Origin of the sequence: Pseudoalteromonas holothuriae (genome assembly GCF_945859825.1) — a bacterium.
Lineage (GTDB): Bacteria > Pseudomonadota > Gammaproteobacteria > Enterobacterales > Alteromonadaceae > Pseudoalteromonas > Pseudoalteromonas holothuriae.
Genome location: NZ_CAMAPC010000003.1, coordinates 57,672 through 173,014 on the forward strand (window position 1 = coordinate 57,672; position 115,343 = coordinate 173,014).

Sequence of the window (115,343 nt, forward strand, 5' to 3'; positions counted from 1 at the left end):
TTGTGCTGTTTGCACCTGTTCCGTAGTGATCAATTCCCCCGAAATATTAGATGCATAAGGGATGTTAGGGGAGAAAAAAACCGTCTTATTAAAGAGTTCTGTCAATACATCAACCGCACTTTCCATCATATCACTATGATATGCGTGGGATGTTTCCAGCTTTTTCCATCTGATGTTTGCTTCATCTAGCCGTTGTACTTGATACGCAATCAACTCATTAGGGCCAGATAATGTAAAATGTTGATGACCGTTCACCGCTGCAATTGAAATGCCGCTGTTTAACAGTTTGCGACATTCATCTAAGTTGGCGCTGACTGCTATCATCGCACCTGCAGGTTGCTCTTGCATTGCCGCAGCGCGCGCGCAGATTAAAGTTAACGCAGTCTCTTTAGACATCACACCGCTGATGCAGGCACAAATATATTCTCCAAGTGAATGCCCCAACATCACGTTAGGGTTAACACCGCTCGATATTAATACATTTGCTAGCGCGTACTGTACGATAAAAAGTGCAGGTTGGGCAAATCGGGTTTCTTTGAGCAGCGCTTCACCAACACTATCATTTTCACCACCTTGTTCTGGATAGATAAGCGTACGAATATCTAAACCCAGCAACGGATGTATAAATTCAGCACATTCATCAACCTGCTCTTTAAACAAGGCATTATCGCGGTATAAACTCTGGTACATATTGACCTGCTGGCTACCTTGTCCAGAAAATACAAAGGCAATACGTGACGACGGTTCAGTGATTGATACACTTATTGGTTGTGCGGATAAGTTTGACAGCAAAGACTGACGATCAGTAAATCCACAAGCCAGACGATATTTATGAGTGTCTCTTCTAGTGCGTAAAGTATAACTTAAGTCGTGCAAATTTAATGTCGCATCAGCGACAATAAATTCAACTAACTCATTACGCATTTTTTCTAGTGCAGCTGTTGAGTGTGCTGATAGCACACATACATTAGGATGCTTTGGAGCATTAAACTCATTCGATTTACTCGCAGGTTGAGGCTGTTCAACAATAATATGTGCATTGCTACCACCAATGCCAAAACTACTTATTCCAGCCAGCCTGTTCGCTGGCTCTTTTGGCCAAGGAGCATACTTGTCGGAAATATAAAAAGGTGTATTAGCTAGGTTTATTGCAAGATTAAGAGATTGATAATTGGCTGTTTTTGGCAAAACTCCCGCTGACACACAAGCACTCGCACGAATTAACCCCGCAATCCCTGCTGCAGCATTAAGGTGCCCCACATTTGCTTTTACGGAGCTAATCGCACACATGTGACCATTACCTTCACTGCCAAACGCTTCCGTTAAACCCTGAATTTCTACTGGGTCCCCCAGGTGCGTGCCTGTGCCATGAGCCTCGATATAACCAATATCTTCAGGATTAACTTCTGCAACCGCCATCGCGGATTCAATCACATTTCTTTGTCCAGTGACGCTGGGCGCAGTAAAACCAATCTTATCTGACCCATCATTGTTTATTGCACTCCCAGCTATAACAGCATGCACTAAATCACCGTCATCTATCGCATCAGCCAAACGCTTCAAAACGACCACGGCACCACCATTGCCAGGTACCGTTCCATTTGCTTTAGCATCAAATGGTCTGCAAGTACCATCGGGTGATTCTATCCCACCTTCAACAGTAAAATAGCCACGCTCTTGTTGTAGATTTACGTTCGAGCCACCGCTTAGTGCCATATCGCATTCATAGTTAAGTAGGGCCCCACATGCCTGATGAATAGCCACTAACGACGTAGAACAAGCGGTGTTAATATTAACACTAGGTCCACCAAGATTGAGTCGATAAGCAATATTGGTCGCGACAAAATCCTGGCCATTTCCGAGTAACATTCTAAGCGTATCAGGCGCAGTTCCTTGGCTTCCTGCTTGATAAATTGAGCTCAGCCAATGATGACTTACCCCTGTGCCAACGTAAATGCCACAATTACCTAAATCTGACTGTATTGGATATCCTGCATCACACAAACCCTGATAGCTCAGCTCAAGCAACATACGTTGCTGAGGGTCCATAATTCCCGCTTCTGCGGGTGACATTGCAAAAAAATCTGCATCAAATTTATATATGTCATCCAAATAGCCAAAACTCGTTACTAAGCTCTCACTTTGCTTTGCATCTAATTCAATACCACGCTCTCGTAACGTCTCGGTATCAAAGTGACATATCTGTACATCTCCATGTAAGGTGTTTTTAATAAACTCCTTAATATTGGCTGCCCCTGGAAAGCGCCCTGCCCAGCCAATAATGGCAATTTTATTATCGTTATTAGTCATTCACTTTCCTTTGCTTTTTACGCCTTGCAAGCTGTGCTTTTCTTTTTGATGCTCGCTCTGTTGTAGCTTCTTTTCGTTCAGTGCCTTGTTCTTGGTCACTTTCTAGATAATCTGCAAACTGTCTGATGGTTGGGTACTTGAAAAAATCAGCTAATGAAGCATTCGTTAAACCCTGTTTTATGAACAGTTCACGCAATTGTACTAGTCTGATAGAGCTTCCACCCACCGCAAAGTAACTATCGTCTAAGGTAAAATCTACATGTCCAAGGTTTTGCTCCCACAACTTGCACAACTGCTGTTGCATCACAGTCATATTGTCATGTGTAAGACGTTTATTTTTGCTCTTGCGCAGTAAATATGACACACCACTATCATCATCCAATTCACTGATACCATCGGCTTTATTTTGTGCAATGCTAAATTGTGCAACACCCGTGAGTGTGTGTTCTGCAACCACAGCAAGATGACTTGGGTCAACACCAATACACCATTCACTAGGTGAAGTCGACAAGCATAGCAGCATAGACAACAGCGCTTGATGCTGTTCCATTTGATAAAAACCATTCGCCTCACTTGCAGCTGTAGAATCCAACTGTAAGCTCATGCCGACCTTATCCCATATACTAAATAGCAAACAAAAAGAGCGAAGCCGTTGATGTAAATTGAGCTCTCTACTTAATGCCATTTGATAACTACTGGCAGTGGCATAGCCTGCCACGGCGGTCCCACCAAAATAGCCATTTACCGATGAAAGTTGGATAAACAAACCTTCTGAACCAGCTCTGTGTTCAAGCCACTTTGCCAGTACATTTGCATCTTCGATCTTACATTGAGTGAGGGTCTGCCACTGGGTTTTGTCTACATGAGCAATATCGGTGCCCGCAAAACTTCCCGCTGCATGGATAACCCCGTCTAGTGGCTGAAACTGACCACTGGTAAAGTTGTTCATGAGTTGGTCTAGTTTATTGTTACAAAGCGGCCCTTCGACTTGCACGTAATGAAGATTTGTATGTGTATTTAAAGTTGGCCATGCTGCAAATGCAGCCGCTGCACTGCGCCTACCAACTAAGATCACATTAGCATTAAAACGTTCTGCTAATATTTCAATTAGCGGACGAGCCACCGCACTCAAACCACCATAAACCAAATATGTACTGCCAAAAGTAAATGGCAGGCGCGGATATTCCGAAAGCGCTGGTTTGCCCGCCTTTAATCCAACGCGGTAGCGATCCCCTTGCTGATATGCCACTTGAGTGACGGTACTCAGATCAGACAATTCGTCCTGATAGTAACGTGCCCAAGTCATTGGGCAGTTTGTATCCGCATGTACCCAACGTAGCTTCCACAATGGCATTTCTTTGCTCACCGTTTTAACTAGCCCCTGCAACCCGTAACTGGCAGACAAGCTAAAAATGTACACTCTCAGTGCACTGTCGTGGTACGTTTTATACAAATCAGAGAGTAACTCTATAAGCTGCCAGTGAGTTTCATCTGTCACCCATATCGATAAATAGCGACTTTGCGTATTCAACAGTGATTCACTTAGTAAGTTGACCTGTGTGTTTGAAAGCATCGTCCAAGGCATGACCTTTTCATCCTCAGAGACTTCAAAAAAAGGTTTTCCTACATGTAAACAGGGCTTTTTCAATGAATAATCAAGTGCTAATGGCGCACGCTTCAATACGCATTGTGCAAACCACTGTGGTGGTGTTAGCTGAGTTTGAGAATCACTCACGAAACTTTGAGTCTGTGCGGTAAACTTACCCGCTTCAAAATCTCGTTGTAACTGGCTTCGTAAGATCTTTCCGATATTTGATTTGGGAATTTGCTGGGGCTGCAGAAACACCACATAATCCAGCCCTAAGCGCGTGTGCTCAAACACAGTTTCCCGAAGCAATTGCGCAAGTTCACGTAATGGCTTCTGCTCATTTACAGCAACTACGAATAAAGCAGCTCCCTCATAACCATCCGCCTTTTTGACCGGGCACGCCGCAGAATAACTGCTAGCTACCCACGCAGAGTGATCAATCGCAGCCTCAACTTCCTGACAAGAATAGTTAACCCCATTGAGAATAATTAACTCTTTGCTACGCCCTGTAATTGCAAGTCCGCGCTGTTCATCTATTAGCGCAAGGTCGCCGGTTTTAAACCAGTGATCTTGGGTGAAAGCTTGCTGGTTTTCAGTATCATTAAGATAATAACCACGTAATACATTTGGCCCTTTTACCTGTAGTTCACCCACTTGTCCCATTAAACGAGGCTCGCCATTTTCATCAACAATGCGAATCGAAAATTCAGGAACTGGGTGTCCGACATATACATATGGTTGGTCCACACTTTCGTGTGTTGCATCAAAATCTCTGTTGTATACCACTCCCGAACATGTTTCAGACATCCCCCATGTCGGCTTCATGGCATCTTGGGCCAGCCCGCATTTTTTCAACATACGCATGAATTGCACGGCTGCATTAGCGATGACAGCCTCACCCGCATTGAGAATAAAATGAAGACGACTCAGATCCCAATGATATTCGCCGCTCATGGCCTTTAACTTATCTATAACCAATTGATAAGCAAAATTGGGTGCCCAAGTAATGGTCACTTGATATTCAGCGATTGTATCTAACCAGCTCAGAGGCTGTTGTAAAATAAGATCTGTGTCTGCATGAATTTGTTCTGCAGCTAAGAACGTATCTCGGATGTGAAACATCACAATACCACCGACATGGTCCAATGGCATCCAATTAAAACTAATATCACTGTCGTTGAAGTGGTTGTGTTTGATAGTTGCTCTGGAACGAGTCAACACAGCTGCATGTGTTTGTGCAACCATTTTAGGTTTGCCGGTACTACCCGAGGTTAACAGAATCAACGCAGTGTCATGTTCACACATTTGTGGTAATTGCTGACAGGGTGTCTCCCCCTGTAATTGCGCATAACTGCACAAGTTCTGAAATGACTGACGCTGCGGCAACTGTTCATAAACCCCCTCATCGGCGATAATCAAACTTTCAGCCAATTGACAAGAAATATGCTGTAATTTTGCTAAAGCACCTTGCTGACGTTCTTGCCACTTTGGCCACTCGCAAAAAACCGGAACGATACCACCCAACTGACACGCCCAGAATAAGGTGATGAAATGCGCGTTGTTCTGTAATAAGAATATCAACTTATCGCCCGGAGCCACACCTTTACCCAGCAAGGCACTTAAAATACAACGAGCATTATATTCAATCTGCGTATAACTAACTCGCTGTTCATGCTGCGACAATAAACGGACACCTTTATCACTGTTTGCGGCATCCAGTAGTGCATCTCTTAATAAATTGATCTGTGGTTTTTGTATTGTTAGCCGTTCACCATTAAGCTGCGCTATTACATTAGCATTACCCTTTTCGGGCATTAACGCATCCAGATTAACTAGACGACAACTATCATTACTTTGTTTATTGGGCACCAAAGATAACTCAGTATGTCCTTGAGCACGCCAATCATTTAGTTGTTGTTCACATACCAAAGGCAATGCTTGCAATGCAACAAGATCGTACCCACCACTGACTAGCAATGGAAAAGCCGCCAAAAATACAACATGGTCTGGGTAGTAACAACTGGGCAGCAACTGTTTCACGCGCTGACTAATATACTCTCGGCGTTCATCACTACAACGTATATAAGCGACTGAAATTATACCCTTTTGGGTCTTTCTATGCATATATTTAATATCATCTAACGCCAAATGAAGGCTCAGATAGGCTGCGATTTCGGCCCCTGATATGCTGCTATCACCTTGTACAACTACACGGCTTTTACCTATATCGATCTTAAACTGACCAGAGGGCTGTAACTGACCATTTAGGCCCAATTCAATTCCACTGTTTAGTTTACTTTGCTTGTCTTGGCAGATGCTAATGCTATCTAGCGTTTTTGAGTGATTTGCAACAAATCGACCCATCGCATCGTTTGCAAGTAAATGTCCATTTTCATCAACCACATTTAACTTATAGGATGCACTCATGTTTAGACACATATCAGTGCTGTAAACACCAATTACGGGATGATAAAGAAAGCATTTTGCATTGCTCAAATAACCCATACTTTGTTCATAACAACGCACAGTATCGTTATTGATAGACCCAGAGTCAGTTAATACCTCTGGCGAGTTATCCTGCTGATAGAAAAGCACGTCAGCGCGATACGTATGATCGCTAAAACCCCGAGCTATCACTCTCGCACCACTGATAAGCGCAGCAAATATGAGGATGATTCGAGCACAATCGAGTTGCGCAAAATCAATACCTATCGTTCCTTGTGGCACAATAGCAAAACACTGTTTGATATGCGTTAGCTGCTGACTTATTTGCGCTTCAGTCAACCCGTACCATTGACCGTTATAACTGCTCCATAGCCGTCCTGGTGTTTCAGGCTCTTGCATCCGTTCAAAGTGTTCATTAAGCGGCGCGCGCATAAAAACGCTAAAATTGTCATTCCACTGCGCTGAACTTACCACCCACGAACCACCATGCCACCACGTTTTGAGCTGAGCTAAAAACTCGCCAACAGCACCTTGTAAAAGTGCATCGCTATCTGCCTGACTCAAAAAGTCGAAAAGCTGCTTATAAGTAAGCTGCTGGTTGGCAATAATGGCCAGTGACTCAGGACTGCTACTTGCTATGTGTGCCAGCTGCTGCTTAAAGTTTTGCGTTTTAGCTTTTTGCTTAAGTAGTGCTTTGAGGCGCGCTTTTTGCGCGTCTGAACCTCGAGTTTGAAGTATTTCCATTCTATTCTTCTAACCTTTCTAATAGCTGCTGCATCGCGTCTTCTGGCAATGTATCGATATAATCTTGTAGCTGCTCATCTGTCATAACTGAAACTTGTTCCCAATCAATAGTCTCATGTTGCTGGAAATCTTCACTATCCGAGTGCATGCTAAGTAGTTGCTCTAATGGTATTTGTGGCGACTCCAACAAATTCTCCAACAATGCACCGTATGCTGTTAACCATCGCTGCATTCGGGTTTGTGAAAATAAGTCAGACTTATATTCAAAGTGAATTTGCATCCCACTTGCGTCACTTTGCAACGACACTGTTAAGTCAAACTTGGATTGTCCGTAATCCCAAGGTACGGGTGATATTTCCAAACCCTCAACAGACTCATCATTAAACTGAACCTGCTGCGCGTTTTGCAGTACAAACATAACTTGGACAAGCGGCGACGCATATTCAGGGCGTTTCGGACACACATGCTCAACGACCTGCTCAAAAGGTACATCTTGATTTTTATAAGCATCGAGCAAAGTGGTTTTAGTATGCATTAATGCATGTAAAAAACTTTGCTGCCGATCAACTCTGTCTCTCACAACAAGCGTGTTAGTGAAAAATCCGACCACATTTTCTAGGTCGCTGTGAGGCCTATTTGCAACCACAGTGCCAAGCGCAATATCGTCGTTTCCACAATAGTGAGACAACACAGCCTGAAACGCACTGAGTAATACCATAAAAGTGGTGACGTCGTGATTGGCAGCCAACGTCTCAAGGCGCTTAACTTGCTCTTTGCTTAAACTCGTCATTAAGTTAGCACCTGTGTGTTGAGCATCAGCACGCTCGCCATCAAGTGGCATTGGCATGACAGCGTTCATATTTGCAAGTTTTTGCTGCCAATACTTCAATTGCTCAGTAAAGTCTTGTTTTTTACCTCGTTGCCACGCCGCAAAATCAATATACTGAATCGGCAGGTCAGGAAGCACCAACGTCTCTGTTGTCGCTCTAACGCGATATAGCGATATCAAATCTCTTTGTAAAATACCATTAGACCAGCCATCGGTAATAATATGATGTAATACCAACATTAATATGTGCTGCTGTGGATTTTGTTCGTAGATAGTCGCTCTAATCAATAAATCATCATTAAATGAAAACGCACGTCGGCATTCACTGTTCAGTGTGTCTTGTAACTGTTGTTCTGACCAATGGGCAACGTCAAAGTATGCGATCGGCAAATTCACATTTTCTAATATAGTTTGCGCTGGGTGACCCGCATTGTTTACAAACTTAGTTCTTAAAATAGTGTGCCTTACAACTAAATCCTTCAGCGCCAATTTCAGCGCATCCAGCATCAATGGGCCTCGAATCTCCATAGCCAAAGGTAAGTTGTAGCTTGCTTCCCCACCTTCAAGCTGAGATAAAAACCACAGTCGCTGCTGTGAATAAGACAAGGGTACTAAGCTGGCTCGGTTCACTGTTGGAATTAATTGTTCTTGGATATCAGCCATACATTCGATTTGTTTTGCAAGCTCTTCCAAAACCGGGTACTCAAAAACCAACTGCGCTGGAAGCTCAGCTTTGTATGCCTTTTTATACGCAAATACGAACTGTGTGGCCATCAGTGAGTGTCCACCCAACTCAAAGAAGTTAGCATGTTTACTACTGACTGGTCGGCCTAGTAGCTGGCTCCAAATCAGTGCAATTTCATTCTCTCGAGGTGTCAGTATGTCGCTGGCACTAGCCGCGTTTAATACATCTTCATCCAACTGTTTAAGTGACTGCGTATTCACTTTACCATTCATTGTTCGTGGCAAGGCATCCAATAAATGAATACGCCCCGGCAACATATAAGCAGGTAGCAATGCCCGAAGCTGGGAAACAAAATGGTCAGTTGCACGATTATGCGCATCCACCACAAACGCAATCAACGTACTGTTGTCATCTTGTCCTGCCACAATCACAGCAGCTTGTTCAACACCATCAATACTATGAAGAGCTTGTTCAACTTCGCCTAACTCAATGCGATAGCCACGTAGCTGAATTTGCTTATCAGCCCTACCGATATAAACCAACCGCCCTTGTTCATTAACATATCCGAGGTCGCCCGAACGATAGGCTGGCATACCTAATAAAGTTGTAAATTTCTGGGAGGTCAACGCTTCACGGTTTAAATACCCTTGACTGACACCTGCACCGAGCACCCATATTTCACCAGCACAGCCTCGAGGCACTGCATTGCCAGATTGATCTAGTACCAAAATAGTCAAGTCAGCCAAAGGTAAACCAATGCAACTGTCACCTAAGATGAGGTCTTGTGATGTTAATTTGTAATATGTTCCATGCACCGTAATCTCGGTAATACCATACATATTAACTAACGCAACTTGCTCCAGTGGATAACGTGCAGCCCAGCCACGCAAAAGTGCAGGCGATAGCTTTTCTCCACCGAATATAATGCTATGAAGCTTGTCTAGTTGCTGATCCCTATCAGTGGCCACTTGCGCTAGTTGATAAAATGCCGATGGCGTTTGGTTTAAAACTGTTATCTCGTTTTCATAGAGGTAATCGAACAGGCGCTCAAAGTCACGCTCAACGCCTGTTGGTGGTATATAAAGTTGCGCGCCATATAGCCATGCCCCCCAAATCTCCCACACTGAAAAATCAAAGGCAAAGGAATGTAAAAGTAGCCATTTATCTCTATCTGTAAATGTAAATCCATGTTCAGTAGCGCTGAAAAGCCTAATTACCTGCTGCTGCGTGATCATCACTCCCTTTGGTTTTCCTGTTGTGCCTGAGGTGTAGATGACATACGCGATATCTTCGCCGCTGACGGCAGGAAGAGTCGCAATTTTTTCCGCTGGTTCTAGCGTAAACGGCAAAAAACTCTTAGGGTCTGTCCACCAAGCAGGTTTTTTACTGGCCACTACACAAGCAACATTCGCATCTTTTGCAATATACTGGCTGCGTGCTGTTGGGCTATTTACATCGATTGGCACATAACACGCGCCAAGTTTCAACACCGCCAACATTGTAATCACTTGTTCATACCCTTCAGACAGGTATATAGCGACTTTGTCACCTCGATTAACACCAAGGTGAAGTAGGTGTTCTGCAAAATAGGTGCTATAGGTATGTAGTTGCCCATATGTAATACTTTGCTGTGGAGTGACCAACGCTACTTTTTGTGCAGCAACATTAGCCCAGTGCTCACAAGCTTGAGCCAAATGCGTGAATTGTTGTTCACTAGCTTGTAGCTCACTACTCAGACTTTGTTCATCACTAAGTCCAATTAAACTAAGCTGTTGCTGTTCACTGACAATGACTTGGGTCAATAGATGAATAAAATCACCAAAAAACTGCTCAATAAAATCCATTCCGAATTTATCACGACTACTGCTAATGCGAACTTGTGTTTCCTCGCCTGGCGCAACAATGAATGAAAATGGAAAACTGTTTGCTTCTTCGCTTGCCAGCGGAGTAAAATTAACAGCATTTTTTGTCGCGCCATTTTCGCTGACTTGATTCAACTCTGTTGTTTTAGGATAGTTTTCAAAAACATATAAGCAATTGAATAGCTCACCTGCCTTGTCGCTAGGCAACAACTTACTAATTTTCAGCAACGATACAAAGTCATGCTTATTTCTTATCCCTTGTTCAGTAAAACATTTCTGCAACCATTGCATAACCGTATCAGTATGCTGATATTGATAACGAACTGGCACCGTGTTAACACATGGGCCAACCATATTCTCAACGAAAGCAATATCAACATTACGCCCAGAAGTAACATTACCGTAAATGACATCGTCACGCGCGGTATACCTTGTTAGTAACAAACCAAAAACAGCGCTGTACAAAACATTCGTAGTGACCCCACAGCGCTGTGCAAACTGTTCGCTTTGTGCGGTTAGTTTGTGACTAAGATAAAAATCACGATGCTGCGCCTGTTTGCTTTTGTCAGACGAGATATCGCGCTGGTAACCATAATGTTTAAGCTCTGTGATACCTTCTAAACCTGATAAGTAGTGCTGCCAGTATTGTTCAGATTCAACGACATCTTGCTGAGCAAGCCAGTTAATCATGGCTTTAAAACTTACGGTCGGCGCAAAGCCTGGCACGTGTTTTTGTACTCTTGCTTGATAAGCCTGTAATACATCATTAATCACTATGGGCACAGACCAGCCGTCTGAAATCGCATGATGATGGCTCCAAACGAAACGATAATTCCCTGCTGACATTACAAATAACAACAACCGCATTAAACCTGGTCGTTCAATGTCAAATCCTAGGCTACGGTCTTCAGCAAGCCAATTTTCATAAGCGTGTTCAGGATTTGCATTGTCAGTCAAATCAAACTCAACCCAAGGAAGTGGGATCTCTTTACATACCACTTGCATTGGTTTAGCGCTGTCAAACCGGCTAAAACAAGTTCGGAGTGTATCGTGTCTTTTTATGACATCAAGCCAAGCATTTTGAAAGGCGTTTTTATCCAGCTCTCCTTTGATTTCATAGCCAACCTGAATATGGTACAGGCCCTCTCCGTGTGCTTGTAAACTCTTACTGACCATTACATGTTGCATAGGAGAAAGCGGATAAAATGATTCAATATTCTGCTTTTCCAGCTTGAATGGTTTTATTTGTTTTTTCATATAATCACGACTTTATTATTGTTATTCTATTAATCACAAAGCTCATCTAAGAAATCATTAATTTCATTAAAGCTCATACCTGACTCAGGCACATCCGATGGAGTAAAGCAGCGCTCGTTTGACGCAGTGCACATTTCGATAATCTGTGTCAGCGCTTGTGCATATTGGTCAAGCCACTGTTGTATAAGTTGCTTACTGTGCATAGTTGGACAATACCGGCAATGTAGCTGTGCCTGACCACCAACCACCATGACAGTAACCTCAAGCTGCTGCGGTCTAACCAATCGCTCATCGATATCCGCCCCCAATGACTCTGGCGCAGCCTGAAAAACACTGTTGGTATCGATGACCTTATCCAACTGACCAAGGTAGTTAAACAACAACTGTGGTTCAGCTATTAAACGCAGGTTTCTTGCTTCAGGGTGTTCACTTAGGTAACGGATTTGACCATAACTACGGCTTTGTGACTGGCATTGACGCAATGTTTCTTTTATTTGAATCAAGGTATCACTGAGTTGCAGCGCATCAACATGCAGCGCAACTGGATATAGTTCTGTAAACCAACCAACTGTTCGGCTCAAATCCAGCTCAGTATGTTGACGGCCGTGACTCTCCATCAAAATACTATATTGAGGATGATGACTCATCTGATTAAGTGCCAATGCAAGTCCCGTTACGAACAAATCCTGTGTTTCTGTATTGAACTTAGTGTTGGCGTTACCGAGCAGTTGCGCTGTAAGCGACTCATTTAAAGAATAAGTTTCACTTTGACTGTGACCATAAGTATTGTCATCTGTATGGCGAGGCTGCAACGTAGGCAATAATGGATTATCAATGATTTGATTACGCCAGAACGATATTTGCTCGTCGACATTGATTTTATCGGTTGTTTTAATCACCCAGTCTGCCCACTGAGCAAAGTTGTGTTCGGGCAATGGCAGCACTCGGCCAGTTTGATTTTTGGCTGCGTCATAGGCAAATTCCAGATCGGACAGCAACACACGCCAAGAAACACCATCTACAATGAGATGATGACATACAAATACAAGACGATGCTGGCCACGACTTCCCTCTAAGTAGAGTATTTTTAACAGCGGTCCGCTGTTCAGATCAAAACTACGTTGTGCTGTTTGAGCGATAGATAGCACTTGCTCCGACATGCAAACTTCTTCCTTGAGCTGAAAATGCTGCAAAACATCATCAACTGTTACTGTTTTATTAATTTCAATAGTACCATCCGATAAATATGCAGACAATACATCATGAGTTTGTAACAGTTCGCAAACAGAGTTTTTAAGAGCCTGCCAATTCAATAGCTCACAAGTAAATGCAAATGCCTGATTGAAATGGTTAGCATTACGGCCAAAATAATATAAGAACCAATGTTGTATAGGTAACAATTGTGCTTCTGTAAATTGCTGTTTGCCTGAGGTTATTGTTGCATCTTCGATTACCGCCGCTAATTCACGAATTGAGTTGTATTGATACAGCTGTTGGATACTAAAAGACAACGATTCTCGTTTTGCTTGAGCAACCAGCTGAATCGCAACGATAGAATCCATTCCCAACATGAACAAATTATCTGTTACTGATAATTGATCTACTTTGAGTAACCTGATAAGTATTTCATGTAGTTTATGTTCTTTCTCATTGGCTGATTTTTCAACAGCAACATTCAGCGTTTGGTTCATAAACTCAGGCTCAGGCAGTGCCTTGCGGTCAACTTTGCCATTATCTGATAATGGCCAGCTTTGCAACGTTATGATTTGCTGTGGTTGCATATAATGTGGCAAACTTTCAGCAAGCGACTTGGACCATAATACAACATCAGGGCGTTTACTCCCATGAGGTACGACATATGCGACCAAATGCGCATTTCCTCTATTGTCTTTATGAACCAGCAACAAACTGCTCTTTACATCTTGCTGTTTATTCAGCTCCGTTTCGATTTCACCCAACTCAACCCGGTAGCCATTGATTTGCACCTGAAAGTCACTGCGCCCTAGAAATTCAATATTGGCATCATCTAAAAAACGGCCCCGATCGCCAGTGCGATAAAGCCTTTGCCCTGACTGTGGATGCTGGATGAATTGCAAACTGGTTCTTTGCTCATCTCGCCAATAACCCAACGCCAATCCAACTCCTCCGATATACAGGTCACCTTCAGTCCAAACGGGACAAAGCTGATAATCATCATTTAACACGTAAAATGACTGATTCGTCATAGCTTTACCATAGGGAATACTGCGCCAATGTGATTCAATATGCTGAATCGGATAGGTAATAGACCAGATTGCGGCTTCCGTAGCACCACCCAAGCTATGAATTTTGGCTTGTTGTGCAATATGCTTGGCGTCGGCAAACAAATTCACCGGTAACCAGTCTCCAGACAAAAATACCTGACGCAAACTGTTATGTTGACACGGTATCTGTGCAGAGCGCTCATAATCAACCCATAACTGAAAAATCGCTGGCACACTATTCCATACTGACACCTCATGCGCTCGAACCAACTCACCCCAATGTTCGGGGTTACGACGTAATTCGACACTGGGTAAAACTAAGGTCATACCATGCTGCACACTGGCAAACACATCAAATACAGACAGGTCAAATGAAATTGAAGAAAGCCCCAGTACCGTGTATTTGTCACTTAACTCAAACCGATGGACCATGTCATTCAACGTATTTTGCACAGCCTGATGGGTCAGCATCACCCCTTTTGGCTCACCTGTTGAACCGGATGTGAATATGACATAGGCTAGATCACTGGATGTAACCGATTTTTTAAGTGGCACTGCGATATTCTGCTGCCAAACATGCTCTGCCGATAAATTAATAATCTTAAGTTTGGCTGCATTATATTGCTCATGACTTGCTTCATCGCACAAGGCAACTTGCACTTCTCCAAGGGTCAATACTTTGTGCTTACGCGCTATAGGCCAATCAGGGTCAACCGGTAAATAAGCGGCGCCTGACAAGCTACAAGCAAGCATCGCTATCACTTGTAATATGCCGTTTTTACAATCTATTGAAACAAGTTGGTTGGGTTGCACATCCAGCTGCTGTAAGGTCAGTGCCAATGTAGTAGCTCGTTGCTTTAGCTGTGCATAAGTCAACTGCTGCTGATCATATATCACCGCAGCCTTTTGATCGTATGTGGCTGGTAGCGCAAACAGTTTCTCATGTAAACATTCGGTATAATGCCAATTTTGCACATCATGATGGGCTGAATGCAAAAATGACTGCTCTTGCGCCGACATTAAGCCCTCAGAATTTAGCTTTGCATGGCCACTACTGAGCATTAACCTGAGTGCTTTATCAAAATACCCAGTGTAGCTCTGTATTTGCTGCTCGCTGAATTCTTTGCCGTTATAACTCAGATTTATCGTTGCCAAAAGGTTCAAAGGGTCATATACGGCGTTACACAACAATGGATAGTTAACGGTGCCAAACGCGTTAAGCGCAGCTGTCGAATCAGCTTCAGCGCATATTCCTGGCATGCTAATGTAATTAAACAATATTTCGAACAGCTCTTGTTTGTCATTCAATTTAACTAACTCAGCAAGTGGAAAGCGGCAGTAAGGCAAAAGCTTTGCTTCTTCTGCAGCCACCTGCTGAATGCATTGCAACCAAGTTTGATCGCCACTTAATGCCAAGCGAACCGGAATAGAGTTCAAATATAAACCCAGCACATCAGCCGCTTCCTCATGTTCTAGTCGCCCATTGCTGACTAGCCCCGTTACCATCTCTTGTTGGGCGCTCACATATCTGATCACCGCTAGGTGAGCACATAACAATATTGATTTCATGGTAACACCCAACTCTTTTGCTAAGTCATTGAGCGGCTTAATCACGTCACTTTTCACATGCAACTGCACGGTATTATAAGGGGCTGCTTTATCTCTATTTAGCGTTCTAGGCAAACGTGTAAACGGAGCATCGATAAGGTAAGAATGCCAAAATTCTTTTTGTAATTGCCCATTAATCGCTGCTCTTTCTTTACTTACGTAATCCGCAAAGCGCAGATGAAAACGGTGATGGGTTAATGGCTGCTGATTCAGTTTAAGGCGATAATTGGCAACGACCTGCTGTAATAGTTTATACAGGCTCCAACCATCGAGCATAGCGTGGTGCCCACTGTAACCCAACGTACTGTCAGCTTCTGACAGTTTAAATATTACCAATTTAAACAATGGCGCCTGCTGCCATGGGATATGGCGTTGCCCCTCATCAATATTCCATTGAATCACGGCCTGCTCTTGATCAACCACGTTGGTCAAATCAATTAGTTCAATGTTCGCTGCAACGGTGTCATGTACTAACTGCAAAGGCTGATCAGATAAATCAAAATTAAATTCGGTACGTAAAACTTCATGTTCCGCTATCGCATCAGCAACGACCGCTTTCAGTGCATGCAAGTCAGCGTGAAGCCCCAACCTCAACGTGTAAACGTTGTGATAGGCTTCTTTACTGTCACTCAGCTGATTGTGAAACACCATGCCCAACTGCAACGCAGTCAGTGGATAAGCATCGACAACGGATTCTGGCAACTTGTTCACGACTGATTTAGGCAACATTGCAAATGGTGGCACATACTTTGTTTCGTCAGAAGCATTTTTTTGAGACGCCAGATCACGGCATAGCGCTTGCAATGTTGTGGCTTGATATAATGCTTGAGTTGTCAGTGCTAACCCTGCTTTTTGCGCCATGGAAATGACTCGAAGTGATAAAATCGAATCTCCTCCCAAAGCAAAGAAATTATCCAATACGCCCACTTTTTCAACAGCCAACAATTGCTGCCAAATATCACACATTATGATTTCGCTGTGACTACTGGGTGCCACGAAGGTTGCCAGTGCATCATTAATATCTGGCGCAGGGAGTGCGCGAATATCCACTTTACCATTGCTAGTCAGCGGTAGTTGTTCTAATTCAACCCAAGCCGCAGGCTGCATAAATTCCGGAAGTTCCTGTTTGACCAGCTGTTTAATCTGTTCTAATGCCAGCTTCTGCTGGCCCTTGGCAACTAGGTAAGCGACGAGGTGCTTGTCCCCATGGTGATTATCGCGTGCTGTCACAACGGCGCTTTTGACGTTTTCACACGCTCTGATGGCGTGTTCAATTTCACCTAGTTCTATCCGGAAACCCCTAATTTTAACCTGCTGATCAGCACGCCCAAGGTACACTAACTCACCGTCTAACTGTCTGCGAGCCAAATCTCCGGTGCGATAAAAGCGAGTATTAGCAAATTGCTCTAGATGTATAAATCGCTGCCCCGTCAACTGTGGCTGATTTAAATAGCCTCGACATACACCAGAGCCTGCAACATACATTTCTCCAACTAAGCCATCAGGCACAAGCTGCCCGGCATCATTGAGTAATACCACTGTTAAATCCGACAATGGTTCGCCGATAAAACTGGCTGTTTTATCTGTCATTACATCACGCTGATATATTCGACGATAGGTGACATGTACCGTGGTTTCTGTAATACCATACATGTTAACTAGCTCGGGAGCATCTTCAGCATATTTATCGACCCAAGGACGTAACTGCGCGAAGTTCAGAGCCTCTCCCCCGAAGATGACATATCTCAGCGGTAGTTTCTCTCTGCCCGATTTACTGTCTTCATCAATTAATCTATAAAAAGCGCTAGGCGTTTGATTTAAGACCGTTACTTGTTGCTGTTTGAGTAGTTGATAAAACTGATCTGGACTTCTTGATACCGTGTAAGGTACAACCACCAACGTACCACCAAATGCTAATGCCCCCCAATATTCCCACACTGAAAAGTCAAACGCATAAGAGTGGAACATCGTCCAAACATCGCGACTACTAAAGTCAAAGTGTTGTTGTGCAGTAGACATTAAACGCACGACATTATTATGCTGAACTTGCGCACCCTTGGGGTTGCCTGTCGAACCTGATGTGTATATCACATATGCTAGGTTCAGTGGTGTTAAACTAATTTCTTCAGGTTTTATATTCTGTGCAGATTGCACAGCCAGTACTTGCTTGATCTCTGGCGAGTCGAGGCATATCAAAGAGGCACTTTCGACCGTCAGAGTGTCCTGCACCGAAAGGCTAGTCAATATACATGACACTTTGCTATCTTCAAGCATGTAGCGAATACGACTGTGTGGATAGCTAGGGTCTAGCGGTACATACGCCCCCCCAGCTTTAAGTACTGCCAGTATTGCCACTGTCATGTCTATCGAACGGGGTAAACTAATACCCACCATTGTTTCTGCTTTCACCCCCTGCGCCATTAGATAATGTGCCAACTGGTTCGCCTGCACATTTAACTCGCTGTAAGTTAAAGATTGTTGCTCAAATACTACCGCAACTTGGTCAGGTTGTTTACTCACTTGCTGTTCAAACAACTGCTGTAAACATTGCGATTGAGGTGCTGCTTGTTTTAATGACTTACTCATCTGTGCTTGTTGATTTGCGTGAGCCAAAGGTAATTGCTCAAGAGCGCACTGTGGCTGAGCAGTCACCTTCTCCAGAATACGTACATACATTTGGCTTAAAAACTGTATGGTTTGTTCACTAAACAGTGCGCTGTCATACTGCCACTCACAAGCAAGATAACGGTAAACATCGTTCACTTTTAGACTGATATCAAACTGAGAGCCTGTTTCTTGTGCCGCAAAGTTACTGATTTTCACATCACCTAACTGTTGATCTAGTAGCTCTCCGCGCTGCAAGGTAAACGACAGCTGGAAAATTGGTGTATAACTTAAATCTCGTTGCAACGCCAACTTATCAACTAAGCGATCAAATGGCATGTCTTGGTGTTTTAAGCCCTGCAATACCACCTCTTTGTGTTGTGCGAGGATTTGTGCAAAACTGTCTTGAAGATCAACACTGTGGCGCAATACCAATGTATTGGTAAAAAAGCCTGGTATGTTATCTAAACCCGCTTGTGTTCTTCCAGAAACAGGACTACCTAATACGACTTCTTCACTATGCGCGTACATACTTATCAGCACAGACCATGCAGCCTGCATAAAAACGTAAGTTGTTACGTCCTGCTGCTGTGATAATTCCCGTATTTTGCTGGTCAACTTTGCACAAAGCTCTACACGTAAATGAGTCCCCTTTCCTTGCCGTACTGCTGGTCTGACAAAATCACACGGTATACTGTTTAGCGGAGCCACACCTTTAAGTTTCTCAAGCCAATACGCATCAAGTGACTCTAACGTTTTGGCAAACTCGTCACCGCGTTGCCAATGACAAAAATCAAGATAGTCAAGTTTTGTAGATACTTGATTTGGTGTTTGCCCGGTACTCAATGACAGATATAGCTCACTAAACTGTGCTACCAATAACTCCATTGACTGACCGTCAGTCACTATATGGTGAATCGTCAAAGTGAACACATGCTCATTATCACTCATTTTAATAAGTCGAACTCTAAATAACGGTTCATTACTCAAGTCAAATGGTTTATTTGGATCCAATGCCCGAAGGCGGTCTAACTCATGCTCAAGGTTATCACTTAAGCGACTGAGGTCATGTTGCTGTAAGGGTAATTGCGACAGCTCACTTACTTGCTGAAAAGGTGTTCCATCTCGGTCCACAATGTTTACCCGAAGTATCGGGTTATTGTGCACCAATTGCTGCCAAGCCTGTAAGAATGAATCACGGCAAAATGCGCCTGTCATTTTTACCGCCATGTGCAGATTGTACTCTGTACCTTGTGAGTTTAGGCGAGATAAAAACCATAGTCTCTGTTGCGCAAAACTTAAGGGAATATGCTCGTCGTTTTGACGCTTAGCAATTCCTTTTTTGGCATTCAACTGAATCCCCTTATTTTGCGCTAACTTTTGTAATAGCGCGCGACGCTTATCATTCAAATTACTAGTCTGATTATTCATAATTACAACGCCTGCTCCAACTCTTCTAACTCTTCTTCAGTCATTTGCGACAGCTGAAGGTATTGTTCGCAGATAAGGTCAATTTGTTCCTGCCCACCGACTAATTCACCCAAATGTTGTGATAATTCACGGACCGTTGCAAATTCAAAAATAGCGTGGAGTGATAATGTCAATCCCAAGTTTTCATTAATAATATTCACTAACTGCGTCGCCAGCAGCGAATGCCCACCGACACTAAAAAAGTCATCATCAACACCGATATTCGTGTTACCCAACAGTTCTATCCATAAATTCACCAACACTTGTTCTGATGCAGTTTCAGGGGGCGTCAAACCTTTATTGTCTGAGGATTCATCAGCAATGACCACTTCAGCCAAAGCGCTGTGATCGACCTTTCCATTAGGGTTCAGAGGAATTGATTCAACTGTAATTATTTGGCTGGGTATCATGTAGGCTGGCAGCTTATTACGCAGCGCTTCTTTCACTACATTGCTATCAAATGCAACACCTGTAATCGCGACATACGCCACCAATTGCTCACTGTTACCAATTGACTGTTTTACAACGTAAGCCTGTTTGACAGCATCACTTTGACACAAGCTGGCTTCGACTTCTGCAGGTTCAATACGATAACCGCGTAGTTTAATCATAAAGTCGGCACGCTCTACGTATTTAATCTCACCGTTTGCTAAGCGTTTGACCAAGTCTCCAGTGCGATACATTCTTGCGCCTGGTTGATTTGAATATGGATTTGGAATAAACTTTTCTGCCGTCTCAACAGCATTGTCTAAATAACCATTTGCTAAACAGGCACCAGTCACATACAGCTCACCCACAACCTCGTCGGCAACAGGTGAAAGCGCTTGGTCCAAAACCAGACAGTCGTTAAATACATTACTATGTCCCAATGATTGATTCTGTTCCCAATCACTATTTTCGCCATCATATGACTTAATTAAGCATACGTGCGTCTCTGATGGTCCATAGAAGTCATATAATTTACAATGAGGTAGCCTCTTGAGCAGCAACTGCAACGGCTTTGTAAATTGCAACGCTTCTGCCGTAGAAATAATATTTTTCAACGCTTTGAGCCAGTCATCCAACTGTTCAAAGTGCTCCACTTCATTACTAATTGCTCTTAATACGGCAGAAGGAAAAATCACGGTATCAATATCAAACGCCGAGATATATGACATCACTTCAATGACCACTTTTGTCAACTCACCTTCGATAAGGTAAAGATGTTTGCCCTGATACCAGGTCATAAAAATTTCTTGGCAATGCACGTCAAAGCTGGTGCTGGCGTATTGCAACATACGCTGCTCTATTGCGACTTGTTCTGAGCTCCAGACCACAAGTTGAACTAGGCTCTGATGCGACATTTCTACACCCTTTGGTGCGCCTGTAGAACCCGAAGTGAATACAATGTAGGCTGGCGTTTTGGCATTAATAGCAAGCGCTAAGTTTTGCTCACAGCAAGCTGTCGCTTGCGCCATAACCTCACTCATATCTAAGATCTGCACCGAATTGCCGAATGCTTCGCTGGCACTTTGCATATCATTCGTCAATACTAAGTTAGCGTTACATGCAAACAACATTTCTTTCAATCTTTGTTGAGGGTATGCTAGGTCTAGCGGCACATAAGTGGAGCCTGTTTTTAACACCGCTAATAATGCGATAGTCAAAGGCAAGTCTCTTGGTAAAGCGATAGCAACACGATCACCGTGCTTGACTCCTTTAGAAATCAATAAATTAGCAACTTGGTTGGCTTTACTGTTTAGTTCACTATAGGTTAAATCGTGATATCCCAACGAGACCGCTGCGGCATTAGGCTGCGCCTGTGCTTGTTGCTCAACAATCTGATGCAGCAAAGGCGCATTTTTGGGTATAAGCTCGACGTCACGATGTACCAAACTATTGTATTCAAACAACGGGGTATGATGATGGCTGCTACCCCATTGCAACATTTCATTAAAGTCTACCAATAGTGCTTGAATTTGTGCATTTGTGTAATAATGACTGTTAAACTCTAACTCGCAATTTAGTTGACTGTGTTGCTCACGAACGCTCAAAGAGAGTTCAAACATTGCCTGATCATTGCTCAATTCATAAGGTTCGATCTGTAGGTTAGGCAACGCCACTTTGCCTGTAAGTGCATTCATATATGAAAAATTAATTTGCGTAAGTGGCTGATGGCTGAGGCTTCGCTCTAAGTCCAAATTGTCAACCAGTTGCTCAAACGGCAGATCTTGGTTTGCATAGGCTGATAACGACTTACTTTGTACCTGGGTAATCAACTGAGTGAAGCTCATACCTGGGTCCACTTGATTTCTAAGCACCAGATAATTAAGAAATAATCCAATCAATGGGTTTAGCCGTTCTTCATGGCGCAATGACACAGCCGTACCAATCGCAATATCATGCTGTCCTGAATATCGATGCAGTAGCCATGAGAATGAAGCCAGCATTAAATTATTGACTGTGACTCCCTGACTTTTTGCTAACGCAGCTAATTTCTGTGTTAATTCCACTGAGATTGTTAAAGCCGCCTTATCACCTTCAAAGTTAACCGTTTTGGTATACCCCTGCCTTCTTGGCAACGGTAAGATAGGTGACAGGCCATCGAGCTCATTACGCCAAAACTCTAATTGTCGCTCAAGTGTACTTTGTGAAACGGCTCGTTTTTGCCAAGCAACAAAATCTCGATACTGTAACTCCAGCGGTTCATTCGTTGCTTGTTGATCATGCACCAGCGCTTCATAGTTTTTTGTAAACTCTCGATTTAAATTAGACATTGACCATGCATCAGCAACGATATGATGTAACGTAAACACTAAAATATGTTGCTCTGTCGACAGCTTTAATAGTTTCGCAGCGATTAGTGGTGGGCAGCTTAAATCAAATTGGTGATGGTAAGCCTGTCGTACTTCATCTTCTGCTAGCAGCTCTGGTTGTGATTGTTCGCTCAAATCAATCAGGTTTATTGTCAGATTAACTTCCGGCAATAACTCGGCGCGGGGTTTTCCTTGACTACTGAAAAACGCGGTACGCAATAATTCATGGCGGCCCATAATTTGATTTAATGCTCGTTGTGCTGCGGGAATATTTAGCTGTCCGCGTAACGTCATCGCACTCACTATATGATAAGCACTCAATGACTCTTCTAGTTGATCCATGAACCAAAAACGCGTTTGTCCAAAAGATAATTCAACTGGGTGAGAAGATGAAGCATATAACTCTTGTTTATCCGTTTTTTCAAATTGACTCAGCCACTGAAGCAGTTGTTCCTTATTATCCCTTATCATTGTTTGTCGCTCAGGAGTTAACACCCCTTTGGCAGCTGACACACTCAGCTTGCCATCTTTGCTTTCTATGCGAATACCCGCTTCTTGTAATTGCAAAACTAGTTGAGAGATATTGTTGCTCATTTAATTAAAACTCCATGACTTCAGTGTCTTCTGTATTATCGTTTAATTCTTGTTGTTGTATTTTTGCCGCTTTAATCAGTGTTGCTATGGCATCAACAGTCGGGTTAGCAAACAATGGCGCTATAGGTAGCTCGATATCGAATGATTTTTTAAGTAACACAAGTAGCTTCGTCACCATGATTGAATCAGCCCCTTGCATTATCAGATTGTCATCTTTGTGTAAATGATTCACCTCCAACAACTCACAGCAAATTCGCATTACTGTATTGAGCACTGCATCATTACTAAGTGCGGCCTCCTCATTACTTGTTGCTGCAAAGTCAATTGCTGGCAAGCGTTTTAAGTCAACCTTGCCATTAGCTCCCAGTGGTAGTTTGTCTAGAATACGCCAAAATGTAGGCACCATGTAATCAGGAAGCTTTTGCGCTACAGCCAAACGCAAATTATCGCAAGATATTTGCTGTTCAGCGCAAATATACGCAGCCAGATGCAGTCGTTGTTTGGCGTCATTCACAACCACAACTTTGGCGGACAGTATCTGAGGTTGTTGTAATAAGTGATGCTCAATTTCTTCAAGCTCGATGCGATAACCGCGAACTTTTACCTGATTATCCTCGCGCCCTAAAAATTGAATGTTGCCATCTGGCAGATATCGCCCTTTGTCACCGGTCTTGTAGAGCTTATGCTCAATTGCAGGCACTTGAAGGAAGTGTTGTTCAGTTTTTTTCTTATCATTCCAGTAACCTTTCGCTAATCCTTTTCCTGTGATGTATAGATCACCTTTGACCCAATCAGGGCAGTTTGCCATGTTTTCATTTAAAATCATATATCCTTGATTTAAAAGAGGCTTTCCATAGGGAATGCTACTCCACTGAGGGTTAACTTGTTCAATATCGTAAGCAATTGACCAAATTGAAGCTTCCGTTGCCCCTCCTAAACTGGTCAATGTTAAGTGCGGATGCAATTGTTTAATTTTTGCTGCCATCGCAACATTAATCCAGTCCCCACTTAGCATACACACTCGTAAGTTCTGTGGAAAGTGTTTTACCGCGCTATATTCAACCAGCATTTGCATCAAGGCAGGGACCGTATTCCAGATAGTGACATTGTACTTTTCGATATACGCTAACCACTTTCCCGGGTCTCGGTTTTCATCATCGGCAGGTAACACCAAACGTCCACCTGCTCCAAGTACCCCAAAAATATCGTAAACAGACAGATCAAAATTGAGGGCTGATAAGCCGAGCACTGTATCTTTGTCAGTAACGTTAAATCTCTGATTGATATCTTCAATGGTATTTCTCGCTGCACCATGGGTGATCATGACCCCCTTTGGCTTACCCGTCGAACCAGAAGTAAAGATAACGTACGCAAGGTCATCCTTATTCACTTGAGGGTCCTGCAATTGAATCAATTGTTGCTGATTGTCTGAATCGTCAACATGTTCTGGCAGCGTATATTGCTCAAAAGAGGGTAGGTCATCGATCATGTGCTCGACGATAATGCAACGAGCTTGCCCTTCCTCAAGAATTTGTTGTCGGCGCTGTTGAGGCAAATTCGCATCGACTGGTAAATATGCCCCTCCAACTAACTGTATTGCTAACACGGCTGGTACTTGTTTCCAGCTCTTAGCCATTACTACCCCAACCAACTCTCCTTGACTAAGATTATAGCTTTGTAGTTGTTTGGCCAGAGCAATAGCCTGCGCGAGTAATTGACCATAGCTTAACTGCACCTCTCGCTGAATCACAGCAATGCGCTCTGGTGCCGCAAGTGATTGTGCTAATAAAGGTTGATGAAGAAGTCCACTCGGCAGTTCTGCCTCAGTGTTGTTAATTACTGCACGCTTTGCTCGCTGCTCAGAGGCCATCATCGGGGCTAAGGTACTTAGCTCATCTTCATTTACCTGTGCAACTCGCTCGAGCAGGTCAAAGTAACAGTTGAACATTTCTTCCATCATATTGTCAGGGAACAACTTATCAACGCTGCTCCAAGTCAAAAATAGTTCACCATCCGCTTCTGCAACGGCATGATCCAGCCAAACCTGAGCTGTTCTAGCAACAGCAAAGTTCTCGGTTAAGTCATCCGAACCATTACCTTCCATACCCAATGTACTGGTGAATACCACTGGCATAATTGCGTCTTGAAAGCTTCCTTTTTTAGTTGCTAATGCTCTAACAACTTCAATACCGTTGTAATCCTTGTGATCTAGGTCTTGCCACAAACGCTTTTGTAGCCGCTGCACTGCCTCTATAAAGTTGTTTTGATGTGTATCTACGGCTAATAGGTTCACCGTGGTGAAATCGCCCACAATATCCATTACTTGGTTGTGTACGGGAGCACGATTGAATAGTGTCAGATTGATTACAAACTCAGCACATTCACTCCACAAACCTAGCACGTCGGCATAACATGTAAGCAGTAAGCTGGTAGGCGATACTTGTAATTTTGCTGCCTGTTCTTTTAATGCAGCCCAGTGTGCCTTGCCCAACTTTTTCCTACGGCTAACAAACTCAACATTGCTTAGCTGCTCAGGCTTTTGTATCAACGGCAACGCCGGGCGCTCAGGAAAAGTTTCCAAACGTTGCTGCCAATAATCGCGACTACGTTTGTAGGATTGCTGCTGTTTGAGCACATTCTGATGCAAAACATAGTCTCGAAAGGTCAATGTCAACTCGGGTAAATGGCTGTCGTTTTTTTCGTACATAGCCATAAACTCACGTGACAAAATCATTTCACTCCAAGCATCAACAATCAGAGAATTCATGATCACATGAACTCTAAAGTCCTGATCAGCTAACTGAGAGATCTTCACATCAAACAAAGGCCAAGTCGCTGAGTTCAGCTTTTGTGCCAGCATCTGTTCACGTCGTATCAACAATGCAGCTTCTCTTTGTGGCTCTGGTAGTAGTCTTAAATCCAACATGCCTAAATCAAACTCATTAACACTGTCGAGCACTTTTTGCTGATCAGTCCCAACGATCACAACACGTAACATATCGTGTCGCTTGATCAATGAGTTCAATGCTGTGGAAAATGCCTCCACATTCATATCGCGCCAATCTATCTCCCTATAGTTACTTGATAGCACCTCACCCATTTCCATATTATCTTCACTGCCGAAGCGGTAGGCATGTTGTATATCAGTTAAAGGAAAAGGCTCACCAGCTCGAGATTTATCTGTCATCAATTGTGCGGTTTGCTCTTGTTCTACATTGCGATGACGTAAAGTATACTGAGCCATTCCTGCAACCGTCGGAGATTCTAATAAAGCCACCAATGGCACATTCATATCAAATGCTTTACCTACTTTGATCACAACCTCTGTCGCAAGTAATGAATGGCCACCTAAGTTAAAAAAGTTATCTTCTGCTGTGACAACATCCAGTCCTAGTACGTGACACCAAATGGCAGCAATTTCAGCTTCTTCTGCGCTCATCGCGCGCGCGTTAGCGGCTTTTTCCGGTATCGTCTCAATGACCCTTTCTAGATCCAATTTACCGTTAACAGTACGTTTGAAACTCTCAACTTGTATTATCCGCTTAGGGATCATGTAATCAGGTAAACTTTGTGCCAACTGTGTTTCTACCGTATCGGTATTTAAACGACGAGTGGCTTTAACCAGAGCTACCAACATTGCATCGCTACTAGCTGACACAATGGTTGTGACTTCTGCTTGTTGAATATCTTCCAACTCTTCTAACGCATGTCGTACTTCACCTAACTCAATGCGAAACCCTCGGATCTGAACCTGGCTATCAGCACGAGAGCAATACACCCACTGCTGATCAGCCGTTTTGTAGCCTAAATCACCACTGCGATAGTAAATTTTACCCGCTCGAGAAACAAACTTAGCTTTACTAACATCCTCAAGACCCCAATACCCCTTCGCGATGCCGTTACCGCTTAGCCATAGCTCACCACGTAAAGCACCCGGTAATCGTCGGCCATGATGGTCACAATGGATTATCTCCATATCTGGTAAAGGCGAGCCAATAATACTTTGTACGTTTGCTGTTTCGCCACGTTGAAGCAGATGGTAAGTTGCATGCACGGTGACTTCAGTAATACCATACATATTGACCAACTGAACTTTGTCATTCCAGCTATCGAACCAAGGTATCAGGCGAGATGGCTGTAGCTTTTCTCCACCAAATATAACCATTCTCAATGCACTATGTGATGCTAGACTAAGATGTGCAATCAATGGATAAAATGCCGAAGGTGTTTGATTTAGAACTGTAATTTCTTGCTCTTCGATAACCTCAGACAACAACCGAAGATCAATAACCTGCTCGTTACTTGGCACATAGACGCGACCACCAAATAACAATGCCCCCCAAATTTCCCAGACCGAGAAGTCAAAAGCAAATGAATGCAACATCAACCAGCTATCACCTTCTTTTGGTGTTAATTGTACCGGTAAGGACGCGAACAAAGATGCCAGATTACGATGACTTATCTCCACGCCTTTTGGTTTACCTGTTGTCCCAGAGGTATAAATTATGTAAGCCAGCTCTTCACCTGTAAATGAGTCTAAAGCAGGTAAATGTGCCGCGAGCTGTTCAACAGTGTCATTAAGCAGCACAGCCGCAACAGATAACCCCGTTAGATGCTCTTGCGTCGCACACAAACAAAGCTGCATTTTACTGTCTTGCACTATGTGCTGATTTCGAGATGTCGGATTGGCAAGGTCTAAAGGAACATAGCATGCACCGCTTTTCAGCACTGCTAACATCGCAACTATCTGGTTGGCTCCTTTACTCAACATGATCCCAACTGGCATTTCTTTATTTACGCCCCGTGCGACAAGTAAACAAGCTAATAGATCTGAGCGGGCATCAAGCTCTTTATAACTCAGTGCTATCTCATCATCCGCTACAGCAACTTTGTTAGCATTAACACTTGCCTGCTCCTTAAACCAAAGCAGCAGGTTAGGGACTTCTGTAGCGCTGCTTTGCACGGCTTCACCTGAATGCGAAGTCAATGTAAGTTGCGAATATTCAGTCTTAGGTTGCTGAGCAAACTGTGACAGCACGCATTGTAATGACTCAATAACTGCGTTCATAACACGCTTGCTAATTACTTTCGGATTAGCATTAATCACTACTTCACCAGTTTGGCTAAATGTCAATACCAGATCATAACTTACTTGATATTCAGATAGTTGTGCTGCCAATGATAGCTCGGCTCTTTTTGCATCTGCAATAATAAAAGCGGTATTAACACAGCAATCTGTGACAAGTTGGCTAACATTATCTGCACTAACCTGAGAGGTCTTAAGGTGATCATCGCTGGCTAATATCGCTTCAATTTGTGATGCTGATAAATCTGCACTAATGATATTAGCGCCAATCCCTGCATACACTAGCCCTTTACCATGACTATCAGCTTGTTGGATAAATGACACCTGATCCTGACCATGAATTGAGGCTAAAACACAAGCAAATGCGGCACGCACAGGTTCAAACAACTCAAGATTATGCTGTTGACATAACTTGACTATTGAAGTCATCATCGGTTCAGCTAGTTGCACCTTGGCTTCAAGTTCATCACACTCAACACTGTCTAAGTCAGGGTGTTGCAAGTAACCACCGTTTAACAGTAAAGCCGAACTATCAGACTGTGCATAAGATGAAACTTTGCTGGTTAACAACCATTCAAATACAAACTGTTGCAACAACTGCTGTGCTTGCTCTTTATTTATTACTAATGCAGGTAGAAGCCATTGCAACTGCCAGCCAGAAGAGTGTTGCTTGACGACTCTAAGCAATGTTTGATGATCGGCCGACGCGGGGCTGTGTTGTAATAGCGTCACCGATAACCTAGGAGTGGTTAGTAGCAAATCAGACTCAATGCTCAAACCATGATTTGAGCAAAACGCTAGCGCGTATTCCGCTTTCATTGTTTCTTGATGCGCCAGTATCTGTTTACGCTGTTGAGTGAACTGCGCTGGTAAACCTGGTGCTGACAAATCACAGTGTATAGGCAAAAATCGTGTTAGCGGACCTACTATGTCGGCAAGAACCTCTTGCTGACGCCCGTCCGAATAGCAGTTTAGAGTCAGCTTATCGAGCGCCAAAATATTACCTAAATACTGAGCCCATCGTACCGCTATCCAATCCTCAACAGCCATTTTCTGCTGCTCAGATAAAGTCGCTAACTGAATTGCTTGACTTGCGCTCACATCGATTTGAATACAGTCTTCATATGCAGCAAGTTTGATCGCTCTAGCAGCACCTAAATTTACGCCTTGATTAGACCAAAAACTATCCTGTTGCTCAACTTCCTCAAGCAACCATTCACTCACATCAATATGTTGAAGGCTGCTTTGTGCGTCTGCACCAGCAGCTTTTACATCCAGTTTATTGAATATGGCGCTTAAACAGCCCAGATCGAGTAACAACTGACTTCCTGCAACACTGAGTTTAACCGTATTGCCTGCCTGGTAAGCATGAAGCTGTACAATAGGTCCATTTTCATAGTCTATTTGCCACTCTTTGAGTGCGGTTTTACAAGCTATGTATGCTTCTTCTGAGTCACTGAGCTGACAAACATAATTGCCCTGTTCGGTAATTTTTTGTATCACTTCATCTGTGTTATTCATTTCAAACCTGATGAAAAAAAGCTCCTGCTCATGACAAATTTGCTCAATTAAGTGGAGCAGCTCCTGTGCGCTCAAGGTTGTCACAATATCAAATTCAAAAAGCGTAGCCTGATCCCTGTCAAGTAACTGCTTGTTCACACAACGTTGTTGCTGAACTGGTGATAACGAAAATACTTGATTCATAATTATTATTATTCCAATAAAATCTATTGCTCTATGATTAATTAGCGTCTTTTTCGTGACTGCAATCGTTGCAGGCGGTCCTGTTGCTTACCTACCAAACGGGCGTCTTTGTGCTGATTGAATGCGTCTTTTACTTGCGATTTAAGAACACTAAGCGGTTCATGAGGGCGTTCAAGTAGCCGCTCTGCGAGCGCACAAAACTGCTCTTTAAGCATGTTTATTGTGGGCTTTTCAAATAGTGCCAACTTAAATGAAATGGTGCCTTGTAGTTGCTCTTCAAATTCAATTAAGGTAACTGACAGGTCGTACTTAGCAGCTGTCTCTGGTTCACTCAATTGAGCAACTTCCAAGCCTGCTAATTGCTCTGGAAGGCTACGTATACTTTCAAATGAGAAACCCACCTGATATATTGGCATGTAGCTGGCAGAACGCTCTGGACTTATCGCTTCGACTACTCTTGAGAAAGGAATATCCTGATGTTCGTAGGCATCTAATGTCGTTGCTTTCACATTCCCCATGAAGCCTTGCCAATCGAGTTCATTGTCTACTTGCGTACGTATCACAACCGTATTTACAAAATAACCAACCAGTTTTTCCAACTCTGACGTTGGTCTGTTTGACACTGGAGAACCTATCAGTATGTCACTGTTATCAGACCAGGCTGAAAGCAATAACTGCCAAGTAGCTAAACAAAACATATAAGGAGTGATGGCAAGTTCATTACAGATCTCACGCATTCGAGACACGCTGTGTTTATCAAATGATAGGTTAACAACAGTGCCTTCATCCGATACCGTTTCAGTTCTTAGCGTATCCCAAGGCAATGGCATTAAGGCTGGTGCACCACTGAGTATGTCACGCCAGTAGTTCAACTGTTGATTTAGTTTTTGAGCACCGAAGTGTTGTTGCATCCAATGCGCGTAATCAGCGTATTGGATAGGTAATACTTCTTGGTCCAATGGTAATCCCGACACACGCTTTTGATATCCTTCCATAAATTCAGCGATCAACATGCGGTTTGACCAGCCATCTGAGATCAAGTGGTGGATCACGTACATCAACACATGGTGATTATCATCCAACTTAATGATTTCTAAGCGAACCAATGGACCATTAGTGAGATCAAACGGGGCTACCTTAAAACGATTAAATTCTTGCCACATCGCCTGCTCTTTAGCAGATGAAATTGTTTGAGAAAGATCAACCACATGAAGTGGAATGTCGAGCTGTGTATTTAATTTAAGATTTAACACACCTTTTTCCAGCTCAAATGCACAGCGCAATATTTCGTGCTTATCGGTTAATGACGCTAAACAATCTCGCGCTATTTCAATATCAAATGGCCCCTTTAAGTCAAGTCCCATGGCCATATGGTACATGGTACTGTCTAAACCCCTATGCACATCAAACCACAAACCTCGTTGTAAATCAGACGCAGGTAAAGGTTTGTCACGATCAACCTTGACGATAGCACTTACCTGCCCTGTGCTATCCAGTTGTCCCATATATTTCGCAAGCTTCGCTACTGTTGGGTTTTCAAATAGCGCTTTAACAGTGAGTTCAAGTTGCCAGCGTTGCTTAATTCGGTTCAACATTTGCGCTGCAAGTAGCGATCGGCCACCCATTTCAAAGAAATTGTCGTTAATTCCGAGTACATCTAGATTCAGAATTTCGCACCATAACTCACTGAGATATGTTTCCAACTCGTTCGTCGGTGCCACATACTCTCTGTGCTGCTGAATCTGAGCTTCTGGCACAGGCAAACGTGCCAAATCTATTTTTCCATTTGCCGTATATGGCCAACGCTCAACGACAATGTAGGTATCCGGTTGCATAAACTCTGGTAAGTGTTGTTGTGCTGTTCGCTGCAATGCAGGAATAAGCGCCAAACTTTGCTCGCTTTGCAATGGGTTATTCGCATTTATGGTTTTACCAGCGGGTTTGTGTGTTAATTCACGTGGCGTCACGAGGTTCTCGCTGTGCTGAGACTTTATTTGCAAGCTAGCAAACTGCGGAGCTTGTTCATTATCCCAATGCATCGATACGCTGTAGCCTTGTTGCTTGGCAACCTCAATTAGCGCCTGAGTTTGGTTGTGATATAACGATTCGTTATGTAATGCCTGTTCATTCAAAGTGCTGTTGTCTTTGCCATTATTTATTTTGATATGAGCGGCGATATCTTGTTCAAGCAGTGGGTGAGGAACACCATCAAGTGTCATAATGTCAAACGCATGTTCATCAAGTAGCTGAGCGAATTGCTCAACGGTAAACACATCTTGCTGCCACTCAAATATGAGTGCTGTCTTTGCTTGTACAAATTCACTTGTATGTAGAACAACATCATAACGATATTTGCTCATTTCAGTGTGACCGAGGTCACACTTCACTAAAACTTCAACTCGTGTAATTGATGCAAGTCCCAATTGTTTGAAGAACTCTGGCGCGAGCAATAATTCTCGCTCATTAGCGATACGCTCACTGATCCGATGTTTAAGCTGAACCAGTCGCGTCTCAGGCTGTGCTTTGGCGATTTCTACAGATGAACAAAACAGTTCATGTAATTGCAGATGGCGCACATCACCAACAAATATTGTGCCGCCAGGTCGCAGTCGTTTTGTCGCTTCTTCAAGCACCTTATGCAAATACTCTGCGGATGGGAAATACTGTATAACAGAGTTCAAAACAATCGTGTCAAACTGGCCTTCAACATGATTGTGAAACTGATCTGCTGGGCATTGATGCAAAGAAATACATTGCGATTTCTGGCCTAAAAATACGCTATGTTTACGAATGAAATCCAAACCATTTTGCGCAAAGTCAACGCCTACATACTGACTTACATTTGGCGCAACTCTAAACAGTACCAGTCCTGTTCCCACACCAATTTCCAGTACTTTACTTTGCGCTTGATGAGGCACTCGCGAAACCGTATTGCCAATCCACTCTTTCATTAGTTTGACAGGATATGCTTGATCAGTATAACTACTCACCCAGCTAGCAAAGTTCTCATGTGGTGCAATGACAAGCTCATCATCTATAAATGTTTCGTTATACAGAGCCTGCCAACTATTGACTCGCTCCTCACCTAATTGGCCGTCTACCATGCTGTCTTTTATGGCCGTCACATAGCCAACTAAACGCTCATTTTGATTTTGATCCGAACGCACTGCCGCAACAGCTTGAGCAACTTGTGGATTGTTTAGCAATGCGGTTTCAATGTCACCCAACTCAATACGATAACCTCTGAGCTTGACTTGAAAATCGCGACGTCCACAAAAATCCAGCACACCGTCATGGCGCACTCGCATCAAATCACCAGTGCGATATAGCCTTTGTCCATTGGCGTTATCAAAAGGGTTTGGAATATATCGCTCAGCACTTAGGGCTGCTTGTTCAAAATAACCATGTGTTACCCCTTCACCCGCGATGTACAATTCACCAATCATCCCTTTAGGAACTATGTTTAACGCATCATCAAGCAAATAAAATTGCGTATTGGCCAATGGTAAGCCTATTTTACTCTCCCCTTTTATTTCACTAACCGAAGACCACACCGTTGTTTCTGTTGGACCATACATATTATACAAACGTCCATTGAACACAGGCTTGAGTGCATGTAACACCGATGGGGCAAGATATTCACCGCCAAGCATAAGACATTCAAGCTGTGAGAAGGCAGCTTTAGCACCTGCTTCGTTAAGCATTAAATGGGCTAACGAAGGCGTACTTTGTAACCATTGCACCTGCTCACGTGTAATCATTTGCGCTATACTTGGCTGTTCCTTGTTATCACGCTTTGTGCGTTTAGCCATCAACTTATGCAGTTGGTCAATTTGCAGAAGATGCTCAATCACGGTCTCTTCTTCTATACCAAAGTCTATTAAACAGGCAATTTCATCAACACCCGCGTTATAGAGATCCAGTGAAAGCTTGGCACAATGCTCTACAGTTCCGAATAAAGCGTTAGTTCTAAAATAACGCTCGCAACCGGCCTCCAGTAACACTTCTGGATCAACATCAGTTCCCCAACCTTGAGCATCCGCAAATGGTTTTAACAACCCTATAGAGCTGCGAAGGTATTCTTTAAAAGGCGCTTTGGCTATGCGTTTGGCGGTCGCCATATCGTCACAGACAAACGTGTGTACCATCACTGAAACACGGCCTGTGTCAGGGTCATAGCCTGCTTCTTTACGCGCGTTTTTATAGACTTGAATCTTCTCTGCTAGTTCTGCGGGGGACTGACCCAGAATATGTGTCAATAGGTTGGCTCCAGCCCTACCCGCACGCTTGAAGGTTTCTACATTACCAGCGGTTGTGATCCACACAGGGATCGTGCTTTGAATCGGTAACGGTCTAATTTTTACTTCATTTTGTTCACCGTTACCCGCAAGACGTGGATAGCCCTCACCTCGCCACAAATTTCGTACCACTTCGAGGCTTTCAAACATTACCTCATAGCGATTTTCATAATTCTCTGGCGCGAATACAAAATCATTAAAATGCCATCCGCATGTGATTGCTAGACCAGCTCGACCATGCGACAGGTTGTCTATCATTGACCAGTCTTCGGCAACGCGAATAGGGTCATGCAATGGCATCACCACACTGCCCGCGCGCAGACTAATATTATCTGTCACCAAAGACAGCGCGGATGCAGCAATAGACGGGTTTGGAAACTGCCCCCCAAACTCATGAAAATGACGTTCTGGCACCCAAACCGCTTCAAAACCACATTTATCAGCAAACAAGGCGCCTTCTTTCAACAGCCTATATTTGTTATCCCCTGAACGTTTTGGGTCATTGGCGAAATAGTAAAGACTGAAGTTCAGGCCCGCACCAGAGTGTCGATCCGGTAGTTCGCTGTGCGCAACATCTAACGGAAGCTTATTTTGTTTTGGAAGCAGGACCACTCGTTGGCCTCTCGCTAGGGTCCAAAATAATTCCAACACTGAAATGTCAAACGATACACTGGTAACCGCCAAGAGTGTTTTTTGCTCTGATGTAAGTGGTAATTGCACATCCAACGCACTAAACAGATTTATCATATTACGATGACTAACCACTACACCTTTGGGGTTACCCGTCGAGCCCGACGTATAAATCATATAAGCAGGACTATCTACAGGTACTGAGATTGAGGGCATATTGTTATCTGTAACTGCCTCCAGTAATTGACTTAGTGTTAGTATTTTACGCTGGCTTGAAAACGGTAGATTCTGCTGCTCTGAATCGACTATCACTGCCGACACCGACGCATTTTCAACAATATAATTGATTCTGGAGTCCGGGTAGTCTGGATCAAGTGGCACATACGCTGCACCGGCTGACATAATAGCCAGCATTGCTATCAGCATTTCTGGCTTTCTATCTACGTATACCCCAACGCGATCACCAGGAGATACACCATGCTGGTGTAATATCACACACATGTGTTGTACCTTTTCAGTAAGTTCTGAGTAGGTAAAACGCTGATGTTCAAAAACCAATGCTTCTGCAGTGGGTATTTGCAGAGCTTGCCCCATTATCTGTTCACAAACATTACGTTCTGACAGCGCTAATTCAGGGCCTCTAATAGCACTACATGTTGCAGCCGGTAACATAGCAAAACTGGCAACTGGTTTGTCGGGGTTTTCAATAAAGCTTATGAGTAAATGTTCATAGCTTTGTGCAAATGTCGCGATGCTTTGTTCATCAAATAAGTCGCTGTTAAATTCCCACCCGCACCAAATGCCATCTTCAATTTCTTTGATATACAAGCTCAAGTCAAACTTTGACGATTCATAGTGCCTTTCTAGCACCTTACTTTGCAGGCCCGTCAGCTCAATGTCAGAGCTGGCATTTTCAAACGCGATAAATATTTGAAATAATGGATTGTAGCTTAGTTCTCGGTCTGGGTTTAGCGCCTCAACTAACAGCTCAAATGGAATATGCTGTGCGCTATAGGTGCTAGAAATCGTCTTTGCGTGTTGTTTAAGTAGCATGCAAAACGACTGCTGAATATCTATCTTATGCGCCATGACTAAGGTGTTAGCAAAAAAACCTATAACCTCTTCGATGCTCCTTTCAGTTCGATTCGCAACAGGCATACCCAAAACAATTTCTTCACTGCGGCTAAAGCGGCTAAGCATAACTGAAAATGCGGTTTCCATTACCGTAAACAACGACACCCCCTGCTCATTAGCAACCTGTTGTAAACGAGCACTTAACTGCCCACTCAAGCGCTCACGATGAACACCACCGTTGTATTTTTGCTCTGTAGGGCGAGGCTTATCCAATGGCAAGCTATGTAATCTGGGTGCCGACTTTAAACTTTGCGTTAGTTCGTTCAGTGCACCTTTGGCTGTGGCAGTTTGCATTACCTTTTTCTGTTGAGCGGCATGATCAACATATTGATAATTTAGTGTGGGCAACTGAGCTGAACGCTGCTCTACTGCCGCATTATATAATTCACAAAACTCTCTTATTACAATGCTGAGCGACCAACCATCACTCGCAATATGGTGCATCGTTAACAACAAAATATGTTTCTGTTGGTGACATTTGAGCAACCGAGATCTAAGCATAAGATCTTGTTCCAAAACAAATACCTGTTCTGCTTCATCAGCTATTTGGTACTCAATATGCTGCTGTTGCAAGGTTTCTGAGAATGATGTCAAATCCACAATTTTCAGAGAAAAGTCTACGTGTTCCTGAATGAACTGACGAACCTGTCCGTCTTCCTCACGAAAGCAAGTTCTTATACTTTCGTGCCTTTGGACAATATTATTTAGCGCGGCTTGGCAAAATTCGGCATTTAGCTCACCATCTAACTGAATGACCAGCGGTATATTGTAAGCTGCGGTACCCTCAGCCAGCCGATCTAAAAACCATAACCTTTGTTGTGAGTAAGATAGTTCACAGCCACCATCTCGATTGACCCGCTCCAGATTGACCTTGTCGCTATTTTCTGTGGTACTGAAAAATTCAAGTAAGGCTCCTTTATGCTCTTTTATACATTCAGCCCACTCAGCAGTCATTGCTCCCGGTTGAGATTTAGCTTTCAATTTGCCTTCACTGACGAACAAATAAATTCCGTTCTCATTCAGTTCATTTACCAAAGTTTGCAGTTGCATCATATTCCTCACTACCACTCAAATTCTTCTAAATCGTTAGATTCCATTGCAGTCACTCTATTGCGGCTTACTAGATAACTTGGCTCTAATAATTGTGCAATGGTGCGAATGCTGGCACCCGACAACAATTGTTTGACATCTAACTTAATTCCATTCAACTGCTCTTCACACAACACACTCAAACGCGTGGCTAACAGAGAGTTTCCTCCCAGTTCAAAGAAACCACTCGTAACTGAGATAGTTTGCTGTTCAAAAATCGTCTGCCAAATAATCAACAGTTGTTCCTCAAGCTCCCTAGCAGGAGCCTCAAAATCTTTCACCTCATTGGTTATTTGTGGTAATGCTGCGCGGTTTACTTTGCCACTAGGGTGAACAGGTAAACTATTAATTCGCTGCCAAACAGTAGGATGCATATAATGGGGCAGGCTTTGCTTAACCTGTGACTGACAGCGCTTAAATGCTTCTTGATGATCGCTGACAACAAAAGCGACAAGCGAATGTTGAACACCATGCTTTGTTATCAAACAAGCAGCTGATTCTATGCCTTCAATGGCACTGATCGCATGTTCAATTTCCTGTAACTCAACACGAAAACCATTCAGTTTAACCTGCTGATCATTTCTACCCAGATACTGTAAACTATTGTTATCTATGATTTTAACTAAATCGCCAGTTCGATATGCCCGCATAGGATTGTCTAAACCTACGTCAAGGTTTACGAAACGTTCGGCTGTTTGTTTATCATTTTTCAAATACCCACAAGAAAGTGAACCACCTGTGATCCAAAGTTCACCTATACCACCGAGGGGGACTGGGTCACCCTGTTCACTCAAGACTAAGTGTGCACTTTGTGATAACGCTCCAGGCAAGCACAGTTCGCCTTGCAAATCTTGGTGCGTTACGGCGCCTATCATGCTAAAAACCGTTGCTTCTGTTGGTCCATAGCAGTTAAATACTGCTGCGCATTTGTTTAAGAGTTGTTGTGCTAGTACACGCGTTAAAGGTTCCCCTCCCGTCAAAGCGGTTAAATCGGCTTTACCTTTCCAACCACTGGCTAATAGTACTTGCCACCCTGTTGGCGTCATCTGCAACCAGTTAATATTGTACTCATCAACTAAATCCGCGAGTTGATTACCATCTTTGACCTGATCTACCGAGGCTATAACTACACTCCCGCCCATCGACAGAGGTAGTAACCACTCAAGCAATGAGAGATCAAATGTTGGCGTTGTTACTGCTAGATTGCGAGTATATTCGCTGCATGTGAATTGCTCTTGCGCCGCTGCCAAAAATCGACCCAAAGCATCGTAGTTAACGCATACCCCTTTAGGCTGACCCGTTGTACCTGAGGTGAACAAAATATATCCAGCCCCAGCAGCAACATGCAGCTCACTGATCACCGAGGCATCTGATAAACCCTTTAATGTCAGTATGTTATCACCATCTCCACATAAAGGTTTGGTGTACGCTGAACACACCACAACAACGGGCTGAGTCTGTTCAATAATATTATTGATTCTTTGTTGAGGTAACACACCATCTATAGGTACATATACTGCTCCAAGCTGCCAAAGCGCCAACATAGTCAAAATAACGTCACAGCTTCTAGGTAAGCACACTACAACCCGGTCATTGGCACTAACCCCTTGTGAACGTAAATAGTCACTGATCGCACCAATACGCTGTACCACCTGCGCATAACTCAGCTCGTCGCTTTGACACTGTATTGCGATGCTCTCAGGTGCTTTGTACGCATGCTCACTGAGCATTTGTAACACATCGAACTCAGGGTATGTGGTTTTGACATTTGCGAGGCTTTGCTCCCATGCCTTGTTGTCTTCGTCACTGCGACCCTGTAGTTCAATCACAGGAGATGCTAGCGGTAGTTCAAGCATTTCTAGTAAAATTCGTTTAAACAAAGCAAAAATATTGTCAGCTTGCGCCTTGTCTAATTTATCTGACTTATACTTCAATGTTAGTTTTAGCTGTTCGCCAAGTGAGACATATAAAGAAAGGTCAAAATGTGTATCACTATCGACGGTGATCTCTTCAATACATAGTCCTTCGCTATGTTGCATCATGCCTTCAAGCGGGTAGTTCTCGATCAATACGATACTTTCAAATAATGCTGAACTGGCTGCTATCTCAGTTTGCCGATGAATGTCAGCTAACGGCAACCAACTGTGCTGCTCTGATTCTAACTGTTGGCCAAACATCTCCCTGAGCGCTTGTGAAAAGCTCGTGTCTGCATCACTGCTAAAAGTCACAGGCAAGGTCACCACGAATAAGCCGAGCATCTGCTCAATTCCTTCGACTTGCAAAGGACGGCCGCTGCTTACCGCACCAAAGATAACCTGCTGATCTCCCGATAAGCGTTGTAAAGTTCTAGCCCAAGCCAAGTTTATCAAAACGCCCATGGTGACGTTTGCTGACTTAGACAACTGTTCAAGGCGCTTGCGAGTCATATTGTCTAAAATTGTTTTACAGCTTAGTATTTCCACAGGCTCATCGTTAACAGGCTCCCCGAGCAGCCGCGTTGGCTCAGTGAAGCCATTCAAAGTAGCTTGCCAATATGCTTGAGCATCACTAACTGATTGCTGTTCAAGCCAGCCAACAAAGCGTGAGAACTCAGCCGTATTTAGCTTCTCTACAAAGTCTGAGCGAGTGCTTAATGAGCGATAGCTCGCTAACAATTCAGCGAACAAAATGGGTAACGACCACCCGTCAAGTAGCGCATGATGGAAGGTTAAAATCAGCTCGACTTTCGAGTCTGGAAGATGGCATACATCAAACTTAATTAAAGACTTCAGAAAACAATCTTCGCCGAAGTGTTTAACACGACTTGCAAGCTGATTCAGCTGTGATTCTATGGATGTATCGACAAGCAGATGATGCTCAGTAATTTGTATATCAGCATGAGCATTAATCAACTGAACTAAGCCATGCTCTGCAAGTGCGCTGAAGTGTGTTCTTAAGATTTGATGCTGTTGTACCAATTGCAGCCATGCTTTCTTAAAAGAAGTTATCTCGAAACCCTTCGTGATAGTTAACCTGACTTGATTAACATAAGCAGTGGCATCAATTTGCGTATGCATAACCATGGCACGCTGCATTGGCGTCGCCATGATTGATTGTTCATATTTCTCTAGCTCAGAGTAGTTTGACAGGTCAATTTGCTTTGCCTGCTGTACTACTTTTTTATCGCCAATGCGTTTGGCATTTCCACAGATTGCATGAATATCTGATGAATTAAAAATATCCGCTAAAGTGAGCTCTATACCCTGCTTTCTAAGCTGTGTCGACAACCTAACAGCTTGGATCGAATCACCACCTAGTGCCGCAAAACTCGTCGTTAAGTCAACTGAAACTAGGTTAAGCTGACGGCTGATAGTATTTATGACTATGTTTTGGATTTCATCATCTACTATACTGAGCTGCAATTGGGGTTGCTGCACAACGAGACGTGATGTTGTTGGTATACGAGATAAGGCATCGCGGTCAACTTTGCCATTGGCTGTCAGTGGCAATTCATTTAATCCCGCATACTCCTGAGGAATCATGTAAGCCGGTAACGCGTCTTTGAGTACCCGTTCAGCTTTTTCAAGCAATATACTATCTGGCACACCATTTTGATGATGATTGGTCACCAGATAAGCCACTAAACGTTTGTGATCATTTTCGTGTCTTATATCCACAAGCGCCGTTTGAAGCTCTTTTAATTGTGATAATTTGGCTTCTATCTCACCTAACTCAACGCGATACCCATTCAATTTTACCTGATTATCTTCGCGCCCCAAAAACTCAATGACTCCATCACTGTTAAAACGGCCTTTGTCGCCGGTTTTGTAAAGCATTTGTTGTCGCTGTGGGCAGAATATAAAACTCTGTTTAGAGCGTTGTGTATCTTTCCAATAGCCGCTCGCGAGTCCCTTACCTGTGATGTAAAGATCTCCTTTGACGCCAACTGGACATTCTTCCATTAATTCATTCAGCACCAAGTAGCCCTGATTGGCTAGTGGATGACCATAAGGAACGCTTTTCCAATTCGAGTCTATGTGCGTAACGGGGTAATAAATTGACCAGATAGAGGCCTCTGTTGCTCCTCCTAAGCTGACCAGGCTGACATGTTTATGAGTCAATATTTGACGGGCTAGATTAAGACTTATCCAATCACCGCTAAGCATACATAACCGCAAGCTGTCAGAAACTTTACCCGCTGAAAAATCAACGAACATTTGCATCAGAGCAGGCACGCTATTCCAAACGGTAATTTGTTCTTTGGCCGCTAAATCATGCCAAGCCTGAGGGTCTCTGTTCTGCTGCGGTAAAGGCAGTACCAACTTTCCACCAGCAGCTAGGACCCCAAAAATATCATAAACAGAGAGGTCAAAACTCAACGATGACAGTCCCAATACCGAATCATCGGCAGTGACAACAAAGCGCGTATTAATGTCTTCAATAGTGTTACGCGCGGCCCTGTGACTGATCATAACGCCCTTAGGTGTTCCTGTAGAGCCTGACGTAAATAACACATAGGCCAGATCATCTTCGCTAACGCTAGACTGTTTGGGTTGATTTAGAATTGCAACTGGTTCTGGCAAGTGTGGTAGCAATATTTGTTGGCATGACAATAGCTCACTATCACGCTGAGACACAATAGCCAAACGCGCCTCACCTTGTCGAATAAGCTGTAGCCTTCGCTCAAGTGGCAGACTTGCATCAACAGGCAAGTAAGCGGCACCAGCCAAATGCACCGCTAACACAGCAACAACCTGCTGCCATGCTTTTGGCATATGAATGGCTACTAACTCATTATTTTTAACACCTTCTGTACGCAACTGTTCTGCTAACCGGTCTGCCATGGTGATTAACTGGCCATAGGTGATACGTGTTTGACCTTGTATCACGGCATCAAGGCTCGGCTGTTTCAGGGCCCGTTCGATAAGGGGCTGATGTAATAACCCTGAGGGTAAGCTCTGATAAGTATGGTTATAACCCGCCCTCAGCGGAGCTGAGATATTAAATTGCTGCCAGCTATGCCATGAGGTATTTTCATTCGCCAAATGCGTTAAATAACTCTCTATGGCATCAAGTAAATCTGGCACAAAATTTTGATAATAACCTGATTTTTCAATAACTTTAATTTCTAAGCTGGTATTGTGTTTGCGTGCAACAAACTCCAATCCAACATGCGCTGTATTCACTACCTCACGATAAGCGACTTGCTCACTGACACTATTTTGCTGTTCGGTCAATAAACTAGTGAAGCCAATAGGCATTGTCATATTGGTATTATGCAGACGATTATACTCGTGTAAGACCTCCAGTCCCTCAAAACTGCGATGCGCCATATTTTCTGAAAGCTGCTTTTGAGTTGCGATAAGTTTGGTGCTAAATGTTTGATATGGCTTAGGCTCATAGCTGAACAAGAGCAAAGAGTTAAAATTACCCACAATCTGAGCCGCATCATTAGGCGTTACTGGGCGATCGTTGACTAATAAACTCATCGTAAAGTTCGGTGTTTCACTCCAGACAGACAGCGCTTGGCACACCACTTCTAGTACTAAAGCTGACTCTGAGCATCCTTGTTGCGCGCATAAGGCCGCTATTCTTTGCGATACCTTTTCACACACTCGAAAATAGTGTGTTTTAACCGTTGCATCATGTGCTGTTAAGTCGTCCTTTGCCAACGGTAACTGTGGAGCACATGGCATAGTGGCGATTTTTTCCCGCCAAAACGCTTTGTCCTGTCGATATCGAGCCGCTGATTTATGGTTTGCTTTGGCCACCACCACATCACGATAGGTTAGTGATAATGGAGACAAAGGTTGATCGTCCCCACTATATAGTTGACTTAAATCTTTAGCTAAAATAACGCCGCTGCTGTAATCCATCAAAGTATGTGCTACACACAAAGATAACCGCTGCTCATCACCAAAGTCGATAACACTCACTTTAAAACTTGGCCAACTTTGGGTATCGACGCCACCGTTGATCAGCCGTTGTCGGTGATCATCTAGTTTTTGCAGTTGTTGCGCTGTATCTAAAGCGCTCAAATCAAGTATATCAAGCTCTAACCCGGGCACATTCTCAAGCACTTTTATGCGCTGATCTGCCAATTCAATAGCACGTAAAACATCATGCCTTGCAACTAATTCATTGCATGCATTTTGCAAGCGATTTAAACTAAAATTGTGAATTCGGATCTCAACTAAAGAAAATCCACCATTTTCACCTGAATCTTTCTGAATTTGACGAGAAACCTGCAAACCTCGCTGGCTAACACCAAGCTCAAACGGCTCAAAACGCATCTCAGGCTGATGGCAGATAACCATTTCATCAATGGCCTGTTGTTCATCTGTAGACGCCGTATATTTGGCCAATGATTGTACATCACCACACTTGATAAACTGCTCAAGCGGTATTTCTAAGCCCATTTCAGTACGCAGCTGAGAAACCACTTTAAGTGCGCCTAAAGAATGTCCGCCTTGAGCATAGAAATGTAACTTGCAACACACTTGTTTCTCTAAAACTTGCGAGAATATACTTGCTACTTGAGCTTCCCTGTCATTTTGCGGAGCAACATAAGTATACTGTGTTGTTTGCGTCAGCTGACGGAGCGCCTGAAAATCAACCTTTCCATGTGAGTTGCGTGGTATACTTGTAACGCAATTGACCTCTACAGGGCACATGTATAGCGGTATAAACTTCTGGCAATACGCTACTACATCATCAAATGTGTAATTCTGTGCTGTTTCAAGGTAGGCTGAAATGCCCTGTTTTGTTTTATCAAACTGCACCACTGCATGTTGCACATCGGCCATTTGTTCTAAAGTATTAACAATTTCCTGAGGCTCTACACGAAAACCTCGAATCTGTATTTGACTATCTTTTCGCCCTTGTAAAATGATATTTCCTTGTTCATCCCAATAGCCGAGATCACCACTGCGATACGCACGCTGACCCTGATAGACAAAAAACGGTTGATCCAATGATTCATCGACTAGATAGCCCTGACTCACAAACTGACTAACAAAAACAACCTCACCTATCTCACCAACACCGGCTTCATGGCCTGCGTTTAAAATCAGACATTGCCCGCCCGACAAACTACGTCCCACTGGGCAACTAGCTCCTCGTAGCTGAGCTTGCGTTGTCATCGAAAATGCACTGAGAAACTGCTGTGTTTCGGTCGCGCCATACAAATTGTGTAGTACCGTATCAGGCAACGACCCTAATAGTTCACTTGCCAAAGATGTACTTAGCGTTTCACCTATTAACCACAGGTGTGACAATGCTGGTAAGTCAACATATTCTCCCTGCAGTGACAACAATTTCGCCAGTGCTGGAGACATGCCAGCTACGTTAACCTTGTGGGTGTCTAAATAATGCAATAATTGCTCAGCATGCGTTATCATACCGGCTATCGCTAAGGTCGCGCCGTTACCCAACGAGGAAAATACGTCACGCAGCAAAGGGTCATGACCCACGTTTGATAACATGGAACAAACCGTTCCTGGTTGAATTGCAAAGTACTGAGATGACCAAAGGGTATAATTGGCAAGTGACTGCCAGCCACCCAAGACAATTTTTGCTTTACCTGTACTTCCTGAAGTAGCCGCATAATAAGCAACATCATTGCTAGAGGTTAGTGCAGTATCGCTTCGAGAAACAAGTTGATAGCTTGTTTCTTTTACCAGATCTATCACCCTCCCAATTTTAGCTTGTTCGAGCATAGCTTGTTGCTTTGCATGCGGATAATCCGGATTGATCAAGAAAAATGGTCGTTGTTTGGCCAAGCAAGCATAGATATGCACAACCAACTCATAGCTTCGCTGAGCGATAATCGCGATGGCTGACACTCCATCAGGAAGGCGCTCCGCTGTGGTTTGTATATCTGCGACAAGTTGAGCGTATGTATAACTCTGATTTACCTCAGTCAGCGCGATAGCATTAGGTTGTTTATGGCACCACTTTTTAAGCTGTGCCAATGGATGTACTAAATCAGCAACATTGAACTGCTGAGCATCTTCGTGTAACACAGGCTGGTGGCGCAGTGACACATCTGCACAATGCGCTGATACACCATCGCATATTCTGCTCAGTAAATGTGCATATTGGTGCAACCAAATTTCCACATAGCTGGCACTATAATGTGCTGCATTAAATTGCGCGGTGAGCTTGATACGTTCATGTTCTTCTACGTACAAAGTCAAATCGAATTTGCTTTCGATAAGTGGCGTTTCAAATTCTAATACATCACACCCAGAAAAATGCAACTCACTGCTTTGATTAGGTAGAAAGTTAAAAAAGCACTGAAAGATGGGGTGGTGCTCACCACGGGGCTGAGGTAAATTAGCAACTAGTTCATGAAAGGCAATCTCGCTGTGGCGAAAAGCTAATGTCATCTTATCACGACACTGTGTTATCAAGCTTTCAATCGAGTTTGAGTCCTGCCAACTTAAGCGGATAGGCAACACATCCAAGAACAACCCCACCGCATCTTGTAACGCCTGAAAAGGGCGGTGAATAGACGGAATGCCAACCACCACATCCTGCTGTCCAGATAATTTGCCTAAGAATAGATGAAATGCACTCAACATCAGCATATTCGTTGTACAACCCAACAGCTTGGCTTGAGCACGAATTTGATCACTAAGTTGCGCCGGTAAAGTCAAATGTTGTTGACTAGGCAGCGACATACCTGATGTGTTATTTAAACGAAAAGGTAGATTCGTGCGCTGCGGACTATCGTCTAATGCTGACAGCCAGTAACTAAGTTGTCCTTCGGTATTTCGCTTTGCTAGCCAATGAGCGTAATGTTCAAATCCCCATTGTGGCTCGCTTGGCTCGATGCTTTGTGACATCCTGCTATAACTGGAATAAAGCTCTGACAAACGCTGCTTAAGCACGTTGATTGACTGACCATCAGCAACAATATGATGCACAGCCAAAAACAAGATATGCTCTGTGCTACTGAGTCTGTGTAATTGGGCTCGAAATAAAGGTCCATTTGCCAAATCAAAAGGGCGTTGTGCAAATGTATCTAGCTGCTGAGCAATCTCAGGTTTGTTGAGTTCACTCACCGTGGCAGTGATAGCTGATAAGTTGTTGTTTCTGATCAACACAACCTGATCGCCCTGCTGTTGCACACGTGAGTTTAATACTGGATAGCAAACTGACAACGCAGCAAGGGCAGATAGCAACGCCTGATCATTAAGATGTCCCGTGATCATCATCGCCGCAGGCATATTATACGCAGAGCTGGCCGCTGGATTAAGATGACTCGCAAGCCATATACCATACTGTGTTTTCGTCAGCGGCGTGACATTTTTGTCAACCTCACGCAACCCCTCAGACTTAGATTTGAGTGCACTGACAAGCGCTTGTTTATGAGTTTTGAGTGCAACCTTAAGTATGTCTGTTAATGCACCTGCAGGCGCTTTAATTGACAGCTCTTCACCTCGCAACGATAGCGATATATTTGCATGTTTTAACGCTTTTATTAGCTCTTCTAAAATCATATTACAAACTCCTCAAAACCTTCGTTATCGTTATGTGACTGCTCAAGTTCACCTAGCATATCTTTTACTTGTCGTTTGCTACGTACTAACTGTGCCAATTGAGCAATGGTGCGAAGCTCCATCAGGTCTGCCACTTCAAGTTCAATATCAAATTGCGTATCTAACTGATATTTAACTTTTAGAACACTTAAAGAATGGGCACCTAGCATGAACAGATCATCATTGCGACCGATTGCCTCGCACTTCAATTCCTGCAGCCATAAGGTCGCCAAAGAGTGCTCTAGATCATCCTTTGGAGCCTCATATTGGCGCTGAACATTAATTTTAGGCAGCGATTTACGATCAACTTTGCCATTGGCAAGGTGCGGTAACTGCTGCACACAGACGAATACTGACGGTATTATGTATGAAGGGAGTACACAGCTCAGGCTATGCTTCCATGTATCTTGTTCCACTGAATGTGAACACACTACATAAGCAACGAGCTGTTGCTCTTGGACTATGACAACAGCTTCCGAGATGTCTGCTAATGTCAACAAATGAGATTCAATCTCTTCAAGTTCTATACGCTGCCCTCTTAATTTGACCTGTTGATCACGGCGCCCAACGTAGTCCAATCGCCCATCAGATAAACGACGCACTAAGTCTCCCGTTCGATACATTCGCTGTCCTGGGACTGCCGTAAAAGGGTCGGCAATAAAGCTTTGAGCAGTTAAACCTGGTTGCTGTGTATACCCCCAGGCTACCCCTTGACCAGCTAAGTACAACTCGCCAACGACACCATCAATGACGGGATTAAGCCATGGATCTAACACATAACCTTGAGTGTTTGAAATCGTTGACCCAATCAGAGGCTTACCGTCATAATCAACTTCTTCACACGTCGAGTACACAGTATCTTCAGAAGGCCCGTAAAGGTTCATGACTCGATATGCAGAGTATTCTCGCAGGCGACTGACCAATGTTCTAGGCAGAGCTTCTCCAGCCAGATTTATAACCGCGGCCTGTTTAGGAAGAATGTTCGCATCAAGAACCGCAGATACCGCTGATGGCACACTATTTATGAGTGTTATCGTGTCTCTTTCTGGCAACTTATCAAGCAGTAAGATTGAGTCAATAACACTTATTTTAGCCCCCAATGCCAACGCGATGAGTGTCTCAAAAACAGAAATATCAAAGCATAGTGACGTTGCTGCCAAAACATGCGAAAACTCTTGCTCGCTATATTGCTGTTGTGCCCAAAATAATAGCTGGTTAACTCCTTGGTAAGATACTTGAACACCTTTTGGTTTGCCGGTACTACCCGATGTAAAAATCGTATAGGCACGCCGATTGTCGGGGTAGACACGAGGGGTAAACACCGCCTTGTTATTAAGATCAAAGCTGTTGCCAACTTCTAACTGCATAATAGCTAAGTCTGAGCAATAATTATCAACTAACGCGAGCGCAGGCTGTGCGATTGATAAAATCTCCTCACAACGAGCTGTCGGATAGTGGGTATCTAATGGTAAATAACTAGCTCCAGCACGCAATATAGCCAATTGTGCAACGATTCTGTTGACACTTGCAGACATAAAGATAGCGACCAGACACTGAGGTGCAATCTTAAAACACTCAACGAGGTGAATTGCTATCAAACCACTTTGCTGCCAAAGTTCTGCGTAACTTAATTGTGCACCATGTAGGTCTTGAACAGCCACAGCGTTGGGCTGAGAGGCAACTTTAGCAGCAATGTTACCAATTAAATCTGTATGGTTAACCTGCGCATCCTGAATCAAATTCGGGTACTTTCGCACATTAAACATGCGCCATACCGGAACAAAACTAGCATTTACCAAACGGGGTAATGTATTTAAAAACTCATCTAAAAACTGCCTTGCAAACGAGCTGCTCCAAACTTGTGTATCAAATACCAGCTTGCCCTTGAGGCCTTGTCCCTGCACAAGATATAAGTCCAATTCACTGATCATTTCAGGCGTTGCGAGAGGTAAGCTCACAACTTGTCGACCGTTGACCAAAAACTCCTTGCTCAGGCCTCCTAATAAACAGTGCTCAGACACTCCGTCCGGTGCAACCAAATATGCAAATAAAGCTTGTCCATGCTGCTTGACACTTTTATCTGTATCATTGCCAGCGGCGTGTTGCAGACGATTAAAAAACTCAGATCGGCTCTGTTTTATCAACTCTTTGAATGAGCATGAAAAATTCGGTTGATAATTAACGGCCACTGGATTAACAAAATATCCAATACTCTGCACAAACTGGTTTCCGCGTGTAGTCGTTGGGTTGATCAAGCTGATTGTCGATGCTTCACTAAAGCGACTTAAAACCAAACTGTAGGCAACTTGCAAAAGATGATTAATGGTTGTCTTTTCTGCTACTGCAAATGTTTGTAGCTTTGCTTGTAAGTCATCATCGATTGAAAAAAACAATGGCTCACATCCATAGGCATCTGCACTAATAGGCTGCTTTGCCAACTGCAACTGTTGCTCGCTATCACAGATATCAGTGGCAAACTGTAACGGATCAGTGCTGATTTTTTGCGCGTGCATATAGTCCTGATACGAACTCATTGCAGCACTTGTTTTACCCAACAATTGCTCGAGCAGATACTGCATACTCAATGCATCAGCAATTGCGTGATGTGCCAATATTAAAATTGTAGTTTGACTATTATCATGCTCCCAACTGTGAACCTGATACAGTTGTGAACGTGACAGATCAAAAGGTGTGCTTATCAGCTGGTTAATTTGTTCCTGACAGCCTTCATTGGTATTCTGCCCATGAGATGTAAATGCAACTGTATCTTTTTGGTAGCGCACATCAATACGGCCTGCATTTAACTCAAAACGGGCACGAAGCAAGGGAGTCTGTCGCAGTTGCATGCTGACATTCTGGGCCAACGTGTGACTATCTATACTCTGTTGTACTGTCACCGCGGTCGATAGGTTATATTTACAACTTTGCGGTTCCATGAACTGCTCAAAACACAAGTATTGTAAGGCAAGGGGTAATTCCTCAGATACTTGTCTATGCTTGCTTTGCTCCAAGCAGGCACTACGCGTTATTAAATCGTCTAATGCCGCTATATCTTCACATTCAAGCAAATCTCCAAGGTCAAACTGCACTTGATATCTGTGCTCTAGAAAATGCAGTAGCTGGATCATTTGTACCGAGTTGGCAGCTACAGCAAACAACCCTGTATGGTGCTCAAACACTTGTGATGAATTTGAGAAAACGCCTAGGTGAGCTATCAATGTTGCTAAGCGCTCTGAATTTTTTGAGGCTGAGCTTATTGTTTTACTCGTAGCTGACTTCTTACCAATCACTTTTAACTCGTTAGCACGGTAAGCATCTTTTACCGCCAAACGACGTATTTTACCACTGGTTGTTTTCAAAATTGATGCGGGCTTAATCAGCACTACGTCCGCCACATCCAACTGGTGCTGCTGGGCAATATTTTTGCTAATAGCGGCAATCACCGCCTCTTGATCTAAAGTACGCAATGCGGTGCGCTTTACTTCTTGAACAATAACTAACTGCTCTTGTTCTGGCCCATCGACGGCAAAAGCACAGGTTGCATCCTGCTGACATGCTGAGCTGACTTGCCTGACTGTTTCTTCAATATCTTGTGGATAATAATTTCGGCCACAGACAATCAACATTTCCTTGCGCCGACCAGTTACGATTACTTCATTGTTTTGTTTAAAACCTAAATCACCGGTACGGAGCCAGTGACCATCATTGCCTGCTAATCGAGCACCAAAGTATTCTTGGGTTAATTCTGGTTTTTGCCAATACCCCTTGGCTACGCTCTCATGCTGCAACCAAATTTCACCAATTGCCCCCTCTTCCAGCGCAACGCATTCACTAGGTTCCACGATTTCAATACGCATTCCATCTTCTGGTACACCGCAACCAACCAGTGTAAGACCATCTTTGGCTGGAATATATGAATTGCTCATAAGCGCGACAGGGTCTGCGGTGTAATAATTTGGTTTGGCTTTGACACCAGAAACATACAATGTGGCCTCAGCCATACCATAACAGGGAAATAAGACGTCTTCGTTGAACCCTGTTGGTGCAAGCAATTCGCAAAATGACTTTAGTGTGCTGGCTTGAATTTTTTCGGAACCATTAAACGCTAATTTCCAATGACTTAGATCTAAACCTGCGACCTCTTCCGGTGCGATCTTATCGACACATAAGCGATAAGCAAAGTTTGGTCCACCACTGGTGTTCGCCTTGTATTTCGCGATGGCCTGCAACCAACGTAGGGGTTTTTGTATAAATGCTTGAGGTGGCATCAGAATCGCAGTAGCACCAACGAAAAATGGTTGTAGCAAGTTGCCAATCAAACCCATATCATGAAACAAAGGTAACCAGCCCACTACCGTACTATTAGACGAATGTGAGAAAGCTTGCTTTATTAGCCGCTCATTTTCTATCAGATTATGATGGGTCACCATGACCCCTTTCGGTTCGCCTGTAGAACCTGAGGTATATTGTAAAAATGCAATTGCATCACCCGAGACTTGGGGTAAAGGATTTTCAACATCTGTACAGAGCTGATCTACATATGCAATTTTACAATCAAACTCTTGTTGCAAAGGTTCAAAAATCGGACTTGAAAACTTATCTCGCAGTTCTGGACATGTAATTATTACCTTCGGCCTGCAGTCACGTAAAATAGCCCTAATGCGCTCAAATGAGTGCTTTGCACTGTGAGGTGGATACGCAGGGACAGCAATCACACCGCAAAAAGTACAAGCAAAAAAGCTCTTTATGTAATCTAAGCCTTGAGGCAAAAGTAGTAATACTCGGTCGCCAGGCTCACATTGCTCCATAATATTGCTTGCCATAGCATGCGCCTGCTCATATAGCGCTTTATAAGTTAATGATCCCCCCTCATTTTCACCGTCGTTTAGGTATATATATGCTTTCTTGTCAGGTATGTTTAAATAGTGTTGTCGAGAAACTTCAAATACGTTGTCCATACTAAAATACACTTTTAATTTTTATGTTCTAATTATTTTTCGCAAAGCAAAAGTTTCAGACGCTGGTCAAAACCCGCTCAAATTGACTTGGTGTATACATTCTTAGGCATTTACTGGGAGTAGATACCAAAAGTACAAACAAGCCTCCATGCTCAGTAATACATTACCATTTATTATATTTTTATATTTTTATATTTAACTCAAAAGGTTATGCAATTGATGCTCGGCCAACTTTAAACTTTTCGCCCTTATAGCAAGCTTCAATATTTTTCATCATACGATTACAAAAACTCCTGTATGCTGCCTCAGTCAATGTATCTTTAAACCACGTCCACCGATCTAAAAAAAGCACAGCCATTAGAGGTGGAGCGGGAAAACTTTGGCATGCAAGGAAGACAACTTTAACTTGATTGTTGGCTGTACGCTGAAACATCAGATAACCGTCATCACACGCTGCTGAACCATTTGGACTGTGAACGGTTTTCATCCATACTCGATGCTCATTCTGGCTGTACTCTACTTTTTCAAGCTTATACACATCCAGCTCACCTTTACCCATAAACGCAGCGTAGTTAGGTTGCGGCAAAGCAATGATACGAGCCCCTTGATATGTTGGACGACCATATTGGTCTTGCTGGACTACACGAGTAACCAAACCAACAGAATCTCTATAAAAATCACCAGCATGTGCAATATCTACCTTTTGAACAAAATCATCAAACGGAAGCTCAAAAACCCGTTCACCATAAAAATATACGGTATCCTTAAAGTGCACCCAATGCATACTATCGTTGCTTTTTGGAGCACTTAATACTTCAGCCTCAACTTGGCGTAAAACCTCTATGATCTGGTCATAATCACTTATTGAATATTTCGCCAAATCAACATCAAACGAATATTTTTTACGCCTGATTGTATTTTTCGCAAAGAAGACTTGTGGAGCCTTAGATATATTAGCTAACACTTGAGTCAACATATTTACCTCTATTACGCCTACCTATACGGGGAGTGAATTGTTTTCATTTGCGCTCTGCTGCTTTGGCAACGATGTGGTCCTTAACGTACTATGATGGAAACCCAAACGAGGATCCCCCCACCACTTCAACGTTTCATCGTACTCTTGCAAAGAAGGCATTTTTACCGTTAGGTTTACGGTGCTATCTGGATAATTGTATACAGTGATCGTATTAAGGCCTCTATTAGCAGTAAACAGATACTTTTGATCTGAAGAAAGTTGGCACGCATACACTGAATCCAACATGGTCCACCTCGAGGCCCTTAAAGCACGTAAATGGAAATGGCCATTTGTAAAAATAGAGCCTCTGGTGATGCTATCTACAAACGTTCTCATACGTTGTCTGGTCGCGCCAAGGCGGGTTAAAAAGTTAGGTCGCTCATCAATCATCCTAAAAGAACTAAAGTCATTCCTATCAATCATTACAATGGTGCCACTTGCGCCATTACAATAAATGAGTTCTTGTTCAGACAAACATACATCTGAATTGATATGTGCATGCAGATCCTGACCAGCACTCCAGTGTCTTAGCACTTTTCCAGATACCGCATCAATTTCAAATACATATTCTTTAAATAAGGAAATAGCCCATTCGTGCCAGTCGCCTCCTTGCGGTAAAACCCGAAATGAGAGCGCATAGAACTTATCTTCGGTTGGGTGGCAAGCAACGTGCCAGCAAGTGGCTGGTAGTTCAACCTTCCTAACCTCTTTAGTATGCATATCTAAAATGCCGACTTCTTTGGCTTCGCCCTCTTCTGGGTGATCCATTCCACCGTATACCAAATACTTGCCTGAGGCCGTTCTTTTCATCGCATGAGGTACTTTTAGGCCATGCTTAGCAATTACGTTTGCATTGCTGAGGTCATTAATGTTAATGCTCCATAGGCTTTCACCAATGGCAACGATTACTTCCTCATCACTGACCCACACCGCATGAGTGCTACCCTTGATAGATGAGTTCGTGCTTTCGTACCACAATGTTGAAACTCTTCCTATTTCCTCCAGTGTGTGGGTATCAAAAAACATCAAATGCTGACCAGTGCTTCCTAGAAAACCAACTTTGCCATTTGGACTAACACTAACAGCGTGGCCTCCAGCCATGCCATCATAGTATTTGATGCGATAGTCATATTTCTTTAGCTCAGGGTCATAGTTAAAAGCGCACATCCCTGCGCGTCCTTCTAGTCCATTAAGCCCATTGCCATCTAAAGCAATGTAAAAAGCATACGGAAACTCCATATTACTACCGTGCCTCGCTACAATTATCTCTGCTTGTTTTGTCCACAGTTCTTGGTTTACCAGTTGCGACACTCTCACCTGCATACATCTTAAGCACATTACCCGATGTATCATTCCAAAAACGGCGGTATGCCCCTCTGGTTAGCCATTCCCTGTACCATTTCCATTTACTCAAACCAAACAACACCATAATTCTTGGCAATGGGAACTCCTGTAAAGCTGCAAATTCCAGCTTCGTACCCTTGCCATCATCGCTAGGAGATAGTGCAAAATAGCTGTCGTCAATCACTGTTGATGCATTCGGACTACACACTGTTTTCATCCAATTGATCACTTTCTTATCATGATATTCTTGCAACTCTAGTTTATATACATCTAGTTCATCTTTGCCCAAGAACGCTGAATAGTTTGGTTGTGCCAACGCCGCAATTCTTTCAATCTGTAATGTAGGGCGACCTTGTTCATCACGTTTGAAAACTTCAGTGTTAATTCCTAATACATCCCTAAAGCAATCACCTACTCGGCTGATATCAACACGTTCAACCATTTTCTCGTATGGGATATTGACTATGCGTTCGCCATAAAATTGCACTCGCAGCTCGCGATTGAAATCAATGATCCACTTCATTCCTTTTTCTCTAAAAGGAACCTTTTTTAGATTATCAACAACTTCTTCAATCTGAGCTTTACTGTATTCAAAATCTTCTTTTTGAAAAGCACTACAATCCAAAGCTATAGGCAAAAGCTTTTGTTTAATAGTGCCTTTTGACAGCATAATTTGAATTGCTTTAAAAATAGCTTTTGGGGATATATCTGATAATAAATTACCCATTGGAACAGCTTCATCAGATGCATGCTTAGCGTATAAACTATCTCTTTGCTCTTTGGTTCTTGGATATTCCCAGATATCGGCTGCTTTTTTTGGGTGACCCATGTCATTCTCCTTCGATTCAAAAATGTTCAACCTATTCCTTGACAACTCAGTTGCTACAACATGCAGGCTTAGGCGCTTAATTCTACTTCTGCCCCTAAAGGCGCTTCATTAAATTGAACGTCTTTACTGAACAACCCAATCAATATTTGTTGCGTTACATCAGTTAGTACTCTGGCTGCAACGGGGTTTACAATGCTTTCTAGCGAAGGAACCCCGAAATCAAAATCAACAATCAATGCAACTTTCACATCACTGTCTTGTTGCTCAATATGCCAAGCCCCAGTAAACTCTTCAAAGTCTCCGTCTATCTGTTCAAATTCCAGTTTCAACTCTTCGCGTTTAAACCAGTCTCGCTCGGTCCATTTAAGTAACCCATTACGAAATTTTACAACCCAACTGCTTTCTGCTTCTTTCCCTGTTTCTCTATGCATTTCTACGCTAACGACTGTATCAACAAGCGCTGCGTAATGGCGAAAATCTGATAAGGTATCAAACACATGGTTTGCACTGGTACTCGGTATAACCGCATGGATTTCAACACGTCTCATAACTAAATAACTCCAACTGAATTTAAACTTGGGTATTTCTCTGCTAATGCAATACAAGCGTTTTCGAAAGCTTCCAATAAAAACACTACATCACTTTGACTCATTACCGCAGAGGGAGTAAAACGTAAAACAGCCCCAGCATTGAGCGAATAGTTAACAATTAAATGTCTTTCTATCAACTCCGCGATTAACGCTCCAGCAAGACCAGGAGAATAAAGCTCAACTCCTATGAGCAAAGCAACACCACGAATTTCCTTAACTAAGTGTGGGCAATACTGTGCGACAATATTTTCCAAACCTTCTTGAATTTGCTGACCTAGTACCTCAGCTTTGTAAATCAACTCATCATTTTCTATCGCTTCAATAGCTGCTTTGACCGCTGCCATTGCAATTGGCGCACCAGAGAATGTTGAGGTATGAATAAATGGGTCTCGATTGAATGCTTTGAATACTTCAGCCGTCGCAACCATCGCTGAAACTGGTACTATGCCACCAGACAACCCTTTTCCGCACAGCATGATATCTGGTGTAACCTGTTCAAAGTCGGCTCCCCACCATTTACCCAAGCGCCCCATACCAGTTTGAATTTCATCTAAAATGAGCAGCGCATCGTACTGTTCACATAAGCCCTTTACCGCTGTTAAATAGCCTTTGGGAGGAATACGAACACCACCTTCACCCTGTATCGGCTCCATAATCACTGCAGCTTTAGATCCACTTTTCAACGCTTCTTCCAACGCTTCAAGATCGCCAAAACCAACACAACTAACTTCATCCAGTAACGGGCGAAACGGGTTTTGATACACCTCATTCGCCGTCACACTCAAAGCCCCCATGGTCTTGCCGTGATAACCATTTTTAGTTGTGATTAGACGTGTTCGACCCAACGTTCGGCATAATTTAATTGCCGCTTCTGTGGCTTCAGCACCAGACCCTGCAAAGTGCACATGCTGCAAGCCCTTTGGCGCAACATTAATTAGTGCTTGTGCAGCAATCGCTGCAGTTGGTTCTAACAAAATCCGTGATGAGATAGGGTTAGTTTGAATTTGCTTAATTACCGCTTGCTCTACATGCGGGTGGCGTGCACCGTGGATAAAAACACCGTACCCGCCTGCATTGAGGTATTTTGTACCATTGGAAGTATTAACCCATACACCTTGAGAACTAACTTCAAGATCAGTGCCAAATACATCAGATATTTTTGCTCTACCCTTAGATAAATGCTGTTTGCACAGTTGCAAAATATGTTCAAAGTCATCACCTGAGGTTGGTAAAGTATCAGTTCTGTTATCCATTGATGATCATTCCATTGTAAGTACGTTGCCTAAAAACCAGCTGTGTAAGCCTGAAATAGCACTCGCTCTAGAAGGTGGGTGAAAGCTAATAGCCTGAGCTGCTGAGCAAAGATATGAAATTTCAGGAGATTTTATAAAAGCAATACCACCAAGTAGCTCAACCGACTTAACAATGTTTCGTTGAATCGCACTGGTTACCTGATAACGAGCAATCAATGCATGCGCTAAACATTCATTACGATCTAGTCCCTCATCAAGTTCTTTCGCTACTGAATCCAATAGCATAGCCATACTTTTAAGCTCGGTAGCCAGTGCTACACGCGCACTTTCATCGCCTCTATTATTTTCAAAAACTCGCTCAACCAAAGACATAGCAACACCCAAATAGCTAGTTGTAAGCAGCAGCTCAAACCAAATAAAACCATAGGTTTGCAGGTCATCAAGTTTGCCTTTAAACTCCAAACCCAATTCAAAAACCAGATCAGGGTGGACTTCAACATTGTCTAATACCAATGCATTTGACTCCGTGCCCGCCAAAATTTTGTTTTGCCAAAATGGCTCTACTGATATACCGGCTGATTTTGCAGGAATAAGTGCAACCCCTGTCACACTTGGCTGACCTTCTTTTTCTAGTTTGACACTAGCAGTGATAAGATCCATAGATCGCGCCAAGCTGCACGGCTGCTTACGTCCACTAACTAACCAATTTTTACCATCCCAAACAGCCCGCATGGTTGGTTCTAAAATGCTCTGTCCAGCACGACCTTCTGCAAAAGCTGAACACATGAGTAGTTTATCTCTGGCAATACCATCGAGTAACATCCACTGTGGGCCATCACTGTTTTGTGACAGCTCTATTAAACTTGCGAGCGAGAATTGATGCATCGTGGTACACAGCGCTAACGATGGCGCTTTAGATGCAACAGCTCTTGTGAGCTTAATCATATTTTCAGCGCTCACACCGGCGCCACCAAAATCTGGAGAGATTAACAGCCCAGCACCGCCAGTTTCTTTGTACCAGTTAATACTCGGATTTTGTTCACCTTCAAGTACTTCTAATGGCGTTTCATCTAAGCGTTCGTATAAACCTGGTAGATAACGTTCAAGCAAGTCTCTCTCTTGTGCTAACAATTTCATTAAACATCCTTTTTAGAAGCAACATACTCAAATACAGACTGGCGTGGACGTATGCCATGACCAATACTAACGCCCTGTAAATGTGTCGTTCTTAACATTGGGTAATTAAGCTCGCCAAACGGTCCACCTGTAAGGCCTGTACCGCCATGAGTTCCTAAGTATGGAACAAATCCAATATGAGAGTCGTTGATTTTCAGCAAACCACCGTTATTTACTCGCTGTACGACTTCCTCAATCGTTTTCTCGTTACTAGTCCAAAAAGAGTTGCGTAATCCATATTCATTACTGTTTATAAATTCAATAACCCGACTTAGGCTGACATCATCAGGTTCTGACTCTAAAACAATAAGAGGCAGCAAAGGAAAAAAGGTTTCTTTTCTTACGCACTCAATATCACGTGCGTCTTTTAAACCTTGAATTTTAACTAACGTGGGAGCAAGGAAAGGTCCAGTTGGAGATTCAGTGCCATCAAGCTCAACTCTGACACCACCAGTTATCACCTCTGCACCAGCCTTCACGGCATCATCCAAAAACCTAAAAAATTCTTCTGTCCTGAGTACCGGAGACAACAAAACATCTTTTTCTTCTGGTAGGCCAGGCTGTATAAAGCTTACCAGCGTATGTAACTTATCAACTAAGCGCTCTACAATAGCTGGGTGGATCAGAGCACACTTCGGCACCATACATATTTGACCAGAACCGAAGAAGCATTCTGTCAACGCCTCTGCAGCACAGTCTAGATCAGCGTCATGCCAGACCACACAGACATCATTGCCAGCAAGTTCAAGCACTGGTTTTTTCCCTTTTTGCACTGCTTCCGTGCCAATTTTTATACCACGCTCACTGCTACCAAAGAAGAAAATATCATTCACCAGAGGACTATCCATCCAACGCGACATAATTTTGCTGGATGTACCACAAACTAAGTTCAAAGTGCCACGAGGTGCGCCAACCTCTTCTAAAATAGGCGCTATAATCTCTCGACAGACATACATGACACCATATGAGCAACTTCTTGGCGCTTTCACTACCAGCGCATTTCCAGCGATCAAACAGGCAAGTCCTCCCACAGAGTTTGACGCTGCAGCATTTTGAGGTGGACTAAGGGTAACAACGCCATCGGCTCTGCGGATCAATTTAAGATCACGAGACCCTATCTGGCATTCTTCGAGAAGTTGCTTACGCCACAAGTTAACAGCATCGCTATCCGTGCTTTGTAAAATGCCAGACACTTCCCATTCGGCAAGTTTTCGTGGGTGCCCTTCTTCAATTAAAACGTCGATAAACTCCTGTTTACGATCTAATACTTCTTGATGGAATCTGGTACCAACTTCCAGCCTTTTTTCTATAGGGAATGTAGACCACTGACTAAAAGCATTTTTTGCCGACTCAAGTGCAAGATCTAGTTGCTCATCAGATGTAATGTCACACCTGGCTACAACATCAGGATGAGACTCCCCATCATCACGCTTACCTTTTTCCAGGTTGCGTTTTAATTTCAAACTCTGAAGTGTGTCAGTTAAGACGGCAGAGGCTTTAATTGTGTATACCCATGAACCAGAAGAAACCTCCTCCCCATTGATATAAGAGTTATAAGATCGCATAAACAGTCCTTCCTTCGACGAAATGAATTTTTTAATAACGCGTATATCCTTATATATATTATAAACAAAATCAACATAATTATTACCAAAAATACAAACAAGAAACCAAGATCATAGACAACACGCAGGCCAGAACCAAAAAAGAAACAAAACAATAATTTAGTTTTACATCAAAACACCTTTTGGTTAACCTGTGTACCACTTACTGCATTTTTATTATGAATTTTAAGCTTATGCTTGCTGAGCAAGGATTTTGTGGAGCACATATGAGATGGATTTATTAAACAAGCCTGAACAAAAAAAACAGTCAAATGGACAATTTCGTCGATACGAAAGGATTAAGCAACTCGATTACAATTATTGTGAATTTATCAATGAATTTAACCATATACCATCACTCAGTAAGTTCCTTGGAACAATAAGCATACTGGGGAACGGTCGTTTTTGGTACACCCTGATAATATTGCAACCTATAATATCAGGGGTTGACGGACTGTTAACGTCAGCGCTGATGTTGTTAACGGGGTTAATAACATTAGTGCTATACCTCTGGATCAAGAAACAATTTCAGCGAGAACGCCCTTTCATTACAATTCCCGACCTCAAGATTACTGAATCGGCCATTGACTTGTACAGTTTTCCTTCTGGTCATACCATGCACTCTATTTGTTTCAGCATCATTCTTATGTCCAGTAACTTATGGTGGGGTCTCTTGGTTATTCCTTTTACAGTGCTAGTGAGTATATCTAGGGTTGTATTGGGTCTGCATTACCCATCTGACGTTATCGTCGGCGCTTTTATTGGTGCCAGCGTAGCGACGATTTCTCTTTATTTGATGCACTTGGGCATATTCACAGGAATGTAAAGCAATGCATAAACTCGTAATGAACTCAATCACACGCCCTTGGACAACAATTTTATTTACAGTCGTGCTGATCCTAACATCAACCATGGGGGCTTTTCAGGGGTTTACATGGAGCATCCCTTTTAAGAATGACTACAAAGTCTTTTTCCGTGATGATAATAGCTATTTAAATGACTTTTTGAATTTACAAAAGACGTACACAAAGAGTGACAACGTCGCCATTGTGATAGCCCCTAATTCTGGTACGGTTTTTTCCAAAGACGTGTTACAAGCTATTGGGGAACTTACAGAGCAATCATGGCAATTTGAACACAGCACTCGAGTTGACTCTATTACCAATTTTCAACATAGCTACGCAGAGCAGGATACGATAATTATAGAAGACCTCGTTCCTTTGGATATTTCATTAACCGAAGCGCGTATAAAACAAATTTCTCAAGTTGCACTCAAAGAGCCGCAACTGGTTAAAAGTATACTGGCAGAGGATGGTTCATCTACCGTTGTGAATATCACTTTTACTATTCCTGAAGCAGACATGACCGAAGCAGTGCCAAAAATTGCAAACGCAACTGAGTTGGTAGTCAATGAATTCGCCAGTCGTTATCCAAATATTGACTTTATGCTGTCGGGTATCGTTACCATGAATAACAGTTTTCAGGACATCGCCATTGCAGATACAGCGACGCGGATACCCGCAATGTTATTATTGGTATTAGTACTGCTGTCTATGCTTACACGCTCGGTCTCTGCCAGTGTAATCTCGTTGTTTATCATTATTGTCAGTGTTGTGACGACCATAGGTATCTGGGGCTGGCTAGGTGGCGAACTCAGTAGCCCAACGACCACTGCGCCGATTGCAATCCTGACATTGGCCGTGTCAGATTGCGTCCATGTAATTACCTCTTACATTAAACAGATACGCCAAGGCAACGCTAAATCAGCTGCTATTGAACACAGCATAAAGTCAAACATCAGACCAATTTTTCTAACCAGTGTAACAACTGCAATTGGCTTTTTGACAATGAACTTTTCGGACTCCCCCCCATTTGTTGATTTAGGAAATTTAGTTGCAATTGGAGTGATGTTGGCATTTTGGTTCACTATTACGTTGCTGCCAGCCTTGATGACCCTTTTCCCCTTAGAAGTGTCGAAGAAAAACCGTAATTACGAATTAATGGATCTCTTTGCAAGCTTTGTGATCCGCTACTATAAACGTATCTTTTTCATCACCTCGATTATCATGCTTTCAGCCATCATCCAGCTTCCTAAAAACCAGCTGGATGATGATTTTGTAGAATACTTTGATAAGTCCGTTCCATTTAGAGCTGCTGCGAACTTTATGGAAGCCAACATTGCAGGTATGACGACTCTAGAGCTGTCGTTTAATTCTGGTAAAGCGGAAGGCATTAATGATCCTAAGTTCTTAGCCTTTATTGACCAATTCCAAATTTGGCTCAGTAGTCTAGAGTACACTGATCACATTAACAGCATTACTCATACCGTAAAAAGACTGAACATGAACATGCATGGCGATGATCCTAGCTTTTATCGGTTACCTGAGTCTAAAGAGCAAGTTGCGCAATATATTCTGTTACTGGAAATGTCCTTACCAATTGGACTCGATACCAATAATCTGTTAAACGTTGACAAATCTGCGACCAGAGTAACAGTGACGTTTCAAGACCTCACCTCCAATGAAACCCTAGAGCTAGAAAACCTGATAAAAACGCGCTTTGAATCACTAAACAGCCCTTATCAACTGTTAATTGCAAGTCCTTCTTTAATGTTTTCGCATATTGGAGCAACAAATATCATGAGCATGCTGGAGGGCTCTACTACAGCACTGGTATTAATTTCGATGCTACTCATTCTAGCTCTTCGCTCAGTTAAAATTGGCCTTTTAAGTCTCATTCCTAACCTCACTCCGGCCGCCGTTGCTTTTGGGGTCTGGGCATTATATTCAGGTGAGGTAGGCTTGGGGCTGTCTGTAGTATTGGGCGTTACATTAGGAATTATTGTAGATGATACAGTTCATTTTTTGACTCGTTACCAACATGCGAGAAAGGAACTCCGGTACAATGCACAAGACGCCATTCGTTATGCGTTTAATGTGGTGGGCACGGCCTTGACAACAACAACTCTAATACTGATTGCAGGTTTTTTAGTGATGGCTACATCAAGTCTGCAAGTAAACTCAGAGATGGGACTCATGACAGCTATCACGATTAGCATCGCATTATTGATAGACTTCTTGTTTCTCCCTTCTTTGATATTGTTACTCAGCAAATCATCTAAAAGCGGAAATTTAGCGGTTAGCAATACAATAGCAGAACCAAATGGGAAAATTAGTAAGGAATAACATGCTTAAAAGTATCTTAATATGTAGTTTGGCTTTAGTCAGCCTTCCTAGTGCCTCTCAAAATGAGAAAGGACTACAAATTTCAATCGAACAAAAGGCAAGAAATTCAGGATGGAATAGCGTTTACTCTAAATTCAAAATGATTTTAGAAAACCCTAGTGGGGATAAAAGTGTCCGCGAAATGCGCCTTAAGACTTTAGAAGTAGACAATGATGGTGACAAGTCACTGATTATATTTGATCGTCCCAATGATGTAAAAGGTACTGTGTTTTTAAATCATTCTCATATCAATGATGCAGATGAACAGTGGCTCTATCTACCGGCACTTAAACGCACCAAAGCAATAGCATCACGAAATAAGTCAGGCCCTTTTGTTGGTAGTGAGTTTTCATTTGAGGATCTATCCTCTTTTGAAGTTGGTAAATACCAGTTTACCTATTTAGAAAGTGATAAAATTGATGGCATTGAGGTGTTTAAAGTTGAACAAGTGCCAGTCGACAAGTTTTCAGGGTATCAAAAAAGAGTAGCATGGATAGATGCGTCACGTTATATACCGCTCAAGATCGAGTTTTATGATAGAAAAGGAAGTCCTTTAAAAACATTGATTTTAAGTGAATATAAATTGCATCTGGATAAATTCTGGAGAGCACATACCATGCAGATGAATAATCATCAAACTGGGAAGTCGACAACACTTATCACTGAGAATTTTGAATTTAACCTTGATTTAAGTATTCAAGACTTTGCTAGTAGAAGGTTAAATAAGGTTCGCTAATGAAGTGCATAGTTAACTCAAGCTATCCTTTATTGGCCTTAATACTTATAGCCAGCCCTGTATGGACCTTTGAAATACAGGGTAATTTAAATTTAGAACAGCGTCACTATGTCAGCGCTAAAGAGCAGCAATCAGAGCAATATGAAGCAACGTTATCCTTTGCGCCAGAGTTATACTACAACCATAATGATATAGAAGTTAATATAAAGCCTAATGCTCGGATTAACTCTATGGACGACGAAAAGTCAGGCTTCTATTTTAAAGAGTTAAACCTTGCATACACATCAAATGCCCACGAATTTAAAGTTGGTATTAATCAAGTGTTTTGGGGCGTCACAGAATCTCAGCACATCATAGATATTATTAATCAAACCGATACATTAGCAAGTGTAGACTTTGAACAAAAAATGGGGCAACCCATGCTGCAATACACTTATTATAGCGAAGACAGTTCACTGCAAGTCTTCCTACTACCTCACTTTCAAAAGCCCAAATATGCATCAAAAAAAGGTAGGTTAAGGCCTATTCTCGTTGTGGACCCTTCCTTAGTGCAATTTGAATCCAGCAAAGGAAAAAACCGCCAAGACTTTGCATTGAAATACAGTAGCCGCCTAGCGGGCATTGACTATAGCTTACATTACTTTAACGGTATTCAAAGAACACCCATTTTGCAATATTCCGCAGCACATAATGCGCTTGCCCCTTTGCATCCTAACATGGAGCAAGTAGGGATCGAATCACAACTCGTATACGAAAATTGGCTTTTTAAATTAGAAGGATACCATCGCCACTCAACACACAACTACAGCGCTGTGACGGCAGGCTTTGAATATACTTTAATTGGCGTGTTTGATTCTTTTTGGGACATTAACTTAATTAGTGAATACCAATATGATTCGCGTCAAGATCCAAGCTTAGCACAAGGGCAAAATGACTTATTCCTCGGTGCAAGACTCACACTAAATGACCTAGACGGTACAACCGCGTTAGTAGGGTTAGTTCAGGACTTAGACGATAAAGACACTGTCAGTGGTAGGCTTGAAATATCTAGCAGAATCAATGATAGCTGGCGATGGAGAGTGGAAGGCTGGTTGTTTCAGGCTGACTCAGTGGATGAAATCACATTCTTTGCGCGCAAAGATGATTTTTTACAGTTTTCAATAGAATACTATTTCTAACTGAGGTTCAGGCGTTGCTGAGCACATTATTGTGTGCTTATCCGTGCTTCAACAAAAGATAGATTGCTTGAAGTTTGAACCTCATCATCTATGTGACTACATAACCATATGCTGATAAATGTAATCATCTCTACAGGTGTTAAATATACACCTTCTTAAGTAAAGTTTCGATGGTTAAAGTTACATTCCTCTAGCTGCTAACTCGGTACAATGCTAATCTCTTTGTTAGGATAATAATACACAGAGGAACACCATGGACCCCGTAAGCCAGATATTAGACATACTATTTAACATCGAAGTGTTATTGCTCATTTTTGTACTTGTTGTACTTAAAAGTAGTATTAAATTTGTTCCCCAAAATCGTGCGTGGTTGATTGAACGATTTGGCAAATACCAATCAACAAAAGAGGCTGGACTAAACTTCATTGTTCCGTTTGTTGATAGAATTGCCGCCGATAGAAGCCTAAAAGAACAAGCGGTTGATGTACCTTCTCAGTCAGCGATTACTAAAGATAATATTTCTTTAATAGTTGATGGTGTGCTGTATTTCCGTGTATTAGACCCGTATAAAGCGACATATGGCGTAGATGATTATATTTTTGCAGTAACGCAATTAGCGCAAACCACCATGCGTAGTGAACTGGGTAAAATGGAGCTAGACAAAACATTTGAAGAGCGCGATTTACTTAATACCAATATCGTCACTGCAATTAATAGTGCCTCAGAGCCTTGGGGTATACAGGTGTTACGCTACGAGATAAAAGATATTGTGCCACCTAATTCTGTTATGGAAGCTATGGAAGCTCAGATGAAAGCAGAGCGTGTAAAGCGTGCACAAATTTTAGAGTCTGAAGGTGACAGACAATCGGCAATTAATGTGGCCGAAGGTAAAAAGCAAGCACAAGTACTTGCTGCGGAAGGTGAAAAGGCTGAACAAATTCTCAGTGCCGAGGGTGAAGCTCAAGCCATTATTGCCGTTGCAGACGCACAAGCTGCAGCGCTGCGCAAAGTAGGTGAAGCTGCAGATACTGAACAAGGCCAAAAAGCCATTCAACTTGATTTGGCAACTAAAGCCATTGCCGCCAAAGAAGCGATTGCCAAAGAGTCATCGGTGGTTTTACTGCCCGACTCAGGCACTGATACCAGCGCTTTAGTCGCGCAAGGCATGTCTATTATTAGCGCCATTAATAAGCAACAAAAAGGATAATCATATGGATTTGATTTTAAATAACTTACCACAAACCCTTATTATTGTTGGTATTTTTGCTTTAATCATTGAAGTTGCAGTGCTTGGGTTTGCGACATTTTTTTTACTATTTTTAGGCCTATCATTAGTACTTAGCGGCACCATGATGTACGCTGGTTTATTAGCCAATGACTGGATGACAGCGCTTTGGGTAAACGCCATACTCACTTTTGTTTTAGCACTAGTCTTATGGAAACCACTAAAACGCTTGCAGCAATCAAGTAACGATGAAGAGATAAGTAACGATTTTGCTGATATTGATTTTATCTTAAGTGACGATTTAAACGACAACAATCAGGTGTTTCATGCCTACTCTGGTATTCAATGGCAACTCAAAAGCGATCAACCACTCAGTAAAGGCACTCGCGTAAAAGTAGTAAAAAAAGAGGTTGGGGTTATGTGGGTAAAAACTCTTTAACGCTTACCTTCGCGCAATTATAAATATTCGCGCATTCAGTTAATAAATGCGCTAATCAATACTGTATAAGTGATTGGTTAGCGCAATTTTAAAACTCTCTTACCACGTCAAATCATTGTGTTTATCAATACAAATAAACCACACCAAGGCTTGCCAAGCCCTAATATGCATAACATTTTATCATACAGCCCGTATTTATTATTGAAAAATATAAACTGAGAACTTATTTTTATTAAGTAATAAATCACCTAATTTATTTGTTCAGACTTTATGAAAAAAAGTAATATGGTGTTGCTAGGTATGCAACTTATCGCTCGTGGGTATTATGATTACCATGACCTTACCTTTTTCTATCAAGTTGGGGCCTGGACCTGTAACTTTATAGCAGTTGGTGCCCTGTGCACTTACCCTATCCGCTCCCTCAAGGAACACTTTAAACAAAGGCGCGCTGCCGCTGAGTAGTACTGTTTTCAAAACTAAAATTTCATTCATGCAAAATGGCGACTTTCAGTCGCCATTTTTATTGACCGTATATTTGAGCATGCCAATAAATTCATTTTGAGCTTTGGTTCACCAAGCACTTCACTCCTACTCATGTATTCAATAGCCGCTTAAAAGTAAAAACAATTTCAGTTGTTAAAAAAGTGTACTTTTTACATATTCACTCAACGCAAACCGTGACATTTTTATATAGAACACGTTAGGCTATCAGTACTTATCTATTTATTTACATTGAGCGCACACGATGAAAAAACTAAATAACAAGATAGCGTTAGCCTTATTTTGTATCTCTTCTTTCGCTAATGCAGCTTTAGAGCAAGCAATCCCACTTGCCCAGAGCGCTGATAAATACAGCCTTGAATTGTTAACTAAAGGCATACAAATTCCTTGGGGCATGGTCTGGCTCAACGATAATGAATTGCTAGTTACCGACAGAGCGGGCAAGTTGCGATTAATTAAAAATGGTAAGTTACTTGAGCAGCACATCGAAGGGTTGCCAAAATTACACGCAAAACGTCAAGGCGGTTTGTTAGATGTGGAGCTCGACCAAAATTTTGCAAGTAATGGCTGGATTTATTTTTCTTATTCGGGTTATGAAGGCGATGAAAGTGGCAATAACACATCAATAATGCGCGCTCGACTTAACAATATGAAACTAATAGATAAACAAGTGTTATTTGATGGCTTTCCAAATACCCAAAAGTCTCATCACTATGGCTCACGGATTGAGTTTGATAAACAAGGTTATCTGTATTTTTCAATCGGAGATCGCGGTAATCGAGATGAGTACCCACAACGTTTAGATAATGATGCGGGCAAAATTCATCGCATCAAGCCAGATGGTAGCATTCCTAATAGCAACCCATTTGCTAACCAACAAAATGCTCGAAAAAGCATTTATTCATTCGGGCACCGCAATCCTCAGGGAATGGCAATGCATCCAAAAACGGGGGATATTTGGACTCATGAACATGGACCTCGCGGCGGAGATGAAATTAACATCATCAAAGCAGGCGCAAATTATGGCTGGCCAATCATCACTTATGGTATCAATTACAACGGTTCAAAAATCACCGACGAAACCACACGAAAAGGCATGCAACAACCTCTCTGGACATGGACCCCTTCTATAGCGCCTTCTGGCATGGCGTTTGTTACCAGCGATACATACCCACAGTGGCAGGGTCATTTAGTTGTAGGCTCTATGAAGTTTGCCCATCTGGTATTAGTAAAGCTTGATGGTGACAAGGTGGTAGGTCACAGTAAATTGTTCGAGGGAGCTGGCAGAGTGCGTAGCATTGCAACCCACCCCAATGGCGATCTCTATTTAGGTATAGATGGCAGTGGAATTTACAAAATTGTACCAAAAGCGGCACAAAAAAACATCGCACAATAAAGATGTCAGCTGCATAAAAATAAAATTCGCTTTGCCAATTCAAACACTGATGTGGCCAATTAGTTGAGTGTGCATTCACTCTAATTATGCTTATTGATGTCGCAAAGCGATTGTTCTAATTAGTTATATCTAATTGTGTTCGCTGGGTTTAGCACTACACTTTACTACACTGTGCTCATTAGGGAGTTAATATAATGTTGGATTTTTTATCACAAATGACCGTTAAAAGTCGTTTAACTTTAGGCTTTGGTTTTATACTGGCCTTGCTAGTGTTACTGACGATTCAAGGGATCCAAAAAGTTAATTTTATTGACCGAACATTAAGTGAAATTACAGATGTTAACTCGGTAAAACAGCGCTATGCCATTAATTATCGTGGTAGTGTTCACGACAGAGCGATTGCCATTCGAGATATTGCTATAGCCAGTAATACTTCGCAAATTAGTGAATTTGTTGAGGAAATAAAAGAGTTAGAAGCATTTTACCGCCAGTCAGAAAACAAAATGGATCAGATGCTAAGTAATGGCACTCACTTCACAAGCCAAGAACGTAACATCCTTTCAAAAATAGATAAAATACAAAGCAGAACACTTCCACTGGTTAAGCAAATTATTACTGAAAAGCGTGCTGGTGAGGACGTGTCGCAACGCGTATTAAATGATGCTAGGCCCGCATTTATTGACTGGCTAAACACTATTAATGAATTTATCGACTTTCAAGAGAATCAAAACCAAACAGCCACCCCAGAAGCACGAGCCGTTGCTGGCGGTTTTCAAAACTGGATGTTAATTTTAAGTGCTATTGCATTGGCTGCTTCTATATTTGTAGGTGTATTAATTGAAAGAAGCTTGCGCGCAGCACTCGGTGGTGAACCATTTGAAGCGCAGACAGCGATAAATACTACCGCTAGTGGCAACTTAACACAGCCAATTAACTCTCGCTACCCAAACAGTATTATTGGTGCAATTGCTAACATGAATATAAAAATCACCAGTATTGTTAGCAACATAATCACCGCTTCCAATAGCGTTGCAACTCAGGTTGAACACGTATCTAAAGGGTCTAAATCAGTACTTAATGCGGCACAAAGTCAGGCGCAATTAACCTCTCAAACAGCCTTTAAGCTCAATGAAATGCGAGAAAGTATCGACCAAGTATCGCAAATTGCACACCATACTGAAGAGAACTCTGGACTCACTGCAAAATATGCAGAACAAGGTCGCACAGTAGTAGATGCAACCGCCACCGAAATGGAAAAAATATCGCAAACCGTGAATACCACGGTCGAGCAAATAAGAAAGCTTGAAGATAACACCAAACAAATTGGTGGCATTATTAATGTGATCAGTGGTATTTCTGAGCAAACCAATTTACTTGCTTTGAACGCAGCCATTGAAGCAGCAAGAGCAGGTGAAACTGGCAGAGGCTTTGCAGTAGTAGCAGATGAAGTTCGCCAATTAGCACAGCGCACCGGTGAGGCTACATCACAAATTGAGTCAATGATAAATGATGTGCAAGCGCAAACTATTGCCTCTGTAAATGCAATGGAAACCGTTCAGCCACAAGTTGAAAGTGGTAAAGAAAAAACAGAAAAAGCAACAGAGCTGCTCTTAAGTATCGAAAAACAAGCAAGTGATTCATTAAATAGAGTGAAAGAGGTTGCAAAAGCCTCTGCTGGTCAAGTCTCGGTGATCAGTGATATCAACACAACAATGGAACAAATTGCAGCAATGTCTGAAGATTTCATCGACTCAATGCATCAAAACGATTCATCGACCAACACATTGGCCGACCTTTCGAGCAAGTTAAAGCAAGATATTTCATTTTTTAAAATTTAGTCGGGCTGTAATGCGAGCCGCTACGCTGGAATTTATTAAACTAGTTGATAGCCTTAATGTGGCAGAAATCTCAATGGTATCTCTGCCACATTAAAGCAGCTTTTACATATTATCTGCTTATCAAAACACTTTGTTAGTTTTAATAAAGTTCACTAACTGAACAGCAATATCTTGATGCTCTTGCTCTGTTGGGTGCCAAGTACAACCACTTAACGCCGAATTAAAAGTGTGGCTGTAGAGCTCATTTTGGCCTTGAGCAGACAGCAACTCAATTGCTTTGTTTGTTGCGGGTATTATCAAGTCATATGGGTAGGCAGGGCGCGGCATAAAAACAATGGGTTGTGCCGGGTAGCGTGCACGTACTGTGGCTACAAACTCAACCATCCGTTTTACCCATGCGGTTTTTACTTGTTGGATATCTTGCCATGGCTCATGTGCTTGCGGGTCAGTACTAAAATCATTGGTGCCAACTTCTATTACAATTAAATTAGGGAAGCGGTCTTCAAATGTACGACTGTCTTGAAATAATGCACCCGCTTTATCAAAATAATAGGTGAGATCATGGTGCGCTTGATTACCACTCCAGTTGCGAATAAGGCCAAGTCCAGAGACTGATACTTGAGTATACGTTGCACCTAACATCTGTGAGCTGACATACGGAAACGCCAAGCGCGCATTGCTGGTTTGTAACACTTCTTGCCAAGTACATTCTCGTTTATTTGACTCACTACCAAAACCTGCACTAATCGAGTCACCAATAAACAAAATATGCTTTTGCGACTGCCAAATACCCTCTATGCTGCCGTCAACATCAAAGCGATGTATTTCACTAAAGTTATTCGTATCTTCTGAGCGTTTTACTACTTCAATTTCAACGCTAACCTCTTTTGACTGACTAAATAACTCAAACATTTTAGGCTCTGCACTATAATCTGTGATTATTTTTTTATGAAGCTTGCCATCAACTAATACGTCAAATTGATTACCAAAACCAACGAGCGTTACGTGTAAGCTTTTACCTGTTAATTTTGTTTTAAAGCTGCTTCCTGGCCAGTTAATACTCACTAGCCCTTGCTCGTATTGTTTAACAACCCGCCCTTCGTACACAATGGCATGATCAGTTGCAGGGACACTGCTTGCAAACGACGCTGTACTTATCAAAGCACAAAAAAATAAAACGAGTTTATACATGTTGTATGTTCCTTTATTGATTAAAAATACAACATAAAATTAACTTATGAACGAAGCAATGGAGTTTTCTTCATGTTAACTGTATGGTAATTTAAAAAAGGTACATATTAAAAAATTAATGCATGCAAACGTAGCAACACTTTTTGTTTCGCCTTCAAAAGATGCATTAAATATAAGAAAACCACCTCACCAGAAAGCTCAGCACTGAAATCAATAGTCACAAGAGTACCTCTTTAAAAAATACTCTCCTTTATCACTGTTAGAATTAACAATTATTGTTTTAAACTTAAATCAGGAAGCGGTAGCTCAATTGTGCTCTGATCTACCTTCTCATTTGCTAAAAAAGCTTTCATTCTAGCAAGCACCTCTTCAGATGACGTAAATAAGTTATGCCCCGCATACTTTACTTTTACTTGGATTAAGTTTGATAGCCCACGGACTGCCTCTAGCTGTTCTTGAGGATATGTTCTGCCATCGAGCGTTCCGGTCAAAAGTAATGTAGGTACGCTACTTTTCGGTGCTTGTCTAAATTCATCCCCAAGGTCTAGGCCTGATGAAAACTCATTGAGCATTGGCATTGGGTAATTCAACATATCTCCAAGCAACGAATCTTTAGCTTGTTGATTAAAAAGCTTAAGTTTACTACTGGTGATACCTGAAGCAACATCCATTACTAATGGCATTAATTTAAAACTTAACGTTTCATCTTTAAATATACCACGCTGTAAAATACCCATTAATAAGTCAGTGTTATCTTTTTCTATCTCAAGATACATATGAACTAACATCGATAAATACTGATTGGGATCGGCTATCATCATACTTGCAAGCATTCTCATATGATGTTTTTGAAAAAGTATGTTCGTTTTAGAGCCATCTCTACTCGGTATTGTTAGCATGATGGGTGATTTTTCCAACTTACTATGTACCCGCTTCATTAATGCTGTTAGGTCTGGTACAGTGCTTTTAAGTGCTTGTTGATCGATAACTTCTTGTACATTTTTAAAGTACTGATCGGTCATTGCAGGTAACTTAACGGTTTGATTCAAACCCTCAGCACTTGCAATGATCACCTTGTCTAACTTGTTTTCAAACAGTTTTATTGCTGCTAGAGCAAGGTGGCTACCATAAGAGATCCCCCATAGCGACACCTTATCGGCTTGTAAATGCACTCGTAAGCTATCAATATCATACGCATTTTGAATAGTATTATAAGCACTGGTATCAATACCTTGTGACTCCCATAGCCTCAAGCACTCATTGGCAGCTGAAGTGTATTTAGATTTAAAATCACGCTTGTTTAACCGTTCGTCAAGTGGAATTTTCACACTGGATGAACATGTTTGTGGTTGCTCAGATCTCCCTGTGCCTCTTTGTTCAAACGCGATTACATCACCATATTCTCTCAATGCCATAAACAAAGGAAAACGACGCCACTTAGCCGTTGCAATACCTGATCCTCCCGGACCACCAGACAAATAAACGATAGGTGATCTTTTACTTTTACCTGTAGCAGTAAATCGTACATAGTTTATTCTAATCATGCGGCTGTTTGGGCTATTGCGGTTTTCAGGCACCATAAGGTGACCTTCAATAGCATCTGTTTTTTCACCACTATTAGTGACAAACTCAATTTTCTGCTCATTTTTAAGTAATGGCGACTCAGCAAATACATTTGTTTGCATAGTAAATGTACTTAAACATCCAACCAGTGTTATTGTTTTTATTTTCATCTGTAACTCCTCAATTAACGTACTATGCAATTGAGCATTAAGTTCTTTTTCAGCACTAGCAATATTCTTTAAAAGGTTTAAAAGCACTGACTTACACATTAAACGGTAGTAATATTTCGCTAAACGGTATTTAGGAAACCCATCAAATGATTAAATTCACACCGATGTATTGGGCGCTTTTTATGGTGTTTTGTGGTTTTTCTTCCTTTTGCAAAGCACAAAACACGTTGATATTTTTACCCTATGATCATTTCGCTACCGTTTGCCAATTTAAAACGGTATATAACTCCCCTCCCACATTTGACTCACCTTATTGCAAACAACAAGCCTTACGAGAAATAAATCCTCAGCTAAAAAATATTTGGATTAAAATCGAGTTTGATTTACCAAACAGGGGGAAAGAACTCAAAGCTCTTAATGGGTTTTATATCTCAGGTAAAGCAGCTAGTGCAGTTTATTTAAACAAACATTTCCTTGGTTTAAATGGTTTTCCCGGCGTTGCGAATTCTCATACCCAAGTCTCCGATGCCCCGACCTTGCAAGAAAAAGCTGGAAAAATGGACAGTGTTTTCTTCATACCTTACCACTTGCTTAGACCCTCAAAAAATGAGCTAGTCATTCATTTATCGGGCCATCACAGTCTTATTACGCTTGATAATCCAATGCATATCTTTGCTTTAGGACAATATGGTTCGCCCAAACGTTTTATACAGCACTATAGTGAGTTTGGGCTTATTTTAATTGGTGCGTTTTTAGTTGGCGTTTTATATTTTTTAGCCTTAAGTTTAGGCAACCAAGCGGTAGGTACTTATCGCATTTTTGCTGCTCTATGTTTTTTGGCTACATTACAATTAGGTGCAGAACTATCTCGAAAACTCATAGATTACACCTATCAATGGCATGATATAAGGCTAATCGCAATTACCACTTTATCATTTATGTTTGGCATACTCATTTTGGTGTATAGCTCTAACAAACTAGCTGGCAAGCATGCGGTTCATTGGATTTATTCAGGGATTATCGTTACCTCAATAACTTTAATTTTTGCACCTGGCTTTGACAACAAAACGACTATGGGTATTTTCAATCCTTTACTATTTAGCTTATTACAGCTTTTTTATTACTGGATAAAGAACAAAGACCCCAATATTCTACGCTGGTTGGTTGTTCAATTATTCGTTGCCATAACCATTGTGATTGATGTCAGCAGTTTTCATGAGATAGCACACTTTGCGATCATTGGTATACTGGTTTGCTATTTGTTTATTCAACAAGCAAGCGAAGTTAAAAACAAACAACTGCAGTTGTATAAAGAGCAAACAAAGCTCGCAAAGCTTGAATATAAACTAGAACAAAATATTCAGGGTAAAACACCAAGTAAGCTAGAGATTTCCGTCGCAGGAAAAACAGACTATTTGAGCACTTCAAGCATTGCCTACTGTAAAGCAGCAAGAGACTATGTGGAATTACATTTAATAGATAAATCAGAAAAATTATACAGCGGTTCACTTAAGCAACTTGAAGAAACACTTCCTAAAACCTTTCTACGTGTTCACCGTTCATATTTAGTAAACCTTGATGAAGTTGTGTCGCTGTCATCCAATCAATTGCAAGAAGAAAACAACAATGAACTAACATTAAGCAATCATCAAAAAGTGCCGGTTAGCAGACGTTTATTACCAGCAGTTAAAAACACGCTTAAGCACTCGATATAACCGTAACACTCCAACGCTGGGCATGATCAAAGTCGATTTATTAGACTCTCTCACGTATCCGAAGCTGAAATTATTTATGAACTAAATCGTACTTATGTTGCCTACTATTATGATGCTACTAGATCCCTAGTTTATGAGACAAAATGCCAAGGCTTGCCTTGGCATTTTTACGTTTGCAATAAATCATAAAAAAGCCACCTCAATATTGAGGTGGCTTCGCATTGCTGGGTGTAGCCAGCTACCTAACAAGCTGGCATGCAATGATAAGGTTATGCTGCTTGCTCTTCATCTTGTTGTGCATGGCGAATAAGGTAATCAAATGCGCCCAAACTTGCCGTTGCACCAGAGCCCATGGCAATAATAATTTGTTTGAATGGCTCAGTCGTCGCATCACCAGCGGCGTAAACGCCAGGCAGTGAAGTTGCTCCTTTATTGTCTATATCAATTTCACCAAATTGGGTTAATGTAACGGCTGAGTCAGTTAAAAACTCTGTATTAGGCACCAAACCAATTTGCACAAATATGCCCGCAAGCGTTAATTCATTACTTTGCTGCGATACTCTATCGATATAGCGCAAACCAGTAACACGGCTGACATTTCCCAGCACTTCTGTGGTTTGCGCATTTTTAATAATTGTAATGTTATTTAAGCTATTGGCTTTTTTAATCAGTACATCATCGGCGCGCAAAGTATCGGCAAACTCTAACACGGTGACGTGTTCAACAATGTTCGCTAAGTCTATGGCAGCCTCAATGCCAGAGTTACCTCCACCAATGACAGCAACAGGCTTACCTTTAAACAATGGGCCATCGCAGTGTGGGCAATAGGCAACCCCTCGACCTTTATATTCTGCCTCTCCTGGCACGTTCATATTTCTCCAGCGCGCGCCTGTTGCCAAAATAACAGATCTGGCTTTAAGTGTTGCGCCACTTTCTAGCTCAACATTAATCAAATTATCTGTACTGAGCTTTGCAGCGCGCTGCCCAGCCATAACATCTACGTCATATTGCTTTACGTGTTCTTCTAATTGTGCAACTAACTTTGGGCCTTCAGTGGCTTTAACTGAAATAAAGTTCTCAATGCTCATGGTATCAGCCACTTGGCCGCCAAACCGCTCAGCGACAACGCCGGTATTTAGCCCTTTTCGCGCTGCATATACAGCCGCAGAGGCACCCGCGGGCCCACCTCCTACCACTAATACATCGAATATGTCTTTTTCATTAAGCTTTTGAGCTTGTTTTGCAAACGCATTAACATCTACTTTATTTAAAATATCAGTGAGTGTTAGCGCACCTTGAGAAAATAGCTCGCCATTTAAATAAACAGCGGGAACCGCTAATACATTTCTCTCATTTACTTCATCTTGAAACAAAGCACCATCTATCATAGTGGTTTTAATTTGTGGATTAAGCGCTGCCATTAAGTTCAAGGCTTGCACCACTTGCGGACAAGTTTGGCAACTCAAAGAAATATATATTTCAAAGCTTAAATCGCTACCCAGTGATTTTATTTGTACAATTTCATCTGCCGATGCTTTAGCTGAATGACCACCTGTTTGTAAAACAGCCAGCACCAAAGAAGTAAATTCGTGACCCATAGGTACACCAGCAAATTGAATATCAGTGCTGCGCTCAGGTGAATGTACTCTCATACTGGGTTTGCGCACGCTGATATCTGGATTGTTTGATACAGTAATTAGCTTACTTAATGATGCTAAATCATTCGCTAAGTTTTCCAGCTCCTTTGACTTATTGCTGTCATCAAGTGCAATGACCAGCTCTACAGGGTCTTTTAAGGCGCTGAAATGGCTTTTAAGTTGGTTTTTAATATTTTGGTCTAACATGATTGGTCATCCTCACAACAACAGTGATATAAAAAGGCAGCTGAGGGTGGCTTTTTGCCACCCCAAATGACGATTTAGATTTTGCCAACTAAATCTAATGAAGGTGCTAAAGTTTCTTCGCCCGGTTGCCAAGATGCAGGGCATACTTCACCGTCGTGGCTTGCAATGTACTGAGCGGCTTGCACTTTACGAAGTAGTTCTTTCGCACTGCGACCAATGCCTAAGTCATGTGTTTCTACTACTTTAATTTCACCTTCAGGATTGATAACAAATGTGCCGCGCAGTGCTAAGCCATCTTCTTCTATCATCACACCAAAGTTACGAGTAATACGTCCTGTTGGGTCTCCAATCATTGGAAATTGGATTTTCTTAATCGTCTCAGACGCATCGTGCCAAGCTTTGTGTGTGAAGTGTGTATCGGTTGATACTGAGTAAACCTCTACTCCCATCTCTTGTAGCTGTGCGTAGTGATCTGCTACGTCACCTAGCTCCGTTGGACACACAAAGGTAAAATCGGCTGGGTAGAAAAATACAATCGACCATTTGCCTAGTAAGTCATTTTCACTCACCTCAACAAAATCACCGTTATGGTAAGCTGTTGCATTAAAAGGTTGAATTTTTGTGTTTATCAATGAAGTAGTCATATCGTTTTCTCTCTTACTTAGTTTTATTGAATATTGAGTTTAAGCAGCGCCGTGCTGCTCGTTTTGCTTGACTACTAAGATAATGAGAATGAGATGAAAAATAAAATGGATTGTTTGGATTGGTTTAATCAATTTTTACGATTGAACTGTGATTTTTCACTTATGAGTGATCTTTTGTCGTTTGTTTTTCATAGATATTATTATGATTGTTGTAGGCTGAGTTATACTCGCATTTACTATTATAAAACAGGATTAAGAGCGCAATGCATCCATTTTTAAATCACATCCAATTAAGCTATTACGGCGTACTCCCTTTTTTGGCGTGTGTATTTTGGCCTTTGCTATTGGGGTCATCGGTTCAAGCTATCGAAGCATTCAGCTTATATAGCATGGGTATTTTAGCATTTATGGCAGGCACACTGTGGCGCGCTGGCGAGCAATCTTTCACACATGCAATTATGGCTGTTTTAGTGGTTATTCCCTTTCCTTTGTTAGTTTTTGCATCAGCAACAAGTACTCTTGTCTATTTAGCCATTAGCTTTCCAATTGTATTACTATTCGAACGTGGTATGCCACCATGGCAGCAATACCACAAGGATTACCATAAAATGCGCTATATTCTCACCTCTGTTGTATTTGTTTGCCATTTATTCATGATTGCACAAAGCATTGAGTTAGCAAGAATGTAAACAACTCTGCTATACCTAAGAGCTACAAACCTTAAAATAATGAGCCGGTTTATGAATCAAAGACTTATCATTGCTTTTACTTGGTTAACTGGCGGCTTGTTTTTATGTTGGGCATTTACTCACGGTAGCATTGAAGTAGATACTATAGAGGAAGTGCTTTGGCTTTGTTTATCCTCAACGGTAGTAACGTTGGCAGCGCCCCAGCTCAATAGCAAGTTATTAGGGGCTGTTGCTCTTTGAGGTATGAATTTTGTTCAAATCAAAGGCTTTCATTACGCGAAATGAGTAATGCAGCATAATAGTTTATGTCAGTTGCGAATGACAAAGTAGTGGAAGCCTTTGGTTGAACCCTTTGGGCAGCGCCATTCGGGCATTTTTTCTACGCTATCACCTGACTTACATAGTATAACTATGCGACGCAGATTCTGCCTTGCCAAAATACCCGAATGACTGCTGCAAAAACACACAACAAAGATCATAACAGCCCCTAGTTTATGGTTGGTCGTTTTATTGCCTTGGACTACTTTTAGATGTATTTGATGGCTACATCAACTTTAATTTGTTGCCTATTGTGCTACTCGAAACATCACTTAAGAGCCTTGGCTTTATTTTAGTTTGTTATGGCATGGCACTACTTCTTAATTCAAAAAAGCCACTATTGCAAAGTTAAATCAAGAAATTGCAGGGCGTAACCAACTAGAAGACAAGTTACGCTATGAAGCGAACCATGACCCGCTCACCAAAATTGGTAATCGTAAAGCTTGTTTTGATAAGCTCACAAAGTTGAGTGAACAATACCAATGGCTTTATTATTTCGATTTAGATAATTTTAAACAAGCAAACGATGAATATGGCCACCACATCGGCGATAAAGTGCTGAAACTTTTCGCTGATTCACTCACTGAACAATTTCAAAAAGATACCGTATTTCGCTTAGGGGGTGATGAGTTTGTTGCTTTTAGTAATGATAGCCCCGAAGCATTGCCGCAGTTACGCGCGCATATAACTAATAAAATTGAGCAATATCAAGTAAGTGCGAGTATAGGCAACTGTAAAACAAAAATCGAACAAGAGCCTGATGAAATTCTCAAACAAGCTGATGCAAAAATGTATCGCGATAAATCAAGAAGTAAATCGCATCGTTGACTATTTTTAGTCATCATATGATGATTTAGCAACTGCCTCTGTAACGTTATAAATGATATAATTTTTGTCGTTTTACTTTTTATGTATTTCTATGATTTTAGATAAGCAATGGCGAATATTAACCGTAGGCGATGGTGATTTAAGCTTTTCCTATGCGCTTCACAGCCTCATTACTAAAGGCCAAGTAACTGCTAGCACCTACGACAGCGAGCAGACGATTGAGGGTAAATATCAGCAGCATGCGCTTGAGCAAGTTAAAGCCGCAAACATCACTTACTTACCGAGTTTTGATGTAACAATGCCAGCTAGCTGGCAACGCTTAGCCGGTCAAAAGTTTGATTTAGTTGTTTTTCAGTTTCCTTTAATCCCTGCGTTTAGCGATCAACAAGCCTTTGATAAATCTACATTATCGATTAACACATTAAATAGAGCGTTACTGCGCCAATTTATCGATAATGCATGTCGTTTTGCGCTGGACCCAAACGGTCCTATGTTGTGCTACATAACATCTAAAGATGTAAAACCATATTGCGAATGGGATTTAGAAGGCTCATTAATGTTAAATTCTAAAATGCAATATATAGGTCAGCATCCATTTAATATTAACCAGTTCCCCGGCTATAAAATTCGCAATGTAGAGCGAGATAAGCACGTTAAAGATACCAGCGGTATAACTTATGCGTTCACAGCCAAATCAAACCCATCACTAGAAAAGCAACTGATCATACCAAGCTATTTGGAAGAGAATCATTGTAGCTTTTGTCGAGCGGGTCCATTTCATAGCCAAATTGACATGCAGGCCCACCTTGATTCAAAAAAACACCGAATGATGCAAAAGCACCAGCAGGCTTGGTATCAGTTTCTAGACGATTACCATCGTAAGAATTCATACAACTGCTAGGGACTTATATGGACTCCCTGCAAATGTCAAAAAGAAAGAGTTAAAATAAATTAAATGAATAAGTTCCTTTTTTAAGAGAATATTAACTGCATAGGTAGCGATAAAATCGCAATAAAGTTACTGTATGTAAATGGACCGAAATGACGAAGTGAAATCATAGGATAATGTATACAAAAACTTGCTGGTAAGGCTACTGACCTTTAAACTAGCCGCCTTTTGTATAACCAGCTTAAGTGAGAATAAATGGCATGAAGCTAGCTAATAGAGACTTTTTGTTTGCTGTACTGTGTTTGTTGATTGCAATGATTACCATTCAATCAGGTGCTTCTATCGCTAAACAACTATTTCCACATATTGGCCCTGAAGGTACTACTGCTTATCGACTTGGCTTTTCTGCGCTCATTTTGTGCTTAGTATTTCAGCCATGGCGACACATTCCTGCAAATAAAACACCTATTTTAATTTATGGCTTATGCCTAGGTGGCATGAATATCACCTTTTACTATGCTATTGAACGTATTCCACTGGGTATTGGTGTAGCGTTAGAATTTACGGGACCATTAGCGGTGGCATTGTTTGCTTCAAAACGAAAACGTGATTACATTTGGGTCTTATTTGCACTGCTTGGCATCATATTACTTTTGCCTGATATGAGTGCCAATGACGGACTAGACCCTATTGGGGTTGCATTAGCATTAATTGCAGGCGCATGCTGGGCTGGGTATATTTTATTTGGCAAGAAAACAGGCAATCAAGGTTCTGGAGGTGCAACGGTTGCACTGGGTATGAGTGTCGCAGCCATCGCAGTTGTGCCGCTGGGTGTTGCTTCTCAAGGCACTGCACTCCTAAACTGGGAGCTTATTCCGCTGGGTATAATGATTGGTGTTTTGTCCAGCGCATTGCCTTATAGTCTAGAAATGGTTGCGCTACGTAACATGCCCGCACAGGGCTTTAGCATTATGATGAGCCTAGAACCTGCAATTGCTGCTGTCGCAGGACTAATCATTTTAGGTGAACTGTTGAGCATATGGCAGTGGCTGGCTATCCTTATGGTGATCATTGCTTCTGTGGGTAGTTCTATATCAAGTGGGAAAGCAAGCCAATAACGTTAGCAAATTGCTGCGACACCAATATGCCACAGCAATGGATATAACTTGTTAATTAGCAAGTGCCCACGCCAGCGCTTGATCTTTTCCTATAACGATATCAGGCTTTACGCCTACTTGTTCCCAGTTTGTTTTAGTAACTGGGTTAACCGGACGCATCAAGGGTAATCGCAACACCAACCAATCGTTTACCTGACGTACGCCCGTTGCATGGGCTAGCCCTTGCGTTTTCACTCCAACTATCCGAGCACGATTTAAGTACTTTAATGTATAGGTAAAGAACTCTGCAGCACTTATCACCTTTTCACTCGTTAAAATTGTGATAGGTATGTCTTGCAACCGAGGTTCAGCTGTAACCATGTAACTATCTACACGATAAACCAGTTTATCTCTGTCATAAAGATCCCAAAGATGAGTCTTATCTTTAACGAAGTGACTAATTATATGCGCCACTAACTCCATTGAGCCGCCAGTGCACTCGCGCAGATCAATAATTAACCTAGAGGTGCTGCTCAAAAAATTAAGCGCATAGTTCGCTACTTGCTTCGCTTGTGCATCAGGGTGAAACTTATTAAATTTCAAATAACCGATATTCCCGGGTAATATTGTTGCCTGTTCAAAAGCAAAATTATTAATACGTTTCTCATCATGCTCTTGCAAAATGTGTGTAACCTTTTTGTCACTTCGCATTGGGGTTAAGCCCAAATGACCATCTTTACTTTTAATGCGCAAAAATTCACCGACTTTCTCAATAAACAGCTTTTTACTGTTTATATGGCTGAATTGGCCTTGCTTTTGCGCATCTAAAAGCGCGTATGTAACATGCTCGCCTACCTTAGGTAATACATAACCTTCAGCTATCAAATCAGCGATTTTTTCAATAGCAGCTGAGCGCTCTTCACTGACAAGTTTATCAGCTGAAAAAGCCGTCTCGGCATGGCCAAATGAAGCGATTATTAGACACACAATACACAGTATCATGCTTATAATTGATTGAGTTGTTCTCATTAGATTTCCTTTAATTTGTAATTAATTGAGTTAATTGAATTAAGATACAAATTAAAGTGATAATGAGTGAGCTGTTTGGCGGATGAGTATATTGGAGTCTCGCCATAAAGACACCTTAAGCTTACTCGGAGGGTGACAGAGACAATACCAAGGAAGCAGTTTAAAAAACAATAATGACTTATAAGGCAAGTACCTGATACACAACAGCGCAAATATAAAAACTAAAATAAACAAGGGTTTGCTTTGTAGTTCATGCAAAAATAACTGAGCATTACTGGCTAATCGTGGCTGAACCAGCTCTTTTTCATTATCAATCTGTGTATGCAAAACCTTTATTTGGACAACAACGTTACCATCTAATTGGCTTGTAGAGGTTAATAGCCAACCGCATAAAATTAGTGCTGAGGCAATTCCCAGCACTAAAACGAGTTTTGCGAATAACCTGCTCCACACCATGTTATTAATTCAGACCTGTGCTTGGCTGAACATTATTGAGTTCATCAGGACTTTGTTGCTGCTGTGGAGCTTGCTCAATTAATTTCTGAGCAAACAAATAGCGCTCTAGCCATTGTTCTTGCTCCCACAACACATGCAAAATACTTTCGCGCGCTTTATAACCGTGCTCTTCATTGGGTAGCATTACCAAACGAGCTTGCTTACCTAAGCCTTTTAAAGCTGCATACATGCGCTCAGACTGCATAGGGAAAGTACCCGAGTTTGGATCATTTTGACCATGTATCATCAGCATGGGTTCATTGATTTTATCAGCATGAAAAAATGGCGACATACTGGCATAAACAGATTGAGCTTGCCAAAAGTCTCGCTCTTCGCCTTGAAAGCCAAAGGGCGTTAGACTGCGATTGTAGGCACCACTTCGAGCAATGCCCGCAACAAACAAATCTGAGTGTGCCAATAAATTTGCCACCATAAACGCACCATACGAATGCCCGGCTATTGCAATTTTACTTTTATCTGCAACCCCTTTTTCAACCAGCACATCAACAGCGGCTTTGGCGCTTGCAACAAGTTGCTTTCTAAAACTATCATTGGGTAATGTACGCCCCTCACCCACAATCGGCATTTTAGGGTCGTCAAACACAGCAATACCTTTTGCCAAATAGGGCATGGGGCCCCAATATCCAAAATAAGAAAATTCATAAGGCGATTCTCGAACCTGAGAAGCAACGCTTTTATCTTTATATTCAAGTGGGTAAGCCCACATCAGCACAGGAATTGGGCCTTGTGTTACATCGTAACCAGCGGGTAAATATAAATTACCAGTTAGCTCAACGCCGTCATCTCGCATATATTTGAGCTGCTCTTTTTTAACGCCCTCAAATTCAGGATAAGGATGAGTAAAGCGGGTTAACTGAGTGACAGTATCAAAATTTAAATCACGAATAAAAAAGTTGGGTTGCTCAGTTTTCGATTCACGAATAGTGACAAAACGCATGCCTTCATCATCTAATAGCCCTTTTATTTGTTCATAATAAGGCGCTTGTGACTGCCAAATACGTGTTTGGCTATTTGTTTTAATATCGTAGCGGTCTAAAAACGGTCGACTTCCCTCACTTGATGCGCCTTTGCCATGCAAAAACAAATAACGATCACCCACTAATTTGAGCACTTTAGAGCCCAAATCACTACGTGTATAAACAAACCTACCCGGATTTTTGTAGGCATCGTTATAACTTCGCTGCGAAAATACCACACGATTGTTATCTGCGGCGCGCGGAGTGATCACCGAGGTACGGACGCTGCGGTCACTAAATCGCCACTCGCTGAGCAAAGCAACTTCATCATTTGCCCATGCGATTGATGTAAAACGATTTTCAACTTTAGCAAACAGCTCTGGGGCTCTCTTAAAAGGCGCACTAATTGAATACAAATAATCATGATGTGCCACCTCATTTTTCATATCTCCATTGTCTTGAGCATGCGCCCAAACAACCGTTGCGCCATCGTCCGCTCGCCATTGAAACTCTCGCGGCCCGGTTCGCACACTATCAAAGCCTTGTGGAATATTATCAGCAAGAGGCTGCCTTGCTAGCTCATATAAAGCAAACCCCGTCATGCCCCACACCTGCCAAACACTGGCAAATCGCTCATATGGCACCTGATAAGAAAATGGCTGTGCAATCATGCCAACAATCAAACTAGTCGAATCTGGCGATACGCTAAATGACTTAATTAAAGTAGGTTTACCAATTGCTTTTGCTGAGGTGTTGAGGGGTATTTTTGCCAACTGGCCTTGTGCAAAGAATTTAAATTCAGCTTCATCAAATGGGCTTTTCAATAAATTTTGATAGGTTCTGGCTGGCGCTTTTTCACCAGTACTTTGCTGGATGATAGGGAGCATAGATTGACCTTTAGGCTGCAAAAACGGCTGTGTGTGATTGACCGCAAAATTAACCACTATCGCTTTGCTATCTGGTAACCATTCATAAGGTACTTCTGTGACAACGCCATTAAGCGTTGATTGAGTTAGTTGCCTCGTTTTACGTGCTTTAATATCATACACCCAAAGCGTTGCACCATTATCTTGCTCTAAAATAAAACTTAAGAATTGACTGTTGGACGACCACTTTACAGCACGTAATACACCATTACTTGGAATGCCTTCTGGGCGCACAACAGACCCAGTATCAATATGTTTAAACTCTAACGATACATAAGTATATCGAGATTTACGCATAAATGTGTTTGGATTAAATTTGATACCTGCCAGTGCTTTTTCTGCGCGATTCAACTCATTTAAAGGCACTACTGTTTTACGCTCTAATAAAGCGAGCCATTTACCATCATGACTCAAAATACTTGTTGGAATAAGCTTAGCATCCACAAGCTTGGTCAGTGCCGGTGAGGGTATTTGATAACCAGCTGATTGCTCTGCATTACCAAGCATTGGCATTACCAAAAGGATAATGATTCCTAACAGCATAATGTGCTTCATTATTTTGTCGTCCTAACTGAATTTTAGCCGAATTAATTAACGCTACATAGTATACTTAAATATCAAAAAATTCAGCTTCTTTGACTTTTTTAGCGAAAGTAAACACTTTTTCAGCTCGCCAGTTTACGTTAGAATAGAGCTTTGAACCGCTGCCTTGATAAATAGCCCCTTCAAAGAAGCTAAAACAGATAAAGCAGGCTGCACTCTAGCAAATGCCCAGTTTATTCAATGAGAACTTTTATTTTCAACAGTCTTAAGTACACAGGTGGATGTGTCTTAGTAAATTAGAGAATCATCATCGTGTGTAAAAAAATTTTAGTGATTGGTTTCGTTTGGCCTGAACCTAACTCTTCTGCCGCAGGTAGTCATATGATGTCACTGTTGCGATTTTTCAAAGGCCAACAATGGAAAATAGAGTTTGCCAGCCCAGCTCAACCGACCGAGCATATGGTCAACTTATCAGAGCATGGTATTACCAGTCAAAGTATTCAATTAAATTGCTCAAGCTTTGATGATTACATACAAACCTTACAGCCTGATATTGTGATGTTCGACCGCTTTATGATGGAGGAGCAATTTGGTTGGCGCGTAGATAAATATGCACCTCATGCTTTGAAGATATTAGATACTGAAGACTTACAATGCTTGCGTAATGCACGTCATGAAGCCCATCGAGCTAAACGCGAACTAAGCCAAGCCGATTTGCACTCCGATCTTGCTAAGCGTGAAGTTGCCGCCATTTTGCGCTGTGATATCAGTCTTATTATTTCGAGCCATGAAATGGACTTGCTCACTAATACTTACAAAGTCGACCCTGCTCTGCTACATCATTTACCATTTATGGTTAACCTAGAGAAATTACCAAATCACGTCCCTTGTTTTGAAAAACGCCAACATTTTATGACGATTGGTAACTTTCGCCATGCCCCAAACTGGGATGCAGTCTTATATTTACAAGAAATTTGGCCTTTGATACGCAAACAACTGCCTCATGCTCAATTGCATATTTACGGCTCATACCCACCACCAAAAGCGACAGCATTATCAAACCCAAAAACCGGCTTTTATATAAAAGGTTGGACTGAAGATGCACTGGAAGTAATGAAAAATGCCAGAGTATGCCTTGCGCCGCTGCGATTTGGTGCTGGTATAAAAGGTAAACTGCTTGAGGCAATGATCACTAAAACGCCTAGTGTAACAACGGATATAGGTGCAGAAGGTATGCATTTAAATTTACCATGGCCTGGCCACATTGCTAATGACGCACAAAGCTTTGCTGATGCAGCAATAGAGCTTTACCGCAATCAGCAAACATATGCGCAAGCTCAATACGCAGCAGAAAAAGTCTTAAATACTGTTTACAATAAGCCCATTCTTGAACAACGACTACTACAAAGACTCGTAAATATAATCAATAACCTACACTCCCACAGACAAGATAATTTTATGGGTCAAATGCTCAAACACCACACTATGCGCAGCACACAATATATGGCGCAGTGGATTGCAGCAAAAAATGTCAATAAAAGTCATTAAATAGCCTAGACTTTGCAATGAAAGCGATTAGAATGCGCAACAATTCCGATCGCTACATTTATCACCTACTGTCGTTTTGGTTAGTAGGTATATGGCCATTATTTAATTTTAGGTTTCACGCAGTTGAACACAGCCACTTTCACCCAAAAGCGCAAGTTTCTTGTTAAGCTTGGTAAGATGTTACATAAATATGGTACGCCCGCCTACCGGCTAGAGGCGCACCTTATGGAAGTAGCAACGCACTTAGACTTAAAGTCGTCGTTCGTCATGTCGCCTACCTCAGTTACCTTTGTGATATGGACAGAAGGACATGAAGAAGAATATACCCATGTAGCGCGTGTCGACCCGGGCGATCACGATTTAGGCTCGTTAGCAGATACCGATGATGTAGTTAATAAAGTGCTATTAGGCGAACTAACCATTGAGCAAGCTGACGCTGACTTAGATGTTATTAGTGAGCAAAAAGCACCATACAGTAAACTCATGACAGGGTTTGCATTTGCCGTCTCCGGTGCTGCTTTTGCGATGCTAATGGGCACGAGCTGGAATGACGTATTGTGGTCTGGTTTACTGTCTATTTTGGTATTTATGTTTGTACTTTGGTCAGCACGCTCTAAACGAGTTACCCACATGCTAGAACCATTAGTAGCAATCGCTGCAGCCATTGGAGCATGTGCAGTCAGTAGCTATGTTGACCCAAGTATTAATATTCGCTTGGTTATTTTATCCGCCATTATTGTATTTATTCCTGGCCTTGCTTTGGCATTGGCATTTGCTGAGCTTTCATCTCGACATTTAGTATCTGGTACCGCTCGCGTGATGGATGCGCTAATGCTGTTGTTTAAGCTGTATTTTGGCGCTTTTTTAGGTATTAGCATTGGTTTTTCATTGTTTGGTATTACAGATTTCGTGCAACCTACGCCGCTACCAAAATGGACAGCTTGGTTGGCAATTTTGTTATTATGTAACAGTCTGATCATAATTTTTAGAACCAAGCTAAAACATGCCAGCTGGTCTATCGCTTCAGGGTTTATAGCTTATGCTGCAAGCATTAGTGCCGCCATGTACTTTGACTATTCAATTGGTGCATTTGTGGGCGCTTTTGCAGTGGGTGTATTTAGTAATTTGTTCAATCGAATTGTTAATGCTCCAGCGTCTATTGTCGCTATGCAAGGCTTAATCGTACTAGTACCAGGCTCTAAAACTTACATAGGTTTAAACTCACTGATTGAAGGACAAAGTTTTGTTCATGCCGACCATATTGGTCAGCAGACCTTTTTAATTTTTATGTCTTTATTAGCGGGTTTAATATTTGCTAACGTCGCTTTGCCACCTAAAAAAGCACTTTAATTTTAAGGGAAAGGTATAATGCCTTTTCCACTATTTGTGCTCGTGCTTATAGTTTAACTCTGTGTGGTTTGCGACTCAATTTGCAGATGAGTATCAACTAACGCGGGGCTGCCTCTTGACTAAACCACCAAATCACTATTTTGAATACAAACAACCAGATTAATGCTGGTTGTTTGATTTCCTTGGAGCAGTTTAACTTTGAGGTATGAAATTTGTTGAGCTCAGCGAGTTGACGATTTATTCAGCGTTATTGGCCAAACTCATAGAGTAACTATTCTATGAGACCGCTCCGCAGCGGAGTAGCCACTGCGGAGCAGCACCTACTTTACTTAAACCATCAACTCAGTGCTGTAAAACCGTACTCCCTAGGGGCTTATGGTAAACACCTAGACTCCATACTCATATTGAACTTTGCAGCGAAGCCTTGAAGGCTCGCCATTTTTTCTCGCTCAGACTCATTACTTACAACGTCGTTTGACGCTGATACTAACCAAGTTTGGCAACCTGATTTTAAAATCAAAGGACCTTTTGACATACCAATTTTAGGATAAAAGTGACCTCGTCTATTAAGTGCTATCAACCCAAAGGTTTGAGCTTTCTCATGTGCTGCTATTACTTGCTCCACCGAGTTATCTATAAACCACTGCAAAGGTTGATTAGCATTTACCAACTGTGTCGGCTTACCACTTTTATCATCTACCATCGTTTTACAGCTTGTTAAAGCAAGCACAAAAAACAGACTCATAAACAAACTATGCATGCGAAATACCTCTCCCAACTCGCCTAATCAGCAACAAAGATAGAGATAACATATATATCCAGAATCCAAACGAGCCACCGCTGGAACCACTGTCTAGATCACTCGCAGGAGGTTGAGGTGTTGGAGGGGTTACCACTACAGGCGGCGGTGGAGTTACTACCACAGGCTGAGCTTGAACATCAATTGTTACTGTTGCTTGTGCCATTTCACCACTAGCATCTGTCAGCGTATAAACAATCAATTCTTGACCACTAAAGCCATCGGCTGACTGATAACTGATCATATTACCCGAAATGGTTGCTGTCCCTGTGCCTTCATAAAGTAACTCACCCAAAGACAAGGTATCACCATCAATATCGGTGTCGTTACTCAATACATCAAAGATTGTTGTGGCCCCTGATATTGCACTAACTGCATCATTATTTGCAAGTGGCGCATCATTGACAGGTGTGACTGTTATTTGTGCTGTAAAACTCGCACTTGCACCCAGTTGATCTGTGATTGTGACAGGCACTTGTAGCAATCCGTTATAGTTGTTATCTGGTCGCACTACATTAGCTTCTAAGCTGTAATTTTCGCCAGCTTCAACGGCTAAAGTAAACGTACTACTATCTACATCCACCACCTCAAATTGCGCAACACCCAAAGTAATACTTTCATCTTCATTAACCATCAAAGTTTGCTGTGCAATAACTTCAGGTGCATCATTAACGGCCGACACATTAACTTTTGCAGGGTAATTTGCCGTCGTAGTACCATCCGATAGGCTAATATTCACGCTAAGCTCTCCAACAAAATTACTTGCTGGCGTAATAACATTACCAACAAACGTATAATTACTACCAGCACTTACACTAAGGGTTAATTGCGAGCCTGCTTGCTGATTTACCACAGAAAACAGTGATGGAAGTAAAGTTAAACTGCTATCTTCGGCAACTGTAATGGTTTGTTGAGCAGTCACAGATAAGGTAGTTGCTAGGTCAAACTCTGTTGAAAGTGCATAAAAAACACTCGACGCACACTTTACCATCACTCGTGCTTTATTGTTTGAACTGCCCAACAAAGAAACCTGTTGCTGACCATCATTAGGTGTATTGGCCAATAAAATTGATGTCTGTGAAGCATCGCTGTTAGTTTGCATAATATCAACATTACTACAAGAAACAGGCGCTTGATTGGTATTAGCAATATTCCACATTACTGTGATGGTATTGTTCTCACCTGCGGTAGTGCTTTCATCTGGCGAAGTTATAGCAAAAGGCCCGGCCGCTGCCACTGTTGTTACACTTGCGGTATCAAAACTTACACCACCTTTACCATCTCTAACAACAAGCCTAAAGGTCATCGTTCTATCTGTCGTTGGGTATCCATCACCTTTGGTAACCTGTCCAGAAACCACATCGGCTAATAGCGGAAAATACCGTGTTGAAGATGAACTTGGTAAGTACGGCCTATACATTGGACCTTCACCATTATCTTTTAGATCAGTACTATTTGTGGTAGCAGCCCCCAAATCTAGCTGCTCCCAAGAATAAGAAAGTGTGTCGGTGCTATTTTCGTCAGTTGCGGAGCCTGTGAGCATAAAAGGTGTATTAATCGGTATGGTATGATCTGCCTTTGCATCAGCCACTGGTGCTTTATTACCTTGATCTTCAACCGTACCGCAGGTAGCTCCAGAACTTTGGCTAAGATGGGTATGTATTTCATCAATACTACGCGAGTGAAACATTGCAATTGAGTTAGATGCTAGATTTTCATCACCGCAGATACCAGCATACGCCATGATAGTAATGCCACTGCCTGGTTCATAGGCTGACTCTGCCACTCGCGTAGTGCATGAGGCATCAGAGCCGTTGTATGTATGGTTTGCACCAAATTGATGCCCCAACTCATGTGCAACATAATCGACATCAAAAGCATCACCTTGTGGCGTTGCTATCCCTGTCATACCAAGTGCCTTTGCACTTTCAGCACATATTACACCTAACGCAGCAAGGCCAGCACCAGAGGTCGCCATCAAATGCCCAACATCATAGTTACTGGTACCGATCAAGGTATCAATTTGACTTTGCACTTGCGATAATGTGTCATCTAGGTTGCCATTATCATAGGGGTCATTCTCAGTAAAAATTAAAATATCGTTGTTGGCAACCAACTCAAGTTTGACGGCTATATCTGTTTGATATATTTGGTTTACTCGATTAATAGTCGTAACAATACCGTTCAGCGCTTGGGTTTTACCCCCATAAAAAGAGGTATATTCATCGCTGGTGGTTACTGCCAACCTATAGGTGACTACTTCAACAGCTCCCCCATCACCAATGAGCGGCCCTCTACGATGGCCATCCCCAAGAGGCATGTTACTTTGCGACACCGTCAGTACTTCATCGTGCCATGGTAAATCATTAGTCGTTTTTTGATAGAGCTTATAATACCCCTCGCTAGGGTCTAAATACAAAACACGGTTATGAACTTGATAAAAAGCAAAAAAACCATTCGGACCGATATCGAAGCGCCCAGTATTATACCGAGCATCTACTTGATAACCTGAGAAGCTGCGGATCATTGGATACTTCGCCTGTAACTGTGGCGCCATAATAGAGTCATGCCGTATCACATAATCAACAAACCCCCCTTGACCATCTGGCATGCTAATGCGCAAGTTTTGGCGCTCGCTAGCAAGGGTCATTAAATCTGCTGTTACCTGTTTAATGTCAAGCTTGTATAATTGCAAATAGTCAGCTTGCTTTTGGTTTTGCAATTTAGCAGCAGCTTCTTGCCACTGCCAATTGTTGACATTATTCGCATAAGAATGAGTAGGGATAAAAAAGAGACACAAAAATAACAGAAATCGATTCATAGTAAGCTCCAAAAAAAGACGCTAAAGCTGATTATAGACGGGCCTTTTAACTTTGCTCATTTTTAAAATAAACTAATCACACTATAAATGTGTGAACGAACAGCATAGCTGTAGAAGCTCATTTGTTTCAAAAAAAGCAGCAACTGCTATTCCTTACCATTCAGTTGAATGAGCTTAACCAAATAAAGTGTGAAGTCGACTCGTGACGCCATTAGTCCAGCCAAAGCCTTGCTGTACTTGATATTCCCCACCTCCTGCCGTTTTTCTTGGTTCGCACACGTTATACTTCTCTAATAAGCACCCGCGTATCGCAAAGTCTTGCTCTAGCATAGTTAACCATCGATGAGCTATTTCTCGTGCCAAATCTAACTGACCATAATCACGCAAGCCACTAATTGCAAACCATTGTAAAGGTGCCCAGCCGTTGGGAGAGTCCCACTGCTGAGTTGTTTTGCTTAAACAACTCACTAAACCACCTGCGCGTAAAAATTCCTCCCGAAGCTTTTTGCCAATCAATTTAGCTTGATGATCACTAACTATTCCACTAAATAAAGGCACACAACCTGCCAAACTTAGCACCGAAGAAAGTTGTCCCTTTGTTAAATCGAAATCGCAAAACCACTGCTGGTGTTCACTCCAGAGCCATTTAACAATGGCTGATTTACGCGCACTAGCACGGTTTGCAAATACTTGTGCCTGGCTAATTTCATCAACCATAGTTAAGCAGTCGCTTAGCGTTTGCTCAAGCTCATAAAGCAATGCATTTAAATCAACAGGAATGCGGTTGGTCGTATTAATACTTAACAAGCGGCTCTCATCGTCAAGCCATCGAGCACTAAAATCCCAACCAGATTCACATGCAGCACGAATATTTCTAAAAAAATCTTCTCGCAAATTGGCTGGTAATTGCTGAGCATCGGCGATATCTTCAGCATAAGATTCCGGTCTAGGCTCTGCTTTATCGTCCCAGTAGCGATTAAGTTGCATACCATTGGCAAGCCTAACTACACGCCCATGGGCAGGTACTTTTTCACTTAAAAACGCCTCACCTTGGTGCCAAAATGCATGCTCATGTTGCATTGCTCGCGTCATGCGTTTAAGCCACTCAATATCAGACTTTTTGTATGGCATCAACAAATTAACCATTAACGCGAGTACCGGAGGTTGAGAGCGGCTTGTGTAATAAGAACGATTGCCATTTGGTACACAGCCAAAACGATCGATTAAGCTCACAAAGTTATCAACCATGGCCTCTATTAAGGCTATATTGCCGTTATCCTCAAGACCTAAGGCTGTAAAGTAGCTATCCCAGTAATAAATTTCATTAAAACGCCCACCAGGCACCACATAATCACGCTCTAGCACCAATAGTGAGTTGTTAGTCGTTTTAAAGCCTGAGCGCTGTAACTTTGGCCACAATGCTTGAATATACTCTTGCACTGTTTTTACGTTGCTCATTGCTTGCAATTCAGGCTGAGGAGCAAACAAAAAATGTTGCTCAATAAATTGCCTTAATGATTCATTAGTCATCGGTGTTGTTATTTGCTCATATGCCTGCTGCGCATTGGCCCAACTCACTTTAGGTATGGCATCGGCAAAGGTTTTACTATCGTGATAAAGGCCACTTAGCTGCACATCCTTAAACAAGGTACAGTATTCAAATTTCATGTTAATCTCTTAGGCACTAACCACTGGTGCAGGTGCGCTGCGTTGCTTGAATAAAAACACCGTAATAACGAGTAAAAAAAGCGGCCCTAAAGCACTGTAAAATGCATGTTGGCCACTAAAATGTTGAAAAATATAACCCGTTAAAATAGACCCTGTCGTACCACCTAATGCGGAAAAAATAACAATCATCCCAGTCATTGACGCGTGTTGGTGCTTTGCCAAACTACTTAAAATAACCGAGTTCAATACAGGGTAAATTGGTGCCATAAACAGACCTATCAACGGCATTAAATAGGCAGCTAATGGCGCATCAAAAATGGTACTTGCGGCTTGTTGCGGCACATTTTGTGTTAACGGCAAGGTAAGCAAAATAAGTATACCCATCGTAAACAAGCAAATGTTCAATAACACATACCAATGGCAATACTTTAAAGCCTGCCCAGCTAATAATCGGCCAATAGCTAAACTTGCTGCAAAAATACTTGTTAGCTGCACACTTACATCAACGGGTAAATGCAGGATTTGGTTATTAAAAGTGGGCAACCATGTGCCAACGCCTTGCTCAATTAATACATATAAAAATGCAGATATAATAAAAACCAAAACCAGTGGCTGATAACTAAGTTTAAGCATGGCAGTAAATTCGCTTACAACACTGCTATTTGATGGAACATGCTGTTTTTTGATAGGAGCCCATACAATAATGAGCAAGCACACCAAACTAAGTAACGCCAGAATGTAATAAACATTAAGCCACTCAATAGAAGTCGCCTCGCTCGTTATAAAAAAGCTAAATATCCAATAACCACTGAGCACACCAACCATAAACACCCCTTCAATGGTGTTTAATAAAGCCGAGTGTGACGAAGGTGAGTCAGTTAGTTGCCCAACAAGGGCATATACACTGATTTTTACCACCGCAAATGCACAGCCCACAATCGCAAATAATAGTTTAAATGCGTAAAACTGCCCCAATTGCGGCGTAACTAAACATATACATAACACCGCGGCTAACGCACCTAACAATGCTAGTTTATAACCAATTCGTGGGATCATCGATGCGATTAAAAAAGACATAAAAGCAATAGAGAGGTCTTTAAACCCTTCCAAACTTGCAGCTTGTGTTTTAGTAACAGCAAAGCTGTTTATTGACTGTAAAATTACAGTTCCCACGCTATTGAGCAAAACTGCAAATAAGAAGTAACAGGCCATCATAGCCAAAATAATACGCGCTCTCGATGCATTAGTTAGTGTATTAGTTGCATCCGTCATAAGCTGAACTCGTTAACTTGGAATACCACTCAGTCTAGCCTCACAAAAGTTATTTTGCAATCGTTTGCAATGCAGTTTAATCAAATTTTAATTATTAAAATTTCACTATCAACTAGATTGGCGACAGCACAACTCAATCGCAATTTCTTGAGATTCAACTTCTTCTTTATTTAATTGGGCAAGCAGTTTATCAACCAACATTTTTGCAGCCAAGTGGGTGTTTTGTTTAATCGTAGTGAGTGAGGGATGGCTTACATCTGCCATCGCAATATCATCAAAACCAACGAGGCGAACATCATTGGGCACACTAACATAACGCTCTTTAAGCGCTTTTAAAGCTCCTAGTGCGACCATATCACTACATGCAAATATACCGTCAAAATTAAGTCCCTTATCACGTAGCAACTGATTAATCGCGTTGTAAGCTGCGTGACTAGTAATATCTATTTTTATCGTTTGTGGCTTAGTAACTAGTCTTGAGTGGCCTATCGCAGTATTAAAACCCCGATAACGCTCGCTGATCTCTGCATGACCTGTGTCTCCTAAAAACAATAGCTTAGTTGCACCTTTAGCAATTAAATGTTCGGTTGCTTGTAAACCCCCAAGGTAATTATCACTGCCAACAATCGGGTACTCGCTGGGAGTTTTAGGATCGCCCCACACAACCAATGGTGCACCCAGCTTAGCAGCCAAATCAATTTGGCTTTGCTGCTTACCTTGACCCACGACTATCAAGCCATCAGCGCGTCGACCATCAATAAAATAACCATGCCAATCATCACCTGCCATGTAAGAATTAGAGAGTAAAAGTTCATACCCTTTTCGGTTAACTGCCTGATTTATATCACTAACAACTTTCAATAAAAATGGGTCATCAATAGACTGCTCTGTATTAGCCTCTAAATTAATCACAACCGCAATGACTTTAGTTTTTTGTAACCTTAAGCGACTAGCTGCTGTATTAAGGCTAAAATTGTGCGTCTTGGCGAGCTGCTGTACATGCTCTCTGGTTGTTTGTTTTATGACCGGGTTGTTATTAAGCGCACGCGATGCCGTTGAGGTTGATACCCCCGCAAGTTTTGCTAAGTCAGCTAATTTTAATTTTTTTTGCACCACAGCGAACCCTTTATCTAATATATAAAATACAAAACCCTTGAGAAAATAGCACATTACAAAACCACTCACGCTACTTTATTGTCATTATACCCAAAAGTACCAAAACAGGGCATTGATAAAAAGTTGCACAAAAATTATTGCAAACGTTTGCAATAACCTCTATTTTATTTTCAGCGCCATCTGCAAACTCTCCGGTGTTGGGTTACAAACATTGCGTAACGAGCGATGTTCTGGGAGTGGCGCAACTCAATAATATTAACCATATGACAACAAAAAGGGCTTACCCATGCGCAAACTCAAGCAATACTCGTTGCTCGCTTCAGCCATTGCTGCAATTTTGAGTAATCAAACGATAGCAAAAGACCATCAAAGCAAAAAACAAAAAGTCGAAACTATCGTCGTATCAGGTACCGCAGGCGGTCGCGGGATAAGAAAGATTGATGCCGGCTTTGCTGTAACCAATATCGACGCAGTAAAAATCGATAAACTCGCACCAAAGAGCACTGCAGACTTATTAAAAGCAGTACCAGGAGTTTGGGTAGAAAGTTCAGGTGGTGAGTCTGGTGCAAACGTGTTTGTGCGTGGTTTTCCCGGTGGTGGAGATGCCCCCTTCTTGACCGTGAGCTTACAAGGCTCACCTGTTTACCCTGCCCCTACGCTGTCATTTTTAGAGAATTCGTCAATTTTTCGTTTAGACGAAACCATCAGCATGATGGAAGCATTGCGAGGTGGCCCCAACCCTGTAGTAGCAAATGGTCAACCCGGCTTAACGACCAACTTTCAGCTTAAACGTGGTACTGAAAACACAGAAGGTACGTTCAAATACACAACCAGTGATTATGGCCTACAACGTCTTGACTCTGTAGTCAGTGGCGCGCTAAACGACGATTTATATTACATGATTGGCGGCTACATCAAGCGCTCTTCAGGTATTCGCGATGCTGGCTTTACATCTGAACGTGGTCAACAATTTACCATCAACCTAACTAAAGAGTTAGACAATGGCGAAATAAATTTATATACCAGACAAACTGACGATACTGGTGCTTGGTATCTCCCCACCCCCCTTAATATTGACGGGGTTGACGCTGAATATACACAACTAGGTACACTTAACCGCCAAGCAACGATTTATGCCGGAGATAGTGGGGAGGCAATGCAAATTGACTTAGGACAAGGCAGAGGCTGGAAAGGCCATGTATCAGGTGGTAGCATCAAACTAGAGCTAAACAATGGTTGGCACTTTATAGACCGTTTTAATTTAACTCAAGGGGATGCAAATACCTATGGACTTGTGCCAGCGGGCTCAGCCATGTTGTTATCCGCCATTGCTGACGACAGCAACAATGCTAAAGGCGCGGTGACTGGCACAACGTATTCAGCCAACACACCAGTGCAAAGCATGGGTCGCTGGGTTGTATTAAAAGACATAGAGTCTTTTACAAATGATTTAGCGTTTAGCAAAGCATTTGGCCAGCTAGAAAGCGCATTTGGTATATTCAGCGCATCTACATCGGCCAAAGATTGGTGGAGCTTAGGCAACGCAGCCTATTACGTATTAGCACCAGGTGGTGAAATGCTTGATGGTATTGCATGTAACTCAAGCGTGGCAGGGTGCGCATGGAATTACGACATCAACAGTACGGGGGATGCAAAAACCCTTGCGTTTTATACGACTCAAAGTTACAAGGCAAGCAATACGTTAACGATAGATATAGGGCTGCGCTCTGAGCGCCACGAAGTAAATTATTCCGTTGATGAAGACTTAAATAGCACGATTGATAAAATCGTTGATTACAGCCAAAGAAAAACATCTTGGACTATCGGAGCAGATTACAAACTAGCTGATGACATGGGGGTGTTTGCCCGTATCAACAAAGGTTACAAAATGCCTTACTTTGATGACTTTAGAGATAACTATGAAACTTACCAATCTGGTGATCCACTACTGAAAGAAGTAACCCAAACAGAGCTTGGCTATAAGTACATGAGCGACAATACTGATTTTTTCGCCACCGTATTCAGTAATCAAGTAAAAGGCGATACCTTTGTTCGCCAACCCGGTGCGCCTGCAGAGATTTTAACCAATGAGGCCTTAGGTTTAGAGCTTGATTACAACTACAATCACGGTTCAGGCTTATCAGTAAACTTAAATGCCACTTTGCAAGAGGCTGAAATTACACAAAGCCCAACCAATATCGGTAATGACAGTCAACGACAGCCTAGCTGGCAACTGCGTATTTCACCAAGCTATGACTTTGAGCTTGCTGGTATGTTTGCGACCGTTTACGGTACGTTTTCAGCGGTAGATGAGCGTTACGGTAACAATGAAAATACCGTTGTACTTGAAGGTTATGAGAAACTGGATGTTGGCTTAATCATAGAGCCTGCTGAAGGGATAAAGCTGCAATTAGCAGCTGATAACTTAACCGATGAACAGGGCATTACAGAGGGCGACCCTCGTAATGTAAATGCACCAAACGGGCGTTATATTATGCCCCGTAGTATTAAATTTAGTGTTAGTTACAGTTTTTAATTAATTAGAGTCTGTTTATCTTTGAGGTATGAATTTTGTTCAAATCAAAGGCTTTCATTACGCGAAATGAGCAATGCAGCATAATAGTTTATGTCAGTTGCGAATGACAAAGTAGTGGAAGCCTTTGGTTGAACCCTTTGGGTAGCGCCATTCGGATATTTTTTCTACGTTATCACCTGGCTTACATAGAATAACTATGGATGCAGGTTCTGCCTTGCCAAAATACCCGAATGATTACTGCAAAAACACACAGCAAAGTTCAACAGACCCTAGCCCTTGAACATAAACCCAGTTATTTTACTGGGTTTTTTGATGTTAATTAACTGTCATCATTGAACTATTTCTATTAAACTTATAATTTACAATACTATATTTTCATGTTTATGGACTTAGCAACTTTATTCAGTATTGCTCCTCTGCGTTGGCCTGACATTGGCGCTGCGATTTTAGCTGGCTCAATTGTTGGATTAGAGCGCCAGCTGCGCGCAAAGCCTGTTGGTATAAGAACCTCGTCATTAATTGTATTAGGCACATACGCGTTTATTATACTCTCAATTGAAGTGACTAATGCCGTCGCAGACCCATCAAGAATTATCGGCCAAGTTGTTACCGGCATTGGATTTTTAGGTGCAGGCGTAATGCTATCTAAAGAAGGGGTCGTAGTTGGTGTTACTTCGGCCGCAACTATTTGGATGCTCGCCGCAATAGGTGTCTCTATTGGTGTTGCAGGTCCTTTGGTTGCTATCAAATTGGCTGTAATTGTAGTGATAATTTTATATGGGGTCGATATTTTAGAGTCAAGCTTTACCAGCCTTACACGAGGCGTTCATGGCAAATATACTGGATGGAAACAAAGAGTTAAAAAAGATGTCAACAAATAACACTCAGCGACTGCAAGATGCAAACCTAACCCCCGGTTTTGTTGCCAAACGAAGTGATGTGAAAGTCTCCGCTTTACATTTTTATGAGCAAAAAGGGCTGATCCGTAGTTGGCGCAATAGTGGTAATCAACGTCGCTATAAACCGGATGTACTCAGACGCATTGCTGTCATAAAAGCGGCACAAAAGATGGGAGTAACTCTTGAAGAAATTAAACAAACACTGAGCACTTTGCCACAGAGTCGCACCCCTACAAAAGAAGACTGGGCCAAACTATCTCGTACATGGCAGCAGCAACTGGATATTAAAATTGCTTACATGCAAAAAATAAGAAACCAAGTTGATGGTTGCATAGGCTGTGGGTGCCTCTCTATGAAAAGCTGCCCTATGTATAACCCTGATGATGTACTGGGCAAATCAGGCAGTGGAGCACAGCTACTTGGCAAAGATTGGTAGCACTGTATAAACAAATACAATTACGAATATTCATTTACGAGTCAGGCAACGTGCGTATACTCCCCGCTCTTTTGTGTGTCTATTATTATTATATCTACTAACAAGCGAAGTAAATATCAACTATGAATACGCTGCTAGCATTTTTTAAAAGCCGCAATTGGATGTTGTGGGCCTTGATTTTAGGTATTGCAACGGGCCTTATTTTTGGTGAACGAGTGGCATTTTTACAACCAATTGGCACTGGTTTTGTCAAACTTATGCAAATCACCATATTTCCATACATCGTCGTGAGCTTAATTGTGGGATTAGGAAAGTTTAATCCAGATCAAGTGCGTAGTATTTTACTCAAGGCCGCAACCGTTATGATCTGTTTATGGGTTGTTGGGTTATTCGCCATTTGGTGTTTTACTTTTACCTTACCACAACATGATGCTGGGACGTTTTTCTCACCAACCTTAATTGCCCAGAACAGTGACATTAACTTTGCTCAGCAATATATTCCTGCAAACCCCTTTGCATCATTAGCTGAGGGTAATGTGCCAGCAATTGTCATTTTTTGTATCTCATTAGGCATGGCACTCATTGCTAACAAACGCAAAAATACCGTGTTAGAGTTTCTCGAAGTTATAGGTCAAGGTTTGACTGTTATATCAAAAAAAGTAATTGCTATCTTCCCTATTGGTATTTTTGCAATGACCGCCAGTACTGCTGGCACACTCAGTGTAGAACAATTGAATAACCTACAAGTATATTGGGTGCTGGTTTTGTGTTTAGGCCTATATCTGATGTTGGTTTTATTGCCTATGCTGGTGGCGGCATTGACGCCCATAAAGTACCGTGCGCTTATTATGGTAATGCGTAATGCTTGGATAACCGCATTTAGTACAGGTAATGTGTTTATTGTTTTACCAATCATAACAGAAGGTATCAAAGAGCACCTACGCAGCATAAAACAAAACAATGAACAAGCCGACCACATTGCTGAAGTATTAGTGCCTATCGCATATACATTCCCAAGTTTAGGTAAGCTCACAACCTTGATTTTTGTTATGTTTGCAGGATGGTTAACCGGTAACCCGGTGGGCCTATCTGACATTCCCAACGTCACGCTTTCCGCCATGCTCAGCTATTTTGCTAATGTACATTTAGCAATACCATTTATGCTAGATAGCTTGAAGATTCCTGCTGATAGCTACCAACTGTATTTATCAATGTCTGTTTTAACCGCTAAAGTGGTCTCACCCACAACGGTGGTTTATATCTTTGCATTTGTACTATTAAGTATTTTTTATTGTCGTGAGCAATTACACCTTAAACGCCTTCGTTCAGTGTATTATCTAACCTTACTTAGTGCATTGCTACCCGCTTTTATGCTAACCAGCTTTACCCTAAACAGCTATTTAGCCAAAAATACGCAAGCAGCCGATGAAATTATTGCCAATATGGTAATTGCCGAAAAAGTGCCTAATCATGTTTTAAGCTATGTACCAAAAGCTTATCAAAGTGGTGAACTATCTTTGACCAATATTGACGTTATTAAAAAACGTGACCTTTTGCGCATCGGTTACCTTGTTGATAACGTGCCTTTTAGTTACTTTAATCAAAATAATGAATTGGTTGGATTTGATGTTAGCTTAGCCCATCGCCTTGCTGCTGATCTCAATGTAAAGGTAGAGTTTATTCCTTTTAAAAAGCATCAATTAAGCGAGTACCTAAATAAAGGTTATTTTGATGTTGCGATGTCTGGATTAGAAATCAATGTATCTGACTTAACTAAAGTGCGCTTTAGCGACCAAGTATTGCTGCTTCAATTAGCTTTACTTGCACAAGATCACCAACTAGATAAGTTTACAACGCTAAACGACATAGAAAAGCAAAAGCTGACAATTGCACATGTTGAATATGCTCCTTTATTGACCAAAATTGCCAACAACAAGCCCAACATAATCTTCAAGCAACTTGCTAACCTGAAGGCTTATTTTGGTGAACCTGAAAAATATGATGCTTTGGTTATTAGTGCTGAAGCAGGGTTTGCTTGGAGTATGTTCTATCCGCAGTTTGGTGTTGTCGTCCCGCAAGGAGGCGTGAGTAAATATCCCACTGGTTTTGCAGTTGCAAAACGCAATTACGACTTACTTAATTATTTAAATGCGTGGTTAGATATCCAACATGCGAATGGGCAAATTGATGCAAACTACCGTTATTGGATCTTAGGCCAAGGAAGCCAAAAAGCAATTAAACGCTGGTCTGTTATTGATGAATATGCGCCTGAATTATTTAAACACTAACAAATAGCTAATAAAAACTAAAACCACCGTTTGTAAGGCGCTTAAAACACATAGCTTAGCGTTAAAGCGCCTTTTTTGATTCTTGTGGCGAAGCCATTTCTGCGTCACAAACATACTCATGTTAGCGCCCAACCATGAAACGCATAACAACGTAGTCTCGCTCACTCTACGTGCGCAGGCAATGGCTCTGTGCTTGTCTAGATAAAACAACCAAACAAAAATCACATTCATAGCAAATAAGTAACCAATACTCACCATGACAATCGCCATAAATACGGCAGCAAAGTAACAAGCAAGCCACATGATAAGCAACGTAATTAACAACCAATTACACCGAGATAGCGTATAGCTCAAAGCTAAAAAAATAACATTAACAGATACAGCCAAAACCGACCTAAAACACAATAAATATTAAGCTCATTTTATCGCAAAATGCATAGGGTAATAACCCCGAAAAATAATTGAAGCTAAAAAGTAGAGTTGGCTCGTAATCTAAACCTCTGTCCATTTATTCTTGATTTACCCGCCACGCCTAAAAAATAAAAATTTAACTTTCAACAATATAAGCCAACATTACTCCCATCATCACCACTCATCCCGATCTTCAATAATTTAAATCTAAGAACTATAATGTAGCTTCTTGTTTCCATGTGACTGCTAAATAGATAATGAATAGCCCAGTGCATATTTCAAAGAAGCTAAAGAACATATAATGAAGTGTACCGCCCATTGTAACGGTGTAAGCTTGAACTGTCGTGGTTATAAATCCTGCTATAATGTTTGAGTATCGGTTTAACTTAAACGTTAAAACTCGTGACAAAACAATCATAACCATAGGAATTTGCATCACAACAGCAAAAATGAATAAAAACTCTTCAGTGATCTTTATGCTACCAACTTGACCCGCCAAAAATGCTTCTAAATATTTAGATAAATGTAATGTAAATATGTCGCAATAAATATAATTCACAGTTAAGAAGATCCAAAGTACGGATAATAGATGTTTACGGTTGTCATCCCATTCAAAAATTTTCATGCCATTTCTCTTTAAAGTAGTAAATTTCGCCATCCAAAGTACCTTCAGGTGATTCTATTGTCGTTCGGATGGGCCTATCCGAACGTATTTTTTGTATTATTTTTAAATTAGGTGCTGTTTTAATCTTTTTTCACATAAATAGGCCTTTTTACCTCAGTATCAGCTCAACATAAAAATAAATCCCAGAACTGAGTTATAAAGAAAATAACAAGACAACCGTTATTTAATTCATCAAATAAAGTGAACATTTTATAGCTATTTCAACAAGGCACGATAAGCTGCAAAGCAATTATTCATCAATGGTTTCACTGGCATTCACCTAATATGGCTACCAATGAACTGTTGAGCATTATATGTATAAGGATCAACAACTCCTAGTAAAACCCCGCAGGTAAGTGATCATCATGTAATCAAAAAATGTGCTGTAATAAGTTAAAAAACAACCTGAAAATTTGACTCAGACGAAGTGACCATATGTGTCTGACTTATTACCAGTCCTTATCAAACGATTTAACATACCTACAGAAGTGATAAAATATGCACTTAGTTGCGAGTGACATTAAGCTTTGATCGGCGAAGTGATTATGGCTTTGACTTTAATCCTAACCCAAAAAAGTGGCACGAACACCCCGAGGGTGCCATCATGTCTATGCTAGTAAGTGAAATCTGAAATAAGAAATAAGAAATAAGAAATACTATGAAACAGAATATTGTCCATATTGCTCTCGTTGTAAAAGATTATGATGAAGCAATTGATTTTTACGTAAATAAACTCAAATTCGAGCTTATTGAAGACACTCTCCAACCTGAACAAGATAAGCGCTGGGTGACTGTAGCCCCACCAAACTCACAAGGTGTTACGCTGTTACTTGCTAAAGCTTCTAAACCGCAGCAGCATAGCTTTATTGGCAATCAAGCTGGTGGTCGAGTATTTCTTTTTTTAAACACGGATGATTTTTGGCGTGATTTTAAGCGAATGAAGTCAATAGGTATTAATTTTATTCGTGAGCCTGCGGAGCAAGATTATGGGACTGTCGCGGTGTTTGAAGACTTATATGGCAACTTATGGGATCTGCTTCAGTTAAACCCAAACCATCCAATAGCGAAAAGATAGCATATTAAATTGCTCCAAAAAGAGTGTGTACAAACGTAAATCTTGGGAATTTGGAAATGTTAAAAACATACAAAGGCGGATGTTTATGCGGCAATATTCGTTTTACAGCAATAGGTATGCCCAATAATCCACATACCTGCTCGTGTAGATACTGCCAGCGTCATAGTGGGTCACTGACTCAGGCATGGGTAGAATTTAACGCAGAAAGTATTACATGGGATGGACCAGGAGGAGAACCAAACCTTTGGAGGTCATCGGGTTATTCATCGAGGAGTTTTTGTGTTGTTTGTGGTAGTACACTCGGTGCTGTTGATGATGAGCCTGTTGTTGCATTGGTGCTTGGTACTTTCGACTCTCCTAATCGAAAAGAACTACGCCCAAAATCACACTCTTATATATCAAAAAAACCCAAATGGTGGTGTATACAAGTTGACACGGATACCTAACAATTAAAGTTTCGCTCCGTGGCATATTTTAGCTAACTGTAATCTCCCCTATAATTGCTTCATTGCCACTGTATGTATCTGATACAAAGCCATGGTAGGTTTTCAGTTTTGCATCAATACAGGTAAGGCCGCTCCAATCAAAAATTGTTAAATTTAAAATTGCATTCACTCCCAGTTGCACTTTTTAACGGCATCGAACCAGTGCGCTTCAAAACTTTGCCTTACAGGTGCACTGGGTAAGCTAACATCTATATCTAGCTTGCCCGCTAGATACCGATGTACTTGCGCTTTTAATTTATCGCTTTGCAAATCTTCATATGCCACTTTTAAAGCTAACTTTCGCTTTTCGTCTGGCTCATTGCCCTGTAGTTGTTCAAAGCGGGCGTTTAACCACAACAACATAGCTTGCTTTGATTTATTAGGAAAGATAGCAGTCAACTTTGAGGTTGGCTCAACCAAACGTTGGTAATTTACTAATTGCTCTTTAATCAAAAAAACAAATAGTAGGTTTATACCCGCTGAAATTTTGCCTGATCGTTTGTCTATCTCCTGATAGTCACTAAGTGCTTGGCGAAACAGTCGCTCAGCTTCATTAATGTTACCTTGATCTAACGCCATACTACCCAAGTTATTCTCAATCATTGCAAGTACAGGAAGTAGCTGCATTTGCTCTGCAAGAATTCTTGCACGCGCATAAAGATTACGAGCTTTTGAATGAGCGCCTTGCTCTCTTGCGACTAACGCCATACTGTTAGTTAATGTTAAGCGTTGTCGGTCATTTTCTGCATATTTATGTGAACAATCGAGACTAGTTTGTGCATCGTTATAGTAACGCTCTCTACGCAAAAAAATACCCAATGCGCTTAAAATAGTCGTTATATTGGCTTTAAAAAAAGGGCTTGATTGTTTTGTAAATGTTGCCTCAAGTGAGTCTAATAAACGTGTCATTTGATTGGTTGGCACGGACGCGCGCATCATAATCAAATGCCAACGTATAAACAAATTATCTGGGAGCTCTTCAGGAGCTTCAATGTTTTCTAGCAATACCATAGAGTTAGCTGGGTTTACAGTAAGGTAGTCTTCTGCTTCATTCAAGATGCCAACGGGGTTTAATCCACGAGCCAGTGCCATAAAACTAAGCCCAAGTGTTACCACGAGTAATAGTAGTCGCAATATGACCTTACCCCTTTACTTATCGATACGTATAACTGTAGCTGTAAAAAACCAAATACTCAAAACACCACACTGTTTACAAGCGCTTCTATGCTAATCATTTCTTCTTTGTTCATTTACCAAGAGCAAAATCTCCGCAGCCGCCATTGCATCATCCAAAGCTCTATGGTGCTGATTCAACTCAATGTTAAGCGTATTACATAAATTTCCAAGCGAATATGATGGATGGCCAGGCAGATATTTCCTTGCTAGTTGAACAGTACACAATTTGGGTTTACTAAATAACATACCTACTCTTTGAAACTCATGTTTTAAGAAGCCCATGTCAAAATTGACATTGTGCGCCACAAAAATTGTATTATCACAAAAGTCATTCACTTGAGACGCGATATCACTGAACACTGGCGCTTGAGCAACCATCTCATTATTAATACCAGTGAGCTGAGTAATATATTTAGGAATGCGCCGCTGAGGGTTCACTAAGCTTTGCCACTTTGCCACTATTTTACCCTGCTCAATTCTCACTATGCCAATTTCGGTGATACGGTCGAGCTCTTTTTTCCCTCCAGTCGTTTCTAAATCAACTACAGCATATGATTGATTAGGGTCAAATTGCCAACTCGTGCGCTGAATGTCAACATCAAAACCACATAGGCTAAGTTGATTAATAGATACGAGTTGATTTCTACGCAGCGAATCACCTGGTGCTTTTATTTCCTCAAACCGCAACGAATCTCGCTCCAACACCATTAAATCCGGAAAACCATCCTTTAAGTTTTTAAAATCTTTAGCCATTGCCTTTAATAACACAGTAAGTTTCTTTACGTTGGCATACTGGGCAAGTATTAACAGCTGTTCGAGCACTTTATCGTTCCAATTAAACAACGCATTTTGTTGACCATAATAAAATGTTGCCTGTTTTAACAACCAACTTTTAAAGTCATTGGTGCTATTAATGAGTAACAATTTTTCGTCAATTTTTGCGCCAAGAGTGTCGTAAAAGTGGTTAAGTTTTAGCATTTGAGGATAACGCTCAAACTCATTACAAGGCATACTATGTTCACTTTCATAAAGCTCTTGCCAAAAAACAATCGAAAATAACGCAAGCCATAGGTGATTTTCTGTATGCCATGCGCACACTCCATTTCGTTTGTAGTGCGCTATCATCCCTTGCTCTGTATTGCCTTTGTAAGCTTCATCTATCGCTATTATATGACTGTGCTCGCGCAATAAATCAGTTAAAATAGAAGTACGTTTTTGCGCAAACTTACGTAACAGAAAATCTTTGGCAAAAAGTAGCAAATGTTCATCATTAGGAGTATTCAAAATGGCTTCTAGAGAGGCTTTACAACATTCATGCTCACCTTGTGTATATAATAGCCTTACCCATTTTTCTTGTGCTTTTGCACTGGTACACTGTTCAAGCAACTGCATTGCCAAGTTGATGTGAGACTTTTCCAACAAACAAGCAAGCTTATAAAACACTTTTTCTTTTTGATAGTTTGCTTGAACACCAAGATCAGCGTCTATTGGCTCGCGTAAAAGCAGGTTAGCCAATGCAGCACTTTGCTCAATACCTGAATCTTGGAGTCGTTGATAATATTTAGCATAACGATAAGCACAAAGCGCAAACTGCCGATTCTCGAAATAACTACCGCCACTGGCCTTACTATGCGTTTTCATCACGCCTAAGTCACGCATCGAAAATTGTGACAAATTGCGTTCTAACCGATTAAAATATAAGAACAGAAAATACTCAAATTGTGGTGCAACACAAATATACAAGTAATGTTCTACTACTTCATGATGGACGACATCATCAAAGACAAGGTGCCGCTTTGCAAACTCAAACCAACATGATTTTTTTGCTGTTCTCGAGGGCAGTTTAACCGCCTCAATCACATTACATAAAGCCATTAATTCAGGCTTAGTTATTACGCTTAACCAATCTTCAAATTTTTCTAAATTTACATCTGTGATAAGTTCCTGCTGACGTAAAACCTTTAAAGCATTAGGTAAATTATTAATTTCTTTATATTTAAGTGTTGTGTGTGCTACAAAACTCGATGTCCGGTTTAACAACCGAACCATTAAGCAACGTTCATTCTCTGCTAAGTTATCAATACGCTCTAGCACCGAAAAGTGCTCGTCACATAACAAGTGCATATTATGGTGTCGAGTATGCGCTATAAATTCACTAAAATGATCGAGGTAGTATTTTTCTGGAAGTTGTTTTTTCACACGCACACCAAACTGTTTTTTTATACAGTATTACATGCTTGAGCTCTTCTAGCTAGGGGCTTTTAATTGTATGCGGCAACCAATCCATTAGCTTTTCTAATAATATTTCTTGTCCGATTGGTTTAGCAATATAATCATCCATGCCCGCTTCTAGACACTTATTTTTATCGCCGACCATGGCATTAGCAGTCATGGCAATAATATTTACGTTCTTGTAATATAATCCTGCCTCTCCATTGCGAATTGCTCGAGTTGCTTCATAGCCATCCAACTCAGGCATTTGACAATCCATAATTAGTAGATGGTACCTGTCATCTTCTTGCCTTTGTTCAAGCATGCTTAAAACTTCTTGTCCATCCGCCGCAACATCGACCATGTTAAGCCCTAATTTTTTCAGCATGCTCGTTGCTACGATTTGATTCACTTGATTATCTTCTGCAAGTAAAATACGAATAGATTCACTCCACTCAACTCGTTCAGGGTCAACCGCATTATTTTTCTTAAGTGCCTGAATATAACCTGATGTAACAAGTGGTTTTGCCTTAGCGAGCGCCTCGCCATTATCAGCAACAATTGAAAGTGCAGCAAATAAGTCAAAAGTAGTTGCTGGTTTAGGAAAATATGCGGCAAAACCAAGCTTCGCGAAATAATGTTCATCACCATGGCTTCCCATTGACGTCATCATGACCAGTTTCATGTCGTTTAGTTTAGGGTTTTGCCGAATTGCACTTCCTAACATAGCACCATCCATTGTTGGCATTTGCATATCTAAAAACGCGATGTCAAAACATGCACCATGCTCGTTCAAATAACGCTCACACGTTTGCAATGCCTGCTGGCCTGAACTCGCCTGCGAGACTTGCGCTCCCCAATGCTGAAGCTGTCCAATCAAAACTTCTCTATTGGTATGATTGTCATCCACAACTAAAATATGCAATTGTGACATTTCAACGCTTGGTAGCACCTGCGTAGAACCGATACTGTGTTTCATTAACACATCAAAACTAAAGCAACTTCCCTTGCCAATCTCACTCGATATAGAAACACTTCCTCCCATAAGCTCGCACAACTTTTTAACGATGGCTAGGCCAAGTCCCGTACCGCCATACTTTCTTGTTGTCGAAGCATCTACTTGAGAGAATGAGTCAAATAACTTATTTTGTTTCGATTTTGATATACCAATGCCCGTATCACGCACTTGGCATTCAAAGCGTAAACAATCGCTATCAGTTTTAACCAAACTAGCTGTAACAACAACTTCTCCGTGTTCGGTAAATTTAATTGCATTGCTGACTAAGTTTGTCAATATTTGCCTTAATCGGCTAGGGTCTCCTCTCACTTCTGACTCATCGACTTTGGTCATATCCAGTACTAATTCAAGTCCTTTATCTTGAGCTTGCATCGCCGCAGATTCAGCAAAATCGCCAAGCACGCCACGTAAATCATACTCTAATTCTTCGAGCTCCAACTTACCTGCATCGACTTTGGAAAAGTCTAAAATATCGTTAATTAAACCTAACAATGATGTTGCACTATTTAAGGCAACCCTCGCCCGATGGCTCTGCTCCTCATTCAACTGCCCATTGAGTAATAAATTAAGCATACCTAACACACCATTCATGGGAGTTCTTATTTCATGACTCATCGATGCCAAAAATTCGCTTTTCGCCAGGCTTGCTTGCTCCGCAGCAACTTTAGCTTCTTCTAATACCAATTCAGATTCAACTTCGCGGGTAATATCTTGCTGAATACCGACATAAGCTTTTAGTTTACCGGCACTATCAAAAACAGGTGACAGTTTTAAATTATTCCAAAATGGTTCGCCGCTTTTTTTGTAGTTGATAAGCTTAACAGCAAGCTTTTGATGCGACTCAATAGCCTTTCGCATCTGCATTTGGGTTTCTTTTGAGGTGTCTTTTCCTTGCAAAAAGCGACAATTTGTACCCAACACCCGCTTGTCATAACCACTCATCTCACAAAATGCCCGGTTAACAAAGGCTAAGGGAAGTTCAGGCTGTGTTGCATCTGCAATAGAGATACCTACAGTGCACGATTCAATTGCTTCAGCAAGCATATCGTTATGTTCTTTGGCCTCTTGCAGAGCACCTTGATACAAGCGCTGTTCTGTGATGTCTGTGAGCGAACCTGCCATTCTAACCGCTTTACCCTGTTCATTTTTAAGGGCAACACCTTTAGCACGAAAATAGCGATATTCATGGGAAAAGACTTGTATTCTCAACTCCAAGTTAAATGGGGTGTTATTTTTGAAATGGTTTTGCAATTCTCGCTTAACTAACGCTTTATCTTCGCTATGAATGCGAACCTCGATTGCACTAAGTTGATTTGGAAAAAGCTCAACGTCATCTCTATCAAAGCCGAGTAACTCTCTAAATCTGGGTGCAAAGTAAATATTATGCTTCTCTAAATCCCAATCCCACAATCCATCGTAGCTTCCTTCAATAGCAAGTTTATATCTATCTTCGTTCGCTTTTGCTCGCTGTTCCGAGTGTTCAATACGACGAAAAGGGTTTAATAACAATTGTCGGCCAAACACCAGCAGTAACCCAAATGACAAAGTTAAGCTTAACGTTACCGCCCAGCCTATACTTTTTTGAAATTGACTTACTTTTTCATTAAGGCGACTTGACTTGACAAAATACTCGTAAGTAATGCCTGTTGTTCCTATTACTTGTTTATTGATGCTAACGTAATCACTATTCGAGTCAAGATTACTATATTGAACCCACTTTCCGCTTAATGAGATAGCCGTTGTATAGTCCTGCTTGGCAGCAAGTAATACATCGTTTAAATCAATACTAAACCCTGCCAATAAAACGCCTTCAATAAAACCGTTGTAACTGATTGGCACGGCTATTTTAAACATTTGTGAGTCACCCTCTGGCGCAAGCACAATGGCTTTATCACTCTCACCACTGATTATTTTTTGCAGCCATAATGTATGGCTATCAATAAAGTTTTCAGAAAAAAGACTACTATAAACTGTTTCACCTAGCACATTAACTATTTGAATAGCTTCTTTTTGACCAAGTAAGGTCAGCTCATCGAAAAAGTCAGGCAGTGAAGCTGCAGAATGTCCACTTCCCATTACCCCTTGTACCAAAACTGGTTGATGCGCCAAATCCAATAAAAGCTGCTCTCGGGTTTCTAAAAATTGTTCTAGGTAGTTTTTGGTCAGTTTCGCTTCAACCTGACTGGTATTTATTTGCAGTTGTGTTACCGATTCGTTTGCTTTTTGTCCTACTAAAATAAGGCTTATACTCACCGATAAAAATAAACTCATTATCAAAAATGCATAAAATAGCTTATCTGATTTGAGCCTAAACATTTTACTTAATGACTGATTTATCATTTAACTTCCTGTTTAGCTGGGGCAGAAGCACCACGCCACCATCATCATCATATTTTGCCATGCAAAAATCGGCCAAACCAAGTGCTTCATGAGCATCATCATTATCCGCAGACCAAGTTGAAAAAGGTACTTCATATGTCTTAATAAGGCCCACAACAGGCAAGTTTATTTGCTCTAAAGCATCTCGCAATGCAGCTCTATTATGCTTTATATCATCGGTCAAAGTAGTATTGGATAAAGCACTTATTAACAGTCGGCCCAGATCATAGCTATGCACAAAGCCGGTAGGTGCGGGTAGTATTTCTATGTTTTTCATCGCAGCAGGAAATAATGCTTGAGCAGATGTCACAGTCGCTTTCGCTCGAGGATATCGCTTATAATTACGAAGTGAAAAGCAACTTTGAATAAAGTGTAATACTACGCCTTGCTGCAAAGCAGTACGGGCAGATGACCAAAAATTTCCTCCGGTGATACCCCAGTGACTTACAATGGGTATCTGTAACTCTTTAGGAAAACTCAACATCGCATTAACAAAATGACTTCCTTCTAATGCGTTGCCCACAAACACAATACAATCCGCATCACTTTGTAATATTTCTCGAATCATAATTTTGGCACTATTTAATTGCGTATTCCAATTAAACCAAGTAACCGCCGGAGCATTATTTACACCCGCAGCATCACGTATTGTTTTATCATTAGATTTACCCCAAGGTGTATTCTCTAAAAGTGTATGTATTGATTTGCACTTAAGTGCTCGCTTTGCGTGTTCAACCAAAGTGAAGCCTGCTTTGGTATCATCAATTGACAGTCGATACACCCAATTAACGCCATCAGGATAACGGGTTATTGGCCCGCCAGCTGCCCAAGGAATAAGCAGCAACACGCCATTTTCATTAATAAAGTTACGATATTTGATATAAGGTGGAGAATGTAACCCACCAAGTATGGCAAGCGCATCAGAGTCGTCTATAAATTGCCTGATATGCAAAAGGCTTCGATTACTGTTACCTCGATGATCTTTTTCAACCAATTGAAGTTGATAGCCTTGCACCTGATTATTAACTTCTGCTAAAGCCGTCAGCAGTCCCATTTTCATGGCGTTAGCCGATGCCCGATGGTTTGAATAATCAGAATCGTGATAAATTTTTAGTACTCGTGCTTTGTCTTCTGCATTGGCGTAAAAACTAATAAAATACAAAAATACAAACCAATAATGGAATCTCATAAACTAACTAGTTAACTCAATCATAGCATTAAAAGTAGCTCAACTTTTTAAAATTTGCAGTACTTACATAGCGATATATCCAAACTTTATGAACTATAATCCTCTAGCAATGGTAATACACTAAAACTCAGACTCATATAACAAATAGCAAAGCTACCTTTGTTATGATCATGCTTTGAGCATACTTAACTGAGCTGCGATAACTTGCCAAGTTTGTTCATCATTTATGATACGCCCATGCCCTAAACCTTGAGTTGTGATTAACGTTAAATGCGAGTGAATTTTTGCAACCTTTTCGCTAAGGTGATGAAAGGCAAATTTGTCTTCTAAATCATGTACAATCACAATGTTCTTATGTTTAGCTAAGTGGTGTTCAGGCAATAGATTTTCAAAAATCATATCGTGCTGGCTTTCTACTGATTTGATGACCGTATTGAATAAACGCTTGGATATACCCGTTGCTAGAATTCGTTGCTCAAAGCCGGTGTAAAAGTCAAATGGCGGCGCAATGAGAATGTGAACATTGGTGTTTACTCGATTAAGTGCCGCAATACTTCCCATTGAATGGCTGATTGTTGCAACTATGGGTAAGTCTATGTGCGCCTTTACCGCCTCTAAGCCTCGAACAAAGAGCGGTAAATTAGCTTCTTTACCCGCGCTATTTCCATGCGCGTAATGGTCAAACGCGATAACTTTAAATCCAAGTGCCGCAACTTTTTCCATAAGTGGATAGAACTGCCCTGTACTGCCGGACCAGCCATGGGTGAACAAAACAATGGGACCATCACCCAGCTCATAAATGTGTAATTGCTCAAACTGAGTATTTAGCTTGTATTCCTTCATTGTATTTGGCTTTATAACTTTGGACTGATGACGAACGGGAGTCAGCAATAATCGCTGTACGCACCTTTTACCCAAGCTTGGGGCAATACGCGCGACTATGCCCGATACCATTTTTACAGCATAATAGCTCAAAGATTTTCGGTTTTGTTGTTCGGAAAAGTAAATTTTACTGCTCATATTTCTATCCTTGATAGCGCTGAATTAAACGCGATAGTGCCAAGTTAAATCTGGTGTGTGTATCGTCTTCAAACCCAACCCACCTCATATGTTGCGAGCCCAAATATAAAGAATACAGTTCATAGGTAAACTGTTTTGCATCCGTTTGCTCACTTAGCTCTTTTACTTCGATAGCTTGGATGACTAATTTATTGAGATAACTGAGCCAACTTTGCAATAAAGACTTAACCAGATCTCGCACCGCACCAAGTTGATCGTCAAACTCAACTGCAGCAGAGATAAAAATGCAATTGCAAGCCTTGCCCTGATACCAACCTTGCCAAAGCTCACACGTTCTTAATAGCTGTGACAAAGGTAGCGACTGCTTATCGATTGGCGCAATGACAGTTTGCAAAAACAGTGCATGTGCATGTTCTAAAACAGCTAACTGTAAGTTTTCTTTTGAGTTGAAATGCGCAAACACCCCAGATTTAGACATGTTCATCGCTGCAGCTAAACCACCGATTGTAAGGTCATTTAGGCTTGTTTCAGTGGCGATATTAAGCGCAGTGGCCAATATTTGCTGCTTAGTATGCTTACCTTTATTCATTAACATCACAAAATAGAACGAACGTTCGTTTATATTATACGCAATATGAATCTTTGCAACACTAAATTTAATGGTCTACTTAAATTGCTCTAATAGAAATTGCCTTTGTCTACTTCTTAGGTTTATCTATACAAGATACGACAGCGAAAAAAAATAATAAGACATGTCAAAAGTTCTGACTTACAACTAGCCCACAACTGGTTATGTGACAGGTATCAGTTCTTTGTTTGCAGCACGTCAAATTAGAATGTAGCAAAACGAAGGCATTTATTATGCACGAACTAGATTATATTTTTTTACCACAACCAAATAGCTACATTAGTAGCATGCGATGGTTCAGTAGAGCATATTCTTCATATAACGCTTTCACCCACTTTTTTGAACTTTTGAGAAAAAAATATGACCTTAACTAACCAGTAAAAGAGCAACAGCACAAGTATCAATACTGGTATCCAGAGCACACCAGACGCTGTAACGGCTTCAGAAAAAACGTCCTGTGATAAAAATGACATCATTGCAAAAATAAATGCCAAGCACATACGCCACAAATGTCGTGCAATTCTATGTACACCTGCTATTCCTCCATTTACCAGCATTTTGGTATCAAGGGTCGCTGCGAATAATGCCAAGGTGCCAGTAACAAAGTAAATGGGGGTCATTTCTGGTGGAATACCATACATTTGTTCTCCATGAGTTACTTGCCAACCCAGATAATACAGGGTAAAGGATGTTAGATAAGCCATCACACAAGCAAAGATTTCAAACTTCCCTATTTGTTCAGGCGGTCGTCTAACGGTAAGCCAAGAGGTCGTTATTAGATAAAGTGTCAGTAAGCTAAAAGATGGCATTTGAGAAAGCATAATATCAAGTGCAAGTGCGCTTAATGAGACAAAAATCATAGAGAAAAAGAAGACATTGCCTATCTTTTTATGCAAGCCGCTACCTTTTGTAGTAATAAGTACCAGTAGGCCTGATACCAATGCCAGAGTTCCTGCTAGAATATGCACCGCATACATAGTTACTTTCCTTAAAAATTTTCAGTGATTGCTAATTATTCTCAGCGCTGGATAAGCGTATTTACCCAATAAAGCTATTTTGCACACACTCGTCGTTGCTTTCATTGGTAACAGCCAGTCATTACTGAATAAAAGCACCTTAATTTTGAACAAAATACAACCATTGGATTACAAGTTATATTAGTTAACAAACTACTCCCTATTTCAAAACCGTTATCCAAACCTTAAATTAACTAAGCAATCTCCATACCATCGTCTAGACGGCGATTTTAGGCGTATTAAGTAACTAAATGATAATTTTTTAGTGTTACTGACTAAATATTGGCTTAAATATTCGTAAAACTGCTAATGTTTTGTCTGAGTAACCATCATAAATTTGCTAAGCATTATTTAGTGAATTTCAGGCATATCGTGCATACAATAACTGTATTGATATACAGAGATAACTACTATAAATTCAAAAATCAGAATAAAACTTCGTTTATAAAGCGAGCTAATTTTAACGCTTTCTTTGACTTTTCTTGCATTATGAAATGATTTAACCGATCAAGTTGAGACGCTATTCCTACAGTTTCACCGCTAATAAATAGTATTACTTTTGGTTAATTGCTAACAATATTATATTTGTATCAAACATAACGTGACAGCCAATAA

58 protein-coding genes (1 of these 58 only partly in view) are annotated in these 115,343 nt (G+C 41.6%); 22 read left to right on the top strand and 36 right to left on the bottom strand.

All coding sequences use genetic code 11. The features are described from left to right. From OCI93_RS04785 to OCI93_RS04860, 16 genes are all read right to left on the bottom strand, one after another. Nucleotides 1-2,310: the start of a type I polyketide synthase gene (locus OCI93_RS04785; RefSeq protein ID WP_261625878.1), read on the bottom strand. The gene continues 2,817 nt to the left of window position 1, outside the view; 2,310 of the gene's 5,127 nt are visible here — the first part of the coding sequence; its start codon is at nt 2,308-2,310; the stop codon falls past the left edge of the window. Further along, entirely contained in the window at nt 2,303-7,087 is a 4,785-nt protein-coding gene (locus tag OCI93_RS04790; RefSeq protein WP_261591366.1) for an AMP-binding protein, read from the bottom strand. Before OCI93_RS04790 ends, OCI93_RS04785 begins: the two co-directional genes overlap by 8 nt. Before the next feature lies 1 nt (nt 7,088). Further along, nucleotides 7,089-11,720 (bottom strand): non-ribosomal peptide synthetase, encoded by a 4,632-nt coding sequence (locus OCI93_RS04795; RefSeq protein ID WP_261591365.1) that lies wholly within the window; start codon nt 11,718-11,720, stop codon nt 7,089-7,091. A 29-nt stretch (nt 11,721-11,749) separates the two neighbouring features. Beyond that, nucleotides 11,750-19,606: a non-ribosomal peptide synthetase gene (locus OCI93_RS04800; protein ID WP_261591364.1), complete on the bottom strand. Its 7,857-nt coding sequence runs from the start codon at nt 19,604-19,606 to the stop codon at nt 11,750-11,752. Nucleotides 19,607-19,608: 2 nt separating this feature from the next. Beyond that, nucleotides 19,609-23,034, bottom strand: a complete 3,426-nt coding sequence (locus OCI93_RS04805) for a non-ribosomal peptide synthetase (protein WP_261591363.1) — start codon at nt 23,032-23,034, stop codon at nt 19,609-19,611. Nucleotides 23,035-23,038: 4 nt separating this feature from the next. Continuing rightward, on the bottom strand, nt 23,039-29,824 hold the full coding sequence (locus OCI93_RS04810) for a non-ribosomal peptide synthetase (protein ID WP_261625879.1): 6,786 nt from the start codon (nt 29,822-29,824) through the stop codon (nt 23,039-23,041). 41 nt (nt 29,825-29,865) lie between these two features. After that, nucleotides 29,866-36,939 carry a MupA/Atu3671 family FMN-dependent luciferase-like monooxygenase gene (locus OCI93_RS04815; protein WP_261625880.1) on the bottom strand — a complete coding sequence of 2,358 codons (7,074 nt, stop codon included), beginning with the start codon at nt 36,937-36,939 and terminating at the stop codon, nt 29,866-29,868. 8 nt (nt 36,940-36,947) lie between these two features. After that, on the bottom strand, nt 36,948-46,460 hold the full coding sequence (locus OCI93_RS04820) for a non-ribosomal peptide synthetase (protein WP_261625881.1): 9,513 nt from the start codon (nt 46,458-46,460) through the stop codon (nt 36,948-36,950). Next, nucleotides 46,457-51,457 (bottom strand): non-ribosomal peptide synthetase, encoded by a 5,001-nt coding sequence (locus OCI93_RS04825; protein ID WP_261625882.1) that lies wholly within the window; start codon nt 51,455-51,457, stop codon nt 46,457-46,459. Before OCI93_RS04825 ends, OCI93_RS04820 begins: the two co-directional genes overlap by 4 nt. 208 nt (nt 51,458-51,665) lie before the next feature. After that, a complete protein-coding gene (locus OCI93_RS04830; protein WP_261591358.1) occupies nt 51,666-52,433 on the bottom strand; it encodes a hypothetical protein in 768 nt (255 codons plus the stop codon). A 21-nt stretch (nt 52,434-52,454) separates the two neighbouring features. Then, nucleotides 52,455-53,783: a hypothetical protein gene (locus OCI93_RS04835; RefSeq protein WP_261591357.1), complete on the bottom strand. Its 1,329-nt coding sequence runs from the start codon at nt 53,781-53,783 to the stop codon at nt 52,455-52,457. Then, entirely contained in the window at nt 53,716-54,645 is a 930-nt protein-coding gene (locus tag OCI93_RS04840; protein WP_261625883.1) for a hypothetical protein, read from the bottom strand. The genes OCI93_RS04835 and OCI93_RS04840 overlap by 68 nt, the downstream gene beginning before the upstream one ends. Before the next feature lie 68 nt (nt 54,646-54,713). After that, nucleotides 54,714-55,193, bottom strand: a complete 480-nt coding sequence (locus OCI93_RS04845) for a type II toxin-antitoxin system RatA family toxin (RefSeq protein WP_261625884.1) — start codon at nt 55,191-55,193, stop codon at nt 54,714-54,716. A gap of 2 nt (nt 55,194-55,195) precedes the next feature. Further along, nucleotides 55,196-56,488: an aspartate aminotransferase family protein gene (locus tag OCI93_RS04850; RefSeq protein WP_261625885.1), complete on the bottom strand. Its 1,293-nt coding sequence runs from the start codon at nt 56,486-56,488 to the stop codon at nt 55,196-55,198. A gap of 6 nt (nt 56,489-56,494) precedes the next feature. Then, entirely contained in the window at nt 56,495-57,625 is a 1,131-nt protein-coding gene (locus OCI93_RS04855; protein WP_261591353.1) for an acyl-CoA dehydrogenase family protein, read from the bottom strand. Then, entirely contained in the window at nt 57,625-59,229 is a 1,605-nt protein-coding gene (locus tag OCI93_RS04860; RefSeq protein WP_261591352.1) for an aldehyde dehydrogenase family protein, read from the bottom strand. The genes OCI93_RS04855 and OCI93_RS04860 overlap by 1 nt, the downstream gene beginning before the upstream one ends. Nucleotides 59,230-59,500: 271 nt before the next feature. On the opposite strand from OCI93_RS04860, the gene OCI93_RS04865 reads away from it, so the two are divergent. From OCI93_RS04865 to OCI93_RS04900, 8 genes are all read left to right on the top strand, one after another. Further along, the gene (locus OCI93_RS04865) at nt 59,501-60,094 is read left to right on the top strand and encodes a phosphatase PAP2 family protein (RefSeq protein WP_261591351.1); all 594 of its coding nucleotides are present in this window, start codon (nt 59,501-59,503) and stop codon (nt 60,092-60,094) included. Nucleotides 60,095-60,098: 4 nt separating this feature from the next. Continuing rightward, nucleotides 60,099-62,453 (top strand): efflux RND transporter permease subunit, encoded by a 2,355-nt coding sequence (locus tag OCI93_RS04870; protein ID WP_261591350.1) that lies wholly within the window; start codon nt 60,099-60,101, stop codon nt 62,451-62,453. Then, on the top strand, nt 62,431-63,228 hold the full coding sequence (locus tag OCI93_RS04875; RefSeq protein ID WP_261591349.1) for an outer membrane lipoprotein-sorting protein: 798 nt from the start codon (nt 62,431-62,433) through the stop codon (nt 63,226-63,228). The genes OCI93_RS04870 and OCI93_RS04875 overlap by 23 nt, the downstream gene beginning before the upstream one ends. After that, nucleotides 63,228-64,406: a hypothetical protein gene (locus tag OCI93_RS04880; RefSeq protein ID WP_261625886.1), complete on the top strand. Its 1,179-nt coding sequence runs from the start codon at nt 63,228-63,230 to the stop codon at nt 64,404-64,406. Before OCI93_RS04875 ends, OCI93_RS04880 begins: the two co-directional genes overlap by 1 nt. A gap of 253 nt (nt 64,407-64,659) precedes the next feature. After that, a complete protein-coding gene (locus OCI93_RS04885; RefSeq protein ID WP_261591347.1) occupies nt 64,660-65,613 on the top strand; it encodes an SPFH domain-containing protein in 954 nt (317 codons plus the stop codon). Nucleotides 65,614-65,617: 4 nt separating this feature from the next. Continuing rightward, nucleotides 65,618-66,070 carry an NfeD family protein gene (locus OCI93_RS04890; RefSeq protein ID WP_261625887.1) on the top strand — a complete coding sequence of 151 codons (453 nt, stop codon included), beginning with the start codon at nt 65,618-65,620 and terminating at the stop codon, nt 66,068-66,070. Between the two features lie 745 nt (nt 66,071-66,815). Continuing rightward, on the top strand, nt 66,816-67,967 hold the full coding sequence (locus OCI93_RS04895; protein ID WP_261625888.1) for a PQQ-dependent sugar dehydrogenase: 1,152 nt from the start codon (nt 66,816-66,818) through the stop codon (nt 67,965-67,967). Between the two features lie 194 nt (nt 67,968-68,161). Continuing rightward, nucleotides 68,162-69,805: a methyl-accepting chemotaxis protein gene (locus OCI93_RS04900; protein WP_261625889.1), complete on the top strand. Its 1,644-nt coding sequence runs from the start codon at nt 68,162-68,164 to the stop codon at nt 69,803-69,805. A gap of 120 nt (nt 69,806-69,925) precedes the next feature. Here OCI93_RS04900 and OCI93_RS04905 read toward each other — a convergent pair whose 3' ends face one another. Both OCI93_RS04905 and OCI93_RS04910 read right to left on the bottom strand, forming a co-directional pair. Further along, on the bottom strand, nt 69,926-70,996 hold the full coding sequence (locus tag OCI93_RS04905) for an SGNH/GDSL hydrolase family protein (protein WP_261625890.1): 1,071 nt from the start codon (nt 70,994-70,996) through the stop codon (nt 69,926-69,928). Nucleotides 70,997-71,268: 272 nt separating this feature from the next. After that, nucleotides 71,269-72,729: an alpha/beta fold hydrolase gene (locus tag OCI93_RS04910; protein WP_261625891.1), complete on the bottom strand. Its 1,461-nt coding sequence runs from the start codon at nt 72,727-72,729 to the stop codon at nt 71,269-71,271. 146 nt (nt 72,730-72,875) lie between these two features. Between OCI93_RS04910 and OCI93_RS04915 the strand changes: the two genes are divergently transcribed. Beyond that, a complete protein-coding gene (locus OCI93_RS04915) occupies nt 72,876-74,444 on the top strand; it encodes a LytTR family DNA-binding domain-containing protein (protein WP_261625892.1) in 1,569 nt (522 codons plus the stop codon). Between the two features lie 269 nt (nt 74,445-74,713). Here OCI93_RS04915 and ahpF read toward each other — a convergent pair whose 3' ends face one another. Together ahpF and ahpC are read right to left on the bottom strand one after the other, a co-directional pair. Continuing rightward, complete coding sequence (gene ahpF / locus OCI93_RS04920; RefSeq protein ID WP_261625893.1) at nt 74,714-76,288, bottom strand: alkyl hydroperoxide reductase subunit F; 1,575 nt, start codon at nt 76,286-76,288, stop codon at nt 74,714-74,716. A gap of 74 nt (nt 76,289-76,362) precedes the next feature. Next, on the bottom strand, nt 76,363-76,932 hold the full coding sequence (gene ahpC / locus OCI93_RS04925; RefSeq protein ID WP_261591339.1) for an alkyl hydroperoxide reductase subunit C: 570 nt from the start codon (nt 76,930-76,932) through the stop codon (nt 76,363-76,365). Nucleotides 76,933-77,195: 263 nt separating this feature from the next. On the opposite strand from ahpC, the gene OCI93_RS04930 reads away from it, so the two are divergent. From OCI93_RS04930 to OCI93_RS04950, 5 genes are all read left to right on the top strand, one after another. Then, nucleotides 77,196-77,621, top strand: coding sequence for a DUF3429 domain-containing protein (locus OCI93_RS04930; protein ID WP_261591338.1), 426 nt, complete (start codon nt 77,196-77,198; stop codon nt 77,619-77,621). A gap of 51 nt (nt 77,622-77,672) precedes the next feature. After that, nucleotides 77,673-77,861, top strand: a complete 189-nt coding sequence (locus OCI93_RS04935) for a hypothetical protein (RefSeq protein ID WP_261591337.1) — start codon at nt 77,673-77,675, stop codon at nt 77,859-77,861. Between the two features lie 438 nt (nt 77,862-78,299). Then, nucleotides 78,300-78,767: a GGDEF domain-containing protein gene (locus OCI93_RS04940; RefSeq protein WP_261626053.1), complete on the top strand. Its 468-nt coding sequence runs from the start codon at nt 78,300-78,302 to the stop codon at nt 78,765-78,767. Between the two features lie 91 nt (nt 78,768-78,858). Next, nucleotides 78,859-79,668: a class I SAM-dependent methyltransferase gene (locus OCI93_RS04945; protein ID WP_261591335.1), complete on the top strand. Its 810-nt coding sequence runs from the start codon at nt 78,859-78,861 to the stop codon at nt 79,666-79,668. Nucleotides 79,669-79,916: 248 nt separating this feature from the next. Continuing rightward, on the top strand, nt 79,917-80,774 hold the full coding sequence (locus tag OCI93_RS04950; protein ID WP_261625894.1) for an EamA family transporter: 858 nt from the start codon (nt 79,917-79,919) through the stop codon (nt 80,772-80,774). A 51-nt stretch (nt 80,775-80,825) separates the two neighbouring features. On the opposite strand, the gene OCI93_RS04955 is transcribed toward OCI93_RS04950, so the two are convergent. Both OCI93_RS04955 and OCI93_RS04960 read right to left on the bottom strand, forming a co-directional pair. Then, nucleotides 80,826-81,782, bottom strand: coding sequence for a S41 family peptidase (locus OCI93_RS04955; protein WP_261625895.1), 957 nt, complete (start codon nt 81,780-81,782; stop codon nt 80,826-80,828). A gap of 460 nt (nt 81,783-82,242) precedes the next feature. Beyond that, nucleotides 82,243-84,735, bottom strand: a complete 2,493-nt coding sequence (locus OCI93_RS04960; protein ID WP_261625896.1) for an alpha/beta hydrolase family protein — start codon at nt 84,733-84,735, stop codon at nt 82,243-82,245. Nucleotides 84,736-85,035: 300 nt separating this feature from the next. On the opposite strand from OCI93_RS04960, the gene OCI93_RS04965 reads away from it, so the two are divergent. Further along, a complete protein-coding gene (locus OCI93_RS04965) occupies nt 85,036-86,271 on the top strand; it encodes a glycosyltransferase (RefSeq protein WP_261591330.1) in 1,236 nt (411 codons plus the stop codon). 123 nt (nt 86,272-86,394) lie between these two features. Beyond that, nucleotides 86,395-87,621, top strand: coding sequence for a threonine/serine exporter family protein (locus tag OCI93_RS04970; protein WP_261625897.1), 1,227 nt, complete (start codon nt 86,395-86,397; stop codon nt 87,619-87,621). Between the two features lie 373 nt (nt 87,622-87,994). Here the strand turns inward: OCI93_RS04970 and OCI93_RS04975 are convergent, their stop codons facing one another. From OCI93_RS04975 to OCI93_RS04995, 5 genes are all read right to left on the bottom strand, one after another. Continuing rightward, nucleotides 87,995-88,381, bottom strand: coding sequence for a hypothetical protein (locus OCI93_RS04975; protein ID WP_261591328.1), 387 nt, complete (start codon nt 88,379-88,381; stop codon nt 87,995-87,997). Continuing rightward, a complete protein-coding gene (locus OCI93_RS04980) occupies nt 88,374-91,241 on the bottom strand; it encodes a reprolysin-like metallopeptidase (protein WP_261625898.1) in 2,868 nt (955 codons plus the stop codon). Before OCI93_RS04980 ends, OCI93_RS04975 begins: the two co-directional genes overlap by 8 nt. A 174-nt stretch (nt 91,242-91,415) precedes the next feature. Continuing rightward, the gene (locus tag OCI93_RS04985) at nt 91,416-92,909 is read right to left on the bottom strand and encodes an alpha,alpha-trehalase (RefSeq protein ID WP_261625899.1); all 1,494 of its coding nucleotides are present in this window, start codon (nt 92,907-92,909) and stop codon (nt 91,416-91,418) included. A gap of 9 nt (nt 92,910-92,918) precedes the next feature. Next, nucleotides 92,919-94,181: an MFS transporter gene (locus OCI93_RS04990; RefSeq protein WP_261591325.1), complete on the bottom strand. Its 1,263-nt coding sequence runs from the start codon at nt 94,179-94,181 to the stop codon at nt 92,919-92,921. 108 nt (nt 94,182-94,289) lie between these two features. Continuing rightward, nucleotides 94,290-95,297 carry a LacI family DNA-binding transcriptional regulator gene (locus OCI93_RS04995; protein ID WP_261625900.1) on the bottom strand — a complete coding sequence of 336 codons (1,008 nt, stop codon included), beginning with the start codon at nt 95,295-95,297 and terminating at the stop codon, nt 94,290-94,292. Between the two features lie 286 nt (nt 95,298-95,583). Between OCI93_RS04995 and OCI93_RS05000 the strand changes: the two genes are divergently transcribed. The 4 genes from OCI93_RS05000 (at nt 95,584) to OCI93_RS05015 (ending at nt 101,456) form a co-directional block, all read left to right on the top strand. Next, nucleotides 95,584-97,833, top strand: coding sequence for a TonB-dependent receptor (locus OCI93_RS05000; protein WP_261591323.1), 2,250 nt, complete (start codon nt 95,584-95,586; stop codon nt 97,831-97,833). Nucleotides 97,834-98,216: 383 nt separating this feature from the next. Beyond that, nucleotides 98,217-98,714: an MgtC/SapB family protein gene (locus OCI93_RS05005; RefSeq protein ID WP_261591322.1), complete on the top strand. Its 498-nt coding sequence runs from the start codon at nt 98,217-98,219 to the stop codon at nt 98,712-98,714. Further along, a complete protein-coding gene (gene soxR / locus OCI93_RS05010) occupies nt 98,701-99,168 on the top strand; it encodes a redox-sensitive transcriptional activator SoxR (RefSeq protein ID WP_261591321.1) in 468 nt (155 codons plus the stop codon). The genes OCI93_RS05005 and soxR overlap by 14 nt, the downstream gene beginning before the upstream one ends. Nucleotides 99,169-99,290: 122 nt before the next feature. Next, nucleotides 99,291-101,456 (top strand): cation:dicarboxylate symporter family transporter, encoded by a 2,166-nt coding sequence (locus tag OCI93_RS05015; RefSeq protein WP_261625901.1) that lies wholly within the window; start codon nt 99,291-99,293, stop codon nt 101,454-101,456. Here the strand turns inward: OCI93_RS05015 and OCI93_RS05020 are convergent. Then, nucleotides 101,442-101,843: a DUF1294 domain-containing protein gene (locus OCI93_RS05020; RefSeq protein WP_261591319.1), complete on the bottom strand. Its 402-nt coding sequence runs from the start codon at nt 101,841-101,843 to the stop codon at nt 101,442-101,444. The two genes, OCI93_RS05015 and OCI93_RS05020, sit on opposite strands and share 15 nt — an antisense overlap. Before the next feature lie 238 nt (nt 101,844-102,081). Continuing rightward, entirely contained in the window at nt 102,082-102,525 is a 444-nt protein-coding gene (locus OCI93_RS05025; protein ID WP_261591318.1) for a DUF6326 family protein, read from the bottom strand. Between the two features lie 664 nt (nt 102,526-103,189). Between OCI93_RS05025 and OCI93_RS05035 the strand changes: the two genes are divergently transcribed. Both OCI93_RS05035 and OCI93_RS05040 read left to right on the top strand, forming a co-directional pair. After that, nucleotides 103,190-103,606, top strand: coding sequence for a VOC family protein (locus OCI93_RS05035; RefSeq protein WP_261591317.1), 417 nt, complete (start codon nt 103,190-103,192; stop codon nt 103,604-103,606). 56 nt (nt 103,607-103,662) lie between these two features. Then, complete coding sequence (locus OCI93_RS05040; protein WP_261591316.1) at nt 103,663-104,052, top strand: GFA family protein; 390 nt, start codon at nt 103,663-103,665, stop codon at nt 104,050-104,052. A 165-nt stretch (nt 104,053-104,217) separates the two neighbouring features. On the opposite strand, the gene OCI93_RS05045 is transcribed toward OCI93_RS05040, so the two are convergent. The 7 genes from OCI93_RS05045 to OCI93_RS05075 all read right to left on the bottom strand — a co-directional run bounded on the left by OCI93_RS05045 (nt 104,218) and on the right by OCI93_RS05075 (nt 114,689). Next, nucleotides 104,218-105,183, bottom strand: coding sequence for a tetratricopeptide repeat protein (locus OCI93_RS05045; protein WP_261591315.1), 966 nt, complete (start codon nt 105,181-105,183; stop codon nt 104,218-104,220). A 135-nt stretch (nt 105,184-105,318) separates the two neighbouring features. Next, on the bottom strand, nt 105,319-107,466 hold the full coding sequence (locus tag OCI93_RS05050; protein WP_261591314.1) for an exonuclease domain-containing protein: 2,148 nt from the start codon (nt 107,464-107,466) through the stop codon (nt 105,319-105,321). Nucleotides 107,467-107,518: 52 nt separating this feature from the next. Continuing rightward, nucleotides 107,519-110,836 carry a response regulator gene (locus OCI93_RS05055; protein WP_261625902.1) on the bottom strand — a complete coding sequence of 1,106 codons (3,318 nt, stop codon included), beginning with the start codon at nt 110,834-110,836 and terminating at the stop codon, nt 107,519-107,521. After that, on the bottom strand, nt 110,814-112,064 hold the full coding sequence (locus OCI93_RS05060) for an ABC transporter substrate-binding protein (RefSeq protein ID WP_261625903.1): 1,251 nt from the start codon (nt 112,062-112,064) through the stop codon (nt 110,814-110,816). The genes OCI93_RS05055 and OCI93_RS05060 overlap by 23 nt, the downstream gene beginning before the upstream one ends. Nucleotides 112,065-112,232: 168 nt before the next feature. Then, nucleotides 112,233-113,084, bottom strand: a complete 852-nt coding sequence (locus OCI93_RS05065) for an alpha/beta hydrolase (RefSeq protein WP_261591311.1) — start codon at nt 113,082-113,084, stop codon at nt 112,233-112,235. A gap of 4 nt (nt 113,085-113,088) precedes the next feature. After that, entirely contained in the window at nt 113,089-113,673 is a 585-nt protein-coding gene (locus tag OCI93_RS05070; protein ID WP_261591310.1) for a TetR/AcrR family transcriptional regulator, read from the bottom strand. Between the two features lie 353 nt (nt 113,674-114,026). Continuing rightward, on the bottom strand, nt 114,027-114,689 hold the full coding sequence (locus OCI93_RS05075; RefSeq protein ID WP_261625904.1) for a DUF2306 domain-containing protein: 663 nt from the start codon (nt 114,687-114,689) through the stop codon (nt 114,027-114,029). Nucleotides 114,690-115,343 lie beyond the last annotated feature (654 nt).

Bases quoted from the DNA above. Each gene is read 5' to 3' on its own strand.
- OCI93_RS04790 (WP_261591366.1), bottom strand. From the start codon at position 7,087: ATGGAAATACTTCAAACTCGAGGTTCAGACGCGCAAAAAGCGCGCCTC.
- OCI93_RS04795 (WP_261591365.1), bottom strand. From the start codon at position 11,720: ATGAAAAAACAAATAAAACCATTCAAGCTGGAAAAGCAGAATATTGAA.
- OCI93_RS04800 (WP_261591364.1), bottom strand. From the start codon at position 19,606: ATGAATAATCAGACTAGTAATTTGAATGATAAGCGTCGCGCGCTATTA.
- OCI93_RS04805 (WP_261591363.1), bottom strand. From the start codon at position 23,034: ATGAGCAACAATATCTCTCAACTAGTTTTGCAATTACAAGAAGCGGGT.
- OCI93_RS04810 (WP_261625879.1), bottom strand. From the start codon at position 29,824: ATGAATCAAGTATTTTCGTTATCACCAGTTCAGCAACAACGTTGTGTG.
- OCI93_RS04815 (WP_261625880.1), bottom strand. From the start codon at position 36,939: ATGATGCAACTGCAAACTTTGGTAAATGAACTGAATGAGAACGGAATT.
- OCI93_RS04820 (WP_261625881.1), bottom strand. From the start codon at position 46,460: ATGATTTTAGAAGAGCTAATAAAAGCGTTAAAACATGCAAATATATCG.
- OCI93_RS04825 (WP_261625882.1), bottom strand. From the start codon at position 51,457: ATGGACAACGTATTTGAAGTTTCTCGACAACACTATTTAAACATACCT.
- OCI93_RS04830 (WP_261591358.1), bottom strand. From the start codon at position 52,433: ATGTTGACTCAAGTGTTAGCTAATATATCTAAGGCTCCACAAGTCTTC.
- OCI93_RS04840 (WP_261625883.1), bottom strand. From the start codon at position 54,645: ATGGGTCACCCAAAAAAAGCAGCCGATATCTGGGAATATCCAAGAACC.
- OCI93_RS04845 (WP_261625884.1), bottom strand. From the start codon at position 55,193: ATGAGACGTGTTGAAATCCATGCGGTTATACCGAGTACCAGTGCAAAC.
- OCI93_RS04850 (WP_261625885.1), bottom strand. From the start codon at position 56,488: ATGGATAACAGAACTGATACTTTACCAACCTCAGGTGATGACTTTGAA.
- OCI93_RS04855 (WP_261591353.1), bottom strand. From the start codon at position 57,625: ATGAAATTGTTAGCACAAGAGAGAGACTTGCTTGAACGTTATCTACCA.
- OCI93_RS04860 (WP_261591352.1), bottom strand. From the start codon at position 59,229: ATGCGATCTTATAACTCTTATATCAATGGGGAGGAGGTTTCTTCTGGT.
- OCI93_RS04865 (WP_261591351.1), top strand. From the start codon at position 59,501: ATGGATTTATTAAACAAGCCTGAACAAAAAAAACAGTCAAATGGACAA.
- OCI93_RS04870 (WP_261591350.1), top strand. From the start codon at position 60,099: ATGCATAAACTCGTAATGAACTCAATCACACGCCCTTGGACAACAATT.
- OCI93_RS04875 (WP_261591349.1), top strand. From the start codon at position 62,431: ATGGGAAAATTAGTAAGGAATAACATGCTTAAAAGTATCTTAATATGT.
- OCI93_RS04880 (WP_261625886.1), top strand. From the start codon at position 63,228: ATGAAGTGCATAGTTAACTCAAGCTATCCTTTATTGGCCTTAATACTT.
- OCI93_RS04885 (WP_261591347.1), top strand. From the start codon at position 64,660: ATGGACCCCGTAAGCCAGATATTAGACATACTATTTAACATCGAAGTG.
- OCI93_RS04890 (WP_261625887.1), top strand. From the start codon at position 65,618: ATGGATTTGATTTTAAATAACTTACCACAAACCCTTATTATTGTTGGT.
- OCI93_RS04895 (WP_261625888.1), top strand. From the start codon at position 66,816: ATGAAAAAACTAAATAACAAGATAGCGTTAGCCTTATTTTGTATCTCT.
- OCI93_RS04900 (WP_261625889.1), top strand. From the start codon at position 68,162: ATGTTGGATTTTTTATCACAAATGACCGTTAAAAGTCGTTTAACTTTA.
- OCI93_RS04905 (WP_261625890.1), bottom strand. From the start codon at position 70,996: ATGTATAAACTCGTTTTATTTTTTTGTGCTTTGATAAGTACAGCGTCG.
- OCI93_RS04910 (WP_261625891.1), bottom strand. From the start codon at position 72,729: ATGAAAATAAAAACAATAACACTGGTTGGATGTTTAAGTACATTTACT.
- OCI93_RS04915 (WP_261625892.1), top strand. From the start codon at position 72,876: ATGATTAAATTCACACCGATGTATTGGGCGCTTTTTATGGTGTTTTGT.
- ahpF (WP_261625893.1), bottom strand. From the start codon at position 76,288: ATGTTAGACCAAAATATTAAAAACCAACTTAAAAGCCATTTCAGCGCC.
- ahpC (WP_261591339.1), bottom strand. From the start codon at position 76,932: ATGACTACTTCATTGATAAACACAAAAATTCAACCTTTTAATGCAACA.
- OCI93_RS04930 (WP_261591338.1), top strand. From the start codon at position 77,196: ATGCATCCATTTTTAAATCACATCCAATTAAGCTATTACGGCGTACTC.
- OCI93_RS04935 (WP_261591337.1), top strand. From the start codon at position 77,673: ATGAATCAAAGACTTATCATTGCTTTTACTTGGTTAACTGGCGGCTTG.
- OCI93_RS04945 (WP_261591335.1), top strand. From the start codon at position 78,859: ATGATTTTAGATAAGCAATGGCGAATATTAACCGTAGGCGATGGTGAT.
- OCI93_RS04950 (WP_261625894.1), top strand. From the start codon at position 79,917: ATGAAGCTAGCTAATAGAGACTTTTTGTTTGCTGTACTGTGTTTGTTG.
- OCI93_RS04955 (WP_261625895.1), bottom strand. From the start codon at position 81,782: ATGAGAACAACTCAATCAATTATAAGCATGATACTGTGTATTGTGTGT.
- OCI93_RS04960 (WP_261625896.1), bottom strand. From the start codon at position 84,735: ATGAAGCACATTATGCTGTTAGGAATCATTATCCTTTTGGTAATGCCA.
- OCI93_RS04975 (WP_261591328.1), bottom strand. From the start codon at position 88,381: ATGCATAGTTTGTTTATGAGTCTGTTTTTTGTGCTTGCTTTAACAAGC.
- OCI93_RS04980 (WP_261625898.1), bottom strand. From the start codon at position 91,241: ATGAATCGATTTCTGTTATTTTTGTGTCTCTTTTTTATCCCTACTCAT.
- OCI93_RS04985 (WP_261625899.1), bottom strand. From the start codon at position 92,909: ATGAAATTTGAATACTGTACCTTGTTTAAGGATGTGCAGCTAAGTGGC.
- OCI93_RS04990 (WP_261591325.1), bottom strand. From the start codon at position 94,181: ATGACGGATGCAACTAATACACTAACTAATGCATCGAGAGCGCGTATT.
- OCI93_RS05000 (WP_261591323.1), top strand. From the start codon at position 95,584: ATGCGCAAACTCAAGCAATACTCGTTGCTCGCTTCAGCCATTGCTGCA.
- OCI93_RS05005 (WP_261591322.1), top strand. From the start codon at position 98,217: ATGGACTTAGCAACTTTATTCAGTATTGCTCCTCTGCGTTGGCCTGAC.
- soxR (WP_261591321.1), top strand. From the start codon at position 98,701: ATGTCAACAAATAACACTCAGCGACTGCAAGATGCAAACCTAACCCCC.
- OCI93_RS05015 (WP_261625901.1), top strand. From the start codon at position 99,291: ATGAATACGCTGCTAGCATTTTTTAAAAGCCGCAATTGGATGTTGTGG.
- OCI93_RS05025 (WP_261591318.1), bottom strand. From the start codon at position 102,525: ATGGCGAAATTTACTACTTTAAAGAGAAATGGCATGAAAATTTTTGAA.
- OCI93_RS05035 (WP_261591317.1), top strand. From the start codon at position 103,190: ATGAAACAGAATATTGTCCATATTGCTCTCGTTGTAAAAGATTATGAT.
- OCI93_RS05040 (WP_261591316.1), top strand. From the start codon at position 103,663: ATGTTAAAAACATACAAAGGCGGATGTTTATGCGGCAATATTCGTTTT.
- OCI93_RS05045 (WP_261591315.1), bottom strand. From the start codon at position 105,183: ATGGCACTGGCTCGTGGATTAAACCCCGTTGGCATCTTGAATGAAGCA.
- OCI93_RS05055 (WP_261625902.1), bottom strand. From the start codon at position 110,836: ATGATAAATCAGTCATTAAGTAAAATGTTTAGGCTCAAATCAGATAAG.
- OCI93_RS05060 (WP_261625903.1), bottom strand. From the start codon at position 112,064: ATGAGATTCCATTATTGGTTTGTATTTTTGTATTTTATTAGTTTTTAC.
- OCI93_RS05065 (WP_261591311.1), bottom strand. From the start codon at position 113,084: ATGAGCAGTAAAATTTACTTTTCCGAACAACAAAACCGAAAATCTTTG.
- OCI93_RS05070 (WP_261591310.1), bottom strand. From the start codon at position 113,673: ATGAATAAAGGTAAGCATACTAAGCAGCAAATATTGGCCACTGCGCTT.
- OCI93_RS05075 (WP_261625904.1), bottom strand. From the start codon at position 114,689: ATGTATGCGGTGCATATTCTAGCAGGAACTCTGGCATTGGTATCAGGC.